Here is a 115,343-nt window from a genome sequence, read left to right on the forward strand (position 1 = left end):
GATGCGCCTGCTTTCTTTGAGCAATTAAAAGAGAATGGCATCAAACCTGCTGGTCTTGGCGCACGTGATACCTTGCGTATGGAGGCTGGTATGAACCTCTATGGTCATGATATGGACGAAACCATCAGTCCTTATGAATGCAACATGGGCTGGACGCTTGCACTTAAAGACGAGCGCGATTTTGTCGGCCGCGAAGCCCTAGTCAGCAAACGCAAGCAGTCAAAAGATAACAACACAGCTATGAAGCAAGTGGGTCTGCTATTGACAACACGCGGCGTGTTACGTGAAGGCATGACAGTCACTATCAATCAAGGCACAGACAATGAACAAACTGGTATTATCACCAGTGGTACATTCTCTCCTAGCCTCAAAAACTCAATCGCGATTGCCCGTGTGCCTGCTAGCTTATCAGACGATGATAACGTACAGGTCGATCTACGCGGCAAAGGCAAATTCGTTGACGTACGCGTACTTAAGCTGCCTTTTGTCCGTAATGGCAAACAGCAGTTTGACTCATAGGCATTATAAATTCTATTATTGGCTTCCATTACTTTTGTTAATTAACCTCTATCACTTAGGAGAGAGACCATGAGCAACATCCCAGCAGATCTAAAATATATTGCCAGCCACGAGTGGTTGCGCCTAGAAGACGACGGTACGATCACTGTTGGTATCACAGACCATGCTCAAGACCTATTGGGTGATGTGGTATTCGTTGAATTGCCAGATGTGGGCGACATCATCGCTGTCGATGACGAAATCTCTGTTGTTGAATCAGTAAAAGCGGCTTCTGACGTTTATGCACCGATCTCAGGTGAAGTGGTTGCTATCAATGAAGGCCTAGAAGACGATCCTGAAATCATCAACTCTGACCCATACGGCGAAGGTTGGTTCTTTAGAATGAAGCCTGACAACATCGCTGACTACGAAGCACTGTTGACTGCTGATGAGTACGAAAGCGACCTATAAGCTAAGCATGCTCTCAGCGAATAGCGATAATCAAAGTACATCGCTATTTGCCGCTGCACTAGTATTTGTAAGAAATTAGCACTCGTCAGAAATTAGCACTGGTAAGACACTAGCGCTTATAAGATATGAGACCTAACTAATTATTTTGGATACTGGTACTGACTGGTATCCATACCCCCTATTTGAAAACCCTTTCTTATCAAAAGCATCTGCTCATTGGATACTCTTATTATTTGAAAGCAGCTTTATATATAGACCGTCACCAATCATTATCGCCCGATGTTATTGCTCTCAAGCGTTGTCACATTGAATCGTCACCACTGGTGCAAAGCCTATTAAACAGGCATTTGTCATAGTGAATCTGAAAACACGATCTCATACCGATAACCCAACTCCCAGCATGGATCCCAATATGACCACCAACACCGATAATACAGACAGCGTTGCCACGCCCACTCATACGCCGCAGCTTCAAGCGTTTCGCGATATTGTAGAGTCGCGCCGCTCAGTACGCCGCTTCACTGATACGCCAATACCTGACGATGTGCTAGCAGACTGTCTGCGTTTGGCCATGCTAGCGCCGAACTCTAGCAACCTACAGCCGTGGGAGTTTTATGTTATCGATGATGCTGACAATCGCAAACGTGCTGTCAAAAACTGCATGAATCAAAACGCTGCAAAAACAGCAGCACGCTTAATCGCAATCGTTGCTCGTACCGATGTTTGGCAGGATCACGCCCAGCAAGTACTGCGCGAATACCCTGATCAGCCAGTGCCTAAGAAAGTGAAAGACTACTATACCAAAGTCGTCATGATGGACTTTTTGCGAGGACCGGCCAATGTGGTTTCAGCCGCAAAATGGGGCGCGACGCAAGTGGTTAGACGTGTAAAAGGCCCAATCAAATCGCCTTACTATACCTTTGAAGACACCAAAAACTGGGCAACCAACAACACCTCGCTTGCCGCCGAAAACCTGATGCTAGCACTACGCGCTCATGGGTTTGATAGCTGTGCCATGGGCGGCTTCGATGAGCCTGCCATGAAGCGATTGCTAAAGTTAGGCAGCGATCAGCATATCATTATGATGATTGGTGCTGGCGAACGCGCTGATAACGGTGTTTACAACAGCCAGTTCCGCTTTGATCAAACACAGTTTGTACATTACGTATAACGCACTCTATTATTTTATAGTCGGTTCAATATGATTTAGATACAAGGAAGCTGAGTGAAAGTACTACAAATAGTAGACTAAACGAGACTGACACCGTATCTAATTCATAGAGGATTGGCTATAGCTATTTTCTTTATTACTCCCCTAACCAAGGATTGTCATGACTATCTCTCAAAACCCATCGTTTGATACCTTTCAAGGCTTGTTCAACGAAGCTGAATTTGTCTATCGCCATTTAGGTTCAAATGAGACCAAGCAAGCTGACCTACTCAGTGCTGTTGGTTATAAAGACATGCAAAGCTTTATCAATGACACGGTACCTGAGCCAGTACGTTTGCACAAAGAATTGGATTTGCCATTGGCAATGAGTGAGCATGCAGCACTTGCCAAACTGCGTACGATGGCAGACGACATCACTGTTAATAAAAGCTATATCGGTCAAGGCTACTCGCCTGTGCGTATGCCTGCTGTCATTCAGCGCAACGTCCTTGAAAATCCAGGTTGGTATACTGCTTATACGCCTTATCAAGCTGAAATCGCGCAAGGTCGTCTAGAAGCCTTGCTTAACTTCCAACAAGTCTGTATCGACCTGACTGGTCTTGAGCTAGCGGGTGCGTCACTACTTGACGAAGCCACGGCAGCGGCAGAAGCCATGGCGATGTCAAAGCGTGTGAGCAAAAGCAAATCAACGCAGTATTTCGTCGACGAACGTGTTTATCCACAGACGCTAGATGTTATTAATACTCGTGCTAAATACTTTGGTTGGGAAGTCATCGTTGGTGATTTTGAAACCGCCAAATCTGGTGACTATTTCGGTGCGCTGTTTCAGTATGTCGGCGCAGAAGGCGATGTTAAAGATTTAACAGATGTCATCGCTGCGGTAAAAGTAAACAAGACCTACGTGAGCGTTGTCAGTGATATCATGAGCTTGGTGCTATTGAAATCACCAGCCGATATGGGTGCAGATGTGGCGCTAGGTAGTACGCAGCGTTTCGGTATCCCAATGGGCTTTGGTGGTCCACATGCTGCCTACTTTGCGTTCTCTGATAAAGCCAAACGCTCAGCACCTGGCCGTATCATTGGTGTCTCAAAAGACTCGCAAGGCAATACTGCCCTACGTATGGCACTACAAACTCGTGAGCAGCATATCCGCCGCGAAAAAGCCAACTCAAACATCTGTACGTCACAAGTATTATTAGCGAACCTCGCTGGTATGTACGCTGTGTACCATGGCCCAAGCGGTGTCAAACGTATTGCTACTCGTATTCATGCATTTGCAACTGCCTTTGCTGATGCCATCACAGCAGCCAATGACAGCAGCTTGAATGTGGTACATGATCAATTCTTTGATACCGTCGTTGTTGACTGCGGTTCAGAAAAATTGGCTACGCAAATCTTCAAAAATGCAGACAATGTTGGCTATAACTTGTGGCGTATAAGCGACACCAAATTGAGCGTCGCTTTTAGTGAAACCAGTGATCAGCAAGACTTCAATACCTTGACTCAATTGTTCGTTAATAAGTCACATGACTTACCTGAAACAGCTCGCATTTCACTCGATAGCGCGCATTTACGTACTGATGATATCTTGAGCCATCCTGTATTCAACTCGCATCACACCGAGCACGAGATGCTGCGCTATCTAAAGTCGCTTGAAGACAAAGATCTAGCGATGAACCGCAGCATGATTTCACTGGGCAGCTGCACCATGAAGCTCAACGCCACCAGTGAGATGCTACCAATCACTTGGCCTGAGTTTGCCAACGTGCATCCTTTTGCACCGCGTGATCAAGTCACCGGTTATATCGCTATGATTGATAGTCTACAAGACCAACTAAAAGCCATTACTGGTTTTGATGATGTGTCTATGCAGCCAAACTCTGGCGCTTCTGGTGAGTATGCAGGTCTACTCGCCATCCGCCGTTATCATGAATCACTGGGCGAAACCAATCGTGATGTTTGCTTGATTCCTATGTCAGCGCACGGTACTAACCCTGCGACTGCTATGATGATGGGTATGCAAGTGGTCGTGGTCAAAACCGATGAAAACGGCAACGTTGATATTGCTGATCTGACCGCTAAATGTGAAGAGCACAGCGAGCGTTTAGGTGCTTTGATGATTACCTATCCATCAACGCATGGTGTGTTTGAAGAAGGCATCCGTCATATCTGTGATTTGACCCACAAGCATGGTGGTCAGGTCTATATGGATGGCGCGAACATGAACGCTCAAGTAGGCATGATGCAACCTGCAGACGTTGGCGCTGATGTACTGCACATGAACTTGCATAAGACTTTCTGTATCCCGCATGGCGGCGGTGGCCCAGGTATGGGTCCTATCGGCATGAAGGCGCATTTGGCACCATTTATGGCCAACCATACGCTAAGCCCTGTACATAATGCACAAAAAGACTGCTCAGCCGTATCAGCAGCACCTTATGGTTCGGCGAGCATTTTGCCTATCTCATGGATGTACATTGCGATGATGGGCCGCGATGGTCTATTAAAAGCCACTGAATTGGCATTATTGAACGCCAACTATGTCGCTGCTGAGTTAAAAGGCCATTACCCTGTCTTGTATGCTGGCAAAAACGGCCGTGTGGCTCACGAATGTATCATCGATATTCGTCCGCTAAAAGAAGAGACTGGCATCAGTGAAAGCGATATCGCCAAGCGCTTGATGGATTATGGTTTCCATTCACCAACTATGAGTTTCCCAGTTGCTGGTACGCTTATGATTGAGCCAACAGAGTCTGAGTCAAAAGAAGAGTTGGATCGCTTTATCAGTGCGCTAAAGTCTATCAAAGCAGAAGCGATGAAAGCAAAAGCTGGCGAGAATGGTTGGACGCTAGAAGACAATCCATTGGTCAATGCGCCACATACGGCTGCTATGATCACTAGTAGCGAATGGGCGCATCCGTACAGCCGTGATACGGCTGCATTCCCACTGCCTTATATCCGTGCAAACAAGTTCTGGCCAAGCGTGGCACGTGTCGATGATGCGTACGGTGATAAGAATCTAATGTGCTCTTGCCCAAGTATCGAAAACTATCTGTAATCATCATTTTCGATAGTTATTTTCTGTAATAAAAAACCTCCAAGTCAGCAGCTGACTTGGAGGTTTTATTTTATGTATAGTGTTAAATAGCATACCTAAACACTGATATATTCAGAGAACCACTCAATGGCTACAGTGCTACCCTCCCTAGAGGTACTACTGGTACAATCTTCGGTCGGCTGCCTTGTATCCATTTTAGACTTCTTTGACTATAGCATTTACCAAAATTACAAAATCAATTTCACTATGTCGGAGCAGCTATGCCACCAAAAACTCGCGTCATTCTGATACATGGCCTGCATCAAACCGCATGGATTATGCGGCCATTGGCTAAGCGCCTGCAAGCAGCAGGATTTGATACTCATCAGTTTGGCTACCGTAGTATGCGTGATGGTATCAAAACCAATAGCGCACGTCTAAATGATTGGCTAGAAAACAACCATCACCCAGATCAGCCCATAGATCTGGTCGGACACAGCTTAGGCGGTTTGATTATTCGTGATTTCGTCGCTCAGTATCCTAAATGGCAAATTGGACGTTGTGTGACCCTAGGGACACCGCACGTAGGCAGTGTCTGTGCCGATTATATCTGGCGACTGACTCCTGCTGTCGTAGGTCGATCCTATGTCGATGCTTTGGATGGAACCGTTGCGCCCTTACCAGCTCATATTACGCTAGGCGTGATTGCAGGCAACCGTCCTTATGGTATGGGTCAGCTGTTTTTGCAATATCATAATAGCAAGCTGCGCAAATCTGACAAGCCACCCCTTAACGAGCAGCTTGTGCATGACGGGACCGTGTATATAGAGGAAACCAAGATTGAGGCCGCAGCGGACCATATCGTCCTACTCGCCTCGCATACTGGGATGCTCGTGAACCCAGAGGTCGCTGAGCAGACCAGATACTTTTTAGAACATGGACGATTTAAACGCTAAAACCTGAAAAGACGCTTAGACAGAGGTGCTCACTCTTATCGAGTGTTATCTTATTGATCTTTGCCTTATCAAGCATGGATGCCCATACCCTGCTGTAGCTCGGTTTTGTGTTTATTAATGACTGGAATTAAGGTTTGAATCACCCAATCATTGCGCCAGCCTTTGAGTCCTTGCGGTAGTTCGCTGATATCTTTATCAAAAGCCACAACTTCATACAGTTGTCCTAGCCATTTTTTGCGCATTAACACGCTGGCAGGTACGCCGATCGTTTGTGCATGATCATCAATCGCCTGCTGCACCGCTTTTGAGAGTATTTTGTTTTTTGATCGATATGGCGGCAACAGACAAGCAGGATGCTCAGCAGATGGCAACGCTTTGGCTTCTCTGACGATCTTAAGCAACTCTTCACCATAGACTCGTAGCATACTACGGTGCATGGTCGTTTTATTTGACAACTCGCGCATGCTGTTTGGCTTTTCGGTAACAATCTCACGGACGGCTTGCTTTTTAATCACAAACGTACGCGGCTGGTTGGTCGCGCGCGCCAACTCCTCACGCCATGTGGCAACGTCTTTTAGTATTGCCATTTCTTGTGAGTTGTAGCGGTAATCTGCCATCGTCAGGTATACCGCTTCATCTTCAATATGCTGCGTGTTATATAAATCACTGGCATAAAGCTGACAATCAGCCCATACATAATCGTATAGCCCTTGCGATTTCAGGGCGTGCTCGATGCTAAGATACAACGCTGGCAAATAACGCACGTCATCGATCGCATACTGCTCTTGCTCTTCTGATAAGGGACGCTGGAGCCAGTCAGACTGGCTCTGCTCTTTATCAATATGCATATCTAGCTGATCTGCCAATGCCTGCTGATAGCCCATTTGCAACTGTCCTGTTAAGTAAGACAATGCAATCTGCGTATCGAAAATGTTGGTCAGCGGTGGACAACCAGACAGCAGATAAAAAATCCCTAAATCCTCACCACAAGCATGCCAAATCGCCACATCTACTTTGCGTAGCGCTTCCCACAGCTCAGCCAATTGCAGCTGCGGGGCGTCTAATAAATAAACATGGTCACCTGTATTCAACTGTACGAGTGCCAAACGTGGATAATAGGTATCGCGCTTGATAAACTCAGTATCCAATGCCACTCGTCCGCAAGTGGCCAAGGCATCGATGACCTCAGCCAGTTCACTTTGCTTACGTACCCAAGTAATAGCAACGTCATCAGCAATATCCAATAATGCATCGATATCAATTACATCAAGATCAAGCGCCGCAATATCAGGCGTATGAACGTCTGGCTCTGATGGTGATGGTGATGCTGACATTAACTCAGTATTGGCTACTTCCTGTAATAGACCATCATTGATATCAGAAGGGTTTGAATAAGCTGTAGCGTTTGAAGTGTTGTTGGACACGGGCAGATACCTGCATAAATAGAAAAAATAAAACGCTAAACGGCGTCTTAATAAAATAAAGAGGGAAAACAATTATAGCAATTTCAGGCAATAAAGTGGTCGACACTTTGATGAGATAAGTAGAATATAAAGAGATTATAAGAAAGAGCGATTTTGCATGGCTTGACCAAGCGTCATACTATCAAGATACTCAAGCTCGCCGCCCATCGGCACGCCTTGCGCCAGACGTGTCACTTTATTGACATGACGACTCACTGCCTCACGGATAAAGTGAGCGGTGGTCTGCCCCTCAACGGTCGTCCCTGTGGCCAATATCAACTCCTCCACAGGCTCTTGCTTGACTCGCCAGACCAGCTGATCAATATTTAAGTCGTCAGCACTGATACCGTCAATCGGCGATAAATGCCCGCCCAGCACAAAGTAACGGCCGCGATAGCCAGCGGTTTGCTCAATCGCCATCACATCTGCTGCGGTCTCGACCACACATAATAAAGTGTCATCACGCCTAGGGTCTTGGCATAGTGGACAAACCGCATCATCGCTGAAGCTATGACAACGCTGACATTCAACAATATCACGCATGGCATCATCAAGCGCTTGGGCCAGTGACAGTCCTTGCGGGCGTTTTTTGCTGAGTAGATGCAATGCCATTCGTTGGGCACTTTTTTGACCGACACCAGGCAATATACGCAGCTGTTTGACGAGCTGATCAAATTTGGCTGTAAGCAACGTTACTTCCTTTATCTATAAATCGTAGCTATAAAAATGGGGTCGTATCGTGTCGATAACAACCCCATTTTTGTCTTCAGTATGAAGTATTTAACGATTAAAACATGCCCTGCATACCTGGTGGCAGACCCATACCTGAAGTCGCACCAGCCATCGTTTCTTCGTATAGTGCATCCGCTTGACGAACCGCATCATTAATAGCAGCAGCAATTAAATCTTCGATCATATCTGGCTCATCTTCTAGCAGACTTGGATCAATAGTCAAACGCTTAACCACATGGCGACCAGTCATCGTTACTTTAACCAGACCACTACCCGATTCTGCATGCACTTCTTTGTTACCTAGCTCTTTTTTAGCACTTTCGACGTTTGCTTCTACTTTCTTTTGCATCGTTTGTGCTTGTTGCATCAATGCTTGAATGTTCATATTGGCCTCTTTGTTATTTATGATAATGTGTATAGTAATAAGTAATTATGAATAACAGATAGTGATTAATAACGGATACTGAATGCGCTGGTGGTGATTATACCGTTATCTTTATAAACTGTCTAAACCACGTGCTAAGTCTTTGATAATATCTTCCACATCTTCTAGACCTACCGACAGACGAATCAGGCCATCTTTGACGCCAGCTTCGGCACGCGCCTCAGCAGTTAAGCGGAAATGCGTGGTCGTCGCAGGATGGGTAATCGTGGTTTTGGCATCACCCAAATTATTGGTGATAGAAACCATTCGAGTTGAATCAATCACGTGCCACGCAGCCGCTTTTGAGTCAAGGCTAGCAGATGGCTTAACTTCAAAGCCCATGATAGCACCATAGCCATCTTTCATATGATGCTGACGTGTGGCAAGCTCGTGCGCAGGGTGATCACTCAAGCCCGAGAAATGTACGGTACTAACATTAGGATGATTGACTAAGAAGTCAGCTACTTGATTGGCATTTTGACAGTGTGCTTGCATACGTAATTTGAGTGTCTCAAGCCCCTTGGTAAATACCCAAGCATTAAACGGACTCATGCTGATACCGCCTGAGCGCACAACAGTAAATGCTTCTTGCATCAGTTTATCACTACCAACTAGCGCACCGCCTAGCACTCGACCTTGTCCATCCAAGTATTTGGTCGCAGAGTGAATCACCACATCCGCACCCAAGTCTAATGGGCGCTGCAAGGCTGGTGTCGCAAAGCAGTTATCGACGACGAGTAATATATCATTTGCTTTGCATAGCTGACTCAGATAACCAATATCGCAAATCTGTGCCAATGGATTACTTGGACTTTCACAATAGATCACCTTGGTATTCGGTTGAACCGCATTGGCCCATGCGTCATTGTCGAAGCAATCAACATAGCTGACTTCAACACCGAATTTGGCCATATAGTTGTTGAATAAGCCGATAGATGAGCCAAATAGCTGGTTGGCCGCGAGCAGATGGTCGCCCGCTTTGAGATATGCCAAGCACATGGTCAAAATTGCACCCATACCAGAAGCAGTCGCCACCGCACGCGCGCCGTTCTCTAGTGCGGCCAAACGGCGCTCAAAGGTACGCACGCTGGGGTTGGTATGACGAGAGTAGACATTGCCTGTCTTCTCTCCATTGAAATGTGCGGCGGCATCGGCAGCTGAGGTGTAAACATAAGAGCTGGTGGTAAAAATAGCTTCTGAGTGTTCGCCCTCATCCGTGCGATGTTGACCTGCCCGCACTGCGATGGTTTGCATGCCATAGTCCAGATCTAAATCTAGCGCATCGTTGCGCCAGTTTGGATCTAACCCATCATTTGAATTTTTTTGGTTCAAACTGCTCTCATCATGGTTTTGCGACTGACTCATAAACGTTCCGTTACTTTAGTTAGTATGTTATTGGGTGATATTTTAATTAAGATAAAATGACTGCTTATTCTTCTGATTATCGACCGAATTCATCAGCGTTATCATATCATGTCGACTTATTCCGCACAGCTGGTTTCAGATAGCACCTAAATATTATTTTTGCATACCTAAAAACCCCAAATGCTTACGATTAAATTCCGCCACATATATAGTTAAACAATACTTAAAAAACAACGATTTCATGAGTCAAATCTAACAAAAATAACGTATTTATAATAGGCAGATATAGCAACAGCTGTTAAGCTAGCGACGATTTGAGTACAGCCTTAATTGATATTATGGTAGAACCGTCACCGTTGTAATTTTTGAAAATTGCGCAAACCCTTTAATAAGTTGTTTATCAGTATGTTTAGGCTCACTAAGGTAAATTCGTTATGTCACTGTTCAGTCTAGAATCAAGCCACTTATCATTGAGTCTAACACTAGGGCTGACCTTGGCCTTGAGTGCATGCCAAAGCTTGCCCAAGCAGCCGCATCTGCCTGAAAGCCAAGCGTTATCAGAACGTGTACATGAGCTATATCAGAACGATAACAGCGAAACGATTCAGACGGATCTGGTATCCGCCATCAGTGCTCAGAGTGATATCCATCCTGATTTGTCAGGTTATCATCCGATAGTGACTGGCGCCAACGCGTTTGCCGCTCGTAGCATCTTGACTGATATGGCCACGCGCAATATCGATGCGCAGTATTATATTTGGCATAATGATCAGGCCGGTCAACTGCTCTTAAAAGACTTATGGGATGCCGCCGAGCGCGGTGTTATCGTGCGTTTATTGTTGGATGATTTTAATAACAGTGCCAAGTTTGACCAGCACCTACTACGTTTTGCCAGTCATCCCAATATCGCTGTACGCATTATTAATCCGCTGATGCATCGTAAAATTCCGACATTGAATTACGTCACAGGGTTGCCACGAATCAATCGCCGTATGCACAATAAGAGCATGACCTTTGATAAGCAGATTACCATCATTGGTGGTCGCAACATTGGTAATGAATACCTAAGTAATGACCAAAGTAGCCAGTTTGCAGATTTGGATGTGCTGCTAATCGGTAAAGTGGTCGCCGATATTGACAACAGCTTTGACAGTTATTGGTCATCCTCTTTATCGTTTGATATCGAGACATTGGCCAAAGTTGATAAGGATGTGACCCTTAATTTTCCAGCCGCATTGGATAAGTTGGGGCTTGATGAAGAAAACAATGAAGGCAGTAGCTTGACAGTCTACAAAGCGGCCATCAAAGACTCTACGATAGACAGTGATCTGATCAATAAACGGGTACCCTTTCGCTGGACGGATATGCAGTTCTTGAGTGATGATGTCGGCAAACTGAGCAAAAGCGTTCCTACCGACAGCAACTTGGTACACCAATTGCGGACGTTGCTTGGTAGTCCAACTAAGAAACTAACGATTATCTCATCCTATTTTGTACCGACCAAAGATGGTGTCGATACCTTAGTAAAACTGGCTGAATCGGGTGTCGATATTAAGATTTTGACCAACTCATTTGATGCAACCGATGTCACCGCTGTCCATTCTGGCTATAGCCAATGGCGACCGAATCTGTTGCGCTCAGGCGTCAAAATATACGAGCTAAAATCAACCGCTGCTGAAGAAAAACGCGATAATAAGCTGTGGCGCGCACGTAGTCAGTCATCGACCAGCTTGCATGCAAAAACGTTTGCCGTTGATGACTATCAAGTGTTTATTGGCTCGTACAACGTTGACCCTCGCTCTGCTAACATCAATACTGAAATGGGTGTCATTATCAATGATGATGAGCTTGCCAAACAGCTACATGGTGCTTTAAGCGATGATTTGTTGAATCAAGCGTATGAAGTCAAACTATTAGATAACGGCAGCTTGCAATGGCACACTATGGAAAATGACAAAGAAGTCGTCTACGACTCAGAACCTAAAGTCGGTATAAGTGACCATGTTTGGCTGACCATTATGTCTTGGCTGCCAATTGACTGGTTACTATAATCCTATGAACCTGCACATCCTTGATGACAAAACTCTACCCCTGTTAACAATACTTAAGCGAATAACACTTATTTGATCAGAGATTTTGCGATGAAATGCGAATACGGTACGTTTTTTGCATGCTGTGTCTATGTCGCTAAAGACTGCTGAAAGCTTACCTTAGTTTCTTTTTTATAGTGCACAGATTTTATTGTCCTGATTATATTGAACTGAATACGTCAACCATTTCTCGGACATACTTCAGTCTAAAACACCAAAATTTACTATTTCTAGACCTATTATTTTGGCAAGTCATTCTTTATAACCGAATGATTTGCCAGTTTTTTATCATGATCGGTTGTCCAAGCGGCCACCGATTTAATGACCACTTTACTCTGTGGATACGTAATCTATTATGCCATCTCGTTCTCAATATGCGTTAATGTCGACCAAAGACAAAAACACGGTACTGTTCATTAGTTCTATCAGTGCTGTGGTGTTTTTTGATTTTTTGATTTATTTGTACATTGCAGATATTGTGTCGGCCGCGTTTTTTCCTATTGATACCGATCCAAATGTGGCCAAGCTACAAGGGTTGGGGCTGTTTGTCGTCGGTTATTTGGCACGTCCCTTTGGTGGTATTTTATTTGGTCGATATGGCGATATCATTGGTCGAAAACCGACACTGTTGTTCAGCATACTCGTAACCGCTTGTAGTTTGCTCGCCATGGCGGCGTTGCCAACTTATGCGCAGTGGGGCGTTATTGCACCCATTTTATTTATTTTACTCAGAATCATACAGGGCATGGCATTTGGTCTTTATGTGCCCTTGTCTTGGGTGTTTGTCGCAGAGCACGTACCTCGGCAGTATCTGTCGGTGGCCTGTAGCTACGTGACGGCCAGCTTTTTGGTAGGTGTGCTCTTCTCTAATGCATTTTTTATGTGGCTGTCTAGCTTTATGACGTCGGTACAGCTGGCTGATTATGGCTGGCGTTTACCGTTTTTGGTTGCTGCGGTATTGAGCTTTTTGCCACTAGCGTTCTGGCAACTGGTTGGAGAGACACCATTTTTCCTTGCATTAGATAAGCCTAAGCTTGGCAAAGCGGCACGCCAACCGCTCACCATGCTTTTTAAACGCTGTAAGCACAGTATCTTTGTTGGCATGGTGCTCACTTTGGTGATATCCAGCGTGACTTCTGTCATCGTGCTACTACTGCCGGATCTGATAGAGCTTAACTTTACCTTAGACAGTGATTTGTTTGGGTTTTCCCATAGCTTGGGTATCGTATTCATGATTATCGGCTGCATATTTTATGGAATGATCTCTAACCACGAAAACTTTGGCAAAATACTGGTCATTGGTTCTACTCTCTTAATCATCCAAATACTAGCCTTCTTTTATCATCTACAAGCAGGCGGCGATTATATCTTGATCATGTATGCGCTTTTAGGATTCTGTTCAGGTATCGTTGGTATGGTGCCAGCCATCTTAGTACAATTGTTTCCCACCAATGTACGACTGACGGGTATCGCTTTTTGCTATAATATTACTTACGGTGTCGTTGGAGTACTGATACCTTTTGGACTTGGCTATGCCACCACATTGATCAGCTTTTCACCTGCACTCTACATTGTGTTTATTGGCTTTATCGGTATCATTATGGGCATGTATTTTTACAATCTTCCTGAATTCAAAAAGATTGATCACGTCGTCACATAGATATCAGACGGTATACATACAATGATTGACACTAAGGTGCAATGGTATCGCTCATCCATTGCACCTTATCCATTTATTTAAGACACGAATATTAAGGCTCAATAACCATGGTTGATATGACCAACAAACGCCTCTCAGTCGCTCCCATGATCGACTGGACTACAACAGACTATCGCTACTTTGCGCGACTGTTTAACCCGCATACGTATCTATATACCGAGATGATCAGCACTGGTGCATTGATTCATGGTAATCGCGCACGGCACTTGCGCTTTGATACGCTTGAGCACCCACTTGTCTTGCAGCTTGGCGGCGCTGATATTGATGAGATGACACAGTGCGCCGAGTTTGCTCAGCAATATGGCTATGATGAAGTCAACATTAATGTTGGTTGCCCCTCCGATCGTGTCCAGCATAATAAGATAGGCGCCTGTCTGATGGCAGAGCCTAAGACCGTTGCTGATTTGGTCAAGCATATGCAAGCCGCTGTCGACATACCAGTGACCGTAAAGCATCGTATTGGTATTGATGATTTTAATAGCTATGAGTTTATGGTAGATTTCGTGCAGACAGTGGCAGACGCGGGCTGTACGCGATTCACAGTACATGCGCGTACTGCATGGCTGCAAGGGCTCAGCCCCAAGCAAAACCGCGAGATACCACCACTACGTTATGAGGATGTGTACCGCTTAAAACAAGACTTTCCTGAACTGGATATCGAAATCAATGGCGGCATTGATACGGTTGAAGCCATCAAAACACACTTGCAGCATGTCGATGGTGTGATGATTGGTCGAGCGTTTTATCACAATCCTTATCTGCTAGCAGAAGCCAACAGCTTATGGGGCGAGGCAATACCTAAACGCTCGGACATTTTGGCGCGGCTTTATTCTTATATGCAAGAGCAAATCGAGAAAGGCGAAGCGCTACCCACGATGACGAGACACTACTTAGGACTGTTTCAAGGACTGACGGGTGCGCGCAAATGGCGACAAGCATTGAGTGGTAAACCTCAATTAACGCTTGATGATGTTAAACGAGCGGCTGATGAAGTGTTGGCGCTCAATCCTGATGCCTAGCCCAATCTCTATCGATCATTGGCTACATATATAGTCATTCCACTATAAAATTATTACTGCGTTAAACTCGCTTGAAGTATTAAATATACATCTAAGCTCGGTTGCCTTGTACTATTTTTAAATTGAATCGACTATAGCTGGCTTGACAAAATTTACATACCAATCATCATATTGGCATTTATCTTGGTTAGGGTCTGTCTGATATTCAAACCTTAGGCTGCTTGCGCAACATACTGCCACATCGCTGCACCGTTATTGACGATGTGTAACACGATTGGCAGTAGTAACGAGCCGGACTTAATACGTGCGTAGCAAAATAGCAATGCCAACACAACGATGGTACTGATTTCATAAATGCCGTACTGCACATGAATAATGGCAAATATCAAACTCGTTATCATACTCGCGACGATCGCACCGTAATTCTCTGAATATGATGCAGATGAAAACTGTTCTGCAATGGCTGACCATAATATACCGCGAAAGACCACCTCTTCATAAATGGGTGCAACGATGACCATCGCAAAAACCAATAGCCATACCGAGCTGACTGACTGATAGAGAGGATCTACGAAGTCCAGCGGCGTCATATCCAGCAGATACGTGAGCGCCTGACTGACAATCATAAAGATCAATAACAGCCCAAGCATTCCCATACCCACCGACAGTGAAAACGGCTTTAAGGCTAAATACTGGCGCAGACTACCACCCTTCAAACGAATGATAAAAATGCTGACTGCCAATAGCAGCACACAACCTACCATTATGGAGAGGCTCACAACCGTTCCATCATTACCGCCAAAAAAGAATATATTCCCTATCGATGCGTTTTGGGTGGCAGGTAATACTAGCTTGCCCGCGACATAGATGCCTATCAACTGACTGACAAAAAATGCAAACACCATCCCTACTGTTAGCAGAAATGTACCCAAGCGTGAAAAGATGGGCGGAGACTTAGGTGAGGCAGTCATATCAGATGGAGCAGTTACGTTTTTTGGCATAAAGGTATCACTTAAAAAATACTCTGGCAGCTCATATCCATTACGAGCATGACTAATGATATGTTACTTTTATTTTGACAATTGCTGCTTGATCAAGCCTAGCACCTGCATTGAGACAGACTGTGGGTGCTCAAGTGGGAACATATGACCCCCTTTATGCGTTTCATAAGGAATACCCAAACGTGATTTGATTTGCTGCGGAAAGCGACGCTTTAAAAAGATACTGTCTTGGCCAATAATCAATGTGACAGGTACTTTGGGGCCCCGATTTGGTGCCAGCCAATACCAAGAAGGATTGGTACGAAATACATCTACTTCACTGGCTTTAGGAATAGCCAATGTCACCTTGCCATCCGCACGCTCATGCAAGCCGTGATCGATATACCCTTGAAAGCTACGCTCATCAAAGTTTTTGAAAAACCCTTTATGACGCATTTTCTCATACGCGTCTGCGCGACTATCCCATACATCGCGGCGATGCTTGGACACGCCAGCGGGTGACAGTTTATCCATCAGACGATTATCCATGAGGGGCAATCTGTCTGCTGTCTTTGCTAAATGCCACATTAAACTGACCTTGCCATACAGCCAAGGTGGATCCATGAGTACTGCTTGAGCAAACAGTTCAGGCTGACGATACATGGCCTGCAAGGTACACATAGCGCCCAGCGAATGACCTACCCCTAACACCTGCGCAACACCATGCTTCTCGCAGGCACTTTTTGCGCTATCGATGACTTGTTGCGTCAGACTGCGCCAATGGTCATCTACGGGATAGCTCGGTGTATCGCCCAGCATCGCAATATACTCAATCGTAAAAAACTCTGACAAACCTTCAAAAAATGGCTCGTAGACAGCACTTGGCATTCCATTGGCATGGGCAAAATGAAGCACCGGCTTATTGGTTATCTTAGAGACAGGTAGTGCAGCAAAGGTCTGCAAATTTATTTCATCACTCATAACAGGCTCTCGTGGAAGGGTTTATGTGATATATTATTTTTAATCATTGAGCCTTGTAGCATCATTTAGCCAAACGTCGCTAAGATAGCAACATTCATAACTATCGCGGCATTGATAGCGACTTAGTCTCAAACAAAGATTTTATTTAGCATTACATACAATTAAGGCTGAGCACAATTATATGCTCAGCCCCAACAATCATACACAGTATATCTAAAACATTAAACGCTTAACGCATCTTTACGTTACCTTCTTCTTGTGGTAAAAAACCATCAAGACTAACGCTAGAGCCAATGCCTGCACCCAGTTGCACGGCAAAACGGTCCATAAACGATTGGAACGGATCGTTCGGACTATAACTAATGATCGTATCCAGCTCCAGCTGCTTGCTAAGGCTAGTAATACTACCCTTTTTATCAGCCAACCCTAGCTCGATAGATTGCTCACCTGTCCAGAACAATCCTGAAAACAGTTTGTTTTGTTCAGGATTTTTAAGACGGTCGCCGCGACCTTCTTTTACGGCGTTGATGAAATGCTTGTGCGTATTCGCCAACACCTTTTCAACATGGTTTTCTTCGTAGTCAGTCAATGGACGTGACAAGCTTAAGATATCTTTATACTCACCCGCAGTGATAGTACGATCTTCTACGCCAACTTTATCCATTAAGCCTTTGACATTGTAGCTTGGCATAATGACCCCGATAGAGCCAACCAAACTTGATGGATTGACATAAATCTCATCTGCAGCAGACGCGATATAATAAGCACCCGAGGCACCGATATCACCGATAACCGCATACAGTTTTTTATCTGGGTACTCTTCGCGCAAGTCCATCATCGTCTGCCAGATTTCATCAGACTGTACCGGTGAACCACCAGGTGAGTTAATATCTAGTGCCACCGCTTTTGAATTACTGTTTGCAAAAGCGTCTCTCAGTGCTTCATTGACATCATAGGCATTGGCCACATCGTCACTACTGATAACGCCTTGCAGTTCAACCACAGCCAAATGTGGCTCGCTGGTATCGACCGCATCCATACCTGTCGGCGAACTACTGCACCCACGACCAAGGGTCAAAAATATCAATAAGATATAACCAAAGGTCAGTAGTTTAAAAAAGATGCTCCAGCGACGAGCGCGGCGCTGCTCAACCACACTAGCCAATAAGGTGTTTTCAAGCACCTTCCATTCTTGTCCACTCGGCGAGTTTGGTTGCTGTATTTGTGTTGGCTGATTGGCCGAATTATCGGGACGTTTGTTAGGGTCTGGTGGCCAGTTGGGCATATAACTTCCTAAGTCAGAAACAATCTAAAACAATAAAAGATGATAAAAACAGTCAGATGCTTTCTGACGATATCAATCACCGGTATTAATAGGCTGCTAAGTATGGTGGTATTTTAATAAGGGTTCAATAGTATAACTGTGAAATATCACCATATTGTAACGCCGATTGGATGAGCGATATTTTAAGGACTTTTGATATTGGTATTGGTATTGGTATTGGTATTGACCACATCGTCATGCTTATTTAGAGATGATGCCGCATCTAAAGGTTTATCATCCAAGGTTATGACATTATCAATATTTTGATGACGCATTATATCAGCGGTTATATGTGAGGCACTATGACCAAGCCATTTCGTTTGGCTTGAGGCGATGATCTCATTAAACCCTTCATCCGAGCACAGTAACTCCCACATCTGCCAGACCCGTTGATGGGTATCGGTATTTAGTATGAGCCGTGATACTGCAGGCGTTTCCTGATGTTCAATCACTTTACTGCTCTTCAGCTTAGTATCTGCCAAATGCGTATGTTCCATATCCATCTGAGCTGTCATATCCAATGATTGAAGGGGGTCTGCTGCATTGTACCTTAGCACTTGTATGGGCAAATCAGTATCGATAGCGATACTACAGTCCCAGACACTGGCATCATTAATAGTACTCCAGCCCGTCAACACCTGTATCGTCAAACATCCACTAGGCAATTGCCATATTTTACCCTGATCGCAGCGCTGGGCACTGATATTCGATGCCCTATCAGCTTGGCTGGTGACTTGATAAGCTTGTTGTAGTTGCGTCCATCTATCAGAGCGTCCCGCTTGCCAGTATTGACTGACAGGTAATTTCTGACTTAACTGAGCCATGGTCATTGGCAATAATTCGGACGTTCCGATATCAAAATCAACGCGCTGATCGTTAGTATTAATCGTATCAGTCAGTCCGATACTATTACTTTGTACAATGATACCTTCTAAATTATTGACTGATAAACTGCCCAGCTGCTGCTCTAAAATTGCAGATAATGCATCTGCTGTCAGGCTGCTGGTCATCGTGCGCGCATTTTTCGGTCTATGATCTGCCAAAAATAGCCAATGGGTGCTTTTTTGACGCTTATTTATGCCTGATCGAGCCGCATTATGAGCAATAGGATATTGTAATAATGAAGCACTAATATACGAATCCCCAGTGGGCAAGACATATAAAGTCGGTACGGTTGTGAGCGACTGTTGGTTGGCGTACACCGTCATTATTAACAGCGTCAAAGGGGTCAGCGCCAGCCATCGACTGATAAAACCTCGCGGTAATAGCCAAGGCAGCATAAACAAAAACACCATGAGCACGATGGCTATATTGACTGGTGTATACAGCCAAACACCTGACAGTAATGGCAACGATGTTAGCCACGTGATGAAATCATGCAAAGCGCCAACGATTGCAATGACCAACATCCAGATACCGTCTGCTATCGTAGGGGATAGCAGATAACACAGCCCTGCCAATAAATTCAGCGGTACGATCACCCATCCAAACAAACCTATAGCGAATAGGTTGATTACAAGGCCCCATAATGATGCTTTGCCAAATAAGAGCAATGTGGTTGGTAGTAACGTAATAAATAGCCAAAACTGTAATTTGGCGATGCGTCTCACAACTTGCCAAGCGTGGTTCAATACAGTGTTTTTAGTACGGACATTGTTGCTATTCGTGCCTGAATGGACACGGTGTGGTGCTGATGCAGAAGTATTGTACTGATATGACGTATCATCGTACTTCAGCAATAGCGCCACTGCGATAAAGGACAACCAGTATCCTGCTTGCCATAACACATAAGGATCACGCCATGCCATCAGTATGGCCAATGCCAATAATACCTTCATGGTACTGGTAGGCAACATTGTCAATCTAACTAGACCAATTGCCAGTAGCATCCAAGCTGTCCGTGCAGCTGGCACATCAAATCCTGTGAATAGCGCATAAATAAAAGCAGCCCCAATCATTACCCACCACCGCACTTGCCAGCACGGAATATAGCGATAACCTATCGGACAAAACCGATTGAATAGCAGTACGACTGTACCCGCCATAACAATGGCTAAAAACAGCACATGAGTCCCTGAAATAGCCAGCAAATGTGAGATACCTGCCAACTGGTACAAGTCTTTGGTATCACGGCTGATTAAACTGCGATCACCAGTAAGTAAGCTCAATGTGACCGCTTTTGCTTGTTGCTCCGCGGTAGAATGTCGTAACCAGTTTTTATAAAAATGCTGACGCAGTTGCCAACGTCCTCGGTCAATATAAGTACGGAAGCGTTGGAGATACGATTGAGAGGTCACTACTTGCTTTGGCAGTGCCTCATAACTGATGGTAGATGTACTGACCGCCAGTATATTAGCAGCACCATCAATGTGGCGACCTCGTAACCAGCGATAGCTATCAAACCCAGAAGGATTGTTAAGTACTTGCTCAGAGCTAGCCAATGGTGTCAGCGCCAAGCTCATAAACAATTGATCACCGGGCTGTAGGTCATTCAATGCTGCCAGTGAGTCACTACTTGATAATGGTTTTGGATAAGCATTGAGCAGTACCCGATATTCGATATTGCCATTATTACTTAGAGTATTATCACTTAGGCTATTTTGCTTATTTTCTAGATGGTTTGACGTACTCTCCGCCAAGTCTTGAGCATCTAGCTCAGCGATCAATGGTGATAAGTTTGTGACCACGGCAACTTGTCGATAGCCACTATCTGTACTGGTATCATAAACACTGTCGCTTAATCCCTCAACACGAACCAACGCTTGTACTCGTATTGGGTGAATGATTTTGGCAGATTCTGCCTGTTGATGGCTGACCAAAGCTTGTAACGCACTACCGATCACCAATGCGATCGTCAAAATAGCAAACAGCAAATACTTGATGATGCGTAAAGAAAGGTTATTGTTATAAGGCAGGTATGTGGCGTGGTCGTTGACGACTTTTTGAATGACTACTGGCGGGGTATTAAATTGGGCGCTGACCATCAGAATAACGGCTAATACGATGAGTAGCAAAGACAGGTTAGAGACACTGACCATGTCTAATAAAAACAGGTCGACTGGTACCAACGCATCGTCAGCGACGGCCAAAACGCCCATCATAATGATAATTATTAGGCTGCCAATTAACCAGTACACCAGCACTCCTTGCTTGATGGTTTAACGACATAAGACGGTATCAACTTTATAATAAGTCAGCTAGGGCGTGTCATCAATTAGATGGTGAGGCTTAAAATGAGAAAAATGGTAGATAAACAAGGAAGAAAGTGCCGTTAATATGAACATATTGAAAAAATTTCTGACGATGTTTAGCAAAATTTAGCCATTTTAAGGCCACTAAATGTATTTATGTGCTAATTGATGACACGCCCTAGATCCCAATAGTTTAATTATAGATATAAGCATGAATACAGCACCCTATCAATAACTGGCACATCGTTCAATAGCATTTATATTTAGATTGCCCTATACTGATGACAGATATTGAGAGGCTGATTGTCTGACATCAGTATCCTATCTATTGTTATCCACCATTTTTATTCATCATATTACTTTATACCAGTCCATCAAACTGATTGAGCGGGCTATAGTTAATGATTAAAGGCAATCTTGTGCCCAAAAAACGTCTAAAAGATTTACTTCCTACACCAGAAAAAGTCCTAGAAAGTCGCACCTTAAAATTATTTGCACCGCATTTGGCAGATCCACGATTGTGGCATTTCAATCGTCACAGCCTAAATAAAGCGGTCTATATTGGTGTGCTTAGTGCATTTTTCCCATTACCAGGACAGATGTTACTGGCCTTGATTGGCTCGCTTATTTTTCGAGCCAATGTCCCGATGGCACTTGGTCTGACGTGGATTACCAATCCGCTTACCAGCTTGCCTATTTTTTATGCCGGATACTATATTGGTGCAAAGATTTTAGATGCACCAATGATCAGTTTGCGACTCATCGGCAGGATGATTGCTGACTTTAGCTTATGGGTATTGTCAAATGGTGCCAATCCATTTATTACCTATCGCGGTACTGTCTCGATTGCCGCATTTTGTATTGGATTGACGATTTTGGCAGTGGTGACCAGTATTGTTTGCGGACTGGTGTTTAAGGCTGTTTGGCGTTATAGAACCGTCGCAAGTTGGCAAAAGCGCCAGAAAAAATCTTCGGTTGAACCGCCTACTTCTTAATAGGATCAGGCTTTAATGTGGCTAATTGTCTAAAACTAGCAATCAATACTCTGACTGAATAATTCAGACACGCCTATACAAGTCATATTTCTTTGTTTTTTTCTATCGCAGCCAATACTTTGTCAGTAAAATCCATATCCATCTGTACAATTTCGATAACTTTATCGTTTTTACATAACGTATATCGCTTGCCAGTGGCACTGTCTTGCACCTTCAGATCGAAATCAACCCCAGCCAAAGTAATGGCATCAAATACCGGTGCAAGCAGATCCATTTGCGACTGTCTATCAATGGTTTCAAACAGGCTCGGATCGATATATGGCTTTAATGGCTCATCACCTTCTTCAGCACTGCCAAAAGCGGCGATTGGATTTTCATCTGCAGTCATTGCATGTGTTCCTATAAAGTGGACATGGCGGCCAATTAATAGCCGCCTCTATATCTGTTGCTATGGAATATTCACTTAATCATACAACAATACATTTCATCAGAAAAGACATCATAAGTGCTAATAAATAGCATCTATGTCAGCCTTATATTCTCTGTACACAAAAGTGTTAATACTGTTCCCAATGACCATTACGTAGCAATAACTGACGGTCAGCAAGTGCCGCTAAATTGCGATCATGAGTCACCATCAATAGCGCCGTTTGCATGGTGTTTTGCAGTTCTGACAACAGCCCAAAAACACTTTGCGCATTGTCATAATCCAAGTTACCCGTTGGCTCATCTGCCAAAATAAGCGATGGCTTGGTCACTAGCGCACGCGCAATGGCGACACGCTGGCGCTCACCACCTGATAGCTCACCAGGTCTGTGCATCAAACGATGCTCAAGGCCGACATTCTCCAAAATCTCAATGGCTTGCTTACGGGCGTCTTTCGTCGATACTTCTGGACGCATTAGTAGAGGCATCGCAACGTTTTCAATTGCGGTGAACTCAGCTAACAGGTGGTGAAACTGATAAATAAAACCCAAGTGCTTGTTGCGCATGGCACCGCGTTCAGTCTCATTCATGCTGTTTAATAATTGACCATGCAACCAGACTTCACCGCTCGTTGGTGTATCAAGTCCGCCAAGCAAGTGTAGCAAAGTGCTTTTTCCTGAACCACTGGTGCCAACGATAGCAATACGCTCACCAGCATTAACCGTAATATCAAGGCCCGTCAATACCTGTGTACTGACCGCCCCTTCATCATATATCTTATTGATATTGGTCGCCTTTAAAATGGCAGACATAGCGCTTCCTTTATTTTATTTGTGTCGATACTTATTTTAATAGTTGGTTTGATACTTATTTGCATGCTTAGGCGTTTGGGATTACTCGTAACGTAGTGTTTGGGCAGGCTGAATCTTAGCCGCTCGGCGTGCTGGGTAAATAGTGGCCAAAAAGCTCAGTACAAACGACGCACCTGTAATCAATACCACATCTAACAAACGCAATTCTGACGGCAAATAATTCACGAAATACGCATCAAATAGGTTCAGGTTAAAGACTTGATTAATAAAACCCAAAATATCACTGACCGTGAGCGCAAATATCACACCCAATATCGTGCCAGCAACGGTACCGATAACACCGATGACCACACCTTGGACCATAAACACTTGGGTGATTAATCGAGGAGAGGCACCAAAGGTTTTCAAAATTGCAATATCTGCTTTTTTGTCAGTAACGAGCATTACTAGGCTTGAGACAATATTAAAAGCAGCCACTAAGATAATCAAAAACAATAGCAAGCCGACCATGGCTTTTTCCATTTGAATCGCACCAAATAGATTGCCATGCGTTTGCGTCCAATCATTAGGATACAACTGCTGAGGTGCAATGGCAGCCGCTTTCTCTGCAGCCATTGGCGCTGTGAAGATATCATTGAGCTTCATACGTACGCCCTGCGCTCCTTCTGGCAAACGCAGCAGTTTTGCCGCATCACCCATTGGGATAAACGCCATGAGGCTATCGACTTCTGGGCTGATGGTAAAGATACCGGTTAAGGTAAAACGCTTAAACCGTGGTATCACGCCTGCAGGTGATGGCGACGCTTCTGGCAACACTAAAGTTACCTTGTCCCCTATCTGCAAGCCTAAAGACTGTACCATCTCCTCGCCTAACACAATGCTGAAATCACCGCTTTGCAAGGTATCAATGCTGCCTTCGACCATATGCTCATTGATGATAGAGACATTTTTTTCGTATTCAGGCTCGACACCTGTCACCATAATCCCTGCGACCTGACCGTTTGATGTCAGCATCCCTTGCAATTGGATAAAAGGGGCAACCGCTGCCACTTCTGGATCTTCTTTAATCTTATCAGCCAATTGTTCCCAATCACTGATGATCTCGCTTGAGACCACAGTCGCCTGCGGCACCATGCCCAAAATACGGGTTTTTAATTCACGATCAAAACCATTCATCACCGATAGCACCGTAATCAATACGGCAACCCCAAGTGTCAAACCAATCATTGAGATGAGTGATATAAATGAGATAAAGCCATTACTGCGCTCTGCTCGGGTGTATCGTAAGCCAATAAATAACGCTAAAGGACGAAACATATTCAAACTCTTTATCTTATCTACGTGCGACTTTATATAGGCTACAAAACGAGCAGCAACAAATGCATCACAAGCCTACGCTTGCCTTACGCACATATAAATCGAACACAAAAACAGGGGTTCAGACGAGCCAAAAACGGCCATCAAAAGGGAGCTAGTTTGACACAATTTGGCTGATATGTGCCAGTCATTAGCTAGAACTGAGCGTATTATTCACCAAAAAACGGGGTTTTGTTGTTATTATTTTTTATAGGGGTCTTGCTATTAGGTGTGTCAATACCTATATATTATAGGCTAAAGACAATTGTCATTAACCCCTCATTGCGGTTTCTGATCTTTTTCTGGCTAGGCTGCTGACCCTCATACACCAGCGCTCAGCGTATTGGATAATGCATAAGCGACCGCCATATTAGATTAAAACCCCAAGCTGACTTAATTTTGAGTATTTTCATGACCATAAATTATCAATATAAAAACATTCAAGCGCCTACCAAGATCACGCTGACCGATGAGCAGTCTGCCGGTCACGGTGATCACTGGCGTATCCTGACCGATGACATGAGTCATGATGTGCCAGAATGGCTACAAAAAATGATTGAAGTCGCAGCAATGCCTAAAGGTCTCAACAACAATGTGAGCGCGCAAGACAGCTGCTTGTTATTGTCAGAAGATCAACCATGCCACATCAATCAAGTACTGGCGATGAAAGATGGCAAGCCTGAATGCTTTATCAATGCATACCCTTGTGTTGACAGCCCTTATGGACTCAATTGCAAAATTGAGCGTGTTATTGCTAATGACAACTCGCATGATGCTGTTTTACGCTTACGTACGGCTGATGGCAGTATCATTTATGCATTTGATCAGCTTTACACAGCCAATCGCCACTTATATCAGCGTGAGGCCTATTATTACGTGAACTTTAGCGCATGGGCGCACGAGATTAAGCTCAGTGAACAAAACGAAGTGATCATGGTGGAGGATCAAGAATCCATCCGCTATCACCGTGCCTTTAATGATATCGTTGCGGCGAATGACGGAAATATCCCAGACGATTTACAAGAGCAGATAGCCAAATGGAAATCTGAAACCAAAGAACAAATGGCACCCATTGAAATCAATTTGGGTCACATGTGTGCGTACTTGTTTGGTGATACCTTGGGTCAAGAGGACGAAGCATGGTGCCAAGGTCAGGTGCTTGGCAAACAAGAAACCGTATTCAATGGTAAGTCTATTATTTTGTTTGATGTCGTGACATTACGTGAGCAAGATGCAGATCCGTTTGTTGTGCGTATTGGCGCACTTAATACTGCAGAGACTGCCAGTATTAACGTGCATGATTATGTACAAGCCAACGTCTGGCTACAGGCGGCCATATATAAAGAAAATCAAAAAACCGTTTCACAGTCATCAAAAGCCAGCTAATTAAATAACGACTGGGTGACCGTCGCATTTATCAATAAAAAAGCCTCTAATTTGTATTAGAGGCTTTTTACATTTCATGAAGTCATTAACTTGGCGACTGTCATGCATGATACATGCACCAAACAGTCGACTAAATATCAACTAAACCATTGTGGTCATTGACTTGATACGGGTATACAGCTCTTTTTGCTCAGCACTTGGGCGGGCAGTCTGTACCGCCATCAATTGTGACATATCGCCTTCGACGCGAATTTTACCGCTCATAAAAGCACCCATGATCTGATTGGTATCAAAATCTGTGATGATAGACTGCAGAATACTGCGGTCAAGCAACAAGGTAGTCGTTGCCGCATCATTTAAGCCGCGATGCAACAAGCCATTGGTGAAATTCGCTTCAATGTCTTGATCAGTATCAGAAACCTTCAAGTTGACGATCATATTGGCAAGTGCTGGCGGCAGATTCAATTCGCCCGCTTCATTACCCATTGTTTCTACTTGCTCAAACCATTCATTGCTCAAAAAAACTGCCATCTTATTATCCTTAATTGGTATTTTATTAGACGGATACTACTCATCAATATACCAGTAATTGGTCTATTAGGGTATCCATAGCTCGAGGGTCATTATAAAGGTCGACCTAATGATAAGTAAAACCTATTTATAAGCCAAGCAATAGCCCTGTTACAAAAATCCTTTGGAAGTTGGCTTTTACCGTAAAGGTTTGAAACGAGCATCTAGAATAGTGACAAAATTGCGTATAAAATACAGGAGCGGCACCGCAATAATAAGTTGCCTGCTAACATTTATACCAAAGAGTTTGTATTTTGGCGCATAGTTCTGATGATATTTTATTAGGATTGCGTTACAATACCCTTAAACAGAGTCGGGAGTTTTAACCAAACATTACATAAGCATGTTTTTTGTCAGCTGCCGCTAGCATCCATCTATAGTTAGTGCGTTTTATAGCCCTATAGATAAGGGTATCTATCTTCATTAGTACAGATTTCTTCGTAATAATTAAGATATATATTTAGCCTCATTAGATGTTTGATGTCCAAAAACGGCGCGTCTTCTTATTTACCTTGATGATATATTAACAATCCTACTGTCAATTGGCTTTGAGTACAGCGCACAAAGCGCTTACTCCTATTTATTGGTGTTTACTGATACATAGCAAAAGCTTAGATTAACAGTTAATAACATCATAGTAATAGGAGACCAAAAAGCAATATGTGCCACGATAATTATCAGCTTATACATGGCTATAATTAAGATCTCAAATGAAGATTGTGTGGATTATTGGTTAATTCTGTTGATAATTCGGGCTGTAAAGGAATCATCCAATGAGTTTACAAAACACAGCAACCAACCCTAATGACCGTGAGTATGAAATTACAGTCATAAGATTCTTTACGACCATGGCCGTAGTATGGGGCATCGTCGGCATGAGTCTTGGTGTGTTCCTTGCTTCACAGTTAGCATGGCCAGCACTCAACTTTGACATTCCATGGCTGACTTTTAGTCGCTTGAGACCACTGCATACCAATGCGGTGATTTTTGCGTTCGGTGGTTCTGCCCTGTTCGCAACGTCTTACTATATCGTTCAGCGTACCTGTAAAACACGCCTGTTCGCGCCGTATTTGGCTTGGTTTACCTTTTGGGGTTGGCAAGCGGTTATTGTTTCTGCCGTTATTACCTTACCACTAGGTTTGACATCAACTAAAGAGTACGCTGAGCTTGAGTGGCCTATCGATATCTTAATCGCGTTGGTCTGGATCTCTTATGCCATCGTCTTTTTTGGTACGCTCATCAAACGTAAAACCTCACATATCTATGTGGCTAACTGGTTTTTCGCCGCTTTCATTATTACGATTGCACTACTGCACATCGTAAATAGCATGGCGATTCCTGTTAGTGCTTTTAAATCTTACTCGCTATTTGGCGGTGCAACTGATGCCATGGTGCAGTGGTGGTACGGTCATAACGCAGTAGGTTTTTATCTAACGGCAGCTTTCCTTGGAATGATGTATTACTTCGTTCCAGTACAGATTGGCCGCCCTATTTATTCTTACCGTTTGTCTATCGTTCACTTTTGGGCATTGATTGCTTCATACATGTGGGCTGGTGGTCACCATTTGCATTATTCAGCGCTTCCAGATTGGACGCAGTCATTAGCAATGGTATTCTCAATCATCCTATTTGCACCATCTTGGGGTGGTATGATCAACGGTGTACTCACGCTATCAGGAAGTTGGGATAAGTTACGTACCGATCCGATCATTCGCTTTATGATTGTTGCACTATCGTTCTACGCCATGTCGACGTTCGAAGGCCCAATGATGTCTATTAAGACAGTCAATGCGCTATCGCACAATACCGATTGGACTATTGGTCACGTACACTCAGGTGCGCTTGGCTGGGTTGGTATGATCACGATTGGTTCTTTATATGTACTGTTACCTCGTATTTATAACAAACCAAAGATGTACTCTATCAGCTTAATCACCACGCATTTTTGGCTTGCGACTGCAGGAACGATTTTCTATATCGTCTCTATGTGGATCTCAGGTATTGGTCAAGGCATGATGTGGCTTGCGACGAACCCAGACGGTACTTTGGTATATAGCTTCGTTGATACTGTTGAATTCTCGCATTTCCCATATATTGGCCGTGCTTTTGGTGGCTTCTTATATGTGTCGGGTATGTTTATTATGGCTTATAACTGCTATAAAACACTCAAGATGCCAGAAGGTAAGCCTGTAGATGTCGCTGATCCAACGGATCATGAACCTAGTGTCGAAAAACCTTCGACAGCTAACGTATAAGGAGCGATCATGGCTGGTACACCGCATGAAATTATTGAAAAAAATACAGGCCTGTTAGTCATTGGTATCGTGATTGCTATTAGTTTTGCAACGCTCGTTGAAATCGTACCACTGATATATGATAACAAGGGCCCTGAAGATGGTGGTGTGAATGCGCCACTTCCAGCAATGGAGCCTTGGACAGCGCTTGAGTTTGAAGGTCGTGATATTTACATCCGTGAAGGGTGTCATGTTTGTCATACTCAGATGGTTCGCCCACTACGTGCAGAAGTTGAACGTTATGGACCGTATTCGCGCGCTGCTGAGTCTACGTGGGATCATCCATTCTTATGGGGTTCAAAACGTACTGGACCTGATTTAGCACGTGTTGGCGGTCGCTATTCTGAAGATTGGCAAAAGCAACATTTGATCAATCCACGTTCACTCGTACCAGAATCAGTGATGCCCGGTTTCCCTTGGCTTGCTGAAAACGAAGTGGATGGCGAAAACATTCAAGACAAAATGCGCCTATTCCGCGATCGCTTTGGTGTCCCTTATACTGAAGCAGACATCGAAGGCGCTCCTGATGCTGTCCTAGGTGCCACAGAGCTTGATGCTTTGGTTGCTTATTTACAGCAGCTGGGCACTGCAATGGAAGGACAGCGCTAATGGGTATTGGTGAATTACAAACAATTGCGACCGTTTCTGCCTTTATTGCCTTCGTAGGCGTTGCATGGTGGGCGTATTCGCCAAAAAACAAAAAACGCTTCGAAGAAGATGCACAACTTGCGCTTGATGACGAGGATATAAAATCTCTGTCTGAAGAGCAGCGCAATAAGGATAAATGATGACATTTTTTTGGAGTTCTTGGATCACGCTAATCAGTATCGGCTGCTGGCTTTTTATTCTTGGTGTTCTGCTGTTTGTAATAAAATACAAGCCAAGCTTAGAAGAAGACGGTACGACCGGTCATGAATATGACGGCATCCGAGAATACGACAAACCACTTCCTAAGTGGTGGTTGGTGATATTTTTTGGTTCAATCGTTTGGGGCGTCGCTTATTGGATATTTTTCCCAGCTATGTTCCCTAAACACTGGGAAGGTATCGCAACCGTAGAAGTGGATGGGAAAACTGTCCCTTGGACCTCTAAAAACGAGCTGGCCAGTGATCTTGAAAGCAATAACAAAGTATTTACAGATAACTTTGAAAAAAGCATTCTTGTGAAAGCGGATTCAGCAGGTGCAACAGCAACACTTGCAGCACTCAATGAGCTACAAACGACCCTACGTCATAGTGAAAAACCACCAGCAGATTTACAGACTCAAATCGATGGTAAAGTGGCAGAACTTGCTCCTTATGTCGAAAAACTGTCTGAAAATCCAAATGCGCTAAAAGTGGGTAGCCGTTTGTTCTTACAGAACTGTGCGGTGTGTCACGGCTCTAATGCTAAAGGTGCTACTGGCTACCCTAACCTGACTGACAATGATTGGTTACATGGCGGCGAAGCCACCAATATTTTGACCACATTGCATAATGGTCGTGTTGGCGGTATGCCTGCCTGGCGTGATCAGATCGGTGAAGATGGCGTGCGTGCAGCGTCAGAATATGTGCTGTCACTATCTGCCAATAATGGTAGCAAGAGCAATGGTAAGCTGGATCAAACCCTAGTGAACCAAGGCGCAGCCATCTTTAAACAGAATTGTGCACTGTGTCACTCTGAAAACGGCAAAGGTATGATTTCAGCAGGCGCACCAAATCTAACCGATAATATCTGGTTATATGGCGGTGAGCGCGAGACAGTACGTAATACATTACGTTATGGTCGTGCAGGCGTCATGCCACAGTGGGAAACTAAGCTAGGTAATGAGCGTATTATGCTACTTGCTGCTTATATCTACTCACTATCGGACAGAACGGGGAAATCGCCTGAAGCACCAACTGTAACGGCTGCTGCGGTTCAACCAGTAGTAACTGAAGAAGCGACTGCCAACTAAGCGGCGGCTAACTCTAGATTACTACGACTGTGCTGTATATGGATGAGATTTGATAAAGGGAGAACTGTCATTGCAGTTCTCCCTTTTTATTTTATTCATACGCATTTTTACCAACAACGAATATTATAAACACGCGAAAATACTTTATCATATCAATTGTTTTTCATATGCATTCCCCCATTATTAGTAGGGAGAATGTTAGAATAACTGTTTTTTAAAATAGACTGCTAATAACAGATTTAAATGGCTTTGATAGTACTCTATCGGGTGATTTAAAACTCATGATTAGCAACTGGACTGAAGTATTCTGTAGTAAGTGGATCGGCTCACATTGTGCTCAATCCCTTATCCACTAATTACTGACATTGATAACATCACACAATCATACATCTGATCATCAAAGATGTTTGTTCATCATGCCAGCAGACTGATTCTTTTTTTAAAGAGGCACGTTTATGTCAGCACAACCATCCAATAAAATACCTGTACAGCAGATTGATCTTGATGCGACCAAGCATCGTGTACACCCAAGGTTTGTGACAGGTTTCTATCAAAATATTCGTGTCATCACGATGTATGCGCTTTTGGCCGCTTTTTTGCTTTTACCATGGCTACGCTATAATGACAGACAAGCAATATGGTTTGACGTGCCATCCCAGCATTACTATATCTTTGGTATGACATTTTTGACGCAGGACTTTTATTTTATCGCGGCATTTGCTCTGATTGCAGCATTTACGTTGTTTATGGTCACCGTATATGCAGGTCGTGTATGGTGCGGTTATGCTTGTCCACAAACGATTTGGACGCATCTGTACCAATATGTCGAAAAATGGGTGATCGGTGATCGCAATAAGCGTATAAAATTTGATAAGTCACCTTTTGGGTTAAGTAAAGTCTTTAAGCGCACGACGGTATATTCTATTTGGTTGCTGCTCTCTATCATTACCGCTGCGACCTTTGTCAGTTATGTGGCAGGGACAGATTCGCTCTACCATAGTTGGCAGACAGTGGGGATGATTCCTGTGCCTGACTGGCCGACATGGGTATGGGTCTCGATGTTTATCTTTACCTTTGCCACTTATGCCAATGCGGGATATATGCGTGAGCAGATGTGTGTACAGATCTGTCCTTATGGTCGTTTTCAGAGCGTGATGTTTGATAAAGACACATTAATTGTCTCTTATGATTATGAGCGCGGTGAGCCACGCGGTACTCGTAAAAAAGGCACGAATCCTGAGCATCTAGGTGACTGTATTGAATGTACCATGTGTGTGCAGGTCTGCCCCACTGGTATCGATATTCGCGATGGGTTACAAGTGGCCTGTATTCAGTGTGCTGCTTGTATTGATGCCTGTAATGAAGTGATGGACAAGGTCGGCTACCCGCGCGGGCTCATTCGCTACACAACCGAGCGTCAACTGGCAGAAAAAGAGCCCAGCCGATTATTACGTCCCCGCTTATTTGCCTATTTGGCATTATTATTGGTGCTATGCGGCGGCGTCGTATATGCGTTAACAGATCGCGTGCCATTAGAGATTGACATTCGCCGCGACCGCAACCAGTTATCTTCTATCAACAGCCAAGGCATGATTGAGAACAGCTACATCGTCAAGCTGACCAATAAAACCCAAGAGCCTCACACTTATAAAATCACACTGGCACCGCAAAAAGGTCTCAGTCTAGAGCTGCGTTTCAATGATGTGCCTTTAGAGGCAGGTGAAAGTTTTGATATGCCTGTGAGTATTTATGGTAATCCTGATACGATTGAGTTTGGTCAAACCCCTGTGACGCTGAATGTGACCAGTGAAGATGGCAAGTACAAAGTCAGTAAACAAAATGTCTTTACTACCCAAGGTCAATAAATTTTTAGAAGTCAGTGGCTTTTTAGAAATCAGTGGCTGGGTGTCAGTTATTTAATATGGGTTTTTCATTTGATAATTTGCGGATGCAGTTGCTTGGCTTCAGTCGCTACAGGCTATCGGATGAGTATTTATTACTAAGCTGACAGCGTTTGGCCGTCAAATTATCCGTTGAGACCGTTTGTAGATACTTCTCGAATAAATATATTCTGAATGGGTATCTGCTGAACAAATATTTTATTAATAGGTATGTTATGTCTACTCCAGCACCGAACTTTAAACATCAAGATACTCAGCCATGGTACAAGAACTATATGGTGGTTATCTTTGTGATTGGCATGCCCGCGTTTGTAGTCATTGCCTGTATATATTTCGTTTATTACTCTTATCAAATTCGTGATAGCGTGGTGCGAGACGACTGGTATATGGATGGCAAAACGCTCTATCATGACGTGTCACGTGACAAACTCACTTATGACTTAGACTTGCATGGCAAAATGCAATTTTCAGATAATGGTGATATTGTGTTTTATTTGAATTATCCTGAGCAAAGCCTACAGTCAGGCAAGCTGCTAAACGGTACGCCGCTGACTTATCCTGATACGCTAGATCTCTCTATCTCGCACGCCACGGATGTCAAAAAAGACCATGACGTCGTTTTGAAACATCAAGAAGGCAATAAGTACAGCGCGCAAGTAGAGCTCGATCCGGTAAAAGCCAAATACTACTTGCAAGTCAGTAACGATGGTAAAGAAGACTGGCGCATGCAAGATGTGGCAAAACTGCCACGCTCAGAGGTTAACTTTAACCCACTGCCTGTGTTCGCTAAAAGCTAACTTTATTAGGCTATGCCCTAATATTGAGACTCAAAAAAACCAGCCATTCATGACAGAATGGCTGGTTTTTTATTGCTCATACACTGAGTATTGACGCACAAAGCACTAAATCACAAGACTTTAAATAACCGGATTAATCGTTGGTATCTTTTTAGCGCTACGTTCATGGCTCTCGGCATTTTCTGATGTGAGCGCATACGACTTATCACTTGCAAATTTTGGATTAAAGGTTTGTGTCTTGGGTGATACTGGCAAACCCATTTCAGCAAGATCATCTGTCTGCCCTGCTTGAATATTGTCGCCTTCAAACAAACGCTCATTGTCATCACGATCAAGACTAAGCGTTTCAAAATCAAACAACTCACGGTCAGCCAACTGTGATGGGGCCACGTTTTGCATCGCTTTAAAGATAGAGGCCAAACGCTGTGGATGCGCATTATCCCATTCGCGTAGCATGTCATTGATGATGGCTCGCTGTAGATTGGTCTGACTGCCACATAAGTTACAAGGAATGATTGGGAATGCTTTCAATTTGGCATATTCGATGATGTCTTTTTCTTCGACATAAGCCAATGGGCGAATCAGCATATTTTGCTTGTCATCACTCAGCAATTTGGGCGGCATAGATTTAAGTGTGCCGCCATGAAATAGATTCAAAAAGAACGTCGCAAGCATGTCATCACGATGATGTCCAAGAGCGATTTTGGTCGCGCCAATTTGCTTGGCAAAACCATACAACGAGCCGCGGCGCAGACGTGAGCACGCCGAGCAATAGGTTTTGCCCTCTGGTACCACACTTTTGACAATGCTATAGGTGTCTTTTTCTAAGATATAGTGAGCAATCCCTTGTTCATTAAGATAAGCAGGCAAGATATCTTCAGGATAGCCTGGCTGCTTTTGATCGAGATTGACCGCGACGATGTCAAAATGAATGGGGGCAATACGTTTTAATAATAATAAAATATCCAGCAAGGTATAGCTGTCTTTGCCACCTGAGACACAGACCATCACCACATCGCCATCTTCGATCATATTAAAATCACGAATCGCCCAAGAGACTTGGCGACGCAACTTTTTTTGTAGTTTGCCAAAATCCGTCGGAGTATCTGTCTCAGCAGAATGATCAATAAGGCTATCTAGATGGCTACCATCTTCAGCGGTATCGTCATACTGATAATTTTCAGTACTATTGTTAGCTTCTAAGACAAGACTATCGATACCCGTATTAGTAGAAGCTTCATTTGATTGATCGGTTGAGGTTGGCGTAAATAAAGTTGCTACGGTCATAAGTTACTCAATATCTTTATAAGGGTGGTTTTACTATAAAGCGGTCTGCAATAAAGCATCGCCCATGACGTCACCTGACTGGCGCTTTAAACGCTGCGATTATAACAAATATTGCTAACAGTTTGAAAAGATGAGCGAAATACGTTATTTATTTTTTGGCACATAGCGTTTGATAAAAAAATAGCCCCTAAAATGCGCTTTGTCACTTTAGTGACGCTTGATTGGGCGCTTCATGGTTCTGTAATAGCAGTATTTTTGCTAAAATAGCCGTTTTCGTAAACCAATAATAGATATCACTATGACAAACATAACTATGCAAAACACCTCTACCAACCAAACCTCCAATGCTGACCTTGATATCCTTAATAAAAATCAAAATGCCGTTGTGCTGTTATCAGGTGGTCTCGATTCGGTGACTTGTTTGTATTGGGCAAAAGCGCGCTATGCATCGGTAACTGCCGTAAGCTTTAACTATGGGCAACGCCATAACAGTGAGCTGGTCGCGGCAAAAACCATCGCCGATACCGCAGGGGTCAACCATAGAATTATTGATATTGACATCGCACAACTTGGTGGCTCATCGCTGACCGATCACAGCATGATCGTACCAGATGGGGATTCGGACAAATTCCCTAGCAAAAATCGCGACGAAATCGATAATGACGCCATTCCAAATACTTATGTCCCTGCCCGCAACACCATATTTTTATCGTATGCGCTAGCCGTCGCAGAAGTAGCTGATGCCAACCATATCGTCATTGGGGTCAGCTCAGTCGATTACTCAGGCTACCCTGACTGTCGTCCAGAGTACATTGCAGCGTTTGAGCACATGGCCAATCTCGCCACAAAAGCGGGCGTCACAGGCCACCGCCTATCGATCCAAACCCCATTACAACAGTTATCAAAGGCTCAAACTATTGAGCTTGGTCTGTCACTAGGCGTTGATTATGGTCAGACCATCTCTTGTTATCAGGCAGATGCAAACGGTCTTGCTTGCGGTGTTTGTGACAGCTGTTCGCTACGCCGTCAAGGATTCGCTCAAGCTGGTGTCACTGACCCTACTCACTATCAAGCAGGATAGACTGATTATTTAGCGGTAAATACAATCAACATTTGCGCAACATGCGCTTGCATTAATACAGCACGTCGCCATTGTATTTTAATCCGTATACTTGTTATTGTATGAACGATTATGTCTACCCTAAGCATAAATAACTAGGCTAGGCCATGTCTCAAATTTTTTTAAAGTGAAGACACGCCCTAGTTATTCTTATGTAAATAACTTAATTATTGACTAAGATTTACAAAACTGACGCCATCTGTAAGAGGACATTTATGAAGTTTTTGCCAATATTACCCCTAGCCTTAGCGGCCATCTTTGCGATACCACAAGCCAATGCGACCGATATCAAACAAGACAATATCAATACTTGCGTGAATGGCGCGGTCAAATATAAAGTGGCTGACAAAGGCGATGCGACCAAACTGTGTAATTGTACTATTGGCGTCCGCAGCAAAATGACCATCGGTCAAATGTGGGAAATCGAAAGCTACGCCAAAGACAAAAAAGATCCCTCTGGTCTACCTTACGTGAAGTCGATGCAAAAGGAATTGCAGCAATGTACAGATGGTTTAGATCTTAAGCAACCGACCAAGCCTGCTTAACTGATTACTGATTGGATATACAAAAGACTGGCTATTGCCAGTCTTTTTTGTTGTCAATGAATACGCAAAATGTAAAAGTGATTATTTATTGCTATTAATCTGCCTATAATAAGCACACTATCAATAATACTAAAACCAATAACACCAAAATCAACAAGGACTTTATCATGGCAAAGCCAACGACGGAAACCCTTCACCTACCTGATTTTCCAGTGAGTATTGTACGCAAGATTGCTGGAAGTTTTATTCACGATGAAATCAGCTTAAAAGAGATGGTCGCCAATACGAATAAAGGTCTTATTCTCTATTTTTACCCCAAAGACAACACACCGGGCTGCACCGCACAGGCAACCGAGTTTACCGCTCATCTTCATGATTTTGATGAGTTAGGCTACGACATTGTTGGCGTCTCTCGTGACAGTGTTGAGTCTCACAAAAAATTCATCGACAAGTATGATTTACAGATTCCGCTTGTGAGTGACACTGATGAAACGCTCTGTCAGCACTTTGAGGTAATCAAAGAAAAAAACATGTATGGTAAGGTTATCTTGGGACTGGTCCGTTCGGCATTCGTATTTGATAAAGATGGCACACTGACTCATGCACAGCGCAACCTACGTGCCAAAGACTATACTAGTCGCTTGCTAACTATATTAGCCCCGTAATTATTGACTCTATAATTAAATCCGTATTCGTCATCAGAACCATAAAAATTAGATAAAAAATATAAGCTAAGAACTCAGTCTATTACTGACTATAATCCTTCCCCTATTAGAGAATAATATGAACAAACAATCTGGCACTACTACTGAAGATACGCAGCAAAAAATCACGCGCAAAGTATCTGTTGCCGTTATCGGTGCTGGTACTGCTGGTCAAAATGCATTTCGTCAAGCAAGCAAAATCAAAGACGATGTCGTTATTATTAATGAAGGTTTTTGGACCACTACTTGTATCGCTGTGGGCTGTATGCCAAGCAAGCTACTGATTGCAGCGGCTGATCGTGCACATGATGCCAATAATTCTAGTGAGTTTGGTATTCATGCAACGGCAAAAATCAACGGCAAGCAAGTGATGGGGCGCGTGCGTGATGAACGCAATCACTTTGCCAGCTATATCAAAAAACAGGTAGACAGCTGGCCTGATCACAAAAAAATCGCTGGTCGTGCTCATATTAATAAGAAAGGTTTAATTGAAGTCAATGACGAGCTGATTGAAGCTGAGCAAATCATCGTCGCCACAGGTAGCTCGCCATTTATGCCAGAGGGTTGGGCGGACAAGCTTGGTGATACTATGCTGACCTCTGACACGGTATTTGAGCTTCCAGACTTACCAAAATCCATGGTCGTCATCGGTGCTGGGGCTATTGGTTTGGAGCTTGCACAGGCATTTACGCGGTTGGGTGTGGAAGTCACAATATTCAATCGTGCCAAGCGCGTCGCTGGGCTCAAAGATGATGACATCAATAACAAAGCCATCGACTGCCTCAGTCACGAGCTGACCATGCACTTGGGCAGTAAGATTACCGATGTTGGCACAAAGAAGAATGAAGGTAATGAAATTGCCTTTGTTGAGTATGAAGACAGTGCTGGTGAGTCTCAGCAATGGCAAGGTGAATATGTCTTGGTGGCTACTGGTCGTCGCAACAATATTAAGCAGTTAGGTATCGAAAACTTAGGCGTCGAGCTAGACGATAAGAACCGCCCGAAAGACTTAAGTAAAAAGACAGGTCAAATTGGCGACTTAAACGTCTATATCGTTGGTGATGCCAATGCCAACATTCCATTATTACATGTGGCGAGCGATGAGGGCTATAGTGCAGGCAATATGGTCTGTGAGAACACGGAAGCTGCCTATATCAGGCCGCCTGCTACTCCTTTTTCTATTGTGTTTTGTTCACCTCAAATCGTCAATATTGGCAGATCTTTGCCAGATATCCAGCAAGACTCAAGCTTAGAGTTTGTCATTGGTAGTGCCAGCTTTGACAATCAAGGACGTAGCCGCGTGATGGGCGTCAATTGTGGATTGTTGCACATTTATGGTTGCAAAAAAACCGACAGAATCTTAGGGGCTAGCATGGTAGGTCCTGATGCCGAATACATCGGACATATTATTGCAACTGCCATCACCAATGACTTGTGTGTTAAGGCGCTGCTCGATACGCCTTTTTATCATCCAACGATACTAGAGGGGCTACGTACGGCATTACGTGACGTCCAATATAAAATGGAGATACCTTTTCAGTCTCAAGATGCTCAGGAAGATAATTCCTAGCAGATAAATGCTAAGTAATATTTGCATACTCAAGTTATCATGCTTATTTTGACGCAATTATTGCAATGATAACTTGAGGTTGTTTTTGATTAAACTGTTCGTACCAATTACCTTGTGTATACACCGCTTACCTGGATGCAAACATGGCAATCGCTAGTATTACTGACTTTTTTAGAGAAATCATTCGCGATTTGCACACCAGTTTATATCTGTCTCTTGGTGGTTCTATAGATGAAGAGTCGATGAACTGGTCCTCTCAAGCTGTAGAGCTTGCGAGTACTGGCATTAAAATCCTGATACTGCTTGCCGTATTGGGATTTTTTTATTGGTTGGCCAACTATATCCTCAAACATAGTCGGGCAAAAATCCGCCTAAACGAGCGCCGTACCAAGATCGCCCGCTCAATATTACGCTACATTTGGATTGTAGCCAGCTTAATCGCTATCATGAGTCAGATAAACTTTGAACCAGAAACTATTAAGGCTACAGCAAAAGCAAGCACTTGGGCAGGCATCTATTACGTACTTTGGGCTTCATCAGGACAAATTATTCACAAAGTCCTACAGCACTATGGTCTCAATGCTTCAATAGAGCAGCTGCTCAAGAACATTTTGTCTGTACTTCTATTGGTACTCGGGCTTGCCAGCGTCATGGCACAATTTGGCTTTGACATCGTATCGTTAGTCGCAGGTTTGGGTATTGTTGGCTTGGCAGTGGGTTTCGCCGCTCAATCAACCCTTGCCAACTTTATCGCTGGTATTACTATCTTGCTTGAGCAGTCCTTTCAGGTCGGTGATTGGATTCATATCAATGACAATGAGGGGCGCGTGGTGCTTATCGCTCTGCGCACCACTCATATTCTCACTCGAGACAACATCACTGTCATTATCCCAAACTCTAACGTTGCCTCCTCTGAAGTCATTAACCTAACGTCCAAAAACTTTATACGTTTTGATATTCGTGTGCGCATTGCATTCGAAGATGATATCGAAACGGCTCGTAATGAGATTTTGCAAGTGCTCAGCGATACTGACGCGGTGCTTAATCGTCCTGAGACCTCAGCGACCGTGGCAGAAATCGGAGAATATGGCGTATTTTTTATCGTACGGTTTTGGGTCAAACCAGCAGCCGTTGCCCGTATACCCAAAATTAAAGAAGTATTGCAGGAAGAAATAAAGATTGCATTTGATGCTGCCAATATCTCTACGCCCTATCCCCATATGCGGCTACTTATGCCAAAGGATGTCGACTACCCTATCGCCACCAAACCTTTTGCAACCACTACTCAAGTCGTAACAGATAAGTTACCGCTAGCAAAAGACAAGTAGAGACGCTATTTCTGATTATTCAGCTATCGCATCTTAAACACGGCCACTTTGAACCATCCTACCGTGAATTATGGTAAAATTACCGGTTACACCGTTTATCTTATTATTTGCTTTTTTGTCAATTTAGCCCACAGGTACCCGTATGACCGAACAAACCGCGCCCGCATCTTTAACAGCAGCTTCACCAGATTTGTCGCTTGACCTTATTATTACCTGTGCCGATGGGCTTGAGGCACCACTGCAGACTGAGCTAACCAGTTTTGGTATTGACAGCGAAATCAAAAGCACAGGTCGTCTTGCCGTGACTGGAGACTTGCGTGTTCTATATAAGATTTGCTTGTGGTCACGTGTGGCCTCACGGGTATTGATGCTGATTAAACGCAAAAACATCAATGCTGAATATGATGTGGCTGAGCAGCTTTATGGTTTGGCAAAATCAGTCAATTGGACTGAACAATTCAGCTTAGAGCAGACCTTTGCTATCCGTCTATCTGTCGATAAGCGTGTCGCCGTCAGTCAGCAGTTTGCCATGCTACGTATTAAGGATGCGATTGCCGATACGTTTAACGAAGTTTACGACAGCCGCCCGAACGTCGATAGTAAAAACCCAGACTTCTCTATTTTTGCGACGATCAACGACAAGCAAGCCGAGCTATATTTAGATTTATCAGGTACCAGCTTGCATCGCCGTGGTTATCGCGTGGCCATGACAGAAGCGCCATTAAAAGAAAACTTGGCGGCCGCCCTACTTTATAGCGCGGGTTGGCACAAGAAAAACGAAGCAGGCGACGCACCTTACTATAATGCGTTGATCGATCCTATGTGTGGCTCTGGAACATTCCTTATCGAAGCACTACTGATGCATTGTGATTATGCTGTAGGTATCGACAAAGCTGCCAATCAATTTGGCTTTTACCAATGGCAGCATCATGATGATGTGCTATGGCAAGAGATGATCAATGATGCTCAAACACGTTTTCGTGACGCTTTAGAGATTGCCAATGAGCAGCCGGATACGTTGCCGCTTATGTTGGGCTTTGATGCTGATAATGGCGCGATTATCGCCACAGAAAAGAACCTCATTGCTGCAGGACTGCAAGACCTACTACCACTACTCGATATCGAAAACCGTGCGCTTGATCAACTCAGTGGTGTGCTCAAACCCTTGGTCAGTGATGGTCGATTGAGCAATCCTTTAGTCATCACTAACCCACCTTATGGTGAGCGTTTGGGTGATGAAGAAATGATTAAACCGTTGTATCAAGCGATTGGGCTTATCTTGCAAGACAGCTTTGCCGGTAGTGGCATTGACCCTATGCTTGGCATATTGGCCTCTCATGTTGAACAAGTAGATATTCTACCGATTAAAGAACCAAAGACGTTGCGTTGTCATAATGGTGCTATCACCGTCTATTTCCGCTACGGAACGCTTATCGCTGGGCAAACGGGCAACCTCGTTAGTCGCTTTGAGAAGAACGAGATTGACGTAGAAGATGGACAAGACTTTATCAACCGTCTACAAAAAAACCTTGCCAAGCTTAAGAAACTGGCTAAAAAAGACAATGTCAGCAACATTCGTGTTTATGATGCTGACTTACCTGATTTTAAGGTTGCGATTGATTTATATGGCGATTACGCTCATGTACAAGAGTACGCGCCACCAAAGACTATCCCACCTGAGACGGCCAAAAAACGCTTTAATTTGGCATTGATGGGTATTCGTGAAGTGTTCGGCATTAACCGTGAACAAATCTTTATCAAAACACGTGCCCGCCAGTCTGGTAACGATCAGTATAGCAAGCAGAATACCACTGAAAAACGTGGCAAATTTCATGTCGCGCGTGAAGACGGTGCGTATTTCTACGTCAACTTTACCGATTACTTAGATACGGGTCTGTTCATTGACCATCGTAATATGCGTGCTCGCATTAAAGACAATAGTCGCGCTAAGTCGGTATTGAACCTATTTGCTTATACTTGTACGGCGAGTGTGCATGCGGCCCTTGCTGGTGCCAAAAAAGTAACCAGCGTTGATTTGTCACAGAACTATCTAGACTGGGGCAAGCAAAACTTTGTGCTCAATGGCCTAGATGTCAGCCGCAATAAATATCAATTCGTCGCGGCGGATATTTTTGAATGGATCAAAGAAAATACCGAGCAGTTCGATATTATTTTTATTGATCCACCGACTTTCTCAAACTCTAAGAAGTTTCAAGGTACTTTTGATGTACAGCGTGACCATGCTGCCATCATCAACCGTGCAATGAATCGTCTAACGTCAGATGGTGTTCTGTATTTCTCTAACAACTTTACGCGCTTTGAGCTAGATGAGCAGTTGATCGAACGCTACGATATCGTTGATATTACCCAAAAAACGATTGGTTTTGATTTTAATATCAAAAAACCAATCCATCAAAGTTTTGAGATTCGTCACCGTCAAAGCCTGTAATCAAGCGCTTATCGATACAAGAGTGCTAGACAAATAGAGAAATTCATCTCAGCAGTCTAGCTTCTCAAAATTTGGGTTTTTTGCCCAATGACGATGAAATACAATAATGACCCAATCGGCTTTGATTGGGTCATTTTTTGTTGTTATGATAGAGCATTACTAGGCGATGGATTTACGCAGTTATAGCGTAAACCTATCGCCTTTTATTTAACAAAACCTCTAATATCTAATATCTAATAACAAGGATAACATCATGGCTTTATCACTTAATAAAGGCGGTAATTTATCGCTAACCAAAACAGATCCAAATCTAACCAAGCTGCTGATTGGACTGGGTTGGGATGAGCGCGCGACTTCTGGTGCTGAATTTGATCTTGATGCCAGTGTTTTCTTGCTAAGTGGCGCAGGTAAAGTACGCGGTGATCATGACTTTATCTTCTATAATCAGCTTAAATCTGATAACGGCGCGGTCGAGCATACTGGTGACAACCGTACTGGCGAAGGTGATGGTGATGATGAACTGGTTAAGGTAAATCTCACCCAAGTACCTGCTGATGTCGACAAAATTGTCGTCACCGTGACTATTCATGATGCGGCAGCGCGTAGCCAAAACTTTGGTCAAGTAGCTAATGCCTTTATCCGTGTCGTCAATGAAGAGACAGGTACTGAAGTCGTGCGTTTTGATCTGGCAGAAGATTACTCTGTCGAGACTGCCATGGTATTTGGTGAAGTATATCGTCACAATGGAGAGTGGAAATTCCGCGCAGTGGGTCAAGGATATTCAGGTGGGTTGCAAGCAATGTGTCAGCAGTACGGTGTTGATATCTAAGGCACTGTTTTTTGTGATAATTGGACTTCTACATACCACAATTATCACATCTAAAACGTCGCGGCTGTACCGTTGCAAATAGTCACAATTTTAATGTCCAAATGACTAGTAATGCGCTACGTTTCGTTTAAAATTATGCCTAAAAAGCGGTTAGTAATATCGTTGATTCAATGTAAAAGAGCGTTACAGCAATCGGGTGCTAGGGTATAAGTCTTACCTTAAGCAAGGTCGATGCTGTCGCTCTTTTGTAGTGGATTCACCATAGCCACTTTTTGTAGCTTGTGTCTATAATAGACCGGCCTTAGCTTTACGCAACCAGACAGGATGTGTCATGAGACATTTTTATTTAGACTTTATCTTCACCGCGATTGCCTTAGCAGTAGCGGCATGGTGGGGATATTCACATGGCGGTATGGGTGGAATGATAACCACGCTATCCATTACTGCTATTTTGGCCGTCATGGAGATTTCGTTATCCTTTGATAATGCGGTGGTCAATGCCTCAGTCCTTAAGGGCTGGGATGAATTTTGGAAAAAGATATTTTTAACGGTCGGTATCTTAATTGCCGTATTTGGTATGCGATTGGTCTTCCCTATTGTCATCGTCGCTGTTACTGCCGACCTTGGTATGATGCAAGTGATAGATTTGGCATTGAACGATCCTAAAGAATACTCAGCAAGACTAATGGCACACCATGCTGAAATCTCAGCATTTGGTGGTATTTTCTTATTGCTGGTTTTCTTAAACTTTATCTTTGATGATAAAGAAGTGCATTGGTTTGACTGGTTGGAAAGCCGTTTAGCCAAGCTAGGTAAAGTCGATGCCATGAGCGTATTTGTAGCCCTTATTGTCTTGATGATCGCGGTATCGTGGGCCAGTGCTGAACAATCAAGTGCTGTCTTAATCGCTGGTGTTTGGGGTATCTTAGTTTACCTTGGTGTACAGGTCGTATCTGGCATGCTTGAAGGTGATCTCGAAGAAGACCTAGAAAACGAAGGAAATGGCGCAGCTGCGACCAGTGCTATCATGAAAGGCGGTATCATTGGTTTCTTATACTTAGAAGTTCTAGATGCTTCATTCAGTTTCGATGGTGTGATTGGCGCATTTGCGATTACCAATGACGTCATTGTCATCATGCTGGGTCTAGCAATTGGTGCGATGTTCGTACGTTCGATGACTATTTTCTTAGTAGACAAAGGCACGCTTGACGAGTTCATTTATCTTGAGCATGGCGCGCATTATGCCATCGGTGCATTGGCACTCATCATGTTGCTGTCTGTGAAGTTCCATGTACCAGAAGTGATTACTGGTTTGATTGGTATTGCCTTTATTGGCTGGGCGCTACTAGCGTCACTACAGCATCGTAAAGCTGAAGCTGCAAAACTGACTTAAAAAATACCGTCAGTATTACGTCTTCTATATCCAATCATAGTTATGAGCAGGTCATATCATCAGATGTGACCTGCTTTTTTTATAGCCTAGGACCTGTTTGATATTTAAACAGGCCCCTAGTTAAAGCGACAAGTTATAAATATATGAGGCATTCATAGGTATATGATACTGACCCATCATTAAAATACAATTCGATGATTACTATCCCCTTTTATTCAGTTAAAATCCCCACCCTCTAACAACACTTCAAAAATACGAATACATGATTAATATACAAAAAATTCTTGATGATATTGCTACAGAGATGGCAAATGAAACAGACCGCGGAAAAGTGGCGGACTACATTCCGCAACTGGCCCATGTCGATCCGAACCAGTTTGGGATTGCTGTTGCGACACCAGATGGGCAGGTCTATACAGCAGGTGATGCTAGTACACTGTTTTCGATCCAAAGTATCTCTAAGGTCTTTACCTTGACCATTGGCCTTGGTAAGTTGGGTAATGCGCTCTGGACACACGTTGGCCGCGAGCCATCCGGCGACCCTTTTAACTCAATCATGATGCTAGAGCATGAATCTGGCAGACCACGTAATCCCTTTATCAATGCGGGTGCCATTGCAGTGGTAGATGCGATTATGATGGGACATGAGCCAAAAGAGACATTGGGTGAGATACTACAATTTGTTCGTTTTATTGCTGATGATGATTCGATCAGTTTTGATCACAAGGTAGCAGCGTCCGAAATGGCGCATAAAGATCGAAATGCGTCGCTCGCCTATTTCATGAAATCCTTTGGTCGTCTAAAGCATGACGTGGACAAAGTATTGGGAACTTATTTTCATCAATGCTCAATCGCGATGAATTGCCAACAGCTGGCCCAAGCTGGTCTTTATCTAGTGTCCAATGGTATTAATGAGCACACAGGCGTCAGGGTGATTAATGCACAGCGCTCTCGACGGATTAATTCGTTGATGATGATGTGTGGTCACTACGATGGCTCTGGTGAGTTCGCTTATCGTGTCGGCCTACCGGGTAAAAGTGGGGTTGGTGGTGGTATTTTAACGATCGCACCAGGCGAAGGTTCAATCGCTGTATGGTCGCCAGGACTGGATCATATAGGTAACTCTAAGCTTGGTACAAGAGCATTAGAGCGATTTGTACAAGAAACTGGCTGGTCGGTTTTTGGAGATTAGAGATAGAATCTAGATGCCTTGCTCGATTGATTACTCGGCACAGTATTACTTTTAAAAATTAACAAGCTGATAACAGGTCATATCAATATATTTGGTGTGACCTTTTTAGTTTAAGGCCATCTATTTGGTCGTGATACGTCTCTGCTACCCACCCTACCTCTAAGCGTTTCTATCCAACATTTTTAATCATCAAATAATTTACGTTTTCATAACAATACCTTAACGACTATTGCTAAGTTGATTGAAAACCATCAAAGATGCTCAAGAACTATGTCCCTTGGTAAGCATATAGTAAGCGCACAAAATACGCCTTGCTTAGTGAGCAAACGCTTAGTATAGTAAAACGTAATGATATGCAGGACGTGGCGTACAGGTATGTCTTTTGCTATTTGCCCTGATATATCAGTCACTGCACAACTTTTATTTAATTTTTTATAACACAATCCACTTAACTATTAATCCAAAGGATATTTGTATGGCTATTAGCTTAACGAAAGGCGGCAACGTAAACTTATCAAAAGAAGCGCCAGGTTTAACCAATATAACAGTCGGTCTAGGCTGGGATCCACGTGCCACTGACGGTCAAGAGTTTGACTTAGATGCGATTGGCTTTTTGGTCAATGAAGCAGGCAAGGTTCGCAACGATCAAGACTTTATCTTTTTCAATAACTTAAAGTCAGACAATGGCGCGGTCGAGCACACAGGCGACAACCGTACTGGCGAGGGTGATGGTGATGATGAAGCGATCAAAGTAAACCTAGCGAGCATTCCAGCTGACGTTAATAAAGTAGCACTTTGCGCTATCATTTATGAAGGCCAAGCCCGTAATCAAAACTTTGGTCAAGTAGGCGAAGCTTATATCCGTATCGTCAATGACAATGGCGGTAGTGAAATTGCACGCTATGACCTATCAGAAGACGGCAGCACTGAAACGGCCATGATCTTTGGTGAGTTATATCGTCATAGCGGTGATTGGAAATTCCGTGCCGTTGGTCAAGGCTTCAGTGGTGGTCTTGGGCCATTAGCCGGTTCTTATGGCGTAAATGTTTAACGTTTAATCCAACGTAAACGTTTAGCAAGCCAATTATCATAACCAGACGTCTGGTTATGATCTAAAAAGCCATCAAGTGTGCCCCTTTAACGCATTTGATGGCTTTAAATTTAATTGGACGCTCAATAAAAAATTATAGAGAACGTAGAGATACATACCCTAAAATCGTTAACCAAAGATATTAGAATAAGGATGTAAAGCCCATGGCCGCGACCTTCAGTTTAATTGGTACTATTGAACCTTTTTTGCATTGTAATCTCAAAAAAGGCGATTCAATCTATTGTGAAGCCAATGCGATGGTGATGATGGAGTCCAATCTTGAGCTGAAAGGGAAGTTGCAAGGTGGTCTGATGCAATCTCTGATGCGCCGTTTTGCCAATGATGAATCCCTGTTTCAACAACAGATTGAAGCGACTCATGGTGAAGGTGACTGTCTGCTCGCACCTACGCTAGATGGCGATATGCAAATTATCGATGTCGGCAAGCAGCAATATACACTCAGCGATGGTGCATTTGTCGCGGCACAGACGGGTGTCGATATCAGAGCCAATATTCAGCGCAATTTAGGCGGTGCAGTATTTGGTGATACTGGTGGATTTATGGTCATGCAGACACAAGGACAAGGTCAAGTCGTGGTATCTGGTTTTGGTTCACTGTTTGAGATTGATGTCACACCAGACAAAGACGTCATTATTGATAATGGTCATGTCGTCTGCTGGGATTCAACCCTTGAGTACAAACTGTCCGTTTCAACCAGCAAGAAAAAAGGCATCATGAGCAATATTATCAATTCCGTCACCAGTGGTGAAGGCATGGTTTTAAATTTCTCAGGCACCGGAAAAGTCATCATTTGCTCGCGTAATCGTGACAGTTATCAAGGCTGGATACAGAGCGTCTTAGGTAGTAGTTCTGGTGGACGCGGCGGCGGTGGCGGCTTTTTGAATAATATCTTATAACGTTTTTTAGCACTTTTTCTAACGATTTTACTCACTATTATTATAAGGACACTCACATGGCAGTTAGTCTACAAAAGGGTCAGAAAATATCCCTAACCAAAGAAGCTGGCGGCGAGCTTACTCAAGTCAAATTAGGTCTAGGCTGGGACGTTGCTCAAGGGCCACAAAACAAAAAAGGCGGGTTTTTGGGCAAGCTGTTCGGCGGCGGTAGCGGCGGTGATTCAATTGACTTAGACGCCTCATGCATCATGTTCGATGCCAACAAACAAGCCGTCGATGCGATTTGGTTCAGTCAGCTCAAATCGAAAGATGGCAGTATCGTTCACACAGGTGATAACCGTACTGGTGATGGCGATGGTGATGATGAAGTCATTAATGTTGATCTCTCAAAAGTACCTGCCAGTGTGGTTTCACTGGTATTTACGGTTAACAGCTTTACAGGTCAAACGTTTGAAACCGTAGAAAACGCATTCTGCCGTATCGTTAATGCTAATAATAATAGCGAAGTGGCACGTTATAATTTGTCGGCACAAGGTGGACATACTGCTATGGTCATGGCAAAAGTCTATCGTCATAACAATGAATGGAAAATGCATGCCATTGGTGAGACTGCGTCTGGTCGCACCTTCCATGACTTGATGCCTGCCATTACGCCGCATGCTTAAATTATTTGAATAATAGCAAATAGCGTAGAAACTCTATAAAAAACAGCTCGCCTATGAGTAATAGGCGGGCTGTTTTTTATAGAGTTTGTAGCAATAATACTTTATCTATTGGTACAATCGACTGTTATTTACTGCCCCGCTTCCAGCTAAAGCCCCAGTTAAATGCTTTGTCCATTTCTTGATGACCTTTATAGTATTGATTGATACGTTCAACATTGATACTGCCTTGCTGATTGACTAGGCGCGCAATGGCACACATCGGCAAGTTACCAGCACCTTCCGTCAGACGTGTCTCAATCGGTGGTTGCTCGGGCACATGAATGGTCACTACCCCATCGGTTTTCGCCCAATTCGGCGCGCCCTCGTAAATGAAAGCAAAGATAAACACTTCCTCAATCTGTGACCACTGCTGACCGTTGATATCGAGCCACTCACCACCACTGACTTGCCCCGTTCTATCATCAGCACGCAGGCAAACATAAGGTGCAGAGGGTAAGCTACCAAAACGATTGCCTAGTGCTTGGATAAGCGTTTTTTCACCATTTTTTAGATGAATCATGGCACCGATATCCAGATCGATACCACCCGCTTGATGCTGCTTAAACAGGTCGCCTAATATGCCTTTTTTGGCAATAGGCTTATCGCTATCCGGTCGCTGATTCCAGTTTAGATTAACTGAGATTTTACCAAAGTCGTCACGCTTTTTCAGATTGATGCTAGATTGGTTTTTGGTTAAGGTGACTTTACTGAGATTGATCGAAGGACTGGCAGGAATCGGTGGCGGTGTGCTCGCCTGTGCAGTGCTACCTGCTTTTTGTGTATTGATGGGGCGCTGTGTATTGATCGGCTGAGCCTGAGCTGGTGGTGTATTTTGAGCATGACTCTGTGACTGGCTTTGAGCTGGCGTGTCATCAGCAATCTCGACCCCGAAGTGCTCCGACAAAGGTTTTAACCCTCCCTCGAACCCTTGGGCAATAAATCGAAACTTCCAGCTGCCCTGCCGACGATAACATTCCGCCAAGATAATGGCTTTTTCATTACGCCCTGTGCCACTGAGCTGACAAGTCATCAATACCTGACTGCCTTGCAGTACCTGTACATCCACATCACCGACTTGCGCCAATGTTTGCGCACTGGAGAATGCTAGGGCGACTTTTTCAATACTCGCAGGCTGCGCTGATAGATTGATATCAAAAAATCCATCGCTGTCATGCCCACGAAAGCTGACGCTGCCATCATCACTGCGTGTCTGCCCATAAAATATCATGTCCCCATCACCGCGCACTTTGCCATCTGTTGTCAGACGATACGCAGCACAATCAATGGCGTTTTGGCTTAAGATGCGAATGCTGATATTGTCCGCCGGCAGTGGTGCATTAGCCCCTGCTACTAACGGTTGAGGTTGGGCTTGGCTCATCATAAATCCTCTGTATTATTTATTATATCGTTGTGATTGTTAGATTAACTATCGTTGTATAGTAGCATGGATATCATGAGAATTTTAAATCGAGCAATCGCGTTATAAGCCATAAAAAAACTTGTATAAATCCTGATGACTATTTTGTCAGAGGCATTTATAACTTGTGCCATTTGTATATAATGTCTGTTGTTAAAAATTTGCTTTGACATATTGCCACTAGCGCTACGATAACCATATAAACTGACCCGATTCCCTATAAACGATGATAATGCTGAGAAAATTATGAACAACCCTACCAACGATAGCTTGTACTCGGCACCAGTCGCTGCTTGGTTAGCTGAAGGTCAATCCAGCCAGCGCGATATGTTAGAGAGCTTACAGGCCTTAAAGGGTAAATCGGACGAGCCTTTTGATGTCATTGCTTCGCACCGTCATAACAGACCTGAGATTTTTGAATTTGCTGACGTGATGTATTACGAGCCGTCTGAAGCGGCCATAGAGAATGATACGCAAGAGACAAGCGAGACGGTTATGCCACGCTGGCAATTCGTATTAGAGCACGCCAAAACGAACAATGTAAAAGTAATCCTGACTGGGCGCAATGGCATTGACTATGAAACGCACCGCGAAAAGTTCAATGCGGCTGGTATCCGTTTATTGACAGGGGCTACTAGCGTCGCTGCCCTTGAATCAATCGATGATAAATTTGCGTTTATGCAGCAGTGTCACCAGCATAATATTCCGGTCGCGGATGCATGGCGTTTTGACAATACCGCTGAGCTTGAAGCATTACTCGCTGAGCACGGGCATCAGCCTCTATGCGTCAAACCTGTCGTCGGGATTTTCGCACAAGGATTTTGGCGATTAGACTCTGGTAAAGAATGTGGCGAGCATTACGATAGCTTTGAGCACTTATACTTCACAGAAGAGAAAAAAATCAATACCGCGCAGTTTGTGAATGCCTACGCCAGCAGCCAAATGGTACACGAGCGCCCTATTCCAATGCTGTTGATGCCTTACCTATCAGGACAAGAATACTCCATCGATGTGGTCTGCGAATATGGGGAAGTACTGGCCGCCATCACACGCCATAAAACGGGTAAAATCCAACATATCGGCTATGAGCATTCTGTTATGGAGGTTGTGATTCCATTAATTAAGGCCTTTGGCTGTGATGGTATTGTCAGCGTACAAACCAAAGCTGACGATGACGGTCAACACCGTGTTCTTGAGATCAATAGTCGGCCATCAGGCGGTATTGGCTATACCTCTCACAGCGGTTTGGATTTGACACAAGCTGGTTTTTCTTATTGGCTAGGCCTGACAGACAAACCCAGCTTAGACGCAAGTATTCAGAAAATAACAGCCTGCCAAGTACGCTCTATTATGATGAGCGTCAAAATTGAAGACGCTGCTGAGTAAGTAAATAAGTGAGCATACACCTCACGAATAACCGATATTATCAGGCACAAAAAAGGCTTTTAGATTATGATCTAAAAGCCTTTTTTTAAACATTTGCTAACATCATTAGAAAACAAACACTGATACCTACTCACCAAATACAAGGTTTGATTGCTTAGGTGCATTTTTAGAGGCAATGACCCATAGTAAGCTTAATACAAGCGCTGAGCCGATAAAAATCATAATCGATGAAGAGATGGCACCTGCGTGTGTGTAGTCCATAGACATCACATGATCCGTCATCGTCATTTCCATAGCCGCCATACCAGTGTAATGCATACCGCAAACAGCAATACCCATGATGAACGCACTACCAAAACGCTGTAACGTGCCACGTAGATTGAATGCCAACCAGAGCGCTGCAATCGCAGCCACAATAGCGATAACGATTGAAGCAATCAACAGTGGTATGTTGTACGACATGGTTGCGTCCATTTGCATTGATGCCATACCAGTGTAATGCATGGCTGCAACTCCAAGTCCAGCCAAAACACCACCGCCTAACAGCTTGCCAATGCTTGATTCACCGCGTCCAACGATCACGATACCGACCGCGACAAAACAAACGGCTAGCAACATTGAAACAATGGTCAAACCTAGATCGTAGGTGACCGGCATTTTCATATCAACTGCCATCATACCAATATAGTGCATCGACCAAATAGCACCGCCAATCGCGATAGAAGATAGCGCAACCCAAAAGTATAGGTCAGTTCCCGGCTTTGCAGACGGCACTCGAATGGCAAGGTTTAGGCCAACATAAGAGCCAAACACTGCGATGGCGTATGAGACTAGTACCAGTAGTAGGTTGTATTCAACTTCGATCATTTTTTTGCCTTATATATTCCATAAAAACGTAATAAAATTGAGCGTAGCAATACTGCTTGGGGCGCACCGCGATACCTTGCACACTCGTTCATTTTTGATAGACGTTAAAGAGTCTATGATTTATTTTTTAGCGGATGGTAAATTCACAAATATTGGTACTGCCAGCACCGCAATTGGTCTCTTCGACCTGAATCATGTCTACGGCAGGATTGCTTGCCAAGAAGCCTTCTATATAGCCCACAACAAAATGACATCCTGAGTGATTATGATCTGACGACTTACAGAACGGGCATTTTATTAAATAGATGATATTGTCTTTGGCTTTAACTTTAGAAAGCCCTTTTAGTGCTGGCACAAGCTCACGACTGATCGTCTTAGGCATCTTTAATGGACTACCAAGCGCATAGTCACGTTGATAGATACCGCCCCCAACCTTGCGCCCCAACTCATGTAATGCTGTCATACGTCGATCAGCAGGCAAACTGGCCTCATACTGACTGACGATATCTGCAATTTTAGGATAATAGGCACCAATGGCTGACAACACGCTTTTTTCATCCAGCACTTTTTTTGCTGGTACTGATGATGAGGCTGCATTGTCGTCTTCATCGATTTCTAGATTAAAGAGGGTACATCCCTCAATTGAAGACAAGTCTTCTATGAGATCTGCTTGCGTCTTAGGTTCTTGGCTTTTGGCAACCACACGGATGATATTACCACCGTTTTCGGAAGACTCTTGTTTCTGAGAAATCAGTTGATAGCCGGCTTTAATAAGTGGCGAGATAACATTCACCAAACGAATGCGTTCAGAAGACGTTTCTAGTGCACAAGAGAATTTCAAAGGTCACTCCTTTACTAAATTAGTGCTACGCATAGATATACTAAGCCACTGCGATAGACCAAATAATGAATATGGACAAAGTTTTTAAGGTTGTTTTGTTAGATAAGTTATTATTTGTATGGGTTATTATTTAATAACTGTTAGAAACACCGTATTTGAAAACATCAAATTTGTTATATTTGCGAAGTAGAACACATTTTTATCAATATTTTTTGAATCTAGCTGTGCAATAATTACTGACCGTCTAAAAGACCATTCATACTCTTGCCAATAGTTTTTATTATTCAACGAATATATGGTCAGTCGTTGAATCAATTGGTAAAAAATCATAATATTTAAAAAGGCTGCTAAAGCTTGGTTCGCATGCTGCTCACAAATGACAATGAAAACAATGGTAGATATTGGCTACATTATCGCTAGATTTGTCCCTTCTAGCAAGATGTTACCAAACATTGTCCGATAGGTGGTTACATTGTCCGATAGGTGGTAAATTAGTAAAAAAATGTTTACTTAGTTAACTTAAAATAATGTGAAATTTAGAGCATAAAAAACTTATTCGATTTTTCGCGTTGCTTATTTATATGGCTACTCACTTTATACTACCTACTTATTGTTTACCACTTTAAGGCCTATGTAATCTCAAACCATAGAGCATCTAAAATTGGAACCAATTACAAGAGCCAAATAGACCTTCTCAATGATGTTGACCCATGTACTCATTATTAAATAATCATCGATTAAACGGTAAACACAGGCTAATATTGAGAAAAGAATAAAATAACTATAATCACGTGAAAAGTGATTTGAAGAGGACTAATGAGCACACAAACGACATTGGCATTAGGTGCCAACACGGTTCTTACAAGCGCGCAATGCTCGGTCGGTTTTTCTACAAATAATGAGCTTAAGTTTGGTCAACAGCTTGGATTATTATGTTTGCCTTTGGATGCAAATCGCAAGGCAGTCTGTAGCCCTGCCTATCTGCATGAGCCTAAAGAGTGGGCTAAGATAGACAACGCAGGCAGTCCCAGTATATGGCAGTTCGACCTGACTGAGCTGTTTGGAAAACAAGGTGTCATGTTTTTACAGCTTATCGCTTATGTTTATAGCGACCCAAGTACCCATTCGCCCTCGATAGCGCTAAACGATATCTCTCTAATACTAGATGACGGTAAGCTACGCTATGACTTTACGGCAAATGAGCGCCATGTCAAAGCTGCCATCATATTGGAGATATATCAACGTAATGGACAGCTCAAATGTCGAGCGCTTGGGGAGTGCTCAACCCAAGGTCTGGCGAGCCTTGAGCAGCGCGTACAAGTCAGTCTTGATGTTCGTCATCCTGATACTCACGCGCGTATACAAGCAGCGCAGCAACAGCAACGCACTCATCCAAATAGCGAAGCGCGCCCTCCTCGTCAGGTCAATGCAGGTGAAACGTGGACAGGAACAGCCTTTGCTATCGATTCACACCATCTGCTGACTTGCTATCATGTGATTGAGTCGGCTCAGATGATTGGTATACGTCAGCAAGGCCAACCCGATCTTGAAGCACAAGTCGTGCTCAGCGATATCGGTAGTGATTCTGCCATTATCAGAGTCAATGACCCTCTGCCTAGTTACCTTCCATTGGTGCAACGATGTAGCGATATCTTGGGTGAGACTGTTACCACGCTGGGATTTCCCTTGTCAGGGCTAAGTAGTCAGCTACAAGTGACGCAAGGTTGCATCTCAGGGCTAACAGGCTTAAATGATGATATCCGTTATATGCAATTTACTGCACCTATTCAGCCCGGTTCTAGCGGCAGCCCTTTATTGTTGCCGACTGGCGAGGTTATCGGTATGGTGACGGCTAGCCTGAATCATGAACATGCACAAAATATGAACTATGCGGTGAAATTTCAGTTATTATCTGCCCTATTAGCAAGCGCTGGAATCAGTTTGGAAAATATAAATCATTCATCAAGCGCTAGCTCTCTGACTACACCTCAATTAAGCAAGCAAAGTCGCAGTGCCTTATGGTTGGTTGGCTGTCAGGGTTAAAAAATCTATGCCTATATAAAATTAAAAGCGCCAAGGAATTTAAATGTTAAATGAGCAACACAGCACGACCATCACTCTACCCCGTGGCACACTAGACCTAACTTATCAGACCAATTCAGCAACGACCAAAAATGACCTAGAACAGGATGACCATTATCAACTAGAAGATCTGCTTGGATTTGCACAACGTATTAACCCAAAACGTGCGTTTTTGTTTGTCTCAAAAGTACTGGGGCGTCATATCCCCGTCGCACCCAGCACCATGCGAAATGCGTTTACTGATTTAGCCGATTTAGTGCCTAGCGATTTGCCTCAACCTATCCTAGTCATTGGTATGGCAGAGACTGCTGTCGGTCTATCTGCTGGTGTCCATCAAGCCCTACAATCACGCTATCCACACGCCTTGCTATTGAACTCTACTCGTCATGCACAGCACGATGAAAGTAGTGATGCTAATGGTGCTGACGCTTTGCTGACGACGTTTTGTGAAGACCACAGTCATGCCAGCCAGCATTTGATTTATCAAAGTCAAGATGCTGTGACTCAGGAGCAGCTACTGGCCAGCAAAACGCTGATTATGGTTGATGATGAAGCATCAACAGGCAATACCTGCGTCAATGTCGTCACCGCCTTACGTCAAGCAGGACTCACTCAGTTAGAGCAAGTGCATCTGACGACATTGGTTGATTGGTCATTAGATCAAGAAAATACAAACCAGCAAGCAGATGGCGTTAAGCCTGCAAAAATGTCAGATCGTTTAACTGGTATTGAGTTTCATCGTCATCATTTACTGTCTGGCGCATGGCAGTGGACAGATGCGCCTAACCCTGAGCCCATTACGATGCCATCGGTCGATACTACCGCAGCTGGTAGTCAGACTCTCGGCGATACGGGCAACTGGGGCCGATTTCCAACGCTCAATAGTATAGATGGGTTTGATAACTATCTTTCGAGTTTTCAGACTGCATTTACGCGTCTTGATGGCCAAGAAAGCTTTGATGTTACTCAGTTGCCAAAAAGAATCTTAGTATTGGGTAGTAATGAGTTTGTTTGGTTGCCATTTTTATTGGCTGAATGGCTTGAGACAGAATCTAAAAATCTCAACTCCAACATAGATTCTATCGTTAACTTTAGTGCGTTAACCCGTTCACCGATTGCGCTTGGCGGTGCCATCACCACGTTGCTGAGCTTTAGCGATAATTACGGGCTTGGTATGACCAATTTTTCTTATAATGTCGATCCAACAGAATGGGACTTGGTTGTGTTGTGCGTGGAGACGGACGCTGATAGCGTCGATACGATGTGGCAAGGTTTGGATAATGTGTTGGTAGTAAGTCCTACGCTTTAAATTGCTCTTTAATTTTTAACTCTATTATGTATGGACGATTTCATGACTACCCCATTCTTTAAACCCAGCCCAGATATTATCAAACCTTATGCACTCATGGATTTGGACGATACTTTGTTTCAAACCCAGCGTAAAATTGATACATGGGACTTGCCTACCACTGAGCCTGAAAACTTGGTATGTGCCACGGTCAATAAGCAAAACGAGCCGCTAAGCTTTATGAGTCAGCGTCAAGCAACCCTTTTTAATTGGTTGCTCGCTAGTACTGAGCTGATAGTGGTGACCGCACGTGACCGTAGTGAAATCAAACGCGTGAAACTGCCCTTCGATAGCTGGCAAGTATTGACCCATGGGGCGATTATTTTGACATCTGATGGGCAGCTACTAAGTGAATGGCAACAGCATATGTATAGCAAGCTTGCACCATTGCAAGATAAGCTTAACCAGCTGAGCCAATTGTTTGCCAATCACGGTCAAAGCGAGCAGAGTCATCTAGTATTCACACCGCATATCGATAGCTTTAGCAATGGCTCTGTGGATGAAGAATTAACGATTTATCTGGCTATCAAACATGCGCAAAAAGACCATCAAGCATTAGTGGATCTAGCAGCAAAGCTACCAACGTTGATACGTGATTTTGATCAAGATTTTTATGTGCATGTGAATGCCAATAATCTAGCGATCTTGCCACATGCTGTGCATAAGCAACATGCCGTGCAGTTTTTATTAGAGACTCATTTGGACCATCAGCGTCCTAGTTTTGGCTTCGGTGACAGCTTAGCTGACTTGCCGTTTCTGCAACTGCTAGACTGGTACGGTATGCCCAACCACGGCCAACTGCATGAGCAATATCAGTCTAAATCGTCAGGCTAAACCATGAGTTTAAACAACAGCCACGCAATCCCACTGTTATCATCACGAGTGCTATTATTCATACTATGACTTTACCTAATATACAAACAAAAAGAGCTACTCTAAAAAACTATGGCTCAGGCAGCTATCTTGCGAGCGATGTGACTGTCCTACTCAATATGGTCGATAAAGACGCCGTTGCCGATGTGCCGGTCAGTCAAAAAGAAGCGCTTATTCAAAGTGGACAACGTCATTATTCTGATATGTTGACCTTAGAGCAAGCGCCCACTGCCATGCATGAGCAGCTATACACGCAGGCACTAGAGCAAGGTACTGAGAGAGCCGCAACTGATATCGCTCATTTGGCACATACGCTACATCATGTTTTTCAACGTAAAGTGAATGATGAGCATCCATTAATTTTAGTGAGCTTAGTGCGGGCAGGCCTACCGATTGGGGTGTTATTGCAGCGTGCGCTGTCGGATACGGATAGGGGCTACTCTCTACCAAGCATGCATTATGGTATCAGTATCATTCGTGATCGTGGCCTTGACCCAGTAGCTTTGCAAATGCTGCTGGATGCTTATCCAGACAGTCCGATTGTATTCGTCGATGGCTGGACAGGTAAAGGTGCGATTTATAAAGAGCTGGCTCGTAGTTTAGAGACATTTAGCGACACGACTCATGTTAATTTTGCCAATATCTTTCACCAAGGTGCTGATGTCATTCCCCTACTGACCCTTGCTGATCCGGCTGGCGTTGCTTGGCTGGCTGCTAGTGAAGAAGACTGGTTGATCCCATCGGGTTTGTTAAATAGTACGGTATCAGGACTGATTTCGCGCAGCTTATATACAGAGCCGTCATCAGGCCTGCATCGCAGTGTCTTTTATGATGATTTATTAGACACAGATCATAGCTTGGCATTTATCGATCATATCGATGCAGCGAGGCGTTCATTGGCTATTCTGCCAGAGCGGCTGCCAACCTATCAGCAGCCGCGCTATCAAACGGCAGCCTTGATAGATACGCTCGCAGCAGACTATGGCATCACCAATCGCAATCGGATAAAGCCAACGATTGCCGAGGCAACGCGAGCCATATTACGCCGTGATCCAGAGCGTATATTGCTCGCTACTGCTGATCATCCCGATACCATACTACTGCGTCATTTATGTGCACAACGAAACATCACAATCAGTGTATTAGGTGATAAAATACTTCCCTATCAAGCCATCACGCTTATCAAACAACGCTCCAAAGACAGTTAATGCCTTTAGCATTGATACATCTAGCATTATTGAACGCTTGCCCTTCATCCCTCTATTTATGATGCCGATTATGTCCGATATAAAAAACCACGAGTCAGAGTTTTACCATGATACCCAGTCTTATACACATCTGATCACTGAGCGTCATGCGATGGTCAGACCGCACACGCACCATCCATATCAGCTGGGTGCAAGCTTATACATGCCTGCCACTCGCCAAGATATTTGGCAAGTGATCAAGCGAGACAAGCTACCGACGATCAATAGTATTATTATTTGTCTAGAGGATGCGGTCAGTCATGAGGATGTTGAGCTAGCACTTGAGCGTCTGCGCACGCTGCTCGATACGTGGGCTGAGCATGTCAATAGCATCAATGACCCATCTAGAGCCGCTGCCATTCACGCCCAGCATCCAACGCGCCCGCTGGTCTTTATACGTCCGCGTAGTCCGATGATGCTACAGCAACTGGCTGATTATGCCCATATCGATCTGATTGATGGCTTTGTCATGCCAAAAGTCGATATGTACAGCTTATCCAATTGGCGAATGGCATGTCAGAACCTGAGAATCGACCATCTGTTGATGCCTACGCTTGAAACGGCTGCCCTATTCAATCCGCATCATAACCAAGAGCTGGCCATTGCTTTTAAAGAAGCCTTTAGTCAGCCAGTGTTTGCGCTACGTATCGGTGGTAATGATTTATTTGCTGCGCTGCGCTTGCGTCGCCCGAAGAACAGTATTGTCTATGACACGCCTATCGGCACCCTTGCCTATCAGCTACTTGGCTGCTTTGTGCCGCATGGTTTTTATCTCACCGCGCCCGTATTTGAGTATTTGGATCAGCCGACACTCTTTATGCAAGAGCTAAACCGAGATGTCAGCTTAGGTCTGGTGGGAAAAACCGTCATTCACCCCAGCCAAATCGCATTGGTACAGCAAGCCTACTGCGTGCCACTGAGTACGTTGGACGAGGCGCAAGCGATCCTACACTCTGAGGCTAAAGCAGTATTTAAGTATAACAATACGATGTTAGAACCTGCGACGCATCGTGCGTGGGCCACCGAAATCGTCAACCGTGCCGAAGCATTTGGAACGATTGATGACGGTCATAGCCAGTACAGCTCACGAATGTAGCCCTCAGCTATTTAATCTATTCAAACTATGCAAAAAGCCGCTATCCTTCATAGATAGCGGCTTTTTGATGTTGCTCTTTACCTGATATTTATTGATCGATGTATAACTTCAAAGCCCCTCGTCAATACCTATCTATATTAAGCACAACTTTCTAAAAACTGACTGAGCACTTTATTCACTTGATCAGGTTCTTCCACTGTCGACGTATGGCCAGCACCCTTGATAATGGCAAGCTTGGATCCAGCAATGGCAAAGTGCATACGCTCAGATTTTGCATAAGGCGTTGCTGCATCTTCATCACCTACGATGATGAGTGTTGGCGTGATAATATCACCCAGCTGCTCATAAGTACCTGTTCGCTCAATGACACCTGCTGTTGCCTTGACGACACCACCCTTACGATTGCTTTGAAGCACCGTGAGCCACTGCTTGCGATCAGATTTACGCTGTTTGTCAGCCAAGAAGGTACTGCCAAACATAATCGGCATAACTTTATTGCTCACACGCTTCATGCCAAGCCAGCGAATGGCTTTTACAAGCTTGCGATACTGGGGTATATTTTTTGGATCTTCAGGATCAGAAGATGTCTCCAAAAGCGTCAAAGACAGCAGAAGCTCAGGTCGCTTAAGCGCAATACGCTGCGCGACAAATCCGCCCATTGACAATCCAACAAAATGACATTTATCAATATCAAGTGCGGCAAGCAATCCAAGCGTATCTTCGGTCAACGTCTCCATATCATAGCCAGACTTGGTAATCTGTGACTGACCCTGCCCACGAAAATCAAAAGCAATGCAGCGATAGTCTGTTTGAAAATACTCTACTTGCTTGTCATACATCTGTGAGCTCCACAGCAGACCATGGGCAAACACGATAACAGGTTTTTGCGTGTCACTTGGTGCGCTGTCTTCATAATAGATATCAGCATTATTGACATTAATAGTTGGCATAACCACATCCTTGTTTGGTTAAATATATTAAGCGCTGTATCAGATATTTTCTGATGCTACCCTTAGAATACTAGCATAGTCCAACAATGGTTTAGTGAGTAACATTTTTACGTACCAGTCGTTTTATTCATACAAAATTTTTGTCCACTTAGTCATGGTTATTTTTACTAGGGCGTGTCCTCATTTTAAAAATGGTGATGAAAATGAGATAAATTGCAGTCAAACAAGGAAAATAGCGCAGATAATATCGAGATATTAGTCAGTTATTTGACGCCGTTTGGCAAGATTTAGCCATTTTTGACCCATTTAGGTGACTGTCGATTAAATTGAGGACATGCCCTAGTCATTCTTTATTATAAATCTAAAAAATTAACTAACGCTTAGATGTGTCTTAAGCGCTCATAAAATGCACTTTTATAATCCTAGCAAGCTGCTATAGTAATTGGCATTGAATCATTTTTACCTTTATTTCGTACCATTCTCATTGATACAAAATATTAAAACAGTCATTTAAAATAAGGAAATCTCAGATGTCACAGCCTATAGTCGGATATCAAGTTGACCAGCACATCGCGACCATTACTTTTAACGATCCAAAAAGCCTGAATGCTTTTGGTACCCCCCTAAAAAACAACGTATTGATAGCGCTCGATAAAGCAGCGGCTGATGACCAAGTACGAGTGATTATTTTACAAGGCACTGGTGGTAATTTTTCAAGCGGCGGTGATATCAAAGAGATGTTGTCTGAAGGCTTAGATAAGGACATTGTTTCCACCAAATTGAGAGGTATGGTAAAAGGCGCAGGAGAAGTCAGCTTGAAGCTACGTCAGATCCACAAACCGATTATTGCCAAATTAGAAGGCGCTGTGGCAGGTGCTGGTATGAACTTGGCGCTCACTTGTGACTTTCGTATTGCGGCAGACAATGCAAAGTTCGTGCAAGCGTTTGTCAATATTGGTTTAGTGCCAGATGCTGGCGGTATTTATTTGTTGAATCAATTGGTTGGGGCCGCAAAAGCCACTGAACTTGTGATGCTGGGTGATAAGCTAAAAGCAGAAGATATGGCGCGCTTAAATCTGGTAAACAACGTGGTTAGTGTGGACGAGCTAGATGCCACCGTACAAGCATTGGCGCTCCGATTGAGCCAATTACCAGGCAAAGCGTTGGCCGCTATGAAAGAGAGCTTCAATGTGCATGCTTTCGCTGGTTTGAGCGCAGCGCTAGATACGGAAGTAGAACAACAGACGGTAATGGCAAAAACCGATGACTTTATAGAAGGGGTTAGCGCGTTCATAGCAAAGCGTAAACCTGTTTATCAAGGTAAGTAAATAATGCTATGGCATAATAAATTTGAATAACTACCCCGCTGCTATTGAATAGCATCATCGAAAAAGCTGCCCATAGATAGGCAGCTTTTTTGTGGTCAACATCACCATTACTCATTGAAAGACAGACATTAGCTAAGCAGTAGATGCGGTCTTATAGTGATAAGGTAAGGTAAATATCTTGTCAAAGATAAAGGTAAACACAAAGTTATAAATCAAGAAGAATACCAGCAAAGCCGCTTCCATCATAAATGCTTGAAGCAAACCTACATGATACCAAACCATATATAACGGCAAGCAGATCAAAACCAAACCGACTTCAAATATCAATGCATGAACACTACGAATAAGCAGCGTGCGCTCTGCTATTTGTCGACGATCCTCCCAAGTCTCAAAAGCGGTATTATATAAAAAGTTCCAAATAATCGCTGCTAGAGATACCATCAAAGCGACAGGGAGAGAGTCCGATGCATCACTATTGCTTAGCTTCATGAGCACAAAGGTAGAGGAAATAATTGCGATAATCTCAAATGCAATCACATAGACGATACGACGTTTGAACGGTGATAAAGTAATCAACCAAGACTCCAAAGCACCTAAGTGCATATCAAAGTATCGGTCCGTCCCGAGATAGAAAAGATAAATATAGTGCAGAGCCACGGTTTCCGCCTGCCCCTATATTATACAGAAGATCGCGTAAAAAATCAGTGAGCACATTTGTAAACAGGCGTAAGCAATTTTATTAACCATTTAACCTTGCCCTAAGCCAGACTATTTTGCTGGCAGACCCCATTTATTGGTTTCAGGCTTGGTGTCACTCGCTAAAAATACCAGTAATATAATAGAGCCTATCAGTGGCACCACACCTATCAAAAACCACCATCCTGAGCGGCTAGTGTCATGCAAGCGGCGGATAGTCACAGCCAGACCAGGCAGAAATAAACCAAGCACCGCGACTATATAGAATAAACCTGTCTCTGAGCTGAATATGATGGCATCTAGCAACATAGCAACGATGACCACACCCATCTGTACTAGAAAAAAGTACCAATACTCTTTGCGCCTAGCGCGACCCGAAAAATTCACATAATTACGCAAGCACTTTTTAAACCAGTCAATGATGCCATAGTTTGCCTCAGCACTATTATTAGCCATAACGGAGTTGGGTAATGGTGGCGGCGTCGCTTTATCAAGCATAACTTTACGTTCCATAATATTTGTCCTCAAAAGTCTCGCGTATTGAAAGTCGTACATTTGAACAGTCACAACGTTGAGTATAGATACTCAATAAAAGTTTGTAAATGAATACTGCTTATCTTAGAGTCATCAATAAAAAACCCCGCACCATCACGGTACGGGGTTTTTTAAAACGTAAAAAGACTTAACTTACACTTTGACTAACATTAGCTCAACTGAGCAACGTTAATTTTATCTGCTTCTTCAGTATAGTCTGACATACGATCGAAGTTCATGTATTGATACACTTCCTCGCCCATACTATCCAGCATACCAGCGTACTGCTGATACTCTTCGTTGGTAGGCAATTTACCAAGTACTGCAGCAACTGCAGCAAGCTCAGCTGATGCTAGGTATACGTTAGCGCCTTGACCCAAACGGTTCGGGAAGTTACGCGTAGAGGTCGATACCGCAGTAGACTTCGGTGCGATACGCGCCTGGTTACCCATGCATAGTGAACAACCTGGCATCTCGGTACGAGCACCGGCTTGAGCGTAGATGTTGTAGTAGCCTTCTTCCATCAACTGGCGTGCATCCATCTTAGTAGGCGGCGCAATCCATAGACGAGTCTTTAGGCTTCCTGCTGGTACATCTTGTAGCAATTTACCAGCGGCACGGAAATGACCGATGTTGGTCATACATGAACCAATGAATACTTCATCAATGGTATCGCCAGCCACGTCTGCTAGTGTCTTAGCATCATCTGGATCGTTCGGGCAGCAAAGGATAGGCTCTTTGATATCTGACATATCGATAGTGATGTCAATCGCGTATTCAGCGTCAGCATCAGCACGCAATAAGCTTGGGTTAGCTAGCCACTCTTGCATTTGCTCAACACGGCGGCTGATCGTACGTGCATCGCCATAGCCTTCTGAGATCATCCACTTAAGCAGCGTGATGTTTGAGTTTAGATACTCAGTCACTGACGCTTCAGATAGCGTGATGGTACAACCAGCAGCACTACGCTCAGCTGAGGCATCAGACAACTCGAACGCTTGCTCAGCAGTCAAGTCTTCTAGACCTTCAATCTCAAGAATACGGCCGTTGAACTCGTTGATTTTGCCTTTCTTATCAACAGTCAAGTACCCTTCTTTGATCGCTTGATAAGGGATAGCATGTACTAGGTCACGTAGCGTGATACCAGCTTGACGCTCACCAACAAAACGAACACGGACAGATTCAGGCATATCAAGTGGCATCACACCAGTCGCAGCTGCGAAAGCAACCAAACCAGAACCCGCTGGGAACGAGATACCCATTGGGAAACGAGTATGCGAGTCACCACCAGTACCAACGGTATCTGGAAGTAGCATACGGTTCAACCATGAGTGAATGATACCATCACCTGGACGCAAGCTGACGCCGCCACGGTTCATGATAAAGTCAGGTAGGGTGTGCTGAGTTTCAACGTCAACTGGCTTTGGATAAGCAGCAGTGTGACAGAATGACTGCATCACGAGATCCGCTTGGAAACCTAGGCATGCCAAGTCTTTTAGCTCATCACGGGTCATCGGACCAGTCGTATCCTGAGAGCCAACCGTAGTCATCTTAGGCTCACAGTACATACCAGGACGTACACCTGTCAGGCCACAAGCTTTACCAACCATTTTCTGTGCTAGCGTAAAACCTTTACCAGTATCAACTGGCTCTTCTGGCTTCGCAAAGATGTCTGAATGTCCAAGACCCATGTACTCACGAGCACGATTGGTCAGACCACGACCAACGATCAATGGAATACGGCCACCGGCACGTACTTCATCAAGCAATGTTGGCGAGTTTAGCTCGAACGTTGATAGTACTTCATCAGAATCATGCTTAGTGATTTTGCCTTCGTACGGATAGATATCAAACACATCACCCATGTTTAGGTTATCAACATTTACTTTTTCGATTGGTAATGCACCAGAATCTTCCATCGTGTTAAAGAAGATAGGCGCAATGTTGTTACCCAATACCAGACCGCCACCACGTTTGTTTGGCACGTTAGGGATATCATCGCCCATTAACCAAAGTACTGAGTTGGTCGCAGACTTACGGCTAGAACCCGTACCAACTACGTCACCAACATATGCCAATTGATGGCCTTTTTTCTTCAGTTCTTCGATTTGCTTCATTGGGCCAACAACGCCTTCGTCATCAGCAGTGATGCCGTCACGAGAGTTTTTGTGCATGGCTAGTGAATGCAATGGAATATCAGGACGGCTCCACGCATCTTGCGCAGGTGATAAGTCATCGGTGTTGGTCTCACCAGTGATTTTGAATGTCGTATATGTGGTCTTTTTCGGTACTTCAGCACGGTTCAAGAACCATTCTGCGTCAGCCCAAGACTGAACCACTTCTTTTGCAATAGTGTTGCCCGCTTCTGCTTTTTCAGTCACGTCATTGAACGCGTCAAATACTAGCAAAGTCTTTTTTAATGCTTCAGCAGCGTCTTGTGCTACTTCCGCATCATCTAATGCAGCAACTAATGGCTGAACGTTGTAGCCGCCTTGCATGGTGCCTAAGATTTGAACCGCTTTTTGCTTACTGATAAGTGGTGATGAGGTTTCACCTTTCAAGATAGCGGCCAAAAATGCTGCTTTAACATATGCTGCTTGATCAACACCAGCAGGGATACGATTTTCTAGCAGGTTCATCAAAAACGCATCTTCACCTGTAGGTGGCGTTTTTAGGAGTTCAACTAACTCTACTACTTGTTTTTCGTTCAGTGGTAGCGGAACCGTTCCTAGCTCAGCACGTTCTTCGACATGTTTACGATAAGCTTCTAACACAATAGTCGTCCTCGTTAGTTGGGGTTTAGCACATTACGTGGGTAGTCAGCATGACTGCCTGCGTCGATATACTATAGGGAATAATTATTGGTGCAATCATAGCTTAAAACGCTCTAAATGTTAATGGTTCAGCCAGTAAAAGGCGGATAGTAAGGCCATATCGAACATTTATTATAAAAATAGTGCCCTCTACAATAGCGTTGCATGCCCCATTATCAGTGATGTCCCATTGATTATTGTTAATAATGATTACTTGCTTTATGAGCATACAGTCACCATATGACTGTTATGCAACTCTGTAAGAGATACCTTCAATAAATACTAAGGATGCCGATATGGACGATAGCACCAACTATGACAATGGGCTAAAAGTACGCACTGAGGTCATGGGTGAGGCACACGTGAAGCGCTCACTTGATGCTGCCACAGGATTTACCCAGCCGCTACAAGACTGGATCATTGAACACGCTTGGGGCAGCACATGGCAAGATGACTCAGTACTGCCGCGCAAATATCGCTCATTAATCACTATCGCTTTTTTGATTGCCCAAAAAAGCCCAACTGAATTAAAAGGCCATATTCGAGGCGCGATTAATAGCTGAGATTCGAGAAGTATTGATGCATAGCTTGCCCTACTGCGGTGCACCCGCCACCCAAGAAGCGTTTCGCGCCGCTATAGATATACTGAATGAGTTAGAGATTAACATAGATATTTAAAACTATGGTTGTCAGAGCAATCGTAGTAATCTTAACGATATTGTTCCAAAATTGACTGCCAAATTTCTGCTATAATATCGCCATTAATAAAACATTCTGATAATTCCATAAACCCTTATAGTATAAAGGGTTAAGAGATAATTCCATTATGACAACTGCCGTACAAACGCATGTACCTGCTGCTAAAGCCAAACCAAAAAAAGCCATTCAAGGCGAAAAGCTGCGAGGCTATGACAAAGTTGCCCGTATCCCAATTAAAGTGATTCCCACCATTGAGGCTAAGAAAAAGCCAGATTGGATTCGGGTAAAAATGTCATCACCTGCTGAAGTGGCTCGTATCAAGTCAACGCTGCGTGAGCAAAAGCTCTATACGGTCTGTGAAGAAGCCGCCTGCCCTAACCTACCGCAGTGCTTCGCTGATGGTACGGCGACCTTTATGATTATGGGTGATATCTGTACGCGTCGCTGCCCGTTCTGTGATGTCGGCCATGGTCGTCCAAATGAGCTAGATGCTGATGAGCCACGCCATACTGCTGAAACCATCTTGGGCTTACAACTCAAATATGCTGTTATCACTTCTGTCGATCGTGATGATCTCAAAGATGGCGGCGCAGCGCATTTCGTCGAAGTACTCAATGAATCTAGAGCGCTTAGCCCGAACTGCTTAATTGAAATATTGGTACCTGATTTCCGTGGTCGTATGGATGTTGCGTTAGATTTACTAACGGAAACGCCGCCCGATGTGTTTAACCACAATATCGAAACGGTGCCACGTCTGTATAAAGCATTCCGTCCGGGTTCTGATTACCAGCATTCACTTGATTTACTCAAGCTATATAAAGAGCGCCGTCCTGATATCGCGACCAAGTGTGGCTTTATGGTTGGCCTTGGTGAGACCGAAGAAGAGATTTATGCGCTGCTTGATGATTTAAAGGCACATAATGTGGATATGATTACGGTTGGTCAGTATCTACAACCTAGTAAAAACCATGCGCCTGTCGATCGTTATGTCCATCCAGATGAATTCCAACGCTATATGGACTACGGCAAAAAAATTGGCTTCTTTAATATTTGGGCAGGCCCAATGGTACGCTCAAGCTACTTTGCCGATCGTCAGTATTACGGTGAAGACTGCCCTGCACCTATCCGTAGCAAAAAAGCATTAGCAGCAGAAGGCAAATTGGGCTGCTAAGCTGACCATACAGCGGATATAAAGTATTCGCTGAAGACAGCTGCTAGAAAACTAAAAAGGGTGAATAACAGATTTGTTATTCACCCTTTTTTATGACTGATTTACAACATCAACGCTTAAACGTTAAAATTCTATATTTAAACACTTAACGTCGGCGTCGGTGCTTCACTGGTCTTAATATTAAATACTGCAATACCAAGAACAATAGCGCCTCCAACGATACCTGTCATCATCTCAGGATAAATCAATAACAACGCACCAATCGTTAAGATGATACGAGTCACAGTATTCATACTGCCTCTAAAATATCCCTCAAGCGCAGCGCTGAGTGCAATCACACCAGTGATTGACGTCACTACTACGGTGATAATATCTACAATAGGTGGTAATGGGAACTCTTTCGCTGTGACTGCCAAGCCTGTTGGATCAATCATCAACATCGTTGGGTTATAGATAAACATAAACGGTACGATGAATCCGGCAAGTGCCAGTTTGAGTGACAAGAACCCTGTCTTCATCGGATCGCCGCCAGAGATACCCGCACCCGCAAAGGCTGCTAGACAGACAGGCGGTGTGATATTGGCAAAGATACCAAAGTAGAAAACAAACATGTGCGCTGATAAAATCGGAATATCAAAGCCAGCTAGTGCAGGTGCTGCCATCGTCGCCGTAATGATATAAGCAGGAATAGACGGTAGACCCATGCCCAAAACCATAGATGCTAACATGGTTAAGATGAGCGTAAAGAATAACGACCCTGCACCTAATGTCACAATAGAGGATGTCATCACTGTACCAAAGCTGGTCAGACTAACCACCCCAATGATAATACCGACGACCGCACACGCTGCCATTACCGCTAGCGATTGGCGCGCACCATCTTCTAATGCACCCAAAATATCAGACAACCCCATGCGAGTCTCGGCACGTAGCATACTGATCACAACAGTAAAGCCAATGGTATAAGCCGCTGCATAGCCAACAGGGACATTTTTGATTAACAAGAAAACCAAAAAGACAATCGGTAGTAGCATATGACCACGGGCTTTTAGCACTTCTTTTACCGCTGGCAAGTTTTCTTTGGCGATACCTTTTAGATCACGGCGTCCAGCGCGAAAATGCACCTGCGCAATCACACCCAAATAGTACAAAATCGCTGGCAGTAATGCGGCCAACGCAATCGTGCTATAAGGCAATCCTGTGGTCTCCGCCATGATGAACGCACTCGCACCCATAATTGGCGGTAATATCTGCCCGCCAACTGAGGCACTTGCCTCAACTGCACCAGCAAAATCTTTGTGATAGCCAACCTTTTTCATCAACGGAATGGTGAAGGCACCGGTACTGACCACATTTGATAACGCAGAGCCGTTGATACTGCCCATAAAGCCACTAGAGATAACCGCTACTTTTGCAGGGCCGCCTTTTTTATGACCGGCGATGGCTAGTGCCAAATCATTGAACAGCTGTCCCATTCCCGAGCGTGCTAAGAACGCGCCAAAGAGAATGAATAGGAAAATAAACGTGACCGATGCACCAATCGCAACAGAGTATAAGCCTTCAGTTTTTAGGAATAATTGACCAAAGATATCACCCATGTCATAAGGGCGAGTCAGCAGCCTATCGGGCATAAAATCCAAATGACTGACAAATGGATAAGCCAAGAATATCCCTGCCAGTATTGGTAAAATCCAACCAGTGATACGGCGACTGCCTTCTAGTACACAGACCACCGTAATCAGTGAAAATATCACATCGACTTGGTTGGCCATACCGCCACGCGAGGTCACAATATCTTGATACTCATATATTAGATAGCCCATGCCAGATAGCGACAGCGCAAACCAAATCCAGTCATACCATGCCACACTTTTTCGGCTACTTTTTTTGCTAGCAGGAAATATCAAAAATATTAAGGCAAAACCAACGCCCACGTGTACAGAGCGTTGTAACAGCGCTGGCATTGGATTAAAAGTGATATAAAGGTGAAATAGCGAATAGAGGATACAAATTCCAGCGATCAAATATTTCACTGGTCCGTGGGTAATATGACGCGTGATTGACTCTCGGTCATATTTTTCCAATACCGCTTTGTTGTTCGCCGCCGCTTCAGCGTCTGTATCAACATGAGCGTCTGGCATGGTAGTTACGCTACCGTGATCCGTCACTTGGGATGTCATGACAAAAGTCCTTGTTAAATCTATCAATGAAACCATACATTTTCGGCATGATTATTACTTCAGAATAGTCTGGCACCCACTGGTGAATCAAAAAACGATGGTTGCCATAATCAATCTCACCTTTGGTCAGTCGAGAGACGACCCAGTTAAGATTTGGCAATTTTTCGTTAATTTGATAGCCCAAATAGCCAGGCTTTTGTATAGGGGCAAGCGTTTCAGTGGAAGGTGTCCCTGCACCAAATGCTTCAAAATACGTGGTGGTCAGTAGCAATGCACCTTTTTCCGTACCGCTTTCGTCAATACGTTGGTACTGCTCCTCCCACCACTGCTTTTCTACAGAATGTATCCAGCGCAGTTGAAAGTCAGGTTCGACAAAGTAGCATACCTTATCGTCTCCTTCTAAACCCACAACTCGTACTTCGACGACAGATTGATAAGCGGTGCCCATCCATAACGTAAAAAAAACCAGCGCGGCAATCAATGCCGCGCCAGCTGTTAGCCCTAATAAATTACTTGGCTGCTTGTTCGTCATAGTATTTTTTAGCACCAGGATGAATTGGAGCGACCATGCCTTCACGAGCGGTGGCTAGGCTGATGTCGTTGGCCGCTTGGTGAGCGGTTTTTAGACCCTCTAAATTATCAAATAACGCTTTGGTTAATTTGTAACCATCAGCTTCAGACAAATCAGAGCTGACCAATAGTGCATTCATAATTGCTGCCGTTGGAATCGCGGCCTCGTTACCATAGGTGCCAACAGGAATTTCAAAGGTTTTGAAATAAGGCTTGGTCGCGATGATTTCTTTTAGCTTGTCTTGGTTGATCGTGACAATCTGTAAATCTAAGCCTTGCTCTAACTCCATCAAAGATGAATTTGGTAGACCACTACTAAAGAATGCTGCTTCAATTTTACCCGCTTTCATGCCATCTGCCGCTTCTGCAAAGCCTAGGTAATCAACTGTCACATCATCATATGTAATGCCGAACCCTTCTAGCAAGGTGCGAGCATTGACCTCTGTTCCAGAGCCTTGATCGCCAACAGCAATACGCTTGCCTTTTAAATCTTCAATATTTTTGATGCCAGATTTTTTCGTCGTCACGATTTGCACGACATTAGGGTACAGAACCGCAATCTGTTGAATGTTAGTGATCGGCTTCTCAAAGTTGTTTTTGCCTTCAACAGCATCTGTGACCACATCACTAAGCGCCAACACCATGTCAACTTTGCCTTGGGTCAATAGATTGACGTTTTCAACTGAAGCACCCGTGGTTTGCGTCTTTGAGTTAACCCCAAAGGTTTTGACATAGACTTCAGACAATGACGTACCGATGATATTGTAAGGGCCTGATGCACCGCCGGTCGCGATGGTAAGGAACTTGGTATCCAGCTTATCAGCAGCAGTGTCAGTCGCTGCGCTATCCGTTGCAGTACTATCTGTAGCAGCGGCATCGCTACTCTCTGAGCTTGGTGACGAGCATGCGGTGAGGCCTAGTGTGACACTCAGCATCGCTGACAAAAGTAATGGGGATTTTAAAGAACTGATCATTGAATTCATCCTTGAAGTAATCGATTTAATACATTTAATAATATTCGTATTTATACATAAACACGTTACAGACGAGTAATAATATAGCAATTTTTGCAAAAAATAAACCGTAGACTGTTTTCTCTTTTGCTTTCAACACCTTATATTCAAAGCCATTTAAGGATATACCAACATTTTATCACTGATAATTGAATATATATAGAGTTCCGCCAAGTGGAACTTTGTTTCGATTATCAATTATTTAAGCAGAGTTTGAATGGGTTGTAAACCTTTATCACAACTAACAACGATTACACATCTTGCATATTCGATGCAGTATTCATGTCAATTTTGACAAACTATCGTTATAGATGGTGTATGAAACCTAACCAATTACTTATTTATGATTACTTTCTATCACCCCTCAATTTCTGCTATATTTTCTTTAAATATTAATAAGCTTCAATAACAAAAAAGTTCTTCTACATTAGCAAGGTTGTCTCTGACGACTAAAATTGGATAACACTCATGACAACTTCTACAAAACAAGTATCACTTTCTGCGGATATCGCTATCATTGGGGGTAGCGGGTTGTATCAAATGGATGCGCTCATCAACAAGCGTCATATTACTATTGATACGCCCTTTGGCAGCCCCTCTGATGACATTGTCCTTGGTGAGTTAGCAGGTGTGACCGTTGCTTTTTTGACGAGGCATGGTCAAGGTCATAGACTGACGCCGTCTGAAGTGCCTTATCGTGCCAATATTTATGCGTTAAAAACGCTTGGGGTGCGCTACATCGTGTCCGTGTCAGCAGTAGGCTCATTGCAAGCGCATCTCAAGCCTTTAGATATGGTCATTCCAGATCAAATGATTGATATGACCAAGCAGCGAGTGAGTACTTTTTTTGGCGCGGGCGCAGTCGCTCATGTATCGATGGCCGATCCGCTTTGCCCTGCCCTAGCAGAACTCTTGACGCGTGCCTATGACAATGCAGATATTGCAGAAGGCACCAGTCACTCAAAAGCGACCTATGTCTGTATCGAGGGTCCACAGTTCTCAACCCGTGCAGAGTCCCAGTGGTATCGTCAGATGCAGGCAGACATCATCGGTATGACCAATATGCCAGAAGCTAAATTGGCACGTGAAGCCAGTATGGCTTATGCGACCTTGGCACTGGTGACAGATTTTGATTGTTGGCATCCGACTGAAGAAGCCGTCAGTGCAGACTATGCGATAAAAAACCTAATGAAAAATGCAGACAATGCTCAAAAAGTGATTAAGGAAGCGGTCGCTTTGATTTCCGTTGAATCGCCTGACTCAATTGCACATGATGCGCTTACTCAAGCACTGGTGACGTCAGTAGCTATGATGGATGATGCAACCAAAACTCGATTGGCGGCATTACTTCCTAAACATTAATAAACATTTCGATAAATGAGTATTTAACCGAAAATCAATCTATTAAACAGTTAAACGCTATTTCTATAGCGTCTACCAATATACAAACATCAGCAACGAATGACACTAGCAAAGGCCATTAAGTAAATTAATGGCCTTTGCTAGTGTCAATCTCTTAGTTTTAACAGCAACCGCCTAATCCAGAGGTTGGCATCACAGACTGGTTAAATGGCATCAGCTCACCGCAGCCTGCAAAAATACCATAGTGACGACTGTCATCACCGATAAACTCAAAATACGGTGCAAAGCGAGATTCTTTTAGCATCCTAAACGTGTTGCCACAGACTGGGAATACCCGACCCGCTTCGATAGCGTGATGTTTATCAAGATCAAAACGATGCGGAGACTGCGCAATAGAGCCTTTGTATATCACTGCCTGCCCATGATCTTCGCAAGCATCTTCGAGCGCTGCGATCTTAAACAAACGATAAGTGGCAGAGAAAAACTGGATATCGCCAATTTTTGCCGCCAAGGCAGGATCAGTAATCTCAAGCGGACGATCCTCGACCAAACGTACGTCTAAAAACCCTGCGTCTCGTGACAAACGGGTAAAGTCTTTCCAGTACAATGCGCCGCTCAAGCACTCACCATACAAGACTGGATCATCTATTAGATGTTGCGGAATACGGCGGTCAGCATACACATCAGAAAAATAAAACTCGCCGCCAGGCTTAAGTAAGCGCTGCACACTGGCCATGACGGCTGCTTTGTCTGGTGAGAGATTAATCACGCAGTTTGAGACAATAATATCGAAGCTGCCATCTGCAAGATTAAGATCATCTAGCTTTTCGATATAGCCATGCAAAAAAGTCACATTGTCATAACCAAACTTGTCGATGTGATATTGCTGATGCTCTTTGGCAACGGCCAACTGCTCATCCGTCATATCGACGCCAACCACATGCCCACTCTCGCCCACCAATTGCGCCAATGCATAGACGTCACGACCTGAACCACTGCCTAAGTCCAAAATTCGGCAGCCCTCAAGCAGTGCAGGACATACTAGTCCGCAGCCATAATAGCGACTCAGCACTTCATCATGGATATTGGCCAATAATGGCTTGAGCCACTCCGGCATATTGCTCACATCACAACACGCTGAGGTTTTTAGATCGGCAGTACCTTGTAACTCTTTACCATAGTAATTTTGCACGACGTCATGCATAACAATGCCCTTATTGAGAGTAAAACCTGGTTAAAATCTGAGTAAACATCATAAAAGTAAAGCGATACGGTATAAATATATCCATGACAAGCGTGTGCTGAGAGTCACCTAGTCATTTGTATAGTCATAACTACTGAGCAAACTTAAGCCAATCTGATGGTAGATGTGCTAAATCCTCAGGCTCATCAATGTCATGTAACGGTGCTAACAATGCCAATGTCCAACCCAAATCCGCCACACGCTGCTGGGTCACAGCGGCCACGCTAGCTGTACTCCAAATAATATCCGAAAACAGACTGCCATCAACTTGTTTAAACCCGAGTAGAACATAGCCACCATCAGTCGCTGGAATCATAACCGCATCATGGGCATCGAGCTGCTGTATCGCAGTTTGAATACGCTCTGCCGTCAGACTAGGACAGTCAGTGCCTATCAATACGATTTTTTGGTGTTTTTTCAGCGCATCTTGACTTGCTGTGATTAAACGCGTGCCCAAGTCGCCATCCGCTTGAGTCGACCACTGCAGTGAGTAAGGCAAATTAAGGGTTTGCCAACAAGGGTCTGTCACTGCTGGACTGACACATAACTCAACGACAAAATCAGTAGCGACGGCTTGCTCGACACTATGCAACAGCAATTGCCTTGCCATAATCGCAGCACCCTCTACGCCTAGGGCTGGTTGCAGGCGAGTTTTTGCCATATCACGCGCCGGATATTTGGCAAACAATATGACACAGGTGTCTGGGTGTTGTGCTTGTGCATCGGTTATCGTACGGGTTGTGTGAGGGCTTGAATGCTCAGTCATGCTAGGGCGCATCCTTAATCTAAAGGGGTATTAGGTATTAATGTTTATATAGTTAATTCGGTTTAAACGAGCATCAAGGCAATCGAGTGCAAATGTATAGCTTGCACTCGGCTTCCTTTTATCGAAGTCATTTGGATTCAACGATAGTAGCGCTGCCTTAATACTTCAGGGGATACGCCACGCCAATAATCAAAGCGCAAATACCACATCAAGAAAATCGTCCGCCACGTACCATGTTGCTGCCAACGCCGAGCTGATGTTGTTACTTTACTCTTTAAGCAAGCAGGTCGGGCAATTCGCTTGAGCCGCTTACAGAGCTCAACATCTTCCATCAATGGCTGGTCGGCATAACCGCCAAGCTGTCCGAACACAGATTTTTTGATAAAAATTGCTTGATCGCCGGTGGCTATACTTACTAGACGTGAGCGCTGATTTATCATTAGCCCAACGATTTTTAATAATGGATCACGGCTATTCAGACGCACATCGAAACGTCCCCAGTCATACTGAATCATTGCCTGCTGAATGTTATCTATCGCATCAATTGGCAACTGGGTATCGGCATGTAAAAACAATAGAACATCACCTGTTGCTAACATGGCACCTGCATTCATTTGCCGTGCGCGCCCAGCTATGGATTCTATAACATGCCAATCTATAGCAGTCTGCGCCACACTTGATAAATCGTTTAATAAACGTCTAGCAATACCAACTGAATCATCCGTCGAGCCACCATCCACCATTATCACCTGCAACGGTGGTGGATGGTGACTGTTAATATGAGCAATGAGCTGCGATATATTGTCCGCTTCATTTAGCAATGGAATGATGATAGAGATGTTCAATAAATGCACCATTGTGATGAGTCATCATCATTTTCGCCTGTCTTTGATAAAGACCAGCACCTGTATCGACCAAATTCTAGATTTACTTTTTATTTAAGTTCCAATTGTAATCGGTATAACTGATTTTGATTTTGCCTTGCTTCAAGTCAGCGGTTTGGGCTTTGCTCAATCCCAATGATGAAGAGTAACGACCTAAAAATCCTTCTAAATCGTTGGTACTACGCCAATTGGTCGCAAAGTCTTCTTTGTACCATTTGAAGATTGGCGATACACTCAGCGTATTACCTTTTAGACGATTACGGCTACTGTCTGCCAAAAATTTCGAGGTGGCTTGCTCTAATTGCCCGTCCAAACCTTTGCCAGTGAAAGCATCATCTTGTAATGCAGGGCAGCCAATACTGGCGCAGTTAACGGCGAAGTGAATGCGCGGATCGTTGTAACGCTTAGAGCCACGAATTAAGGTGTGCTCGATCTCATCTAATGAACGAGTCTTGCCCAATAATGGAATAAACTTTTGCTTCCATGGTGAGCCGAATGTCCCACCAATGTCTTTGATAGATTTGATATTAGGATATTTAGTCAATACCAGATCAACGGTACCCGCATTGTAGACATTGATTAAAAATGCCAACTGCTCGTTTTTGTTCCAACGATTGAACTCTGATTGAGATACCTTGCTCGTGGCATCCAAATAGCTTGTGAGCTTGCTACTATCTGCTTTCATGCCAGCATAGTTGACCACCGAGGCTTTGCCACCATTGGTCATGGTGACATGCTTATTAAGCAAACTGTCCCAGCTTTGATGGTTAAAATCAGCATAAGCAGCAACACTGGATAATAGAATTGCTGTCGCCATCACTGGTTGTACCACTAGGTTTTTGACTGAGAAGTTAGATGCTGACATAAGGTTGACTCCATTTGAATCGATGGTTTTCACTAGGATGTGATTATTAGTTAGTAGATCTTGTAAAACAGTAAATCTTATAAAAGTAACTGTTAATCGTGTTTAAACAATTGTGTCTTCTACGATATGAGATTGTGTCTCTTCTTCGAGCGTGCCACCGCAGCTACTGCCCTGTCCTGCGGTGCAGCCATAACAATGATCAGCAATAGCAATGTCATCGCCAGAAGGGTTTTGGGTCAACAGATCGCTTAGATGTCGACGCAATTTATTAGGTACGGGTATCTCAAGCTGCTGATTAAAATCACAGTCAAATAGCTCGCCCAGCCAATTGACGCTAATGGTTGATCGGCACATAACCCCAGCTAAATTGGCGGTGACATAGTTGTCTTTGAGTAGTGTCATATAGGGGTGGAATTGATCTTTGGCCAATAGCACTGCACCAAAACGCTGGATCGGCATATTAGTCAGTGCAAACAGTTGGTTAAACTCGATGTCGAAATGCTCTTTTAGCTCTCGCTTGTAGTCGGCTTCCAACTGCTGCTGATTGGGCGGTAGTGTGGCACCTTGTGGATTGAAGACCAAATTCAGTGTCAGGCTTGAGTCAGGCTTGCCATAACCCAAACTATTGAGCTTTTGTAATCCCAATATACTGTCATCAAATGCACCTTTGCCACGCTGTTTGTCTACATTTTCTAGGGAATAGCATGGCAATGAGGCCACCACTTCTACCTGATTGTCTGCTAAAAACTGCGCCATGTCCTCATAACCGTCTTCCATGAGAATAGTCAAATTGCAGCGATCTATTACTGTGACGCCGAGTGCGCGAGCCGCTTTTACTAAATACTTAAAGTCCTCATGCATCTCAGGCGCACCGCCCGTGAGATCAAGCGTGTCAATATTTTGCGCTTGTAGCACTTTAGGTATCAGCTCAACCAACTCTCGTGACATCATCTCAGTGCGATAAGGACTAGCCGCCACATGACAGTGTACGCACGACATATTGCACAAGTAACCCATATTGACCTGCAATATGGTTAATTGTTGGCGTTTAATAGCAGGAAAGTCCGTATGCTCAAGTAATTCAATAGTCGATTTCATAGTGGTACAAAATCCTTTTAGTTGTACAGCTAAAGAAAATAACAATGTAGAGACAGCATATAGATAAGCATTATTGCAATGTAAATGCTTCAGCGTAAGCAATGGCTTTTTTACTGTTATATCACTTAAAGTATCATACTTCAAAACTCTTAACTTTACATATTATCTAACTAATACTACCTGATTGTGAATGAACAGTGACAAATAAAATATTGGGCATTTTATAATTATGAAAATTAAACATTATGCTGCGCAAGATGTCACAAAACGCTTGTCGATTTGACGTTTGAGATACCAGACCCAGCGTCCTTGAAGGCTCACACGCCCCCAGCTGCCAATGGCATACTTATCACCACAAGACAGCAGATACAACGTGCGAGTTCTTGGTTGATACTCTGTTAGCGCCTCACCTTGCAAGTAAGCCAGTAGATTACCCGCTTCTATCGCGCCGCCATGCACCGCATGGACACCTGAGTGAGCGACATATTGGTCTACTCGTGTTGCCACATCCCCTACTGCAAATACATTGGGGTGCGAGACACTCTGCTGCTGGCTATTGACCGCGACAAACCCATTATCTACCGTTTCCAAATCAGTTGACGCTGTCCATGCCGCGCCTCTCACGCCAGTGGCAGCGATAACCGCATCCACCGGAAACGAGTCATTAGAGGTTGACAATTGACCATCACGATACGCTGTCGCTCGTGCCTCAATCATAGTAATACCGTGGCGGTGCAACTGCTTGATCACTCGCTGCCGAAAACTCGGTACGAATCCAGACAGCAGATTCTCACCGCAGATCAGTGTCACTTGATGATTGCCATTGATTTGCTGTAAGGCAACCTGTGCCGCCATCACCAATTCAGTGGCGGCAGCACCTGCGCCAACGATAGCCAATCGATACTGATCAGACTGCCGAGCATCATCTAAAATCTGCTGCCATTGTATGGTAAACGTCGATAATGGACGGATAGCAATGACTTCATTTCTTAAGTCATTGCTCATATCATCACGGTTATCATTGCCCTTATAATCATCTGCTTGGCTTAACCCGCGCAAGTCAGTATCGGCACCCGTATTTAGGGACAGCACATCATAATCAAAACGCTCATTGCCACTGGTGTCTACCGTATTCGATGCGGCCGTTATCTTGGTAATTGACTGCTGAATGAAACGCACGCCAGCTCGCAAGCACAGAGATTTTGTGTCAATGCTGATATCATCGAGCTGATAATGCCCTGCCATCCAGCCAGGCAGCATTCCAGAATAAAGCGTGTGGGGTTGCTCACTAATCAGATGAATATCCGTATCTATCAATGCATTCGATGCGTTGTTTTTTGAACGATCAGCGCTGAGTCGGCGCAGCAGTCCGATATGAGCATGCCCTGCTCCTGCTAATAATAGTGTTTTTTTCGATAAACGTTTCATAGGTTATTTTGTATCAGTCAGTGGTATAGTCAGTTTAATATAGAAAAGAAGCTGTGCTGGTTTTTTACCGATAAGCGCGGCTTTAATCACTTAAGCGATTAAAGCCGCGCTTTGGTGTTCTATAGAAAAGTACCATACAAATGAAACAGGTTTAAGATTGCTCTGTTGTAAACGTGCGATGACCACCTTAATGGCGTAAACAATGCATGTTAAACGATGCCACCTGAGCACTCAGGCTTGATAATATTTACAGTGTTGAAGCAGGCATGTTATCTACTAGCATCTGCGCACCTTCAGCCGTTTAAAAGTCACTTAATTTTTATATAGCTGATTCATTTTAAAAGGGAAACAAGGCAACTCAAGGCAACTAAGCTCAGAGGTAACTGTGATACTTCAAGCGAGGTCAACGTGGTAACTCTTTTATAGATGATTGACTATACCATTAAAAATAATCTGTCTGTGTGGGTCACCTAACCTAGCAAAAGCAGGTAAAATGCACTCATGTTCAATGAAATAGACTCTTTGAAGCCCTATAATTATTTAATTTTTTGACATATCATTTATAGTGGCTATTAGCATGTTTCAGATACACTGTCTTTTTATTCATCAGATTTTATTCATCAAAATTATAACGACTGAAAACCCGTCAAGGAATACTACATGAGTACCAGTAACGACCATATTCTCTCCTCCGACAATACTCACTACTTGCACCATGAATTTTTTGAACCAAGCGATGCAGACGTTGATATCAGTGCCACGTTATTGATTGTACATGGCATGGCAGAGCACAGTGGGCGCTATAGCGACTTTGCACAGTTTTTGGCAGACAACGGTATCGCGGTGGCAACTTATGACCATTTGGGTCATGGGCAAACCGTAAAGACTGAGGCTGATCTGGGGTTTTTTGGAGATGAGCATCCTGTACAGTCATTGCTAAAAGACGTGATTGTCATGGCCGATAGCCTAAAAGCGCGTCATCCTAATGTACCGCACTTTGTGCTGGGACACTCTATGGGCTCATTTATCGTACGCAATGTACTCAAGCATCACGCGCGTAATTTTTCAGGGGCTATCTTGATGGGCACTGCGGATGCAAACCCATTAACCAAAGTTTTACTGCCCATTAATAAGTTGCTTACAAAAGTGGCACCAAGACAGCCAAATACGATATTTTCCAACGTAATGAATAAGGTGCTTAACAGTCAATTATCTGACCGAGCTTCCTCATCACAGTTTGCTTGGTTAAGTGAAAACACGGCCAATATTGCAGCCTATGAAGCCGACCCAAAAACAGGCTTTGATTTTACCAACAACGGCTTTATGACATTATTTACTTTAATGAATACAGGGCTAAACAAGGGCTGGGCGACAACGATTGCCAAAGATTTTCCGATGCTATTCGTGAGCGGAGAAGAGGATCCAATTGGTGAAATGGGCAAAGGCGTTCGTAAGATTGTCTCACGCTTGAACAAGCAAAAATTTAGCCGAGTCGATATTCAGCTTTATCCCAATATGCGTCATGAAGTACTGCATGAAACAGGCCATAAAATTGTCTATCAAGATCTTTTAGCATGGATAAAAAGCACGACACCGGACGCTTAGACCACGATGCATGAGTCATTTAAGCAGTCTTATTAACGTTTTTTCTAATACAGACATAATGAGACACTGAACTTGTTTGCTAAAAGCGGTCAAATTAGCGACAATACGGCAAGTAATTTTTCAGTCCAAATTTAAGCAAGCATATAACTGAAACTAAGCAAAAATTTAACTATAAGTACGATTTATTTTTTAATTACCTTTAACTAACGTTAGGATTTTTTATGTCATTACAACAAACCATCGAACAAGCTTTTGAAAACCGTAACGAATATAGCCCAAGCACTATGCCACAAGACGTACGTAATGCTGTCGAGCAAGTGCTTGAGCAGCTAGACAACGGTAGCCTACGTGTTGCAGAAAAGAAAGATGGCGAGTGGGTAGTCAACCAATGGGCGAAAAAGGCGGTACTACTGTCTTTCCGCTTAAACGACAACTATGTTCAGGCAGCTGGTGAGCATGTGCAGTTCTATGACAAAGTGCCGACTAAATTTGCTGACTGGACAGAAGCACAGTTTAAAGAAGCTGGCGTACGTGTGGTACCACCAGCCGTTGCTCGTAAAGGCTCTTTCATCGCAGCTGGTGCTGTATTGATGCCATCGTATGTCAACATCGGCGCATATGTCGATCAAGGCGCTATGGTAGATACGTGGGCGACCGTTGGTTCATGTGCCCAAATCGGTAAAAACGTCCATCTATCAGGCGGCGTTGGTATCGGCGGTGTATTAGAACCATTACAAGCCAACCCTACTATCATCGAAGACAACTGCTTCATCGGTGCGCGCTCTGAAATTGTTGAAGGCGTGATCGTAGAAGAAGGTTCTGTCATCTCTATGGGTGTATTCATCGGTCAATCTACCCGCATCTATGATCGCGAAACTGGTGAGATTCATCGTGGCCGTGTACCAGCAGGTTCAGTCGTCGTACCAGGTAGCCTACCGTCAGAAGATGGCACACACAGCTTGTATGCCGCTATCATCGTGAAAAAAGTCGATGCGCAAACTCGTGCAAAAACATCAGTCAATGAGCTATTACGCTTAGCCTAATATTTTTAGCATTTGTAGTCTCGTACCCAAACAGTACAGACAACGACAGATCCCCTTTATTAAAGACGCTGAAGAAAACTTCAGCGTCTTTTTTGCAGATTAATAGAGGGCGGTGCGTTATAATCCGTTTTTTTGGTTTGGCTTTATCCAAACGCAAAACTCCCATACTAGAACCTGCCTCTTTATTACGATTGATAAATGCTTAATCACATTATCAACCTATAACTGTATTTGACATATTATGAGTGAATCACCATTACGCACCGCCGCCATTCCTGTCACTGATCCTGAAGCAGGATTGCGTCTGACTGAGATTTTTTATTCTTTGCAAGGTGAGGCGATAACGTCAGGCTTGCCGACAATATTTGTTCGCCTGACCGGCTGTCCGCTACGCTGTGTCTACTGTGATACCGAGTACGCCTTTACCGGCGGCGAGCGTCAGTCATTAGAGACCATCATGAAGACCATCAAAGGCTATCCATGCAAACGCATCTGTTTGACTGGCGGCGAGCCATTAGCGCAGCCGAATGCCATCGAGCTGATGAAACGTTTGCTAAGCGATGGCTATGAGATATCGCTTGAGACAGCAGGCGCGCTCACGGTAGAAAACGTGCCAGTAGCAGTCAGCAAAGTGATGGATCTCAAGACGCCAAGCTCAGGCGAAGTCGATAAAAATCTATGGTCTAACCTTGACTATCTCACTCAGCACGATCAAATAAAATTCGTCATTATGAATCGTACCGATTACGACTGGGCAAAAGCCAAGTTGATCGAGCATGAGCTCAACAATTTGGTTGGTACAATATGGTTTTCTCCGATGTTCAACGTCGCAGATGATATCAGTAAAAATTCGCCTAGCCCTGAAGTACCCGTACTGGCGCGAGAGCTTGCAGAATGGATGTTGGCAGATGCGCTACCTGTACGTTTCCAATTGCAACTGCACAAAATCATTTGGGCAGATGCCAAAGGCAAGTAAACACCTTAACGTCTGAACATACGAACAAATAGCAAACTATCAATAGAGATAAAGATATGATCAAACTCATTTTATTAGGGTTATTATCGGGCGCATTTTTTAGCTCGACGTTTGTCCTAAATGAGCTGATGAGTGCTGCTGGTGGACATTGGTTTTGGTCAGCCAGCCTTCGCTATTTATTTATGTGGTTGATTCTTACGGCTATTATCGTCATGCAGCATGGCTTTGGGCGTATTAGAGAGCTGCTCGCTATCTTTAGCCACCATTGGAAGTTTTGGTGCATTACCGGTGGTATTGGCTTTGGTGTTTTCTATACAGGTATATGCTACGCGGCTGATCATGCTGCGGGCTGGGTCGTCGCGGCAACCTTTATGTTTACCGTTGTCGCAAGTCTGCTCGTCTTACTAGTATTTGGCCAGCGGTTTGATAAGAAATTCATTGCTTATGCGCTATTGGTGTTTTTCGGTGTGGTGCTGGTTAACATTAGTGAAGGTATACATGCCGCCTCTGTATTGGGTGCTGATGCCGTCCCTATGAAAGACATGCTGCTTTACGGTGCTGTGCCTGCGTTAGTAGCAGCCTTTAGCTACCCCATTGGTAACCAATTGGTTTGGCAGGTCTCTTATAACGCCAAACAAAAAAATATTGAATCACAAGCTCCGACGCAAGCGACCTCTCAAGCGACTGACCAGACGGCGGAAACTGAGCTGCCGCCTTTATCTGCTATTGATACTCACTATCCGGCCGACTTGATCAGTATTGCTCATACGGCAGACACTGTCTTAGCCGAACCAACCCCTTCTCTACTGCAAGGCTTAATTGACAAAATCCCCGCTATCCAAACCACCTTACTGCAAAATGCCTTTAATAAAGTGTGGCTCATGACGTTGGGTACTGTTCCATTTTGGTTGGTATTGGGTCTTATCGTTCATCCTGAATTGCCCGAGACGAAGCAAGTATTTAATACGCTGCTAGTCGCTTTATTGGCAGGTGTGGCGGCCACCAGTATTTTCTTATATGCCCGCGAAAAAGCAGAAACCTCAAGCGAAGTGGCTGGTGTTGATGCCACTCAGGCCAGTGAGGTGATATTTGCCTTGATTGGTGGCATGTTATTGCTCAATAGCAGTCTGCCATCGATGATGGGACTAATAGGTATCGCTCTGATTATAGTCGGGTTGATTCTATTTGCAAAAGATGGTTAGGGTATGTCCGGCTATTTGATGACCAGCGGCTTTATATTCAGCTATTCAACATTCTACTATTTTTGATGATTTAGATTTGGTAATACAACCATGGCCCATGTTTTGATTTTTCCTGATATTTTATTGTACTTGTTAGATATGGTGGGCGTGATTGCGTGCGCGATAGCAGGCACCCTATTGGCACAGCATAAAGGCTTCGATATTTCGGGCTGTATCTTAGTGGCGATGGTAAATGCGATTGGCGGCGGTACACTACGAGATATGGCGCTGGATCGTCATCCATTATTTTGGATGACTGACCTCAATTATGTAATTGTCATCACTGTGACGTCTCTTATTTTGCAAATATTTTTTCATCTGTATCATAAGATTGATAATGCGCTCAAACTCTTTGATGCCATTGGTCTCGCAGCATTTAGTGTGATTGGTTTCAAAATTGCGTTGACACAAGACATGGCACCTCTTATCGCTGTGATGATGGGCGTATGGACTGCGATTCTTGGTGGTCTGCTACGGGATATCATCTGTAATGAGATACCACTGGTGCTACAGCGAGAGATTTACATCACGGCCAGCGTTGCAGGATCAGTCACTTATTTGGTGTTGCAGTACTTCGGTGTAAGTGCTGGGGTCAATGAATTTATTATGCTCTTTGTTATCTTTTTCGTCCGTATGCTAGCCCTTAGATTCGACTGGCACCTGCCTTCTATTCGCTTAGTTGCTTAAGATGAAAATCATGGCTGATCGGCTTTTTAAGTGTTGTATTAGCCCTCATCTTATCAATTGATAATTCGTGAGACTTGATCATGTTGGCCATCTCTGTGGATCCTACAGTACTGATTACTACGTTTGACCCACGCTCTTTGATATATGTTTTTGACATGATTGGTATCATCGCTTGTAGTGTGTCAGGCACGATATTAGCCAAACATAAAAACTTTGACGTGTTTGGTTGCCTACTCGTGTCTATCGTGACTGCTATCGGTGGCGGGACAGTACGCGACGTCATCCTAGATCGTCATCCACTGTTTTGGATGGTCGACATGAGCTATTTGACGGTTATTACCCTATCGTCATTGGTCATGCAGATATTTTTTCATCCCAACTCTAGACGCGTTGATAAGTTTCTTAAACTATCAGATACTATTGGCCTATCTGCTTTTACGTTAATAGGCATTAAAGTCGCTGATAGTATGGGTGCCAATGTCCCAGTGGCGTTATTACTTGGTGTGATTACCATTATCGTCGGCGGTATCATTCGAGACATGATTTGCAATGAGATTCCATTAGTCCTGCAGCAGGAGATTTATATCACAGCAGCGTTAACTGGCGGCATTCTCTACTTTGCGCTGACCAATTTAGGCGTGACAGACTGGATTGCAGATATATCCACGATGGCGACGATCTTTACGTTGCGTATGCTCGCTATTCGCTATGACTGGCAGTTCCCGACGCTTGAGTGGAAATACTGATATTAGCCTAGATAAGCATTAAGAATGCCAACGCGCCCGTATTTGAGCGCGTTTAGCGTTTACATTTACATTTTAACCGTGCTCTACCACAGTTAAGTCTTTTATCATCAACTGCAAGCTTTGCTTTCCGTTCCATTCATTGATATCTAGCTGAAACAGTACATGCACTTTTTTGGCGCGATAGTCCCAAGCATCATTATCAAAGTTAAAGCAAATTGCCTCAATCGGATACTGAACATCTGGATAACGCAGCGAGAGTTTCAGGTGTTTATCCTTTAATACTTTAAAACTTAATACCTCAAAGACACCATCAAATATCGGCGGTGCAAATCCATGACCCCAGATACTGGCATCCGCCAAGTGTTCAGCGAACCATAAGCTAAAGTCACTGGCCTGCAAGGGTCCATCAGTGAATTTCTGCTCAGCAAACACCTCATCATCCATCTGCGCCATGACTTCATTAAACGCTGCCACAAAACCATCAAAGTTACCGCGCTTAATCGTTAAACCTGCTGCCATCGCATGTCCACCAAAGTGAGTAATCAACTCAGGATAACGCTCGGCCACTTGTTCAATCGCATCACGAATATGCACGCCAGCGATAGAACGTGCCGAGCCTTTGATGGCGCTGTCTTCATCGGTGCGCTCAGTATCTGCTGGTGCAAAAACGATGCTAGGTAAATAGTGGCTCTCTTTTAGGCGACCAGCGACAATACCAATGACTCCCTGATGCCAGTCATCTTGATACAAAATGATGCTTCTTTCAGCAATACTAGGCTTAGCACTATTAGACTCAGCACCGTTAACAGCCTTTTTCTCAGGCTTCATTTGGATGATGATATCACTGGCTTCATCTGTATCGTTATCCGTCTCCGCTGCCAACGCTGCCACAATGCTATCTGCTTGCGTCCGCATCTCGCCTTCTACCTGACGGCGTGTACGATTGAGCTGCTCAAGCTCTTGGGCCAATCGCTGTGCCGTACTCCAGTCTTCTGTCAACAAGCACTCGATACCGATACGCATATTGTCCATACGCCCAGCAGCATTGATACGTGGCCCTAACACAAAACCGAAATCCTGTGCGTGAAGCTGCTTAGGATCACGGCCCGCCTGCTCAAGCAGCGCCAATATCCCCATACAGCAGCGGCCTTGACGAATTGCTGACAGCCCATGATGGACTAAGATGCGATTGTTCTTATCCAATACCCCAACATCGGCAATCGTCCCAAGCGCCACTAGATCTAAATACTGGCTCACTTGTACAGTAGACTTACCAGCCTCTCGGCGTAGCTTGGCTAGACGTCCAAGCACATAGAACGCCACTCCGACTCCGACCAGTGCCTTACTAGCAAAATCGCAAGCGAGTTGATTGGGATTAACCACGGCTTCCGCAGGTGGCGTCTCTTTGGTTGTGAGATGATGATCAGTGATGATCACGGCGATACCATCCGTTTGGGCGCGAGCCACACCTTCATGACTTGAGATACCATTATCTACGGTCACAATCATATCTGGTTGATAGGTTTTGATACCCAATTCTACAATCTCTGGTGTCAGACCATAACCGTACTTAAAGCGGTCTGGCACTAGGAAGTTAACAACAGCGCCCATTTTTGTGAGTGCACGTATCATCAGTGCGGTACTGGTTGCACCGTCACAGTCAAAGTCGCCAACGATCAGAATACGCTGCCCTTCATCGATAGCGACGTCCAATAGACATACTGCTTCTGTGACACCGTGCAGCGCCTCAGCCGGCAATAGACCCGATAGACTGGTCTCAAGCTCATCAGGCACAGTGATACCTCGCCCCGCGTATAGGCGAGCGAGGGTCAATGATTGGGCGGCAAGTGGTTGCAACGCGGTAGGCAACTCGTCGATGCGAGTGCTGGTATAACGGGGGGTTAAATTTAGCATGGGTGTATTCTACTGGCTTTAACTGAGTGCCACAACGGCAATCTATAACATCTCTGTACATCATTCCATGTTGTATTCATTCTGAAGAATCCTTAGTTTAATAAGCACCTCTAATAAATAACGCCCTTAGTACATACCTATTGCATACAGCCCTTTATTTACAAAAAGGATGCATAGGTACCCTAATTTTCTGCATTTTGCTACAAAGCAATGATTGTATGGCTCTCAGAAATCCATAAAATAGTAGGCAACTGAGAGACTTGGTATTTATTGAACTTTTCATTGTTTACATGTTAATTATTTATAAGGATTCTTTATGAAAACCACACCAGCTGCTGAAAAACTACCAAACACTATCGATCCTAGCTTAGATCTTGAGCAAGTCAAAAAAGAATGCCTTGGAATGGTAAAAAAACGTGCCAGAGTATCTGCTGGTGTTGCTATCATTCCTGTGCCTTTCTTTGATGTGGCAGTTGATGCTGGCATGTTGACACAATTGATTCCTGAGATTAGTGAACGATTTGGTTTAATTGAAGACCGTCAGTCTGCCATTAATCTAGAATCACGTGAAGTTCATTGGAGTGCTGTTAAAGACCGTACGGTCGACTTTGCTGGCCTAATGGCGACACGTGGTATTGTCAAAAAAACCATTCAAGGCTTTGGTGGCCGTATCGCAGCCAAGCAAGTGACCAAGTTCATTCCATTGGGTGGTCAACTGGTCGCAGCGACCATGGGTTACACAATCTTTAAGAAAATCGCTACCGACCATATCAATGAATGCTATAAACTCGCAAAAGATATCCAGCAAAAAGAACACGGCAAAAACGTTTAGAATAATAAACAAATACACATTCAAAGAGCTGGCCAAGACACTGTTTTGGCCAGCTCTTTTTATGGATCACCTTTATAATAAAAAAGTAGCGTGTTGGTTAGTGATGTTATTGATATGCTTTACTGATAAAATGCAGAGCCGATAACCCATTAAAGGACTAATACATGAAAAAACTTCTCGTTTCGACTGCTATGCTTGCCACTCTTGCTCTCGCTGGCTGTACATCAACAGGCACTGGTACGACTGCTGGTACTAGCGCTAATACAGCCATAACGACCGCAAGTGATATCGGTATGAACGTATTTAAGGCTGCTATCGACAACCAATGTCGTAGCGAAATCGAAAAACAAACTGCTTGGCGTGTTGCTAGTGTGGCGATGACTGAAACACAGCAAGAATCTGTCAAAACCAATGTTTGTGGTTGTGTCAGTGAGCAAGCACCTCAGCAGGTCACTCTCGTCGAATTGGGTAATGCTGCGATTGACTCAAGCTACCGCACCCAATTGGTGGCGCAAGTTGTCGCAAAATCTATCCAGAGCTGCTATACAAGTTTTGCCAAATAGATTCGGTTTTTATCTAAACAGAATCAGTAAGCCAATAAAAAGGGTGCGTTATAGATAACGCACCCTTTTTATTGCCAAACTTTTTATCACTAAATATTGGCCTCTGTCATTTAATGGGCTTGGTTGGGCAAACTGACTTATAACTTACCAGTACCAGATGCAGATGGCGATGAAGATAAGGCCGCTGTAACAGGTAATACTCTACCTCGGCGAAAATACTTAGAAGAGCTATCAATGATCTTATCTACTTCTTTGGTCAAGTCACTGATCACATCATCGTATACACCATGATATAACTCTGTCTCAAATGCGGTAAATGGATGCTTACGAGAAGCTGAACCGACTTCCGTCACACCTTGCTTGCTATAAAAAATATCCACGCGCCCGTCACTATTTAATACACAGTTCAATAAACCACCTTCAAGCTCCATCTCTATGCGCTCCGGCATAAAAATATAGTCATCGACATTGATGAGCTTTTTTTCTACTTCTCGTTTAAAAAATGATTTGATGTCGAACATAGTTACTTCCCTAGCTTTAGAATTATGAGATATGTTAGTTAGCACGCTTAATTTTATGATTATTGTTCAGTATTTTCTTGCGTGCATAATGATGCTTGTTTCGTTCACGTATCCTATAAGATAGGAATAGATTTTTTAAGGTACGATATGTAAAACTGCGTTTAGTGTTGGTAAAAATGATAGGCTAACATGAGACCTCAAGCGCAACTAATTAAAAAAGGAAAGTGCCAATCAGCAACTTCCCTTTTATATTATCGAACCGTCTTATCTAGCTCGATTAAACCCAATCTCTTTCACGAAATGACTTAAGCGCCTCAACGAATACTGCCATTTCATCAGGTCTGCCAAGCGTCAAGCGATTAAAACCTGTAATAGGCGCAAACTCACGACCAACGGCAATACCATGTTCACGCATTCTATCAATATAGGTTTGCACATCACCTTTTATCTCATGAAATATAAAGCTGGCCTGCGACGGTAAATACCGTAAACCAAGCTCATCTAATGTCTGCTCAACCAGCTGACGTGATTGATTGGCAGTTTGCAAGCTCAATGCCAAAAACTTCTCATCATCTAAGGTCGCTAACGCTGCCACAGCACCAGATAAATTGGTATTATCAATTGATATGAACGCTTCTAATTTAGCAATCATTTGCGGGCTAGCGACTGCATAACCGACACGCATGCCAGCGAGGGCGCACAACTTTGAGAATGTCCGCACCACGACGATATTGTCTGAATGCGGCTCTTTTATCCAAGTAACACCACTCTCAAAGCTTGGGTCTGTCACGTACTCTGAATAAGCTTCATCTAATAAGAAGTAGTGATTGTCTGGCGCGCGCCCTACCCAGTCTTTCAATATCTTGGTATCAGTAATCGTCGCTGTCGGGTTATTGGGATTGCAGAGATAAAGCAAGCTGATACCATCGAAGTCAGCAGCTACTTTTTGCATACTTTGCAAGTCAAAAGCATAGCTCTCATCTGTTAGTGGTACTTTTACCACAGATACATCGATGGAGGTAGCATACAGCTCAGCATAAGCAAAGGTTGGATGCGGTACGATGACTTGGAATTTTTTACCTGATATTAATGCTTGGTTTTGTAGCATCTGAATGACCGTACGGATGTTTTCGCTAGAGCCACTGCCTAGTGAGATTTGGCTCTCTGTAACGCCGTTTATGTCTGCGACTTTGGTAATCAGCGCTGCACGCTGGTCATCTGGATAACGAAACCCGATGTCTAAAGAATCTATGACTGCTTGCTTGGCAGATTTTGCCATGCCTAGTGAGTTTTCGTTAGAGTTTAATTCTATTAAATTATTGGTAAGCACAGTGAATAATACGCCTAGATTGTATTCATTTTAAAAATCTGATTTGCTATGACAAGATGCTCAGCTAAGCTAGAGCTTTTCCCCTCATGAGCATTATTGCCGCTCAAACCTTTAAAATGCTATGTGAGTGATGAGATTGACCCCGATATGGTAAGTGGCATTGCTCGGTATTACAAGCATCCTGTGTGCTCTGGTATTTAATCAACCATAAAAAAAGTGAGGTGATTTGTAATCACCTCACCCTTGCTATATCTGTCCTGATCTATCAGATTAAATGTGCTTTTAACTCTAATACTTTGTCACGCGTCTTCGCTGCATCCTCAAACTTCAAATCACGCGACATTTGCTTCATAAGCTGCTCAAGACGGCTGATCTCTTTGGCAAGTAAATCAGGGCTACGTAAGATGCTAATGTCTACATCAGGCAGATTACTCTTGATTGGAATCACTTGATTGTCATTGGCATTCTGATCGTCACCTGTATCGATTTTATCCGTGATACTACGACGCGCACCTTTAGGCGTGATATTGTGCTCAAGGTTAAACGCGACTTGTTTTTCACGGCGACGGTCGGTCTCGTCTATCGCTTTTTGCATACTGTTGGTGATGCGATCTGCATATAGTATGGCTTTACCATTAATATGACGCGCGGCGCGGCCAATGGTCTGAATTAAGGCACGCTCAGAACGCAAAAACCCTTCTTTATCGGCATCAAATATCGCAACCAATGACACTTCTGGCATATCCAAACCTTCACGCAACAGGTTGATACCGACCAGCACATCATGCACACCTGTACGCAGCTCATGAATAATCTGCATACGCTCGACGGTATCGATATCAGAATGCAAATACGCGACTTTGACATCATATTCTTTGAGATAACTGGTCAAATCTTCTGACATGCGCTTGGTCAACGTGGTAATCAATACACGCTCATCTTTTTCACGGCGTTTGGTAATCTCCGATAGCACATCATCGACTTGAGTCAGTACAGGACGTATCTCAATCTCAGGATCAATCAAACCAGTCGGACGTACAACCTGTTCGACTACTTGCTCGCTGTGCTCTAACTCATATAAGGCTGGCGTGGCACTCACATAAATGGTTTTCGGCTTGATACGCTCCCACTCTTCAAACTTCATCGGGCGGTTGTTCATCGCGCTTGGTAGACGAAAACCATAATTGACCAAGTTCTCTTTACGTGATCTATCGCCTTTATACATCGCGCCAATTTGTGAGACAGTCACGTGTGATTCATCAAGGAACAGCAGTGCGTCTTCTGGAATATAATCAAACAGCGTCGGCGGCGCTTCCCCTGACGGGCGACCAGAGAGATGCTGTGAGTAGTTTTCGATGCCGTTACAGTATCCGAGCTGCTGAATCATTTCAAGATCATACTGAGTACGCTCTTTGAGACGCTGTGCTTCAATCAGCTTGTTATTCTCGCGGAAATATTCCAATCGTGGCTCTAGCTCCGCGCGAATGGTATGACTGGCCGCTTCCAGCTTATTACGCGGTGTCACATAATGCGATTTTGGATAAATGGTAATACGTGGCACGCTACGCACAGTCTTACCCGTTAATGGATCGAACCAAGTGATTTTCTCCACTTCATTGTCAAATAAATGCACCCGAACGGCCAATTGCTCAGACTCAGCCGGATAGATATCTAGCAGCTCACCACGCAATCGATACGTACCACGGCCAAAATCCAACTCGTTACGCATATACTGCATTTCAACTAGGCGCTTAATCGTCGCCGTACGGTCTATTTTATCGCCTACAACCACATGCAATAGCATTTTTAGATAGCTTTCAGGATCACCCAAGCCATAGATGCAAGATACTGACGCCACGATAATCGCATCACGACGCTCTAATAGCGCACGCGTGGCTGACAGACGCATCTGATCGATATGATCGTTGATGGCGCTGTCTTTTTCGATAAAGGTGTCACTCGCTGCAACATAAGCTTCAGGCTGATAGTAGTCATAATAACTGACAAAGTATTCAACCGCGTTGTTAGGAAAAAACGACTTAAACTCACCGTATAGCTGAGCGGCAAGCGTTTTGTTGTGCGCCATGATGATGGTTGGACGCTGAGTTTCAGCGATGACCTTCGCCATAGTATATGTTTTACCAGAACCCGTCACACCCAATAGCAACTGCTCATCCATCCCCGAGTTGATACCGTTGACCAGTTTTTTGATCGCTTGCGGCTGATCGCCTGCTGGCTCAAAATCTGTGACCATCTCAAAGGCACGGCTCGATATTTGCGTCCCTGACGCATTGACACCACTAATTTCAGCTTCACCTTGGAGCTGAGTGGCCAATTGATTTAACTGACGCGATGAACGCGGTTCAGGCATACGCATAATGGCTTTCTTCCTAATTTTTATAATGAGGTAAGGTTTAAAACAATATGGGGTCTGAGTGATGGTTTTTAAAGGACAATCATGGGCTAGATACGATGCTAACAGGTATCAGTTTTAGCTTATATAGAGGTGCATAAGACCGATATTGTATACGCCTGTTTTGGCAAAAAATCTAAGACAGTTATAAAAAACTCACAGAATTTTGGCTATATTTACAAAGCTTTTCATGGTTAACAAACTCTTTACACGACCACCTCACAAAGCCTAACACTCAAGGGTTTCAACAGTGATTTAAGCTGCTATCATTCATAACGAATCAACAAATAGTCCATATAAAGAAAGAATGTCAAATAAGAACAAATCAAATATTCAATAATAGAAAATGGAGTAAGATATGAGAGAACGTTACGCAAGTGGAATTTCAGACGACACCGCCAAAAAAATGATCGACCTATTAAATGCGAATTTGGCAAACGTGATTGATTTAACCTTAGATGGCAAGCAGTGCCATTGGAACCTACAAGGTACTGGTTTTATTGGTGTACATCAGTTACTAGATGACACGTCAGATCGTATCCTTGAAGTGTCAGATACTATCGCCGAACGTATTGTCATTTTGGGCGGTCAGCCAAACGGTCTAGCCAGTCGTGTGGTAAAAGAGTCTATCCTAGACGATTACCCAACAGATATCACTGAAGTCGACCAACATGTTCGCGAACTTACCAGCCGCTACAAAAAAGTAGCTGAGACATTGCGTGAAGCAATTGCTGCTGCTGGCGATGCAGGTGATGAAGATACCGCTGATTTATTCACAGAAGCTAGCCGTATCATTGACAAAGATGCATGGTTCATTGGCGCTAATGCCCCAAGTAAATAATGTTAGTATAAGATGATGCGTCCTCAGACAGTAGGATGACATAAAAAAAGCCGTCATTATTGACGGCTTTTTTGTGCTTTAAGTTAAGAGACATTGTAAGAAGCATTGACAGGCAACACGATACTAAATAGCAAACTGCCGTGACCAGTTTTGGATTTTCTGATTAACCATTACTTCATTTAGACATCTGACAAAGTCAAAATATCTGCATTGGGTACAGACAGTGTCAAAATGGCTTCTTGAAACGTGGGGTTACTACGAAACAGATTCTCTATCTCTTCAAATTTTTGAGCAATATGCGCCTCTTTTTGATTACCAGCGATATCTACTGCCGCCACCATAAATATCTTTTTGGGGCCCACCCATTCTAGATGTAGATAGGACACACTATCGATATCTGGGTGATTAAGCAGCTCCTCCAAGACATAATTATGCATGCGCTCAGTTACCCGATATCCTATCAAAAAATCTCGGTTGCGACTGATCAAAAAAATCGCGACCACACCAAGTAGCAAGCCGACAATGATAGAGCCAAGCGCATCCCAATACGGCTCTCCTGTATAAGCATGCATGCCCATTGCCATGGCCGCTATCACCAAGCCAATAACGGCGGCCAAATCTTCAAAAAACACACCTCGCAGTGTCGGGTTGGAGGTATCCATGACATACCCAAGCGCACTAATATCAAGCGCTTCACCATGTTTTTTGCTCTGTCTATACGCTTGAATCAACGAAAACCCTTCGAGCACAAACGCCACTGCTAAGACAATAAAACCAATCGTGTAATTGGTCTCAGATTCAGCAGCATTCCATTCCTTAATACCCGTATAAATGGACACAATAGAGCCTGCGGTAAATACACCAAAAGCAGCAATCATTGACCAAACATAAGACTCTTTACCATAGCCTAGCGGGTGACTTTTATCAGCAGGTTTGATAGATTTTTTTTCTGCGACAATTAACAAGGTGCCGTTGCCCGTGTCCGCCCATGAGTGCGCTGCTTCAGCAATCATAGAGGCCGAACCGGTCATAAAGGCAGCGACCGTCTTGGCAATCGCGATGATAAAATTGGCACCAACCGCAATGAGCACGGTAACAAGCGAACCTGAATGGTCATCGTCACTATTTTTTTGGTCTTTGTCAGGGCCAGGAGTAAGAGCAGAATGAGCATCACTAATACTGGCAGTCTGGCCAGCCCCACGCGCACGAGGCGCGGAGGTGCTACGAGAAGGCGTTAGATGCTGCTGCGGATTGGCAATCGATGGTTTTAAGCTCATACCAGACTCACTAAAAAAACAGGTGCATACGGTCAATTTTAAATAAAACAGATACGTTTGATGACATCAAGCGACTGCAGTATGCTATCTGCATGCTTTGCCCACAAAAACGCATCCCAGTTTCGCTGTCTCTTTTTAATATTAGACTGACTATATGACATAGGTTGACTGTAAATAAATGCTCTCAGATATGCTCTATGTTGGCTCAGCCTTATTTTAGTCAGGCCTTACATAGTGCCATTGATAGCGACGGTACTCAGACTACTGACTTTTTTATTCAGCATTTTCCTTTTTATCTATATCGTTAATCATGCCACCAAAGTCGCAGCTTGGACGATGTGAGCTTTGCATACGCAAGTTTTTGCGCTCTAGCGCGGCATCAGCACGGCACTGTTGCAGATCATTTTTAATCTCAAGTGGTGGCACGGCTGTTGGCTTACCCTTATCATCGATAGCGACCATCGTAAAGTAGCAGCTATTGGTATGCCGCACTGTGCGAGCACGAACGTCTTCTGCTTCAACACGAATGCCAATCTCCATAGACGTATTTCCCACATAGTTGACACTGGCAGCAAAGGTCACTAGCTCTCCCACATAAATAGGCTCTCGAAACATCACTTGGTCGACAGACAGTGTCACTACATAGTTACCGCTATACCGGCTAGCACAGGCATAAGCAACCTGATCAAGCATCTTGAGTAAATCACCACCATGCACATTGCCAATGAAGTTTGCCATATCGGGCGTCATGAGTATCGACATATATAGCTCACTGTTTAAAGGAGCTTTTTGAGCGGATGAGCTGGTATTGTATTGCGGCATAACGATCCCTTGATGGTTTGGGCTTATTGGGTCTTAAGACTTTTAATGATATATGTCATTTATACAGCAGGTAATGGGATAGCACAAACAGACCTCTGTCAGTAAATAGTCTAGGTTGTGTAATCAAGGCTATACAAATAAGAGACGCTTAAGGGAATCCAGTATAAATTGAAGCTCTTTATACCTGCCATATCATTTTAACTCAACCAGTGAAAACGATAAGCCAACCATGCGACAATCGCGCTCACTGAACCTGTCAAAACACCGCCCCAAACAAAATCTACCAACGCCGTATCTAAGGTAAAGCCTTTATAAAGTGCCAAGTTGGTAAAATCATAGGTGCCATATGCCATCAGTCCAATCAAACCACCAAGCAAGAAAATATGACCGACAGATGCGCTTGCTTTGATTTGTGGATACAGAATCAGAATACAGAGTGCCAGTATGTAAAACATATAGAACACGCCGGCCGCCATCATATTTGGCTCATCAGCTAATAGATGCCCGATACGTGACTCATAAAAAGCCCCTTTCATGGTCGTCAGCCATACAGCATCGACACCCAAAAAGATAACCACAGCAGCGAGATAAATAAAAACGTAACCCATAATGATATCCTTAATAAAGTAAGCGCAATGAATAAAAGTTATAGCGTCAGTCGTGGTTGAATAAAGTCCAAAAATGCCAGAATACGCGATGATATGGCACTGTTTTTGTAATATACCGCCTGTATCGATTCACGATGGTTCGGTCTGACAATTGCTTCAGGCAACACCTCAATGAGTCGTCCTGATGCCAAATCATCACCAATCATAAAGTGCGAAAGCAAGGCAATACCTTGGTGAGACAAACAGAGCTGACGCAAGGTCTCGCCGCTACTGGCCGTCATGTGGAAATCAAGCATGACAGACTTTGTCAAAGGCCACCTATTCAACTTGGAGGCGTCATTAAAACCAATCAATTTGTGAGTGGCTAAATCATCAATATGAGTCACTTCGCTATGCTGATGCAAATACTCAGGACTAGCGACCAATCGCAGCTTACTTTGTCCCAACAGACGCGCGTGCAGGTTTGAGTCTTTTAAGTCGCCAATCCTAATGGCCAGATCGGTCTTGTGCTCAAGCAAGTCGATGATATTGTCATGCGAAGTTAGGTCAAGCGTAATGTGTGGATAGTGCGACAAAAACTCGCCGACCAAGGGTGTCAGTTGATGCAACACAAACGGGCTGGCAGCATCAATACGTAGATGCCCGCTCGGCGCTTGTTTTAGCAGCTTGATCGCCTCTTCACCTGTATATAAGGTATTTAAACTCTCACGCGCATATCTGATGAAAACATGCCCTTCCTCCGTCAACTCCAATCGCCGTGTCGTTCTATTGAGCAGCGTACATTGCAGCGTGTCTTCGAGCCTAGATACAGCACGAGAGACTTTGGCAACCTGCTGATTCAATAAATTGGCAGCGCCCGTAAAGCTACCCGTGTCTACCACGGTCAAAAATATCTCTATATCTTCTGTTTTAGCATGCCCCATCATCTTAACCTTTACAAAATCGACAAAGATATTTTGTCATTTATGCTGTTTTTTGCAAACTATAAATCCGTCAAACTGCGCACATCATTTAATTATTAGGATGTCGTTATGCCACTCGCTTTATGGGCGCTTACCTTAAGCGCATTTGCAATCGGGACAACCGAATTTGTCATTGTTGGACTGGTGCCAACTATTGCCACCGATTTGGGCGTGAGCTTGCCCTCAGCTGGGCTGCTAGTCAGTCTTTATGCTCTGGGTGTGGCCATTGGTGCACCCGTACTCACAGCACTTACTGGCCGCTGGAATCGCAAAATAGTACTCATGAGCCTAATGGGTCTGTTCGTTATCGGTAATTTGGTAGCATGGCAAGCACCCAGTTATGAAACCTTGATACTGGCGCGTGTTTTGACCGGTCTGGCACACGGCGTGTTTTTCTCTATTGGTTCCATGATTGCCACTAGTCTTGTCAGTAAAGAAAAGGAAGCCAGCGCAATTGCCATTATGTTTACCGGACTTACCGTTGCACTTGTCACTGGTGTACCCCTTGGCACGTGGATTGGACAGCATTTCGGTTGGCGCGCTACGTTTTTAGTAGGGTCGGTCTTGGGTTTAATCGCTTTGATTGGCAGCGCACTATTGGTACCAAAAAACCTCAAACAATCTGTACCTGCTACGTTCAAAGAGCAATTACAGGTCATTGTAAAACCACAATTACTACTGGTTTATCTCATGACTATCCTTGGCTATGGTGGTACTTTTACCGCATTTACTTACCTTGCACCTATTCTAGAGCAGCAAACCAAATTTGCACCGTCTGCTGTTGCCCTTATCATGATGGTATATGGCGTATCCGTTGCTATCGGCAATATCTGGGGTGGCAAGCTTGCAGATAAACGCGGCCCTATTAGTGCGCTTAGTATTATCTTTAGCGCGCTGAGCATTGTCTTGCTGATCTTTACCTTTACCATGCAATCCAAAGTCGCCGCCGTGCTGACGATTCTGGTCTGGGGTGCATTTGCCTTTGGTAACGTACCTGGCCTACAAATCTACGTGGTCAAGCAAGCTGAAAAATATACACCAAATGCCGTCGACGTCGCCTCTGGTCTAAACATTGCTGCATTCAATATCGGCATTGCACTAGGTTCTATCATCGGTGGCAGCGTGGTTGAAAACATGTCACTGCAAGACACCGCGTGGATAGGTGCTGTTATCTGTCTACTGGCACTTGTCGTTACGCGTTATTCAGGTATGTTAGACAAGCGTGCAGCACATCAACTAGCCACTAACCACTAACCACTAACCACTAACCAAGCATAATTACTGAAAACAAGTGTTAAAAATAGAGACCGTGAACATAGGATCACTAAATATACGAGCACTGAAAACCCAGATACCAGCAGAGCAGTCGTCTCGCCCTGCTCTGCTTATTGACATAACATCGATGATCTAAACGGTCTAAAGGTCTAATAGCTAGACAGCTGCTGGCAAATCAGAAAAATGTAGTGTGTCGATGTTGTCCGGCTTAACTGCGGTCACTTGTACCACGCCAATGGTACGCTCCAAGAATCCCCCTTCACAGTAGCAAAAGTAAAACTCCCATAAGCGGACAAAGGCCTCATCGTAGCCAAGGTCTTTAATCTCAGTGCGCTGCTTCATAAAAGCGGTGCGCCAATCACGCAGTGTGTAGGCATAATCAAAACCATAGTCATGCAACTGCTTGACGACCATGTCTGTCTGTTCGGTAAATTGTGTGGTCAGCTCTTGGTTTGAGAGAAGACAACCACCTGGGAATATATGGGTTTGGATAAAATCGACCGACCCTACATAGTCTTGATAGTTTTGGTCGTTGAAGGTGATTGCTTGTAATACCATCAGCCCTGTTGGCTTGAGTAAGCTATTACACTTAGCAAAGAATGTCGGTAGATACTCATGACCAACGGCTTCAATCATCTCAATACTGACCAGTTTATCGTACTGCCCTGTCAGCTCACGGTAATCTTGCTTGAGCAGCGTAATCTTGTCAGACAGTCCAGCTGCTTCGACTCGGCGCTGCGCCTCATCATACTGCGCATCAGAGATGGTGGTCGTGGTGACATGACAGCCATAATGCTTGGCTGCATAAATCGCAAAACCGCCCCAACCTGTGCCAATCTCAATTACGTTATCCTCAGCACTGAGCTGTAGTCGTTGGCATATCAGCGACAGTTTGTGCTGCTGCGCGTCACTCAAGGTCACATCAGGTGTCTTGTACACTGCAGAAGAGTACATCATCGTTTCATCTAAAAAGCGCTCGTACATCTCATTGCCGAGATCATAATGCGCTAGGATGTTTGATTTTGAGCCAGATTTATCATTACTACGCAGCTGATGCTTGGCTTTTTCAAAGGCTTTGCTCACGCCAGCAAAACGGTTCTCTAACTTATTCAATACTGCTAAGTTACGAGCTGCCAGTCGAATCAGCCCTGTCAGATCATCCGTATCCCATTCGCCATTGATATAACTGTCAGCAAGCGCGATAGAGCCACCAAGTAATAGTTGGCGATAGACAGCGCTATCGTGAATCTGCAACGTCACATGTAGCGAATGGCGACCCACAGCCGAGCTACTGATGACACTATCTGCCACAGGACCAAAGCTACTGGTCTTAGGAGCTTGCTTGCCAAATGTTTCAATTAGCGTAAGACTACCAAATTGAATGTGATGTAACGCCCGAAATATCAGTTTTCTAGCCACATGGCTCGCACTATTGCTCACTGGCTGCAATACAGTGCTTTGATTCACAGCTTTACTCACGCGGGCGGTTAGCTTTGCTAATGTGGTGACGGGTGCTCGGTCGGTCGGTCTTGCTGACATCGTATGATTGTCCTTGTCTAAGTGCTTTATATTTTGGGTGAAAGATAAAAATTCTGGCAACTTGTTATTTACGTGTTTCTATTTCTGGGTTTGCGTTTTAATTCTGTCTTCTCAATGATCCAACACTCGCTTCTTACGCATCGGTATTTTTCTGCTGACTGTCAGCAAGCTTTTCATCGTAATTGATATAAGGGACTTTTTTGATGGCATAGAGTTTAAAAGCATGCCAATAGATACGCATTACAGACGTCATATTCATCAATGGATTCTGACGCAAGCTTTTTCGGACAGTCATGTCAGTCATCGGCACACCTGATATCTTGATGCCCGTTTTTAACACTTCGCCGCGCTCGTCACTGATGTTAATGGCAATACGAACTTGTAAACAGTTATCTGAGTGCCGATTTACCTTAACTTGCCAGCGATATAGCTGATCGATGGGATTAAAAGGCGACACATGAAAATCCTTGTCATGGCAAAATTCCGTCTCAGCACCATCTAGCAAAAACCCATAGCAGTGACGTTTGTCCCATGGTGTATTGGACACCTCAGCCAATAAATGCGTTGGTGTATGATGCTCATCAAACCCCAGATAAAAATTGACTGGGCTGAAGTACACACCGATATTACGGCATACGAGTAGACCCAACATATCCCCTGTCGGCACACTACCTGTATGTTGATTAAATGCTTGTTTAAGGCGATGATTCAATGCCTGAACAGACGATAAATCGGTCTGAGTCACATCAGTCTTAATACCATCATCGTCGCTTAGGCTATTTGATTGGTCTAGGTGTATCCCTTGCAGATAATCATCAGGACAAAATCGTTGCAATGCCTTTCCCTTTGCCGAAAACAGCGGCAAGCCTTTCACTAACAGCGTCTTTGGTAGTATATTTTTCAATGACCATTTTTTTATGACGCTACTCTTGCCTAATGCTGCGGTGGTTATTTCGGGCAGCGCTTGTCCTGCGGCCAATGCACTGATATTGACACCCCAATAACGATAAGGGTAGACGAACTTATTAACGTTAGGTAGCAGCCGACTGTGCCACGTCGTGCCCTCAAACAACTGATGTGGCAATACAGCTTCGTCAGCCAGCTTGTGATTCGGCATAGCACTAGAGGATTGAGCTGCAGTTTTATTTGGCATGACGACGACCGAACAAACTGCGTTTTTTCTTTTGATTGGTATCGATAGCCGTATTTTGCAAACGCTCAGCATACTCAACGAGCTCTTGGTTAGTCGTTGCCATCGTCACTTGACGGTTATTGAGTTGGCGCGACTTTGTATCGGCCTTTATGGGTAAGTCCTTATAGCGAAATGGCGTATGCGCGCTATCGGCATCAGGCAGATGCGCTGGATCAACCTCGTCCTTTATCGCAATGCCATGCCCGAGTGCCTGACACACACGCAGACCACTACGCACACCATCTTCATGAAAACCATTGAACCAATAGGCCCCGCAGAAATGGGTGTGCAAGCCATTGCCAGAGATCCTGTCCCATTTGGTTTGAGCGTCAATCATCGCTAGATCAAACACTGGATGACTATAATCAATACTTTTAACGACTTGCGTATCGTCAATATCGTGATTCAATGTGACCAAATAATTGTGCTTTTTGGTCAGGCGCTGCAATATATTCATATGATAAGTTAGTACTGGCTTTGCAGGTATCTGTCCGTTTCTAGATGCTTGTTCCTTACCCTTAACACTGCCTGAGTCCAATTCATCTATTAAGTAATTCCAGCTTGCCCACGCCAATGGTTTTTTGGGTAGCACGCTGGTATCAGTATGCAGTACCGCTGTGTTTTTGGTGAAGCGGAAATGACTGAGCACTTCAGACTCATCAGTACTGGCATCTGCTAAAATGTTGAGCGCAGTATCTGCATGACACGCAAAAACCACCTCATCAAACACAAGAGTCTCAACACGATTGTCAGCACTACCTTTATTCTGAACAGTCAATGTCACTTGACTGCCATCACGAACCACAGACTGTACAGGGCTGTTGACTCGCACCTTACCGCCCGCTTTGATAAAGCGCGGTACCAGTTTATTAACATACTGCTTTGAGCCGCCTTTTATCGTAAACCACTGCGGACGATTGACCACATCGAGCAGGCCATGATTGTCAAAGAACTGCGCAAAAAACACCAATGGAAAATCTTGCACTTCATCGAGACTGGTTGACCAAATGGCCGACACCATCGGAAGCAGATAGTTATTGGTAAACAACTGACCATACTTCTGCTGTGTGAGATAGTCACCTAGGGTCTGCTCAGTAAACCCACTGATGTCTTGTCCTTCTGCCCGTGCTATATCATAGTCTTGGCGTAACTGCTTTATGTGCTTATTGAACTGCAATACATCTTTGAGAAATCGCCAGAATCTTGGGTTTAGCACGTTTTTGCGCTGAGACAACAATGTGTTGAGCGTATGGCCATTGTATTCAAACTTACGGGCAGTGTTTTTCACAGAAAAACTCATATCCGTTGCCTGAAACGGCACTTGCAACTCATGTAGCAACCGGAAAAAGTTAGGATAAGTACGTTCGTTAAAAACAATAAACCCTGTATCTATCGCACTGCTTTCTGTCTTGCTACTCTTGGCCTTTTTACCGTCTTGTAAGGTCACATCGATCGTGTTTACGTGCCCACCGATATAATCGTCCGCTTCAAAAACCGTTACCTCATGCTGCGCTCCTAAATAATGCGCGCAGGTTAATCCTGAGACACCTGAGCCAATGATGGCGATACGCTTTTGGTCTGTGGTTTGCTTGGAGTTTATCGCAGTCTCACTACTGCTAATCTCATTGTTGGCAGTCGTTTGACGGTTTGCACGCTTGAAACGAGTAAACGGCATAAAAGCATTTCCTTTGGTATTTTTATGGTAAATGAGATGTCTGTTAATGCTGATAAATTATTTTTTATTGAGCTTTTCGCTTACTTGCTGCCAAACCAGATCAGGCAACGCCCCCAATGCCTTTAATGGCACAGTCAGCTTTTTGGGGAATTCGATCACGTCATGACCACTCTCAATGCCATCACGTATGGCTTGGCTTGCCTGCGCTGTCGTCTGGATAAACGGCATAGGAAAGTCGTTTTGTTTGGTCATTGGCGTTTCTACAAAACCCGGCACGACTAAGCTAACTGACACATCATGCGGAGCGAGGCTAATCTGTAAGGTTTTCATCAAGTAATGAATCGCCGCTTTTGAGCTACCATAAGCCTCAGCACGCGCAAAAGGCACATAAGCAGAGGCTGACCCGATGCCAACCAAACGACCTTTTGAGGCGATTAACTTGGGTAGCACGCCTTCAATCGCGTGCGATAATGTGCCCATATTGACGGACATCACTTTCATAAACGCACTGCTATCAAAATTCGGCATATCTAAATACTCGCACATACCAGCCCCGCAAATTGCCAAATCAACATGTTCTAATGTCTCAAAAGCTGCAATAACTTTTTCTCGATCCATTAAGTCCAAATCAATTGTTTCTGCACCTAGCGATTTGAGTTCAGCCAATGCCTCATCATCACGGCCGACAGCATATACATGATGCTCTGCCAGCAAATAATCTTTTGCCAATTGGTTACCGATACCAGAGGTGGCACCCGTAATGAGAATATGTTGCTTTTTAGATGAGTTTGTCATTGTAAATATCCTTTTTGAGTATTTTTATAATATAGAATGAATGGTCTTAAACTGAGCGCTTAGTGAAACCTTAGACCTTTGATAACAACTATTTATTATTATTTTTTTTACAGATACCATTGGTCGTATTTCATTAAGCAATAAGCCATTTTATTTAACAAATCTAAATAATTATAGTGGTCGGTGATAGGTTTATTGTTGTGACTTCGCAATTGGCCGTATTTATTAACGCTATCAAATCCTGCAACCTTCACGTTTTTGCTACTGATTGTAGGGACACTCACACCGCTTATGTTGTCATGTTGGTGGCTTGCACCATAAGACAGCCCAATAAACACATGCTACAATGAAAAATCAGTCACACAAACCGTTAACAGCGCATCATTGGTCATAAAATAGCGTGATACCCATAAACGGCTGTTTGTTTTCGTGCCATCTGGTAGTGTGTGCTGATGACCGTTAAGACGTGATACCATCAGTAGTTATACAATGAATAGTAGACATTTTATATCCCCTCTCCCATATAAAAAGGAGCTCTCATGAGCGAGTTGCAATTATCTGACCGCGTTAATAACATCAAGCCATCACCGACTCTAGCCATTACTAATAAAGCAAAAGAGCTAAAAGCGGCTGGTAAAGATATTATTGGTTTGGGCGCTGGCGAACCTGATTTTGACACCCCAGAACATATCAAAAAAGCCGCCATCGATGCTATTAATAACGGATTCACAAAATACACCGCTGTCGATGGTACACCAGAGCTAAAAGCCGCCATCATTGAGAAGTTCAAGCGTGACAACGATATCAGCTATGAGCCAAATGAGATTCTCGTATCGGTCGGTGGCAAACAGTCTTTCTTTAATCTTGCTCAAGCCTTTATCAACTCTGGTGATGAAGTCATCATTCCAGCCCCCTACTGGGTCAGCTATCCTGACATGGTTATCATCGCAGAAGGCGTGCCAGTTATCGTCAAATGCCCAGCTGAGCAAGACTTCAAAATCACCCCTGAGCAGTTAGAAGCCGCCATTACTGACAAAACCAAAATGCTGGTATTAAATAGTCCATCTAACCCAACGGGTATGATTTATACCTTAGATGAGCTAAAAGCATTGGCTGAAGTACTCAAAAAGCATCCACACGTCTATATAGCCTCAGACGATATGTATGAGCACATTCGCTGGACGGGTGATAAATTCTACAATATCTTGAACGCTGCCCCTGAGCTAAAAGATCGCGCCATCATCTTAAACGGTGTGTCTAAAGCGTATGCGATGACAGGCTGGCGTATCGGCTATGCGGGCGGCCCTGCTAAGCTAATCGGCGCAATGAAAAAAGTCCAATCGCAATCAACCTCATGCCCAACGTCAATCAGCCAAGTGGCAGCAGAAGCGGCCATTAGCGGTGACCAAAGCGTACTAGAACCGATGGTAGACGCTTTTGAGAAGCGTTGTGACCTTGTGGTCGATGGCTTAAATGACATCAAAGGCATCACTTGCTTGCGTCCTGATGGCGCATTCTATGTGTATCCAAACATTGTGCCACTGATCAAAGCCGCTGGTTTATCATCCTGTACTGAGTTTTCAGAATGGTTGTTAGATAAAGTAGGCGTTGCCGTTGTACCGGGTGATGCTTTTGGTCTTGGCGGCTATATGCGTATCTCTTACGCCACCGATGAAGCCACTCTAAAAGACGCCTTGTCACGTATCGAGCAAGCAGTTGCTGAGTTAGACGTGGCTGAATAACGTATAAACTATATCAGGACGTGTCCTCATCTAATGCTATTAACAAAAGACGCCTTAAATGAGGCGTCTTTTTTGTGCTTAATAAAACAAGCACTTACCTGTTTTTTTCACAAAAAATGCGTAAAACCCAAAAAAAAGGCTTGACGTATTTTTTATCTTTGTTAGAATACGCCCCACTTAGCAAGAACTCGTTAGAGACTGTTAAGGCTCGTTGTAAGGTCTCAAGTACTTATAGCTTATTCTCCAATAGCTCAGTTGGTAGAGCAACGGACTGTTAATCCGTGTGTCCCTGGTTCGAGCCCAGGTTGGAGAGCCACATTTTAGTAGTAAATTTTTTGAATTATAATTAATTCAATTATGGCATTTGCCAAAACCCTCATCACTTTGATGGGGGTTTTTTTATGTCTCTCATTTAATATTATTTATCACCATTACCATTTTGATAAACGCTTACAACTACTTTATCTCGTACTTGATTATGACAATGATATTTAAAAATGAGTATCATTGTCACCATCGAATATTACTGTAGTAAGTTTTTCATCAGTTAACTTGGCAACAGTGGCAACCAGAACACCAATGCTAACAAGGTCACTAACAACACTGGCGGTGTAATAACTAATCCAATCTTAATATACTGTCCCCAGCTAATTCTGTAGTCCTTTTCTGCTAACACATGCAGCCATAAAAGGGTTGCAAGACTACCAATCGGCGTAAACTTAGGTCCTAAATCGTTACCAATGACATTGGCATAAATCATCAGCTCGCGCGTTGCAGCAGGCACTTGTGCTTGATCAATAGCAAGCGCGCCGACTAAGGTCGCTGGCATATTATTCATAACAGAAGCGACTATAGCGGACAAGAACCCAGTTCCGACGGTAGCAATGACAGCGCCTTGTTGACCCAACCAGTTAAGTACTTGCGCGCCATAGTCAGTGAGACCTGCATTGCCCAAACCATAAACCACCAAATACATCCCGATTGAAAACAGGACAATTTGCCAAGGGGCATTGCGTACCACATCGCTCACAGAGACTACCGCACCACGCCCGCCTTGCCAAACGCGTCCAGCGATTGCCATTAGCGCAGCAGCAGCGATACCTGTAACCAGTGAGATAGGCAGCCCCAACGGCTCTGTCGCAAAATAAGCGACCAGTAGCAAACCTAATAACGGAAAAGCGGCTCTAAAGACTAGTGGATCTGTAATAGCGGACTCTGGTGCACTTAACTCACTAATCGAGTAGGTCTTGGTTATATGACGTGCATAGACAATCCACAACACAAGCAGCGTCGCTAGTACCGATACGATATTAACTGGTACCATCACCGCCGCATAACGACCAAAGCCTATATCAAAATAATTGGCACTAACGATGTTCACTAGATTTGAGGTGACCAGTGGCAGACTTGCCGTATCAGCGATAAAACCAGTCGCTATGATAAACGCTAGAGCTGATGGTGGCGAAAAATTCAGACGCAGCAAGATAGCGATAACAATCGGGGTTAGTAATAGCGCAGCACCATCATTGGCAAAAAAGGCAGAGATAAAGGCACCCAGTATGACAATCATCGGAAATAGTAGATGGCCTTGCCCATTGCCAAGGCGTGCCACGTGCAATGCCGCCCAGCCAAAAAACCCTGCCCGATCTAAGATAAGCGAGATGATGATCAGCGCCACAAAAGTAAAGGTCGCATCCCAGACAATATCCCAAACGACACCGACATCTGATAGCTGCACGACGCCAAGCGCTAACGCGACTAAGGCACCACCCATGGCGCTCCAACCGATACCCAACCCTTTAGGTTGCCATATAACTAAGACTAAAGTGACCACAAAAATAGCAAATGCAAGCATTGTACAACCTTACTTAAGCTGATTTTATTCAGCCGATTTAATATAGGGGATCAGATCGATTTCTGATTGACGCGATTTGAGAGCTCTTTGGTACTTTCTACCCGCTCAGAATAGCGATCAGTGAGATAGTCTGAGCGTCCACGTGTGAGCCAAGTAAACTTCACTAGCTCCTCACAGACATCGACAAGACGCAGATATAATGGAGACATATCCATGCGATTGTCTTCGTTAAATTCCAAAAAGGCTTTGGGTATCGAGGATTGATTGGGAATAGTGATCATCCGCATCCAGCGCCCAAGAATACGCATCTGATTGACCGTATTAAAGCTCTGACTACCGCCGCTGACTTGCATCAGTGCTAGTGTTTTACCTTGAGTTGGACGCACGCCACCTAATGACAGCGGTATCCAGTCGATTTGCGCTTTCATAATACTGGTGATACTACCGTGACGTTCTGGACTCACCCACATCATGCCTTCTGACCACTGCGCCAGCTCCCGCAGCTCTTGCACTTTGGGATGGTCTGAGTCTACATCGTCAGGCAACGGTAAGCCGGATGGATCAAACATTTTTACGTCACAACCATACCAGCGTAGCAACCGGCTCGACTCTTCAGCAGCCAATCTAGAAAACGAGCGCGCGCGGACAGAGCCGTATAGCACTAATATTTTAGGCGGGTGACGTGAGTCGTTAGGTGCGACCAGAGACTCAATATCGATAGGCTGAAGATTACCTATATCAATATTGGGCAGCTCGTCGAAGTTAGGTGAATATAAAGCAGTAGGATCAACTGCCAATGCTTGGTCAACCTCAGTGTTTGTCATGAGTAATAACCTCACCGTCTTCTTTTGTGAAGCTACTTACCGGATTTGTTAGCAGTTCAAACATACGTTCTGAAGGACGACATAGAGCAGCGCCTTTATCAGTCACCACGATAGGACGATTGATTAGAATAGGATGCGCAATCATGGCATCGATAATTTGATCGTCAGACAACTCAGAATTATCTAGACCAAGCTCATCATTGATAGCTTCTTTACTTCTTAATAGCTCTCTAGGCGAAATCTGCATTTGTGCCAATAGCTCAACTAAACGATCGCGCGTTGGTGGGTTCTTCAGGTATTCCACCACTTCTGGCTCTTCACCTGACGCTTTAATAATGGCAAGTGTGTTACGAGATGTACCGCATTTAGGATTATGAAAAATTAATGGCTTCATAGTGTTTACACCTATTTTATGTATTTATTGAGTTGATAATTGGTTTAATCATTACTTTGCTCAGTAGACTCATTTACTCTGCAGCCACTCAAACTATCCATGAGTGACGCACACAATTCTGGATGTCCTGCACAGCAATCTTTCAGCAGGAACTGAATGACGTTATCCATATGAGATAACGAAGCACGATAGATAATCTGTCGGCTATGACGCTGTGAGATCACCCACCCTGCTCGTGCCAGCACCGATAGATGGGCTGACATTGTGTTATGAGGGACAGAGAGCTGACGGGCTATTTCGCCCGCAGGTAGGCCATCAGGCTCATGACTGACTAGCAGCTTAAAAGCCTTTAAACGAGTATCTTGAGAGAGCGCAGCAAAGCTTGCGATAGCATTAGTTATTTCCATATGTCCAATAATACAGACATATTAAAATAACTCAATGTTTTACAGATATTTTTATTCTAGAAGATGTATGCCTGTGTAATTAAACTATATATATCGACGAGTAAAAGCGATTAACTAAATAGTAAAAATAACGATCACTTACCCTTTTGACCTAAAATTCTCTACGTTTGGCCTTATGTAAATAACAAGTTTATTATATGTTATTGTATATTGATGATACTTAGAAGTTCATGCTAAATTGAATGCAAGCTTATGTAAAAGTAAAACTAGATTTGTCTGATAGCTCTCCCACCATACTGCCAATGAATATGATTAAAACAACAATAAGGAAATGACTATGCTACTAGAGAAAATTAAGACACCTGGGCTTTCGCATCTATCCTATTTGGTAGGCTCTGGCGGTCAAGCAGCAGTGATTGATCCACGTCGTGACTGTGCGATATACGTAGAAAAGGCACGCGCAGCAGGGCTTGAGATTACTCATATTTTTGAGACCCATCGTAATGAAGATTTGGTTTCTGGTGCACCTATCTTGGCATCAATGACAGGAGCAACAGTTTTGCATGGACCCAATCCAGAACGACCTGTTGTATACGCTCAGACAGTACGTAATGGTGATTGCTTTTCAATTGGCCAATTAGAAATCCGTATTTTAGAAACCCCTGGTCATACCGATGATCACCTTGCTTATGCGCTGTTTGATACAGCATATCCAGAGAAGGCGGTTGGAGTTTTTACGGGCGATGCACTATTCGTAGGTGATGTCGGTCGTACTGACTTCTATCCTGATCGTCGTAGAGAAGTTGCAGGTTTACTTTATGACTCATTACAAGACATTCTAGCGCTCGGTGATCAGGCGATTATTTATCCAGCTCATGGTGCAGGGTCAGTCTGTGGTTCAGGTATGGCGGAACGCGAGTTTTCTACCGTCGGTCATGAAAGAATGAACAACCCACGCTTACAGATTACCGATCGTGAGGCATTTATTGACTTCAAGACTAGCGAAAACCATTATCAGCCGCCCTACTTCAGATTGATGGAGCGTCTCAATATGGAAGGTGGTGAAGCGCCCCCAGTCGTTATGCGTCCGCGTAACCTTTCGCTCAAACAGCTGCATGACTGCGATGCTGATCATCTCATCGATATTCGTGAACCTATGGCATATGCGTCAGGACACCTGCCCGGTTCTATGATCTTACCTGTCAACATGCTACCTGCGTTTGCTGGATGGTTTATTGAAGAAGGACAAAGCTTGGCACTGATTGCCTCTAATGAAGAGCAACTTGCGACTGCGATGGAGCATCTGGTACGTATTGCTTTTGATAATATTATAGGTGGCTATGTGGGTGTCGTCCCTGCTGCTGCAAAAGGTGAGCAGATGCAGCAAACCCCTATGATCGACACAACCGAGGTAGAGAGTCGCCTTAATAATGCTCAGAACTGGACATTGCTCGATGTGCGCGATATCGATGAGAGAAATACTAGTGCGATTGAAGGCTCACAGCATATCTATGTTGGACACCTGAACGAACGTTGGCATGAGCTTGACCAAAGTCGCCACTATACATTGATGTGCGCCAGTGGTGCTCGGGCAACAATAGCAGCAGGATGGCTTGCTAGTCGAGGTTTTGAAAATATTGATATCTATCTAGGGTCGATGGGCGCATGGCAAGCAACGCATGACTAACACTTTATCCGTAGCTAAAATCTACAATGAACTAAACGCGTCACAAATTTTAGATAATGCGTTTTAAGCAAAGGCACTTTAAAGCGCTGTATCTAAGATAATTACGACGACAACCCTTCTTTTATTCAATATAAGACTGATATAAAAGAAGGGTTTGCATTTTAGCTGACCTCTAAGTGATATGATTTAAATAAATGTAAGTCATGGTTCTAGATTCTAACTCTTACTGTTTTTCCTTATCTGACTTATAACTCATAAAATTCAGATACAAAAAAACCCCAAACAATCTAATGTTTGAGGCGAAACTTACTTAAACTCGAAAGTTTAAATTCGTTTTAAATATGGCGCAGCGGACGGGACTCGAACCCGCGACCCCCGGCGTGACAGGCCGGTATTCTAACCAACTGAACTACCGCTGCTTAGGTCTCTTAGCTTGTTTAGCCACTTGCTAAGAAGTGGTGGGTGATGACGGATTCGAACCGCCGACATTCTGCGTGTAAGGCAGACGCTCTACCAACTGAGCTAATCACCCTTCGAACAATTGCTAGGCAATTTATTCAACATCAACTGAGCTCTTAAGTTTGTCACTAAGCTCTGCTGCTGTGGGTGTGTATTATATAGATTTACAGATGCGTGTCAAACAGTATTTACCACTTTCTTTAATATTTTATTCACTATTCTGACAAGCATATGTTTTTATTGATTTTATATTTTTAGAAATATTCAATACTTCTAAGCTTCATGCTTATTTATTGGCTAGCGCTTGCTCGATATCACTTTTAATAGCTTCTGGCTTGGTCGTTGGTGCATAACGGTCGATGACCTGGCCTTTGCTATCGACTAGAAACTTGGTGAAATTCCATTTGATACCATCTGTCAGCACGCCACCCTTTTGCTCTTTGAGCCATTCGTAGATGGGATGAGCATCTGCACCATTGACATCAGTCTTTGCCATCATTGGGAAACTCACACCATAGTTCTTTTGGCAAAATGCACCAATCTCATCGTTGCTACCTGGGTCTTGGCTACCAAATTGATTACAAGGAAAACCGACGACCACCAGTCCTTGATCTTTATACTGTTCATATAGTGACTCTAAGCCTTCAAACTGCGGCGTAAACCCACATTTACTTGCGGTATTGACGATTAATAATACTTTATCTTGATAATCTGAAAATGCTTGCGTACTGCCATCCATGCGCTCAGCGGTAAAATCGTAGATAGTACTCATTATTTATCCTTAAATTGAGGTTTTTATTGTTTTAGGTTTTTGTGCAATACTTTTTTTTAATCATATACATAATAAACACTATTGAAAAGGAAGCACTTTGTACTTCCCTTTCATACTTATAATACTACCTAAACTACTTACTTCTCAGTTTTATCTAAATCGATAGAGACTGAGTTGATGCAATAGCGCATGCCAGTCGTTTCACTTGGCCCATCAGGGAATACATGACCCAAATGCGCGCCGCAGTTACTACAAGTGACTTCTGTGCGCGTCATACCTAGCGAGTTATCGACATGCTCTTCGATTGCACTGTTATCGATACCTTGGTCGAAGCTCGGCCAACCACAGCTAGCATCAAATTTATTGCTTGAGTCAAATAAGCTAGCACCGCAACCTTTACAGCGGTATACACCATCATCGGTCACATCGTTATAAACACCAGTGAATGGGCGCTCTGTGCCTTTCTCACGCAGTACATGGTATTCGTCAGCACTCAATCGCTCTTTCCAATCAGCTTCTGTTAACTGGCTAATCTCTTCTTTACTTAGTTGATTGTCTTGCATGGTTTGTCCTTATTCGAGTATTTATTATCTAATCTCTGTCACTATTTATCGCCATATCATTATGAAAACGACGTGCCCTATCTGTTGATTACTTACGTACTATTCAAGGCATATATGAGTGTAATGCTGCCTATATTTTAGAATCATCATGTCATTAGATAGAATTTTATCTCACTAAAATATATCAAATTATCCCAAAACTAGAATGAGTAAAGATGTAATTTTGGTAGGTAAACATGTATTTAGATAACAATTATCATCACGAAAACCAAATATAGAAAAAGCATTGGGTAAAACTAACAACAATTGCAAGTTATTCTTGCTTTTATAAGTATAAATAATTTTATACCCACTTGTAATCATACTAATAATGCAATAATATCTTGCATTACCATTTAGTAAAAACAGTATTAGTTTGTATTATCTCTTTCACAAATCCAATTTTTAACAAAGGCTTGAACAATCATGGCTGATGACAGCAGCACTCAAGCAGAACGACTGGTACAGTTACGCCGTAAAAAAGGACTGACTGCTGAGCAGTTAGCACAAGCAATGACCGCAGCAGGTGCAAAGGTCAGCCGCGGTGCAATCTCGAACTGGGAGCGTGGTACCAATGGTATTGTCTCATCTAAATTACCAACGCTTGCTCGTATTTTGGGCTGTAGCGAAGGCTATTTGCTGCGGGGTGAGCTACAGAATGAAAACTCTGATGACACATTATCTAAGCATAACTTTTTATCTCAAGATAAAGAGCATCAAGGTGCTACATTCACAACCGTAGCCGAACAATCAGAAAGTCAGTCCAAAATACCATCAATAAGCCTCAACAATACCCAACATAATCCGATAAGTAGTGACACTATGAAGACCATAAAAAAATCTGACAAGTTGCAAAACGTCTGCTATGACATTCGTGGCCCCCTATTGCAGACTGCTAATAAGATGGAAGCAGAGGGCAAACGCATATTGAAGTTGAACGTAGGCAATCCAGCGCCTTTTGGTTTAGAAGCGCCGCATGAGATCTTGCGTGATGTGGCTATGAACCTATCTGAAGCGACTGGGTATTCGGACTCGCAGGGGATTTTTTCAGCGCGCAAAGCCATTTTGCAGTATTACCAATCAAAGGGGTTGCTGTCGGCTGTTGATGTGCGTGACGTATATTTGGGCAATGGTGTCTCTGAGCTGATTGTCATGACCATGCAGGCACTGATGAATGATGGTGATGAAGTGCTGATTCCGATGCCAGATTATCCGCTTTGGACGGCTGCGGCCAACCTCGCGGGTGGTACTGCTGTGCATTATCGCTGCAATGAAGAAGACAACTGGCACCCTGATATCGAAGACATCAAATCTAAAATCACGAGTAAAACAAAAGGCATTGTGGTTATCAATCCCAATAACCCGACAGGCTCGCTTTATAGTGATGAATTACTAAAACAAATCATTGAAGTCGCGAAAGAGCACGACTTAATTATCATGGCTGATGAAATTTACGATCGTATTCTCTATGATGATAATGTACATACACCGATGAGTACCTTGACTGATGAGGTGCTAGTACTCTCTTACAATGGCTTGTCAAAGTCACACCGTATCGCAGGGTTTCGCTCAGGTTGGATGATGGTATCTGGTCGCAAACAGCATGCCGCTGACTTTATCGAAGGCTTGGATATGCTCGCCTCTATGCGTCTTTGCTCTAACGTGCAAGGACAGTATGCTATCCAAACAGCGATGGGTGGGCATCAGAGTATGCAAGACTTAACCTCCGAAACAGGTCGTCTATACAAGCAGCGCGAAATGGCAGTCTCACGCCTTAATGCTATCAAAGGTATATCTTGTACCATGCCTCAAGGCGCGTTTTATTGCTTCCCAAAGATGGATCCAGCAGTTTATCCTATCACCGATGATATGGACTTTATGATGGACTTGCTCGTTGATGAAAACGTGCTTATGGTACAAGGCACAGGGTTTAACTGGGACAAACCCGATCATTTCCGTTTGGT

The 115,343-nt window shown here is 43.9% G+C and carries 97 protein-coding genes, 3 tRNA genes and 1 pseudogene (2 of these 101 running past the window's edge); 52 read left to right on the plus strand and 49 right to left on the minus strand.

Annotated features, from left to right (window positions below; genetic code table 11):
• The 5 genes from gcvT to I6E86_RS09545 form a co-directional block, all read left to right on the plus strand.
• On the plus strand, positions 1–519 hold the 3' end of the coding sequence (gene gcvT, locus I6E86_RS09525; protein ID WP_197177274.1) for a glycine cleavage system aminomethyltransferase GcvT. Its footprint begins 675 nt before the window's first position; only the last 519 of its 1,194 coding nucleotides appear in the window; the start codon falls outside the window, past its left edge; its stop codon occupies positions 517–519.
• Between the two features lie 69 nt (positions 520–588).
• A complete protein-coding gene (gene gcvH, locus I6E86_RS09530; RefSeq protein WP_194363998.1) occupies positions 589–969 on the plus strand; it encodes a glycine cleavage system protein GcvH in 381 nt (126 codons plus the stop codon).
• A 412-nt stretch (positions 970–1,381) separates the two neighbouring features.
• Positions 1,382–2,140, plus strand: a complete 759-nt coding sequence (locus tag I6E86_RS09535) for a nitroreductase family protein (RefSeq protein WP_197177275.1) — start codon at positions 1,382–1,384, stop codon at positions 2,138–2,140.
• Positions 2,141–2,300: 160 nt separating this feature from the next.
• Positions 2,301–5,198 (plus strand): aminomethyl-transferring glycine dehydrogenase, encoded by a 2,898-nt coding sequence (gene gcvP / locus I6E86_RS09540; protein ID WP_197177276.1) that lies wholly within the window; start codon positions 2,301–2,303, stop codon positions 5,196–5,198.
• Between the two features lie 260 nt (positions 5,199–5,458).
• Positions 5,459–6,133: an esterase/lipase family protein gene (locus tag I6E86_RS09545; protein ID WP_194363995.1), complete on the plus strand. Its 675-nt coding sequence runs from the start codon at positions 5,459–5,461 to the stop codon at positions 6,131–6,133.
• Positions 6,134–6,201: 68 nt separating this feature from the next.
• Here I6E86_RS09545 and I6E86_RS09550 read toward each other — a convergent pair whose 3' ends face one another.
• The 4 genes from I6E86_RS09550 to I6E86_RS09565 all read right to left on the minus strand — a co-directional run bounded on the left by I6E86_RS09550 (position 6,202) and on the right by I6E86_RS09565 (position 10,117).
• The gene (locus tag I6E86_RS09550) at positions 6,202–7,557 is read right to left on the minus strand and encodes a ribonuclease D (protein ID WP_320158531.1); all 1,356 of its coding nucleotides are present in this window, start codon (positions 7,555–7,557) and stop codon (positions 6,202–6,204) included.
• A gap of 135 nt (positions 7,558–7,692) precedes the next feature.
• The gene (gene recR / locus I6E86_RS09555; RefSeq protein WP_194363994.1) at positions 7,693–8,286 is read right to left on the minus strand and encodes a recombination mediator RecR; all 594 of its coding nucleotides are present in this window, start codon (positions 8,284–8,286) and stop codon (positions 7,693–7,695) included.
• Between the two features lie 97 nt (positions 8,287–8,383).
• The gene (locus tag I6E86_RS09560; protein WP_197177277.1) at positions 8,384–8,713 is read right to left on the minus strand and encodes a YbaB/EbfC family nucleoid-associated protein; all 330 of its coding nucleotides are present in this window, start codon (positions 8,711–8,713) and stop codon (positions 8,384–8,386) included.
• A gap of 111 nt (positions 8,714–8,824) precedes the next feature.
• A complete protein-coding gene (locus I6E86_RS09565) occupies positions 8,825–10,117 on the minus strand; it encodes an O-succinylhomoserine sulfhydrylase (protein WP_197177278.1) in 1,293 nt (430 codons plus the stop codon).
• A 434-nt stretch (positions 10,118–10,551) separates the two neighbouring features.
• On the opposite strand from I6E86_RS09565, the gene I6E86_RS09570 reads away from it, so the two are divergent.
• The 3 genes from I6E86_RS09570 (at position 10,552) to dusA (ending at position 14,946) form a co-directional block, all read left to right on the plus strand.
• The gene (locus tag I6E86_RS09570; RefSeq protein WP_197177279.1) at positions 10,552–12,168 is read left to right on the plus strand and encodes a phospholipase D family protein; all 1,617 of its coding nucleotides are present in this window, start codon (positions 10,552–10,554) and stop codon (positions 12,166–12,168) included.
• A gap of 394 nt (positions 12,169–12,562) precedes the next feature.
• Positions 12,563–13,867 (plus strand): MFS transporter, encoded by a 1,305-nt coding sequence (locus I6E86_RS09575; protein WP_197177280.1) that lies wholly within the window; start codon positions 12,563–12,565, stop codon positions 13,865–13,867.
• A 107-nt stretch (positions 13,868–13,974) separates the two neighbouring features.
• Positions 13,975–14,946 (plus strand): tRNA dihydrouridine(20/20a) synthase DusA, encoded by a 972-nt coding sequence (gene dusA, locus I6E86_RS09580; RefSeq protein ID WP_197177281.1) that lies wholly within the window; start codon positions 13,975–13,977, stop codon positions 14,944–14,946.
• 212 nt (positions 14,947–15,158) lie between these two features.
• On the opposite strand, the gene I6E86_RS09585 is transcribed toward dusA, so the two are convergent.
• The 4 genes from I6E86_RS09585 to I6E86_RS09600 all read right to left on the minus strand — a co-directional run bounded on the left by I6E86_RS09585 (position 15,159) and on the right by I6E86_RS09600 (position 21,368).
• Positions 15,159–15,947, minus strand: coding sequence for a CPBP family intramembrane glutamic endopeptidase (locus I6E86_RS09585; protein ID WP_227680619.1), 789 nt, complete (start codon positions 15,945–15,947; stop codon positions 15,159–15,161).
• 69 nt (positions 15,948–16,016) lie between these two features.
• A complete protein-coding gene (locus I6E86_RS09590; protein ID WP_197177282.1) occupies positions 16,017–16,907 on the minus strand; it encodes an alpha/beta fold hydrolase in 891 nt (296 codons plus the stop codon).
• A gap of 229 nt (positions 16,908–17,136) precedes the next feature.
• On the minus strand, positions 17,137–18,192 hold the full coding sequence (gene sppA, locus I6E86_RS09595) for a signal peptide peptidase SppA (protein ID WP_197177283.1): 1,056 nt from the start codon (positions 18,190–18,192) through the stop codon (positions 17,137–17,139).
• A gap of 182 nt (positions 18,193–18,374) precedes the next feature.
• Positions 18,375–21,368, minus strand: a complete 2,994-nt coding sequence (locus I6E86_RS09600; protein WP_197177284.1) for a ComEC/Rec2 family competence protein — start codon at positions 21,366–21,368, stop codon at positions 18,375–18,377.
• A gap of 473 nt (positions 21,369–21,841) precedes the next feature.
• On the opposite strand from I6E86_RS09600, the gene I6E86_RS09605 reads away from it, so the two are divergent.
• Positions 21,842–22,417 carry a DUF2062 domain-containing protein gene (locus I6E86_RS09605; protein ID WP_320158532.1) on the plus strand — a complete coding sequence of 192 codons (576 nt, stop codon included), beginning with the start codon at positions 21,842–21,844 and terminating at the stop codon, positions 22,415–22,417.
• Positions 22,418–22,499: 82 nt separating this feature from the next.
• Here the strand turns inward: I6E86_RS09605 and I6E86_RS09610 are convergent, their stop codons facing one another.
• The 3 genes from I6E86_RS09610 to I6E86_RS09620 all read right to left on the minus strand — a co-directional run bounded on the left by I6E86_RS09610 (position 22,500) and on the right by I6E86_RS09620 (position 24,972).
• Positions 22,500–22,805 (minus strand): hypothetical protein, encoded by a 306-nt coding sequence (locus tag I6E86_RS09610; protein ID WP_197177286.1) that lies wholly within the window; start codon positions 22,803–22,805, stop codon positions 22,500–22,502.
• 169 nt (positions 22,806–22,974) lie between these two features.
• Positions 22,975–23,655: a lipoprotein-releasing ABC transporter ATP-binding protein LolD gene (gene lolD / locus I6E86_RS09615; protein WP_197177287.1), complete on the minus strand. Its 681-nt coding sequence runs from the start codon at positions 23,653–23,655 to the stop codon at positions 22,975–22,977.
• Between the two features lie 81 nt (positions 23,656–23,736).
• Positions 23,737–24,972: a lipoprotein-releasing ABC transporter permease subunit gene (locus I6E86_RS09620; RefSeq protein ID WP_197177288.1), complete on the minus strand. Its 1,236-nt coding sequence runs from the start codon at positions 24,970–24,972 to the stop codon at positions 23,737–23,739.
• A 450-nt stretch (positions 24,973–25,422) separates the two neighbouring features.
• On the opposite strand from I6E86_RS09620, the gene I6E86_RS09625 reads away from it, so the two are divergent.
• Complete coding sequence (locus tag I6E86_RS09625) at positions 25,423–26,397, plus strand: hypothetical protein (protein WP_197177289.1); 975 nt, start codon at positions 25,423–25,425, stop codon at positions 26,395–26,397.
• Positions 26,398–26,538: 141 nt separating this feature from the next.
• Here the strand turns inward: I6E86_RS09625 and I6E86_RS09630 are convergent, their stop codons facing one another.
• Entirely contained in the window at positions 26,539–26,928 is a 390-nt protein-coding gene (locus I6E86_RS09630) for an SCP2 sterol-binding domain-containing protein (protein ID WP_197177290.1), read from the minus strand.
• Between the two features lie 812 nt (positions 26,929–27,740).
• Between I6E86_RS09630 and ccoN the strand changes: the two genes are divergently transcribed.
• The 6 genes from ccoN (at position 27,741) to I6E86_RS09660 (ending at position 33,895) form a co-directional block, all read left to right on the plus strand.
• Positions 27,741–29,222 (plus strand): cytochrome-c oxidase, cbb3-type subunit I, encoded by a 1,482-nt coding sequence (gene ccoN / locus I6E86_RS09635; RefSeq protein WP_197177291.1) that lies wholly within the window; start codon positions 27,741–27,743, stop codon positions 29,220–29,222.
• A gap of 9 nt (positions 29,223–29,231) precedes the next feature.
• Positions 29,232–29,870, plus strand: a complete 639-nt coding sequence (gene ccoO, locus I6E86_RS09640) for a cytochrome-c oxidase, cbb3-type subunit II (protein WP_194363979.1) — start codon at positions 29,232–29,234, stop codon at positions 29,868–29,870.
• Positions 29,870–30,049, plus strand: coding sequence for a CcoQ/FixQ family Cbb3-type cytochrome c oxidase assembly chaperone (locus I6E86_RS09645; protein ID WP_057760804.1), 180 nt, complete (start codon positions 29,870–29,872; stop codon positions 30,047–30,049). The genes ccoO and I6E86_RS09645 overlap by 1 nt, the downstream gene beginning before the upstream one ends.
• On the plus strand, positions 30,049–31,197 hold the full coding sequence (ccoP, locus tag I6E86_RS09650; RefSeq protein ID WP_197177292.1) for a cytochrome-c oxidase, cbb3-type subunit III: 1,149 nt from the start codon (positions 30,049–30,051) through the stop codon (positions 31,195–31,197). Before I6E86_RS09645 ends, ccoP begins: the two co-directional genes overlap by 1 nt.
• 455 nt (positions 31,198–31,652) lie before the next feature.
• Positions 31,653–33,062 (plus strand): cytochrome c oxidase accessory protein CcoG, encoded by a 1,410-nt coding sequence (gene ccoG / locus I6E86_RS09655; protein ID WP_197177293.1) that lies wholly within the window; start codon positions 31,653–31,655, stop codon positions 33,060–33,062.
• Between the two features lie 251 nt (positions 33,063–33,313).
• Positions 33,314–33,895, plus strand: coding sequence for a FixH family protein (locus I6E86_RS09660; protein WP_197177294.1), 582 nt, complete (start codon positions 33,314–33,316; stop codon positions 33,893–33,895).
• A 120-nt stretch (positions 33,896–34,015) separates the two neighbouring features.
• Here I6E86_RS09660 and ttcA read toward each other — a convergent pair whose 3' ends face one another.
• The gene (ttcA, locus tag I6E86_RS09665) at positions 34,016–35,182 is read right to left on the minus strand and encodes a tRNA 2-thiocytidine(32) synthetase TtcA (protein WP_197177295.1); all 1,167 of its coding nucleotides are present in this window, start codon (positions 35,180–35,182) and stop codon (positions 34,016–34,018) included.
• A gap of 313 nt (positions 35,183–35,495) precedes the next feature.
• On the opposite strand from ttcA, the gene queC reads away from it, so the two are divergent.
• The 12 genes from queC to I6E86_RS09725 all read left to right on the plus strand — a co-directional run bounded on the left by queC (position 35,496) and on the right by I6E86_RS09725 (position 48,984).
• On the plus strand, positions 35,496–36,263 hold the full coding sequence (gene queC, locus I6E86_RS09670; RefSeq protein WP_197177467.1) for a 7-cyano-7-deazaguanine synthase QueC: 768 nt from the start codon (positions 35,496–35,498) through the stop codon (positions 36,261–36,263).
• Between the two features lie 254 nt (positions 36,264–36,517).
• A complete protein-coding gene (locus I6E86_RS09675) occupies positions 36,518–36,847 on the plus strand; it encodes a hypothetical protein (protein ID WP_197177296.1) in 330 nt (109 codons plus the stop codon).
• Positions 36,848–37,014: 167 nt separating this feature from the next.
• Positions 37,015–37,512, plus strand: a complete 498-nt coding sequence (locus I6E86_RS09680) for a peroxiredoxin (RefSeq protein WP_197177297.1) — start codon at positions 37,015–37,017, stop codon at positions 37,510–37,512.
• Between the two features lie 118 nt (positions 37,513–37,630).
• Positions 37,631–39,121, plus strand: coding sequence for a dihydrolipoyl dehydrogenase (locus I6E86_RS09685; protein WP_197177298.1), 1,491 nt, complete (start codon positions 37,631–37,633; stop codon positions 39,119–39,121).
• Positions 39,122–39,264: 143 nt separating this feature from the next.
• Positions 39,265–40,449: a mechanosensitive ion channel family protein gene (locus tag I6E86_RS09690; RefSeq protein WP_197177299.1), complete on the plus strand. Its 1,185-nt coding sequence runs from the start codon at positions 39,265–39,267 to the stop codon at positions 40,447–40,449.
• A gap of 142 nt (positions 40,450–40,591) precedes the next feature.
• Positions 40,592–42,898 (plus strand): bifunctional 23S rRNA (guanine(2069)-N(7))-methyltransferase RlmK/23S rRNA (guanine(2445)-N(2))-methyltransferase RlmL, encoded by a 2,307-nt coding sequence (gene rlmKL, locus I6E86_RS09695; protein ID WP_197177300.1) that lies wholly within the window; start codon positions 40,592–40,594, stop codon positions 42,896–42,898.
• Between the two features lie 253 nt (positions 42,899–43,151).
• Positions 43,152–43,727, plus strand: a complete 576-nt coding sequence (locus tag I6E86_RS09700) for a TerD family protein (RefSeq protein WP_194363968.1) — start codon at positions 43,152–43,154, stop codon at positions 43,725–43,727.
• 331 nt (positions 43,728–44,058) lie between these two features.
• Positions 44,059–45,120, plus strand: a complete 1,062-nt coding sequence (locus I6E86_RS09705; RefSeq protein WP_197177301.1) for a DUF475 domain-containing protein — start codon at positions 44,059–44,061, stop codon at positions 45,118–45,120.
• Positions 45,121–45,382: 262 nt separating this feature from the next.
• Entirely contained in the window at positions 45,383–46,312 is a 930-nt protein-coding gene (locus tag I6E86_RS09710) for a glutaminase (protein ID WP_227669543.1), read from the plus strand.
• Between the two features lie 475 nt (positions 46,313–46,787).
• Positions 46,788–47,363, plus strand: coding sequence for a TerD family protein (locus tag I6E86_RS09715; protein WP_110922674.1), 576 nt, complete (start codon positions 46,788–46,790; stop codon positions 47,361–47,363).
• 203 nt (positions 47,364–47,566) lie between these two features.
• A complete protein-coding gene (locus I6E86_RS09720; protein WP_194363966.1) occupies positions 47,567–48,319 on the plus strand; it encodes a TIGR00266 family protein in 753 nt (250 codons plus the stop codon).
• A 56-nt stretch (positions 48,320–48,375) separates the two neighbouring features.
• Positions 48,376–48,984 carry a TerD family protein gene (locus tag I6E86_RS09725; RefSeq protein ID WP_194363965.1) on the plus strand — a complete coding sequence of 203 codons (609 nt, stop codon included), beginning with the start codon at positions 48,376–48,378 and terminating at the stop codon, positions 48,982–48,984.
• Positions 48,985–49,108: 124 nt separating this feature from the next.
• Here the strand turns inward: I6E86_RS09725 and I6E86_RS09730 are convergent, their stop codons facing one another.
• Positions 49,109–50,401, minus strand: coding sequence for a TerD family protein (locus I6E86_RS09730; RefSeq protein ID WP_197177302.1), 1,293 nt, complete (start codon positions 50,399–50,401; stop codon positions 49,109–49,111).
• A gap of 285 nt (positions 50,402–50,686) precedes the next feature.
• Here I6E86_RS09730 and I6E86_RS09735 point away from each other — a divergent pair, with 285 nt between their 5' ends.
• On the plus strand, positions 50,687–51,826 hold the full coding sequence (locus tag I6E86_RS09735; protein WP_197177303.1) for an ATP-grasp domain-containing protein: 1,140 nt from the start codon (positions 50,687–50,689) through the stop codon (positions 51,824–51,826).
• 126 nt (positions 51,827–51,952) lie between these two features.
• Here the strand turns inward: I6E86_RS09735 and I6E86_RS09740 are convergent, their stop codons facing one another.
• Both I6E86_RS09740 and I6E86_RS09745 read right to left on the minus strand, forming a co-directional pair.
• On the minus strand, positions 51,953–52,693 hold the full coding sequence (locus I6E86_RS09740) for an MHYT domain-containing protein (RefSeq protein ID WP_197177304.1): 741 nt from the start codon (positions 52,691–52,693) through the stop codon (positions 51,953–51,955).
• 127 nt (positions 52,694–52,820) lie between these two features.
• On the minus strand, positions 52,821–53,534 hold the full coding sequence (locus tag I6E86_RS09745) for a hypothetical protein (RefSeq protein ID WP_194363961.1): 714 nt from the start codon (positions 53,532–53,534) through the stop codon (positions 52,821–52,823).
• 816 nt (positions 53,535–54,350) lie between these two features.
• Between I6E86_RS09745 and I6E86_RS09750 the strand changes: the two genes are divergently transcribed.
• The 5 genes from I6E86_RS09750 to I6E86_RS09770 all read left to right on the plus strand — a co-directional run bounded on the left by I6E86_RS09750 (position 54,351) and on the right by I6E86_RS09770 (position 60,180).
• The gene (locus tag I6E86_RS09750; protein ID WP_197177305.1) at positions 54,351–55,577 is read left to right on the plus strand and encodes a S1C family serine protease; all 1,227 of its coding nucleotides are present in this window, start codon (positions 54,351–54,353) and stop codon (positions 55,575–55,577) included.
• 43 nt (positions 55,578–55,620) lie between these two features.
• Positions 55,621–56,925, plus strand: coding sequence for a phosphoribosyltransferase domain-containing protein (locus tag I6E86_RS09755; RefSeq protein ID WP_197177306.1), 1,305 nt, complete (start codon positions 55,621–55,623; stop codon positions 56,923–56,925).
• A gap of 42 nt (positions 56,926–56,967) precedes the next feature.
• Positions 56,968–57,798 carry an HAD hydrolase family protein gene (locus I6E86_RS09760; RefSeq protein WP_197177307.1) on the plus strand — a complete coding sequence of 277 codons (831 nt, stop codon included), beginning with the start codon at positions 56,968–56,970 and terminating at the stop codon, positions 57,796–57,798.
• A gap of 65 nt (positions 57,799–57,863) precedes the next feature.
• Positions 57,864–59,045 carry a cysteine protease StiP domain-containing protein gene (locus I6E86_RS09765; RefSeq protein WP_197177308.1) on the plus strand — a complete coding sequence of 394 codons (1,182 nt, stop codon included), beginning with the start codon at positions 57,864–57,866 and terminating at the stop codon, positions 59,043–59,045.
• A 70-nt stretch (positions 59,046–59,115) separates the two neighbouring features.
• Positions 59,116–60,180 (plus strand): HpcH/HpaI aldolase/citrate lyase family protein, encoded by a 1,065-nt coding sequence (locus I6E86_RS09770; RefSeq protein WP_197177309.1) that lies wholly within the window; start codon positions 59,116–59,118, stop codon positions 60,178–60,180.
• Positions 60,181–60,317: 137 nt separating this feature from the next.
• On the opposite strand, the gene I6E86_RS09775 is transcribed toward I6E86_RS09770, so the two are convergent.
• The gene (locus I6E86_RS09775) at positions 60,318–61,130 is read right to left on the minus strand and encodes an alpha/beta fold hydrolase (protein ID WP_197177310.1); all 813 of its coding nucleotides are present in this window, start codon (positions 61,128–61,130) and stop codon (positions 60,318–60,320) included.
• 530 nt (positions 61,131–61,660) lie between these two features.
• Here I6E86_RS09775 and I6E86_RS09780 point away from each other — a divergent pair.
• A complete protein-coding gene (locus I6E86_RS09780) occupies positions 61,661–62,458 on the plus strand; it encodes an enoyl-CoA hydratase/isomerase family protein (protein WP_197177311.1) in 798 nt (265 codons plus the stop codon).
• Positions 62,459–62,590: 132 nt separating this feature from the next.
• Here I6E86_RS09780 and I6E86_RS09785 read toward each other — a convergent pair whose 3' ends face one another.
• The 3 genes from I6E86_RS09785 to acnB all read right to left on the minus strand — a co-directional run bounded on the left by I6E86_RS09785 (position 62,591) and on the right by acnB (position 66,462).
• On the minus strand, positions 62,591–63,061 hold the full coding sequence (locus tag I6E86_RS09785; protein ID WP_197177312.1) for a PACE efflux transporter: 471 nt from the start codon (positions 63,059–63,061) through the stop codon (positions 62,591–62,593).
• Between the two features lie 165 nt (positions 63,062–63,226).
• Positions 63,227–63,667 carry a DUF805 domain-containing protein gene (locus I6E86_RS09790; RefSeq protein WP_227680621.1) on the minus strand — a complete coding sequence of 147 codons (441 nt, stop codon included), beginning with the start codon at positions 63,665–63,667 and terminating at the stop codon, positions 63,227–63,229.
• A 191-nt stretch (positions 63,668–63,858) separates the two neighbouring features.
• Positions 63,859–66,462, minus strand: coding sequence for a bifunctional aconitate hydratase 2/2-methylisocitrate dehydratase (gene acnB / locus I6E86_RS09795; protein WP_197177313.1), 2,604 nt, complete (start codon positions 66,460–66,462; stop codon positions 63,859–63,861).
• Positions 66,463–66,797: 335 nt separating this feature from the next.
• Here acnB and I6E86_RS09800 point away from each other — a divergent pair.
• Both I6E86_RS09800 and lipA read left to right on the plus strand, forming a co-directional pair.
• Positions 66,798–67,179, plus strand: a pseudogene (locus I6E86_RS09800) (carboxymuconolactone decarboxylase family protein).
• A gap of 148 nt (positions 67,180–67,327) precedes the next feature.
• On the plus strand, positions 67,328–68,371 hold the full coding sequence (lipA, locus tag I6E86_RS09805) for a lipoyl synthase (RefSeq protein WP_194363950.1): 1,044 nt from the start codon (positions 67,328–67,330) through the stop codon (positions 68,369–68,371).
• A 137-nt stretch (positions 68,372–68,508) separates the two neighbouring features.
• Here the strand turns inward: lipA and I6E86_RS09810 are convergent, their stop codons facing one another.
• The 3 genes from I6E86_RS09810 to I6E86_RS09820 are packed head-to-tail and all read right to left on the minus strand — an operon-like array spanning position 68,509 to position 72,095.
• Entirely contained in the window at positions 68,509–70,512 is a 2,004-nt protein-coding gene (locus tag I6E86_RS09810) for a TRAP transporter permease (protein ID WP_197177469.1), read from the minus strand.
• A 10-nt stretch (positions 70,513–70,522) separates the two neighbouring features.
• Positions 70,523–71,083 carry a DUF1850 domain-containing protein gene (locus I6E86_RS09815; protein ID WP_197177314.1) on the minus strand — a complete coding sequence of 187 codons (561 nt, stop codon included), beginning with the start codon at positions 71,081–71,083 and terminating at the stop codon, positions 70,523–70,525.
• Positions 71,061–72,095 carry a TAXI family TRAP transporter solute-binding subunit gene (locus I6E86_RS09820; RefSeq protein ID WP_194363947.1) on the minus strand — a complete coding sequence of 345 codons (1,035 nt, stop codon included), beginning with the start codon at positions 72,093–72,095 and terminating at the stop codon, positions 71,061–71,063. Before I6E86_RS09820 ends, I6E86_RS09815 begins: the two co-directional genes overlap by 23 nt.
• Positions 72,096–72,602: 507 nt before the next feature.
• On the opposite strand from I6E86_RS09820, the gene mtnP reads away from it, so the two are divergent.
• Positions 72,603–73,496 carry an S-methyl-5'-thioadenosine phosphorylase gene (gene mtnP / locus I6E86_RS09825; protein ID WP_197177315.1) on the plus strand — a complete coding sequence of 298 codons (894 nt, stop codon included), beginning with the start codon at positions 72,603–72,605 and terminating at the stop codon, positions 73,494–73,496.
• A gap of 160 nt (positions 73,497–73,656) precedes the next feature.
• On the opposite strand, the gene I6E86_RS09830 is transcribed toward mtnP, so the two are convergent.
• From I6E86_RS09830 to I6E86_RS09855, 6 genes are all read right to left on the minus strand, one after another.
• The gene (locus I6E86_RS09830) at positions 73,657–74,700 is read right to left on the minus strand and encodes a methyltransferase domain-containing protein (protein WP_197177316.1); all 1,044 of its coding nucleotides are present in this window, start codon (positions 74,698–74,700) and stop codon (positions 73,657–73,659) included.
• 130 nt (positions 74,701–74,830) lie between these two features.
• Positions 74,831–75,505: a TIGR04282 family arsenosugar biosynthesis glycosyltransferase gene (locus tag I6E86_RS09835; RefSeq protein ID WP_197177317.1), complete on the minus strand. Its 675-nt coding sequence runs from the start codon at positions 75,503–75,505 to the stop codon at positions 74,831–74,833.
• Between the two features lie 137 nt (positions 75,506–75,642).
• On the minus strand, positions 75,643–76,362 hold the full coding sequence (locus I6E86_RS09840) for a TIGR04283 family arsenosugar biosynthesis glycosyltransferase (protein ID WP_194363943.1): 720 nt from the start codon (positions 76,360–76,362) through the stop codon (positions 75,643–75,645).
• A gap of 70 nt (positions 76,363–76,432) precedes the next feature.
• Entirely contained in the window at positions 76,433–77,254 is an 822-nt protein-coding gene (locus I6E86_RS09845; protein WP_197177318.1) for a DUF547 domain-containing protein, read from the minus strand.
• Positions 77,255–77,356: 102 nt separating this feature from the next.
• Positions 77,357–78,352: an arsenosugar biosynthesis radical SAM (seleno)protein ArsS gene (gene arsS / locus I6E86_RS09850; RefSeq protein WP_197177319.1), complete on the minus strand. Its 996-nt coding sequence runs from the start codon at positions 78,350–78,352 to the stop codon at positions 77,357–77,359.
• A 243-nt stretch (positions 78,353–78,595) separates the two neighbouring features.
• Positions 78,596–79,780, minus strand: coding sequence for an FAD-dependent oxidoreductase (locus I6E86_RS09855; protein WP_197177320.1), 1,185 nt, complete (start codon positions 79,778–79,780; stop codon positions 78,596–78,598).
• 660 nt (positions 79,781–80,440) lie between these two features.
• Here I6E86_RS09855 and I6E86_RS09860 point away from each other — a divergent pair.
• From I6E86_RS09860 to I6E86_RS09885, 6 genes are all read left to right on the plus strand, one after another.
• Positions 80,441–81,385 (plus strand): alpha/beta fold hydrolase, encoded by a 945-nt coding sequence (locus I6E86_RS09860; protein ID WP_197177321.1) that lies wholly within the window; start codon positions 80,441–80,443, stop codon positions 81,383–81,385.
• Between the two features lie 221 nt (positions 81,386–81,606).
• Positions 81,607–82,428 carry a 2,3,4,5-tetrahydropyridine-2,6-dicarboxylate N-succinyltransferase gene (gene dapD, locus I6E86_RS09865; protein WP_197177322.1) on the plus strand — a complete coding sequence of 274 codons (822 nt, stop codon included), beginning with the start codon at positions 81,607–81,609 and terminating at the stop codon, positions 82,426–82,428.
• Positions 82,429–82,669: 241 nt separating this feature from the next.
• Complete coding sequence (gene queE, locus I6E86_RS09870; RefSeq protein WP_197177323.1) at positions 82,670–83,404, plus strand: 7-carboxy-7-deazaguanine synthase QueE; 735 nt, start codon at positions 82,670–82,672, stop codon at positions 83,402–83,404.
• Between the two features lie 56 nt (positions 83,405–83,460).
• The gene (locus tag I6E86_RS09875; RefSeq protein ID WP_197177324.1) at positions 83,461–84,606 is read left to right on the plus strand and encodes a multidrug resistance efflux transporter family protein; all 1,146 of its coding nucleotides are present in this window, start codon (positions 83,461–83,463) and stop codon (positions 84,604–84,606) included.
• Positions 84,607–84,696: 90 nt separating this feature from the next.
• Complete coding sequence (locus tag I6E86_RS09880) at positions 84,697–85,332, plus strand: trimeric intracellular cation channel family protein (RefSeq protein WP_197177325.1); 636 nt, start codon at positions 84,697–84,699, stop codon at positions 85,330–85,332.
• 80 nt (positions 85,333–85,412) lie between these two features.
• Positions 85,413–86,078, plus strand: a complete 666-nt coding sequence (locus I6E86_RS09885; protein WP_197177326.1) for a trimeric intracellular cation channel family protein — start codon at positions 85,413–85,415, stop codon at positions 86,076–86,078.
• 72 nt (positions 86,079–86,150) lie between these two features.
• Here the strand turns inward: I6E86_RS09885 and recJ are convergent, their stop codons facing one another.
• Complete coding sequence (recJ, locus tag I6E86_RS09890) at positions 86,151–87,992, minus strand: single-stranded-DNA-specific exonuclease RecJ (protein WP_197177327.1); 1,842 nt, start codon at positions 87,990–87,992, stop codon at positions 86,151–86,153.
• Positions 87,993–88,308: 316 nt separating this feature from the next.
• On the opposite strand from recJ, the gene I6E86_RS09895 reads away from it, so the two are divergent.
• Both I6E86_RS09895 and I6E86_RS09900 read left to right on the plus strand, forming a co-directional pair.
• Positions 88,309–88,824, plus strand: coding sequence for a hypothetical protein (locus I6E86_RS09895; protein ID WP_197177328.1), 516 nt, complete (start codon positions 88,309–88,311; stop codon positions 88,822–88,824).
• A gap of 164 nt (positions 88,825–88,988) precedes the next feature.
• Positions 88,989–89,387, plus strand: coding sequence for a hypothetical protein (locus tag I6E86_RS09900; protein ID WP_197177329.1), 399 nt, complete (start codon positions 88,989–88,991; stop codon positions 89,385–89,387).
• Positions 89,388–89,524: 137 nt separating this feature from the next.
• Here the strand turns inward: I6E86_RS09900 and I6E86_RS09905 are convergent, their stop codons facing one another.
• From I6E86_RS09905 to uvrB, 3 genes are all read right to left on the minus strand, one after another.
• Positions 89,525–89,908: a hypothetical protein gene (locus tag I6E86_RS09905; RefSeq protein WP_197177330.1), complete on the minus strand. Its 384-nt coding sequence runs from the start codon at positions 89,906–89,908 to the stop codon at positions 89,525–89,527.
• A 277-nt stretch (positions 89,909–90,185) separates the two neighbouring features.
• Positions 90,186–91,238 (minus strand): histidinol-phosphate transaminase, encoded by a 1,053-nt coding sequence (locus I6E86_RS09910; protein ID WP_320158533.1) that lies wholly within the window; start codon positions 91,236–91,238, stop codon positions 90,186–90,188.
• 265 nt (positions 91,239–91,503) lie between these two features.
• Positions 91,504–93,615: an excinuclease ABC subunit UvrB gene (uvrB, locus tag I6E86_RS09915; RefSeq protein WP_197177331.1), complete on the minus strand. Its 2,112-nt coding sequence runs from the start codon at positions 93,613–93,615 to the stop codon at positions 91,504–91,506.
• 394 nt (positions 93,616–94,009) lie between these two features.
• Here uvrB and dps point away from each other — a divergent pair, with 394 nt between their 5' ends.
• Positions 94,010–94,492: a DNA starvation/stationary phase protection protein Dps gene (gene dps, locus I6E86_RS09920; RefSeq protein WP_197177332.1), complete on the plus strand. Its 483-nt coding sequence runs from the start codon at positions 94,010–94,012 to the stop codon at positions 94,490–94,492.
• A 179-nt stretch (positions 94,493–94,671) separates the two neighbouring features.
• On the opposite strand, the gene I6E86_RS09925 is transcribed toward dps, so the two are convergent.
• From I6E86_RS09925 to I6E86_RS09940, 4 genes are all read right to left on the minus strand, one after another.
• On the minus strand, positions 94,672–95,769 hold the full coding sequence (locus tag I6E86_RS09925) for a cation diffusion facilitator family transporter (protein ID WP_197177333.1): 1,098 nt from the start codon (positions 95,767–95,769) through the stop codon (positions 94,672–94,674).
• A 273-nt stretch (positions 95,770–96,042) separates the two neighbouring features.
• Positions 96,043–96,591, minus strand: coding sequence for an acyl-CoA thioesterase (locus tag I6E86_RS09930; protein WP_197177334.1), 549 nt, complete (start codon positions 96,589–96,591; stop codon positions 96,043–96,045).
• Between the two features lie 197 nt (positions 96,592–96,788).
• A complete protein-coding gene (locus tag I6E86_RS09935) occupies positions 96,789–97,199 on the minus strand; it encodes a DUF2177 family protein (RefSeq protein ID WP_197177335.1) in 411 nt (136 codons plus the stop codon).
• Between the two features lie 38 nt (positions 97,200–97,237).
• Positions 97,238–98,122, minus strand: a complete 885-nt coding sequence (locus I6E86_RS09940) for a LysR family transcriptional regulator (RefSeq protein WP_265090685.1) — start codon at positions 98,120–98,122, stop codon at positions 97,238–97,240.
• Positions 98,123–98,230: 108 nt separating this feature from the next.
• Between I6E86_RS09940 and I6E86_RS09945 the strand changes: the two genes are divergently transcribed.
• Entirely contained in the window at positions 98,231–99,415 is a 1,185-nt protein-coding gene (locus tag I6E86_RS09945) for an MFS transporter (protein ID WP_197177337.1), read from the plus strand.
• Positions 99,416–99,592: 177 nt separating this feature from the next.
• On the opposite strand, the gene I6E86_RS09950 is transcribed toward I6E86_RS09945, so the two are convergent.
• The 4 genes from I6E86_RS09950 to I6E86_RS09965 form a co-directional block, all read right to left on the minus strand.
• Positions 99,593–100,975, minus strand: coding sequence for an SAM-dependent methyltransferase (locus tag I6E86_RS09950; protein WP_194363922.1), 1,383 nt, complete (start codon positions 100,973–100,975; stop codon positions 99,593–99,595).
• 133 nt (positions 100,976–101,108) lie between these two features.
• Positions 101,109–102,128, minus strand: coding sequence for a DUF1365 domain-containing protein (locus I6E86_RS09955; protein ID WP_197177338.1), 1,020 nt, complete (start codon positions 102,126–102,128; stop codon positions 101,109–101,111).
• Entirely contained in the window at positions 102,118–103,842 is a 1,725-nt protein-coding gene (locus tag I6E86_RS09960; protein ID WP_197177339.1) for an NAD(P)/FAD-dependent oxidoreductase, read from the minus strand. The genes I6E86_RS09955 and I6E86_RS09960 overlap by 11 nt, the downstream gene beginning before the upstream one ends.
• 57 nt (positions 103,843–103,899) lie before the next feature.
• Complete coding sequence (locus tag I6E86_RS09965) at positions 103,900–104,637, minus strand: SDR family NAD(P)-dependent oxidoreductase (RefSeq protein ID WP_197177340.1); 738 nt, start codon at positions 104,635–104,637, stop codon at positions 103,900–103,902.
• Between the two features lie 539 nt (positions 104,638–105,176).
• On the opposite strand from I6E86_RS09965, the gene I6E86_RS09970 reads away from it, so the two are divergent.
• Both I6E86_RS09970 and I6E86_RS09975 read left to right on the plus strand, forming a co-directional pair.
• Positions 105,177–106,379: a pyridoxal phosphate-dependent aminotransferase gene (locus tag I6E86_RS09970; RefSeq protein WP_197177341.1), complete on the plus strand. Its 1,203-nt coding sequence runs from the start codon at positions 105,177–105,179 to the stop codon at positions 106,377–106,379.
• Positions 106,380–106,619: 240 nt separating this feature from the next.
• Positions 106,620–106,695, plus strand: a tRNA-Asn gene (locus tag I6E86_RS09975).
• A 231-nt stretch (positions 106,696–106,926) separates the two neighbouring features.
• Here I6E86_RS09975 and I6E86_RS09980 read toward each other — a convergent pair.
• The 4 genes from I6E86_RS09980 to I6E86_RS09995 are packed head-to-tail and all read right to left on the minus strand — an operon-like array spanning position 106,927 to position 109,859.
• A complete protein-coding gene (locus tag I6E86_RS09980) occupies positions 106,927–108,234 on the minus strand; it encodes an arsenic transporter (protein ID WP_197177342.1) in 1,308 nt (435 codons plus the stop codon).
• Between the two features lie 50 nt (positions 108,235–108,284).
• Positions 108,285–109,058 carry an arsenical resistance protein ArsH gene (arsH, locus tag I6E86_RS09985; protein WP_197177343.1) on the minus strand — a complete coding sequence of 258 codons (774 nt, stop codon included), beginning with the start codon at positions 109,056–109,058 and terminating at the stop codon, positions 108,285–108,287.
• On the minus strand, positions 109,045–109,452 hold the full coding sequence (gene arsC / locus I6E86_RS09990) for an arsenate reductase (glutaredoxin) (RefSeq protein ID WP_197177344.1): 408 nt from the start codon (positions 109,450–109,452) through the stop codon (positions 109,045–109,047). The genes arsH and arsC overlap by 14 nt, the downstream gene beginning before the upstream one ends.
• 44 nt (positions 109,453–109,496) lie before the next feature.
• Positions 109,497–109,859, minus strand: coding sequence for an ArsR/SmtB family transcription factor (locus tag I6E86_RS09995; RefSeq protein ID WP_197177345.1), 363 nt, complete (start codon positions 109,857–109,859; stop codon positions 109,497–109,499).
• A gap of 337 nt (positions 109,860–110,196) precedes the next feature.
• On the opposite strand from I6E86_RS09995, the gene I6E86_RS10000 reads away from it, so the two are divergent.
• A complete protein-coding gene (locus tag I6E86_RS10000; protein ID WP_197177346.1) occupies positions 110,197–111,546 on the plus strand; it encodes an MBL fold metallo-hydrolase in 1,350 nt (449 codons plus the stop codon).
• A gap of 342 nt (positions 111,547–111,888) precedes the next feature.
• Here I6E86_RS10000 and I6E86_RS10005 read toward each other — a convergent pair.
• The 4 genes from I6E86_RS10005 to msrB form a co-directional block, all read right to left on the minus strand.
• Positions 111,889–111,965: transfer RNA gene (locus tag I6E86_RS10005), tRNA-Asp, on the minus strand.
• A gap of 37 nt (positions 111,966–112,002) precedes the next feature.
• A tRNA-Val gene (locus I6E86_RS10010) sits at positions 112,003–112,078 on the minus strand.
• Between the two features lie 213 nt (positions 112,079–112,291).
• Positions 112,292–112,777 carry a glutathione peroxidase gene (locus I6E86_RS10015; protein WP_197177347.1) on the minus strand — a complete coding sequence of 162 codons (486 nt, stop codon included), beginning with the start codon at positions 112,775–112,777 and terminating at the stop codon, positions 112,292–112,294.
• Positions 112,778–112,914: 137 nt separating this feature from the next.
• Complete coding sequence (gene msrB / locus I6E86_RS10020) at positions 112,915–113,340, minus strand: peptide-methionine (R)-S-oxide reductase MsrB (RefSeq protein ID WP_197177348.1); 426 nt, start codon at positions 113,338–113,340, stop codon at positions 112,915–112,917.
• 465 nt (positions 113,341–113,805) lie between these two features.
• Between msrB and I6E86_RS10025 the strand changes: the two genes are divergently transcribed.
• Positions 113,806–115,343, plus strand: the 5' portion of a protein-coding gene (locus tag I6E86_RS10025; protein ID WP_197177349.1) for an aminotransferase class I/II-fold pyridoxal phosphate-dependent enzyme. 91 nt of this gene lie beyond the right edge of the window; the window shows 1,538 of its 1,629 coding nt (coding positions 1–1,538); its start codon is at positions 113,806–113,808; its stop codon lies beyond the right edge, outside the window.

Origin of the sequence: Psychrobacter sp. SWN149 (genome assembly GCF_015864565.1) — a bacterium.
Classification (GTDB): domain Bacteria; phylum Pseudomonadota; class Gammaproteobacteria; order Pseudomonadales; family Moraxellaceae; genus Psychrobacter.

Coding starts and splice junctions, on each gene's coding strand:
- gcvH (WP_194363998.1), top strand. CDS start 589: ATGAGCAACATCCCAGCAGATCTAAAATATATTGCCAGCCACGAGTGG.
- I6E86_RS09535 (WP_197177275.1), top strand. CDS start 1,382: ATGACCACCAACACCGATAATACAGACAGCGTTGCCACGCCCACTCAT.
- gcvP (WP_197177276.1), top strand. CDS start 2,301: ATGACTATCTCTCAAAACCCATCGTTTGATACCTTTCAAGGCTTGTTC.
- I6E86_RS09545 (WP_194363995.1), top strand. CDS start 5,459: ATGCCACCAAAAACTCGCGTCATTCTGATACATGGCCTGCATCAAACC.
- I6E86_RS09560 (WP_197177277.1), bottom strand. CDS start 8,713: ATGAACATTCAAGCATTGATGCAACAAGCACAAACGATGCAAAAGAAA.
- I6E86_RS09565 (WP_197177278.1), bottom strand. CDS start 10,117: ATGAGTCAGTCGCAAAACCATGATGAGAGCAGTTTGAACCAAAAAAAT.
- I6E86_RS09570 (WP_197177279.1), top strand. CDS start 10,552: ATGTCACTGTTCAGTCTAGAATCAAGCCACTTATCATTGAGTCTAACA.
- I6E86_RS09575 (WP_197177280.1), top strand. CDS start 12,563: ATGCCATCTCGTTCTCAATATGCGTTAATGTCGACCAAAGACAAAAAC.
- dusA (WP_197177281.1), top strand. CDS start 13,975: ATGGTTGATATGACCAACAAACGCCTCTCAGTCGCTCCCATGATCGAC.
- I6E86_RS09585 (WP_227680619.1), bottom strand. CDS start 15,947: ATGCCAAAAAACGTAACTGCTCCATCTGATATGACTGCCTCACCTAAG.
- I6E86_RS09590 (WP_197177282.1), bottom strand. CDS start 16,907: ATGAGTGATGAAATAAATTTGCAGACCTTTGCTGCACTACCTGTCTCT.
- sppA (WP_197177283.1), bottom strand. CDS start 18,192: ATGCCCAACTGGCCACCAGACCCTAACAAACGTCCCGATAATTCGGCC.
- I6E86_RS09610 (WP_197177286.1), bottom strand. CDS start 22,805: ATGACTGCAGATGAAAATCCAATCGCCGCTTTTGGCAGTGCTGAAGAA.
- lolD (WP_197177287.1), bottom strand. CDS start 23,655: ATGTCTGCCATTTTAAAGGCGACCAATATCAATAAGATATATGATGAA.
- I6E86_RS09620 (WP_197177288.1), bottom strand. CDS start 24,972: ATGTTTCGTCCTTTAGCGTTATTTATTGGCTTACGATACACCCGAGCA.
- I6E86_RS09625 (WP_197177289.1), top strand. CDS start 25,423: ATGACCATAAATTATCAATATAAAAACATTCAAGCGCCTACCAAGATC.
- I6E86_RS09630 (WP_197177290.1), bottom strand. CDS start 26,928: ATGGCAGTTTTTTTGAGCAATGAATGGTTTGAGCAAGTAGAAACAATG.
- ccoN (WP_197177291.1), top strand. CDS start 27,741: ATGAGTTTACAAAACACAGCAACCAACCCTAATGACCGTGAGTATGAA.
- ccoO (WP_194363979.1), top strand. CDS start 29,232: ATGGCTGGTACACCGCATGAAATTATTGAAAAAAATACAGGCCTGTTA.
- I6E86_RS09645 (WP_057760804.1), top strand. CDS start 29,870: ATGGGTATTGGTGAATTACAAACAATTGCGACCGTTTCTGCCTTTATT.
- ccoP (WP_197177292.1), top strand. CDS start 30,049: ATGACATTTTTTTGGAGTTCTTGGATCACGCTAATCAGTATCGGCTGC.
- ccoG (WP_197177293.1), top strand. CDS start 31,653: ATGTCAGCACAACCATCCAATAAAATACCTGTACAGCAGATTGATCTT.
- I6E86_RS09660 (WP_197177294.1), top strand. CDS start 33,314: ATGTCTACTCCAGCACCGAACTTTAAACATCAAGATACTCAGCCATGG.
- ttcA (WP_197177295.1), bottom strand. CDS start 35,182: ATGACCGTAGCAACTTTATTTACGCCAACCTCAACCGATCAATCAAAT.
- queC (WP_197177467.1), top strand. CDS start 35,496: ATGCAAAACACCTCTACCAACCAAACCTCCAATGCTGACCTTGATATC.
- I6E86_RS09675 (WP_197177296.1), top strand. CDS start 36,518: ATGAAGTTTTTGCCAATATTACCCCTAGCCTTAGCGGCCATCTTTGCG.
- I6E86_RS09680 (WP_197177297.1), top strand. CDS start 37,015: ATGGCAAAGCCAACGACGGAAACCCTTCACCTACCTGATTTTCCAGTG.
- I6E86_RS09685 (WP_197177298.1), top strand. CDS start 37,631: ATGAACAAACAATCTGGCACTACTACTGAAGATACGCAGCAAAAAATC.
- I6E86_RS09690 (WP_197177299.1), top strand. CDS start 39,265: ATGGCAATCGCTAGTATTACTGACTTTTTTAGAGAAATCATTCGCGAT.
- rlmKL (WP_197177300.1), top strand. CDS start 40,592: ATGACCGAACAAACCGCGCCCGCATCTTTAACAGCAGCTTCACCAGAT.
- I6E86_RS09700 (WP_194363968.1), top strand. CDS start 43,152: ATGGCTTTATCACTTAATAAAGGCGGTAATTTATCGCTAACCAAAACA.
- I6E86_RS09705 (WP_197177301.1), top strand. CDS start 44,059: ATGAGACATTTTTATTTAGACTTTATCTTCACCGCGATTGCCTTAGCA.
- I6E86_RS09710 (WP_227669543.1), top strand. CDS start 45,383: ATGATTAATATACAAAAAATTCTTGATGATATTGCTACAGAGATGGCA.
- I6E86_RS09715 (WP_110922674.1), top strand. CDS start 46,788: ATGGCTATTAGCTTAACGAAAGGCGGCAACGTAAACTTATCAAAAGAA.
- I6E86_RS09720 (WP_194363966.1), top strand. CDS start 47,567: ATGGCCGCGACCTTCAGTTTAATTGGTACTATTGAACCTTTTTTGCAT.
- I6E86_RS09725 (WP_194363965.1), top strand. CDS start 48,376: ATGGCAGTTAGTCTACAAAAGGGTCAGAAAATATCCCTAACCAAAGAA.
- I6E86_RS09730 (WP_197177302.1), bottom strand. CDS start 50,401: ATGAGCCAAGCCCAACCTCAACCGTTAGTAGCAGGGGCTAATGCACCA.
- I6E86_RS09735 (WP_197177303.1), top strand. CDS start 50,687: ATGAACAACCCTACCAACGATAGCTTGTACTCGGCACCAGTCGCTGCT.
- I6E86_RS09740 (WP_197177304.1), bottom strand. CDS start 52,693: ATGATCGAAGTTGAATACAACCTACTACTGGTACTAGTCTCATACGCC.
- I6E86_RS09750 (WP_197177305.1), top strand. CDS start 54,351: ATGAGCACACAAACGACATTGGCATTAGGTGCCAACACGGTTCTTACA.
- I6E86_RS09755 (WP_197177306.1), top strand. CDS start 55,621: ATGTTAAATGAGCAACACAGCACGACCATCACTCTACCCCGTGGCACA.
- I6E86_RS09760 (WP_197177307.1), top strand. CDS start 56,968: ATGACTACCCCATTCTTTAAACCCAGCCCAGATATTATCAAACCTTAT.
- I6E86_RS09765 (WP_197177308.1), top strand. CDS start 57,864: ATGACTTTACCTAATATACAAACAAAAAGAGCTACTCTAAAAAACTAT.
- I6E86_RS09770 (WP_197177309.1), top strand. CDS start 59,116: ATGTCCGATATAAAAAACCACGAGTCAGAGTTTTACCATGATACCCAG.
- I6E86_RS09775 (WP_197177310.1), bottom strand. CDS start 61,130: ATGCCAACTATTAATGTCAATAATGCTGATATCTATTATGAAGACAGC.
- I6E86_RS09780 (WP_197177311.1), top strand. CDS start 61,661: ATGTCACAGCCTATAGTCGGATATCAAGTTGACCAGCACATCGCGACC.
- I6E86_RS09785 (WP_197177312.1), bottom strand. CDS start 63,061: ATGCACTTAGGTGCTTTGGAGTCTTGGTTGATTACTTTATCACCGTTC.
- I6E86_RS09790 (WP_227680621.1), bottom strand. CDS start 63,667: ATGGAACGTAAAGTTATGCTTGATAAAGCGACGCCGCCACCATTACCC.
- lipA (WP_194363950.1), top strand. CDS start 67,328: ATGACAACTGCCGTACAAACGCATGTACCTGCTGCTAAAGCCAAACCA.
- I6E86_RS09810 (WP_197177469.1), bottom strand. CDS start 70,512: ATGCCAGACGCTCATGTTGATACAGACGCTGAAGCGGCGGCGAACAAC.
- I6E86_RS09815 (WP_197177314.1), bottom strand. CDS start 71,083: ATGACGAACAAGCAGCCAAGTAATTTATTAGGGCTAACAGCTGGCGCG.
- I6E86_RS09820 (WP_194363947.1), bottom strand. CDS start 72,095: ATGATCAGTTCTTTAAAATCCCCATTACTTTTGTCAGCGATGCTGAGT.
- mtnP (WP_197177315.1), top strand. CDS start 72,603: ATGACAACTTCTACAAAACAAGTATCACTTTCTGCGGATATCGCTATC.
- I6E86_RS09830 (WP_197177316.1), bottom strand. CDS start 74,700: ATGCATGACGTCGTGCAAAATTACTATGGTAAAGAGTTACAAGGTACT.
- I6E86_RS09835 (WP_197177317.1), bottom strand. CDS start 75,505: ATGACTGAGCATTCAAGCCCTCACACAACCCGTACGATAACCGATGCA.
- I6E86_RS09840 (WP_194363943.1), bottom strand. CDS start 76,362: ATGGTGCATTTATTGAACATCTCTATCATCATTCCATTGCTAAATGAA.
- I6E86_RS09845 (WP_197177318.1), bottom strand. CDS start 77,254: ATGTCAGCATCTAACTTCTCAGTCAAAAACCTAGTGGTACAACCAGTG.
- arsS (WP_197177319.1), bottom strand. CDS start 78,352: ATGAAATCGACTATTGAATTACTTGAGCATACGGACTTTCCTGCTATT.
- I6E86_RS09855 (WP_197177320.1), bottom strand. CDS start 79,780: ATGAAACGTTTATCGAAAAAAACACTATTATTAGCAGGAGCAGGGCAT.
- I6E86_RS09860 (WP_197177321.1), top strand. CDS start 80,441: ATGAGTACCAGTAACGACCATATTCTCTCCTCCGACAATACTCACTAC.
- dapD (WP_197177322.1), top strand. CDS start 81,607: ATGTCATTACAACAAACCATCGAACAAGCTTTTGAAAACCGTAACGAA.
- queE (WP_197177323.1), top strand. CDS start 82,670: ATGAGTGAATCACCATTACGCACCGCCGCCATTCCTGTCACTGATCCT.
- I6E86_RS09875 (WP_197177324.1), top strand. CDS start 83,461: ATGATCAAACTCATTTTATTAGGGTTATTATCGGGCGCATTTTTTAGC.
- I6E86_RS09880 (WP_197177325.1), top strand. CDS start 84,697: ATGGCCCATGTTTTGATTTTTCCTGATATTTTATTGTACTTGTTAGAT.
- I6E86_RS09885 (WP_197177326.1), top strand. CDS start 85,413: ATGTTGGCCATCTCTGTGGATCCTACAGTACTGATTACTACGTTTGAC.
- recJ (WP_197177327.1), bottom strand. CDS start 87,992: ATGCTAAATTTAACCCCCCGTTATACCAGCACTCGCATCGACGAGTTG.
- I6E86_RS09895 (WP_197177328.1), top strand. CDS start 88,309: ATGAAAACCACACCAGCTGCTGAAAAACTACCAAACACTATCGATCCT.
- I6E86_RS09900 (WP_197177329.1), top strand. CDS start 88,989: ATGAAAAAACTTCTCGTTTCGACTGCTATGCTTGCCACTCTTGCTCTC.
- I6E86_RS09905 (WP_197177330.1), bottom strand. CDS start 89,908: ATGTTCGACATCAAATCATTTTTTAAACGAGAAGTAGAAAAAAAGCTC.
- uvrB (WP_197177331.1), bottom strand. CDS start 93,615: ATGCGTATGCCTGAACCGCGTTCATCGCGTCAGTTAAATCAATTGGCC.
- dps (WP_197177332.1), top strand. CDS start 94,010: ATGAGAGAACGTTACGCAAGTGGAATTTCAGACGACACCGCCAAAAAA.
- I6E86_RS09925 (WP_197177333.1), bottom strand. CDS start 95,769: ATGAGCTTAAAACCATCGATTGCCAATCCGCAGCAGCATCTAACGCCT.
- I6E86_RS09930 (WP_197177334.1), bottom strand. CDS start 96,591: ATGCCGCAATACAATACCAGCTCATCCGCTCAAAAAGCTCCTTTAAAC.
- I6E86_RS09935 (WP_197177335.1), bottom strand. CDS start 97,199: ATGGGTTACGTTTTTATTTATCTCGCTGCTGTGGTTATCTTTTTGGGT.
- I6E86_RS09940 (WP_265090685.1), bottom strand. CDS start 98,122: ATGGGGCATGCTAAAACAGAAGATATAGAGATATTTTTGACCGTGGTA.
- I6E86_RS09945 (WP_197177337.1), top strand. CDS start 98,231: ATGCCACTCGCTTTATGGGCGCTTACCTTAAGCGCATTTGCAATCGGG.
- I6E86_RS09950 (WP_194363922.1), bottom strand. CDS start 100,975: ATGTCAGCAAGACCGACCGACCGAGCACCCGTCACCACATTAGCAAAG.
- I6E86_RS09955 (WP_197177338.1), bottom strand. CDS start 102,128: ATGCCAAATAAAACTGCAGCTCAATCCTCTAGTGCTATGCCGAATCAC.
- I6E86_RS09960 (WP_197177339.1), bottom strand. CDS start 103,842: ATGCCGTTTACTCGTTTCAAGCGTGCAAACCGTCAAACGACTGCCAAC.
- I6E86_RS09965 (WP_197177340.1), bottom strand. CDS start 104,637: ATGACAAACTCATCTAAAAAGCAACATATTCTCATTACGGGTGCCACC.
- I6E86_RS09970 (WP_197177341.1), top strand. CDS start 105,177: ATGAGCGAGTTGCAATTATCTGACCGCGTTAATAACATCAAGCCATCA.
- I6E86_RS09980 (WP_197177342.1), bottom strand. CDS start 108,234: ATGCTTGCATTTGCTATTTTTGTGGTCACTTTAGTCTTAGTTATATGG.
- arsH (WP_197177343.1), bottom strand. CDS start 109,058: ATGACAAACACTGAGGTTGACCAAGCATTGGCAGTTGATCCTACTGCT.
- arsC (WP_197177344.1), bottom strand. CDS start 109,452: ATGAAGCCATTAATTTTTCATAATCCTAAATGCGGTACATCTCGTAAC.
- I6E86_RS09995 (WP_197177345.1), bottom strand. CDS start 109,859: ATGGAAATAACTAATGCTATCGCAAGCTTTGCTGCGCTCTCTCAAGAT.
- I6E86_RS10000 (WP_197177346.1), top strand. CDS start 110,197: ATGCTACTAGAGAAAATTAAGACACCTGGGCTTTCGCATCTATCCTAT.
- I6E86_RS10015 (WP_197177347.1), bottom strand. CDS start 112,777: ATGAGTACTATCTACGATTTTACCGCTGAGCGCATGGATGGCAGTACG.
- msrB (WP_197177348.1), bottom strand. CDS start 113,340: ATGCAAGACAATCAACTAAGTAAAGAAGAGATTAGCCAGTTAACAGAA.